This is a genomic window from Algoriphagus mannitolivorans DSM 15301 (assembly GCF_000429425.1).
Taxonomy (GTDB): Bacteria; Bacteroidota; Bacteroidia; order Cytophagales; family Cyclobacteriaceae; genus Algoriphagus; species Algoriphagus mannitolivorans.
Window position 1 is genome coordinate 286,723 of the sequence record NZ_AUBV01000005.1, and the last position, 110,761, is coordinate 397,483.

General features: G+C 42.3%; 101 protein-coding genes, 2 tRNA genes and 1 rRNA gene (1 of these 104 cut by a window edge). 53 read left to right on the forward strand and 51 right to left on the reverse strand.

Annotation, left to right across the window (positions count from 1 at the left end):
• A protein-coding gene (locus G458_RS0106095) for an LLM class flavin-dependent oxidoreductase (RefSeq protein ID WP_026951120.1) crosses the window boundary here: on the forward strand, window positions 1–160 show its final stretch. The gene continues 866 nt to the left of window position 1, outside the view; only the last 160 of its 1,026 coding nucleotides appear in the window; its start codon lies beyond the left edge, outside the window; its stop codon occupies window positions 158–160.
• Between the two features lie 238 nt (window positions 161–398).
• Here the strand turns inward: G458_RS0106095 and G458_RS0106100 are convergent, their stop codons facing one another.
• The 19 genes from G458_RS0106100 to G458_RS0106190 form a co-directional block, all read right to left on the reverse strand.
• Complete coding sequence (locus G458_RS0106100; protein ID WP_026951121.1) at window positions 399–3,365, reverse strand: type I restriction endonuclease subunit R; 2,967 nt, start codon at window positions 3,363–3,365, stop codon at window positions 399–401.
• Window positions 3,355–4,050, reverse strand: coding sequence for a nucleotidyl transferase AbiEii/AbiGii toxin family protein (locus G458_RS0106105; protein ID WP_245579234.1), 696 nt, complete (start codon window positions 4,048–4,050; stop codon window positions 3,355–3,357). The genes G458_RS0106100 and G458_RS0106105 overlap by 11 nt, the downstream gene beginning before the upstream one ends.
• A complete protein-coding gene (locus G458_RS0106110) occupies window positions 4,044–4,556 on the reverse strand; it encodes a hypothetical protein (protein WP_026951123.1) in 513 nt (170 codons plus the stop codon). Before G458_RS0106110 ends, G458_RS0106105 begins: the two co-directional genes overlap by 7 nt.
• Window positions 4,557–4,665: 109 nt before the next feature.
• Window positions 4,666–5,196, reverse strand: coding sequence for a hypothetical protein (locus tag G458_RS0106115; protein WP_026951124.1), 531 nt, complete (start codon window positions 5,194–5,196; stop codon window positions 4,666–4,668).
• Window positions 5,193–5,672, reverse strand: coding sequence for a hypothetical protein (locus G458_RS20275; RefSeq protein ID WP_051287064.1), 480 nt, complete (start codon window positions 5,670–5,672; stop codon window positions 5,193–5,195). Before G458_RS20275 ends, G458_RS0106115 begins: the two co-directional genes overlap by 4 nt.
• On the reverse strand, window positions 5,669–6,286 hold the full coding sequence (locus tag G458_RS21350; RefSeq protein WP_051287066.1) for a hypothetical protein: 618 nt from the start codon (window positions 6,284–6,286) through the stop codon (window positions 5,669–5,671). Before G458_RS21350 ends, G458_RS20275 begins: the two co-directional genes overlap by 4 nt.
• Complete coding sequence (locus G458_RS20285) at window positions 6,274–6,963, reverse strand: hypothetical protein (protein WP_051287068.1); 690 nt, start codon at window positions 6,961–6,963, stop codon at window positions 6,274–6,276. The genes G458_RS21350 and G458_RS20285 overlap by 13 nt, the downstream gene beginning before the upstream one ends.
• Before the next feature lie 14 nt (window positions 6,964–6,977).
• Complete coding sequence (locus G458_RS0106135) at window positions 6,978–8,081, reverse strand: hypothetical protein (RefSeq protein WP_026951125.1); 1,104 nt, start codon at window positions 8,079–8,081, stop codon at window positions 6,978–6,980.
• Between the two features lie 76 nt (window positions 8,082–8,157).
• Complete coding sequence (locus G458_RS0106140) at window positions 8,158–8,520, reverse strand: hypothetical protein (protein WP_026951126.1); 363 nt, start codon at window positions 8,518–8,520, stop codon at window positions 8,158–8,160.
• Window positions 8,521–8,544: 24 nt separating this feature from the next.
• Window positions 8,545–9,234, reverse strand: coding sequence for a hypothetical protein (locus tag G458_RS0106145; RefSeq protein WP_157359712.1), 690 nt, complete (start codon window positions 9,232–9,234; stop codon window positions 8,545–8,547).
• A gap of 26 nt (window positions 9,235–9,260) precedes the next feature.
• Window positions 9,261–10,496: a restriction endonuclease subunit S gene (locus tag G458_RS21355; protein ID WP_026951128.1), complete on the reverse strand. Its 1,236-nt coding sequence runs from the start codon at window positions 10,494–10,496 to the stop codon at window positions 9,261–9,263.
• Entirely contained in the window at window positions 10,489–11,952 is a 1,464-nt protein-coding gene (locus G458_RS0106155) for a type I restriction-modification system subunit M (protein ID WP_026951129.1), read from the reverse strand. Before G458_RS0106155 ends, G458_RS21355 begins: the two co-directional genes overlap by 8 nt.
• A complete protein-coding gene (locus G458_RS0106160; protein WP_211234618.1) occupies window positions 11,949–13,778 on the reverse strand; it encodes a DUF262 domain-containing protein in 1,830 nt (609 codons plus the stop codon). Before G458_RS0106160 ends, G458_RS0106155 begins: the two co-directional genes overlap by 4 nt.
• Window positions 13,779–13,810: 32 nt before the next feature.
• A complete protein-coding gene (locus G458_RS0106165) occupies window positions 13,811–15,292 on the reverse strand; it encodes a type I restriction-modification system subunit M (protein ID WP_026951131.1) in 1,482 nt (493 codons plus the stop codon).
• A gap of 6 nt (window positions 15,293–15,298) precedes the next feature.
• Window positions 15,299–15,850 (reverse strand): DUF6642 family protein, encoded by a 552-nt coding sequence (locus G458_RS0106170; RefSeq protein WP_026951132.1) that lies wholly within the window; start codon window positions 15,848–15,850, stop codon window positions 15,299–15,301.
• A gap of 56 nt (window positions 15,851–15,906) precedes the next feature.
• Window positions 15,907–16,095, reverse strand: coding sequence for a hypothetical protein (locus G458_RS0106175; RefSeq protein ID WP_026951133.1), 189 nt, complete (start codon window positions 16,093–16,095; stop codon window positions 15,907–15,909).
• Window positions 16,092–16,490 carry a hypothetical protein gene (locus tag G458_RS0106180; protein WP_026951134.1) on the reverse strand — a complete coding sequence of 133 codons (399 nt, stop codon included), beginning with the start codon at window positions 16,488–16,490 and terminating at the stop codon, window positions 16,092–16,094. The genes G458_RS0106175 and G458_RS0106180 overlap by 4 nt, the downstream gene beginning before the upstream one ends.
• A 12-nt stretch (window positions 16,491–16,502) precedes the next feature.
• Window positions 16,503–17,372, reverse strand: coding sequence for a hypothetical protein (locus tag G458_RS0106185; protein WP_026951135.1), 870 nt, complete (start codon window positions 17,370–17,372; stop codon window positions 16,503–16,505).
• 4 nt (window positions 17,373–17,376) lie between these two features.
• On the reverse strand, window positions 17,377–18,270 hold the full coding sequence (locus G458_RS0106190) for a helix-turn-helix transcriptional regulator (protein ID WP_026951136.1): 894 nt from the start codon (window positions 18,268–18,270) through the stop codon (window positions 17,377–17,379).
• A 120-nt stretch (window positions 18,271–18,390) separates the two neighbouring features.
• Between G458_RS0106190 and G458_RS0106195 the strand changes: the two genes are divergently transcribed.
• From G458_RS0106195 to G458_RS0106205, 3 genes are read left to right on the forward strand one after another with little or no spacing between them, the layout of a single operon-like run.
• Complete coding sequence (locus tag G458_RS0106195; protein WP_026951137.1) at window positions 18,391–19,350, forward strand: hypothetical protein; 960 nt, start codon at window positions 18,391–18,393, stop codon at window positions 19,348–19,350.
• Between the two features lie 12 nt (window positions 19,351–19,362).
• Window positions 19,363–20,013, forward strand: a complete 651-nt coding sequence (locus G458_RS0106200) for a hypothetical protein (RefSeq protein WP_026951138.1) — start codon at window positions 19,363–19,365, stop codon at window positions 20,011–20,013.
• A gap of 57 nt (window positions 20,014–20,070) precedes the next feature.
• Window positions 20,071–21,255: a PDDEXK-like family protein gene (locus tag G458_RS0106205; protein ID WP_026951139.1), complete on the forward strand. Its 1,185-nt coding sequence runs from the start codon at window positions 20,071–20,073 to the stop codon at window positions 21,253–21,255.
• Between the two features lie 159 nt (window positions 21,256–21,414).
• On the opposite strand, the gene G458_RS0106210 is transcribed toward G458_RS0106205, so the two are convergent.
• The 4 genes from G458_RS0106210 to mltG all read right to left on the reverse strand — a co-directional run bounded on the left by G458_RS0106210 (window position 21,415) and on the right by mltG (window position 24,042).
• Window positions 21,415–21,499: transfer RNA gene (locus G458_RS0106210), tRNA-Ser, on the reverse strand.
• Between the two features lie 111 nt (window positions 21,500–21,610).
• A complete protein-coding gene (locus G458_RS0106215) occupies window positions 21,611–22,528 on the reverse strand; it encodes a YihY/virulence factor BrkB family protein (protein WP_245579235.1) in 918 nt (305 codons plus the stop codon).
• A gap of 64 nt (window positions 22,529–22,592) precedes the next feature.
• Complete coding sequence (locus tag G458_RS0106220; protein ID WP_026951141.1) at window positions 22,593–22,997, reverse strand: acyl-CoA thioesterase; 405 nt, start codon at window positions 22,995–22,997, stop codon at window positions 22,593–22,595.
• Window position 22,998: 1 nt separating this feature from the next.
• Entirely contained in the window at window positions 22,999–24,042 is a 1,044-nt protein-coding gene (gene mltG, locus G458_RS0106225) for an endolytic transglycosylase MltG (RefSeq protein WP_026951142.1), read from the reverse strand.
• A gap of 120 nt (window positions 24,043–24,162) precedes the next feature.
• Here mltG and G458_RS0106230 point away from each other — a divergent pair, with 120 nt between their 5' ends.
• The 3 genes from G458_RS0106230 (at window position 24,163) to G458_RS0106240 (ending at window position 26,397) form a co-directional block, all read left to right on the forward strand.
• Window positions 24,163–25,275 (forward strand): peroxiredoxin family protein, encoded by a 1,113-nt coding sequence (locus G458_RS0106230; RefSeq protein ID WP_026951143.1) that lies wholly within the window; start codon window positions 24,163–24,165, stop codon window positions 25,273–25,275.
• A 73-nt stretch (window positions 25,276–25,348) separates the two neighbouring features.
• A complete protein-coding gene (locus G458_RS0106235) occupies window positions 25,349–25,765 on the forward strand; it encodes a (deoxy)nucleoside triphosphate pyrophosphohydrolase (RefSeq protein WP_211234619.1) in 417 nt (138 codons plus the stop codon).
• 5 nt (window positions 25,766–25,770) lie between these two features.
• Window positions 25,771–26,397, forward strand: a complete 627-nt coding sequence (locus tag G458_RS0106240; RefSeq protein ID WP_035467829.1) for an L-threonylcarbamoyladenylate synthase — start codon at window positions 25,771–25,773, stop codon at window positions 26,395–26,397.
• 111 nt (window positions 26,398–26,508) lie between these two features.
• Here G458_RS0106240 and G458_RS0106245 read toward each other — a convergent pair whose 3' ends face one another.
• Entirely contained in the window at window positions 26,509–26,697 is a 189-nt protein-coding gene (locus G458_RS0106245; RefSeq protein WP_026951146.1) for a hypothetical protein, read from the reverse strand.
• Between the two features lie 199 nt (window positions 26,698–26,896).
• Here G458_RS0106245 and G458_RS0106250 point away from each other — a divergent pair, with 199 nt between their 5' ends.
• Together G458_RS0106250 and G458_RS0106255 are read left to right on the forward strand one after the other, a co-directional pair.
• Window positions 26,897–27,520: a WbqC family protein gene (locus G458_RS0106250; protein ID WP_026951147.1), complete on the forward strand. Its 624-nt coding sequence runs from the start codon at window positions 26,897–26,899 to the stop codon at window positions 27,518–27,520.
• Window positions 27,521–27,601: 81 nt separating this feature from the next.
• Window positions 27,602–30,136 (forward strand): ATP-dependent Clp protease ATP-binding subunit, encoded by a 2,535-nt coding sequence (locus G458_RS0106255; protein ID WP_026951148.1) that lies wholly within the window; start codon window positions 27,602–27,604, stop codon window positions 30,134–30,136.
• A 57-nt stretch (window positions 30,137–30,193) separates the two neighbouring features.
• Here the strand turns inward: G458_RS0106255 and G458_RS0106260 are convergent, their stop codons facing one another.
• The 4 genes from G458_RS0106260 to G458_RS0106280 all read right to left on the reverse strand — a co-directional run bounded on the left by G458_RS0106260 (window position 30,194) and on the right by G458_RS0106280 (window position 34,559).
• Window positions 30,194–30,649: a carboxypeptidase regulatory-like domain-containing protein gene (locus tag G458_RS0106260; RefSeq protein ID WP_157359714.1), complete on the reverse strand. Its 456-nt coding sequence runs from the start codon at window positions 30,647–30,649 to the stop codon at window positions 30,194–30,196.
• Window positions 30,650–30,758: 109 nt separating this feature from the next.
• Complete coding sequence (locus G458_RS0106265; protein ID WP_026951150.1) at window positions 30,759–32,159, reverse strand: MBL fold metallo-hydrolase RNA specificity domain-containing protein; 1,401 nt, start codon at window positions 32,157–32,159, stop codon at window positions 30,759–30,761.
• 87 nt (window positions 32,160–32,246) lie between these two features.
• Complete coding sequence (locus G458_RS0106275) at window positions 32,247–34,199, reverse strand: PspC domain-containing protein (protein WP_026951151.1); 1,953 nt, start codon at window positions 34,197–34,199, stop codon at window positions 32,247–32,249.
• 30 nt (window positions 34,200–34,229) lie between these two features.
• On the reverse strand, window positions 34,230–34,559 hold the full coding sequence (locus G458_RS0106280) for a PadR family transcriptional regulator (protein ID WP_026951152.1): 330 nt from the start codon (window positions 34,557–34,559) through the stop codon (window positions 34,230–34,232).
• 358 nt (window positions 34,560–34,917) lie between these two features.
• On the opposite strand from G458_RS0106280, the gene G458_RS0106290 reads away from it, so the two are divergent.
• Together G458_RS0106290 and porU2 are read left to right on the forward strand one after the other, a co-directional pair.
• Entirely contained in the window at window positions 34,918–36,045 is a 1,128-nt protein-coding gene (locus tag G458_RS0106290) for a putative type IX sorting system protein PorV2 (RefSeq protein WP_407636948.1), read from the forward strand.
• Window positions 36,042–41,066 (forward strand): putative type IX secretion system sortase PorU2, encoded by a 5,025-nt coding sequence (porU2, locus tag G458_RS0106295; RefSeq protein ID WP_026951154.1) that lies wholly within the window; start codon window positions 36,042–36,044, stop codon window positions 41,064–41,066. Before G458_RS0106290 ends, porU2 begins: the two co-directional genes overlap by 4 nt.
• On the opposite strand, the gene G458_RS21360 is transcribed toward porU2, so the two are convergent.
• Window positions 41,063–41,758, reverse strand: coding sequence for a TVP38/TMEM64 family protein (locus G458_RS21360; protein WP_051287070.1), 696 nt, complete (start codon window positions 41,756–41,758; stop codon window positions 41,063–41,065). The two genes, porU2 and G458_RS21360, sit on opposite strands and share 4 nt — an antisense overlap.
• 127 nt (window positions 41,759–41,885) lie before the next feature.
• Here G458_RS21360 and G458_RS0106305 point away from each other — a divergent pair, with 127 nt between their 5' ends.
• On the forward strand, window positions 41,886–43,031 hold the full coding sequence (locus G458_RS0106305; protein WP_026951155.1) for a cystathionine gamma-synthase: 1,146 nt from the start codon (window positions 41,886–41,888) through the stop codon (window positions 43,029–43,031).
• Here G458_RS0106305 and G458_RS0106310 read toward each other — a convergent pair whose 3' ends face one another.
• Genes G458_RS0106310 through G458_RS0106325 form a run of 4 tightly spaced genes read right to left on the reverse strand, consistent with a single transcriptional unit; the run spans window position 43,032 to window position 50,713 of the window.
• Window positions 43,032–43,865, reverse strand: coding sequence for a hypothetical protein (locus tag G458_RS0106310; RefSeq protein WP_026951156.1), 834 nt, complete (start codon window positions 43,863–43,865; stop codon window positions 43,032–43,034).
• 2 nt (window positions 43,866–43,867) lie between these two features.
• The gene (locus G458_RS0106315) at window positions 43,868–44,818 is read right to left on the reverse strand and encodes a Smr/MutS family protein (protein ID WP_026951157.1); all 951 of its coding nucleotides are present in this window, start codon (window positions 44,816–44,818) and stop codon (window positions 43,868–43,870) included.
• Complete coding sequence (locus tag G458_RS0106320; RefSeq protein WP_026951158.1) at window positions 44,815–46,116, reverse strand: cryptochrome/photolyase family protein; 1,302 nt, start codon at window positions 46,114–46,116, stop codon at window positions 44,815–44,817. The genes G458_RS0106315 and G458_RS0106320 overlap by 4 nt, the downstream gene beginning before the upstream one ends.
• 40 nt (window positions 46,117–46,156) lie before the next feature.
• The gene (locus G458_RS0106325) at window positions 46,157–50,713 is read right to left on the reverse strand and encodes a translocation/assembly module TamB domain-containing protein (protein ID WP_157359716.1); all 4,557 of its coding nucleotides are present in this window, start codon (window positions 50,711–50,713) and stop codon (window positions 46,157–46,159) included.
• A gap of 47 nt (window positions 50,714–50,760) precedes the next feature.
• On the opposite strand from G458_RS0106325, the gene tsaD reads away from it, so the two are divergent.
• From tsaD to G458_RS0106345, 4 genes are read left to right on the forward strand one after another with little or no spacing between them, the layout of a single operon-like run.
• Window positions 50,761–51,774, forward strand: coding sequence for a tRNA (adenosine(37)-N6)-threonylcarbamoyltransferase complex transferase subunit TsaD (tsaD, locus tag G458_RS0106330; protein WP_026951160.1), 1,014 nt, complete (start codon window positions 50,761–50,763; stop codon window positions 51,772–51,774).
• A gap of 1 nt (window position 51,775) precedes the next feature.
• Complete coding sequence (smpB, locus tag G458_RS0106335; RefSeq protein ID WP_026951161.1) at window positions 51,776–52,246, forward strand: SsrA-binding protein; 471 nt, start codon at window positions 51,776–51,778, stop codon at window positions 52,244–52,246.
• Complete coding sequence (locus tag G458_RS0106340; protein ID WP_026951162.1) at window positions 52,209–53,006, forward strand: SH3 domain-containing protein; 798 nt, start codon at window positions 52,209–52,211, stop codon at window positions 53,004–53,006. Before smpB ends, G458_RS0106340 begins: the two co-directional genes overlap by 38 nt.
• A 4-nt stretch (window positions 53,007–53,010) precedes the next feature.
• A complete protein-coding gene (locus tag G458_RS0106345) occupies window positions 53,011–53,529 on the forward strand; it encodes an HNH endonuclease (RefSeq protein ID WP_026951163.1) in 519 nt (172 codons plus the stop codon).
• On the opposite strand, the gene G458_RS0106350 is transcribed toward G458_RS0106345, so the two are convergent.
• Entirely contained in the window at window positions 53,526–53,753 is a 228-nt protein-coding gene (locus G458_RS0106350; protein ID WP_026951164.1) for a hypothetical protein, read from the reverse strand. The two genes, G458_RS0106345 and G458_RS0106350, sit on opposite strands and share 4 nt — an antisense overlap.
• Before the next feature lie 22 nt (window positions 53,754–53,775).
• Window positions 53,776–54,324: a hypothetical protein gene (locus G458_RS0106355; RefSeq protein WP_026951165.1), complete on the reverse strand. Its 549-nt coding sequence runs from the start codon at window positions 54,322–54,324 to the stop codon at window positions 53,776–53,778.
• A gap of 329 nt (window positions 54,325–54,653) precedes the next feature.
• Here G458_RS0106355 and G458_RS0106360 point away from each other — a divergent pair, with 329 nt between their 5' ends.
• The 14 genes from G458_RS0106360 to hisIE all read left to right on the forward strand — a co-directional run bounded on the left by G458_RS0106360 (window position 54,654) and on the right by hisIE (window position 67,270).
• Complete coding sequence (locus G458_RS0106360) at window positions 54,654–56,066, forward strand: anthranilate synthase component I family protein (RefSeq protein ID WP_026951166.1); 1,413 nt, start codon at window positions 54,654–54,656, stop codon at window positions 56,064–56,066.
• Between the two features lie 34 nt (window positions 56,067–56,100).
• Complete coding sequence (locus tag G458_RS0106365) at window positions 56,101–56,496, forward strand: four helix bundle protein (protein WP_026951167.1); 396 nt, start codon at window positions 56,101–56,103, stop codon at window positions 56,494–56,496.
• 48 nt (window positions 56,497–56,544) lie between these two features.
• Entirely contained in the window at window positions 56,545–57,111 is a 567-nt protein-coding gene (locus G458_RS0106370) for an anthranilate synthase component II (protein WP_026951168.1), read from the forward strand.
• 28 nt (window positions 57,112–57,139) lie between these two features.
• Window positions 57,140–58,150 carry an anthranilate phosphoribosyltransferase gene (gene trpD / locus G458_RS0106375; RefSeq protein WP_026951169.1) on the forward strand — a complete coding sequence of 337 codons (1,011 nt, stop codon included), beginning with the start codon at window positions 57,140–57,142 and terminating at the stop codon, window positions 58,148–58,150.
• Between the two features lie 9 nt (window positions 58,151–58,159).
• A complete protein-coding gene (gene trpC / locus G458_RS0106380; RefSeq protein ID WP_026951170.1) occupies window positions 58,160–58,981 on the forward strand; it encodes an indole-3-glycerol phosphate synthase TrpC in 822 nt (273 codons plus the stop codon).
• The gene (locus G458_RS0106385) at window positions 58,981–59,625 is read left to right on the forward strand and encodes a phosphoribosylanthranilate isomerase (protein ID WP_026951171.1); all 645 of its coding nucleotides are present in this window, start codon (window positions 58,981–58,983) and stop codon (window positions 59,623–59,625) included. The genes trpC and G458_RS0106385 overlap by 1 nt, the downstream gene beginning before the upstream one ends.
• Before the next feature lie 10 nt (window positions 59,626–59,635).
• Window positions 59,636–60,814 carry a tryptophan synthase subunit beta gene (gene trpB / locus G458_RS0106390; RefSeq protein WP_026951172.1) on the forward strand — a complete coding sequence of 393 codons (1,179 nt, stop codon included), beginning with the start codon at window positions 59,636–59,638 and terminating at the stop codon, window positions 60,812–60,814.
• A 163-nt stretch (window positions 60,815–60,977) separates the two neighbouring features.
• The gene (trpA, locus tag G458_RS0106395) at window positions 60,978–61,751 is read left to right on the forward strand and encodes a tryptophan synthase subunit alpha (protein WP_026951173.1); all 774 of its coding nucleotides are present in this window, start codon (window positions 60,978–60,980) and stop codon (window positions 61,749–61,751) included.
• 147 nt (window positions 61,752–61,898) lie between these two features.
• Window positions 61,899–62,918, forward strand: a complete 1,020-nt coding sequence (gene aroF / locus G458_RS0106400) for a 3-deoxy-7-phosphoheptulonate synthase (RefSeq protein WP_026951174.1) — start codon at window positions 61,899–61,901, stop codon at window positions 62,916–62,918.
• Between the two features lie 376 nt (window positions 62,919–63,294).
• A complete protein-coding gene (locus G458_RS0106405; protein ID WP_026951175.1) occupies window positions 63,295–64,080 on the forward strand; it encodes a phenylalanine 4-monooxygenase in 786 nt (261 codons plus the stop codon).
• A gap of 90 nt (window positions 64,081–64,170) precedes the next feature.
• Entirely contained in the window at window positions 64,171–64,767 is a 597-nt protein-coding gene (gene hisH, locus G458_RS0106410) for an imidazole glycerol phosphate synthase subunit HisH (protein WP_026951176.1), read from the forward strand.
• Window positions 64,768–64,899: 132 nt separating this feature from the next.
• Window positions 64,900–65,616, forward strand: coding sequence for a 1-(5-phosphoribosyl)-5-[(5-phosphoribosylamino)methylideneamino]imidazole-4-carboxamide isomerase (hisA, locus tag G458_RS0106415; protein WP_026951177.1), 717 nt, complete (start codon window positions 64,900–64,902; stop codon window positions 65,614–65,616).
• A gap of 139 nt (window positions 65,617–65,755) precedes the next feature.
• A complete protein-coding gene (gene hisF, locus G458_RS0106420; RefSeq protein WP_026951178.1) occupies window positions 65,756–66,511 on the forward strand; it encodes an imidazole glycerol phosphate synthase subunit HisF in 756 nt (251 codons plus the stop codon).
• A 156-nt stretch (window positions 66,512–66,667) separates the two neighbouring features.
• On the forward strand, window positions 66,668–67,270 hold the full coding sequence (gene hisIE / locus G458_RS0106425; protein WP_026951179.1) for a bifunctional phosphoribosyl-AMP cyclohydrolase/phosphoribosyl-ATP diphosphatase HisIE: 603 nt from the start codon (window positions 66,668–66,670) through the stop codon (window positions 67,268–67,270).
• Between the two features lie 28 nt (window positions 67,271–67,298).
• Here hisIE and G458_RS0106430 read toward each other — a convergent pair whose 3' ends face one another.
• Together G458_RS0106430 and G458_RS0106435 are read right to left on the reverse strand one after the other, a co-directional pair.
• Complete coding sequence (locus tag G458_RS0106430; protein WP_026951180.1) at window positions 67,299–68,615, reverse strand: S41 family peptidase; 1,317 nt, start codon at window positions 68,613–68,615, stop codon at window positions 67,299–67,301.
• Between the two features lie 43 nt (window positions 68,616–68,658).
• On the reverse strand, window positions 68,659–69,051 hold the full coding sequence (locus G458_RS0106435; protein WP_026951181.1) for a Dabb family protein: 393 nt from the start codon (window positions 69,049–69,051) through the stop codon (window positions 68,659–68,661).
• 135 nt (window positions 69,052–69,186) lie between these two features.
• On the opposite strand from G458_RS0106435, the gene G458_RS0106440 reads away from it, so the two are divergent.
• On the forward strand, window positions 69,187–70,173 hold the full coding sequence (locus tag G458_RS0106440) for an aldo/keto reductase (protein WP_026951182.1): 987 nt from the start codon (window positions 69,187–69,189) through the stop codon (window positions 70,171–70,173).
• 34 nt (window positions 70,174–70,207) lie between these two features.
• Here the strand turns inward: G458_RS0106440 and G458_RS20300 are convergent, their stop codons facing one another.
• A complete protein-coding gene (locus tag G458_RS20300) occupies window positions 70,208–71,101 on the reverse strand; it encodes a hypothetical protein (RefSeq protein WP_051287072.1) in 894 nt (297 codons plus the stop codon).
• 132 nt (window positions 71,102–71,233) lie between these two features.
• Entirely contained in the window at window positions 71,234–73,039 is a 1,806-nt protein-coding gene (typA, locus tag G458_RS0106455; protein WP_026951183.1) for a translational GTPase TypA, read from the reverse strand.
• A 111-nt stretch (window positions 73,040–73,150) separates the two neighbouring features.
• Between typA and G458_RS0106460 the strand changes: the two genes are divergently transcribed.
• Window positions 73,151–74,293, forward strand: a complete 1,143-nt coding sequence (locus G458_RS0106460) for a bile acid:sodium symporter family protein (protein WP_245579236.1) — start codon at window positions 73,151–73,153, stop codon at window positions 74,291–74,293.
• On the opposite strand, the gene G458_RS0106465 is transcribed toward G458_RS0106460, so the two are convergent.
• On the reverse strand, window positions 74,286–74,939 hold the full coding sequence (locus tag G458_RS0106465; RefSeq protein ID WP_026951185.1) for a GDSL-type esterase/lipase family protein: 654 nt from the start codon (window positions 74,937–74,939) through the stop codon (window positions 74,286–74,288). The two genes, G458_RS0106460 and G458_RS0106465, sit on opposite strands and share 8 nt — an antisense overlap.
• Before the next feature lie 239 nt (window positions 74,940–75,178).
• On the opposite strand from G458_RS0106465, the gene G458_RS20305 reads away from it, so the two are divergent.
• The 3 genes from G458_RS20305 (at window position 75,179) to G458_RS0106480 (ending at window position 77,032) form a co-directional block, all read left to right on the forward strand.
• Window positions 75,179–76,279 (forward strand): DUF4407 domain-containing protein, encoded by a 1,101-nt coding sequence (locus G458_RS20305; protein ID WP_035467836.1) that lies wholly within the window; start codon window positions 75,179–75,181, stop codon window positions 76,277–76,279.
• An 82-nt stretch (window positions 76,280–76,361) separates the two neighbouring features.
• Window positions 76,362–76,619, forward strand: a complete 258-nt coding sequence (locus G458_RS0106475) for a DUF6364 family protein (protein ID WP_026951186.1) — start codon at window positions 76,362–76,364, stop codon at window positions 76,617–76,619.
• On the forward strand, window positions 76,616–77,032 hold the full coding sequence (locus tag G458_RS0106480; protein WP_026951187.1) for a PIN domain-containing protein: 417 nt from the start codon (window positions 76,616–76,618) through the stop codon (window positions 77,030–77,032). Before G458_RS0106475 ends, G458_RS0106480 begins: the two co-directional genes overlap by 4 nt.
• Window positions 77,033–77,077: 45 nt before the next feature.
• Here the strand turns inward: G458_RS0106480 and G458_RS0106485 are convergent, their stop codons facing one another.
• The 7 genes from G458_RS0106485 to leuS form a co-directional block, all read right to left on the reverse strand.
• Window positions 77,078–77,842 (reverse strand): DUF5995 family protein, encoded by a 765-nt coding sequence (locus G458_RS0106485; RefSeq protein WP_026951188.1) that lies wholly within the window; start codon window positions 77,840–77,842, stop codon window positions 77,078–77,080.
• A gap of 3 nt (window positions 77,843–77,845) precedes the next feature.
• Entirely contained in the window at window positions 77,846–78,565 is a 720-nt protein-coding gene (locus G458_RS0106490; protein WP_026951189.1) for a VIT1/CCC1 transporter family protein, read from the reverse strand.
• Window positions 78,566–78,568: 3 nt separating this feature from the next.
• On the reverse strand, window positions 78,569–79,732 hold the full coding sequence (locus tag G458_RS0106495) for a dipeptidase (protein WP_026951190.1): 1,164 nt from the start codon (window positions 79,730–79,732) through the stop codon (window positions 78,569–78,571).
• A gap of 754 nt (window positions 79,733–80,486) precedes the next feature.
• Window positions 80,487–81,515, reverse strand: coding sequence for a glycosyltransferase family 4 protein (locus G458_RS0106505; protein WP_026951191.1), 1,029 nt, complete (start codon window positions 81,513–81,515; stop codon window positions 80,487–80,489).
• A gap of 2 nt (window positions 81,516–81,517) precedes the next feature.
• Window positions 81,518–81,763 (reverse strand): nucleotidyltransferase domain-containing protein, encoded by a 246-nt coding sequence (locus G458_RS0106510; protein ID WP_211234620.1) that lies wholly within the window; start codon window positions 81,761–81,763, stop codon window positions 81,518–81,520.
• 38 nt (window positions 81,764–81,801) lie between these two features.
• Window positions 81,802–82,203: a HEPN domain-containing protein gene (locus tag G458_RS0106515; RefSeq protein ID WP_026951193.1), complete on the reverse strand. Its 402-nt coding sequence runs from the start codon at window positions 82,201–82,203 to the stop codon at window positions 81,802–81,804.
• Window positions 82,204–82,273: 70 nt separating this feature from the next.
• Window positions 82,274–85,048 (reverse strand): leucine--tRNA ligase, encoded by a 2,775-nt coding sequence (gene leuS, locus G458_RS0106520; protein WP_026951194.1) that lies wholly within the window; start codon window positions 85,046–85,048, stop codon window positions 82,274–82,276.
• A 169-nt stretch (window positions 85,049–85,217) separates the two neighbouring features.
• Here leuS and G458_RS0106525 point away from each other — a divergent pair, with 169 nt between their 5' ends.
• From G458_RS0106525 to lpxB, 11 genes are all read left to right on the forward strand, one after another.
• Window positions 85,218–86,807, forward strand: coding sequence for an amidohydrolase (locus G458_RS0106525; protein ID WP_026951195.1), 1,590 nt, complete (start codon window positions 85,218–85,220; stop codon window positions 86,805–86,807).
• Window positions 86,808–86,913: 106 nt separating this feature from the next.
• Entirely contained in the window at window positions 86,914–87,351 is a 438-nt protein-coding gene (locus tag G458_RS0106530; protein WP_026951196.1) for a GNAT family N-acetyltransferase, read from the forward strand.
• A gap of 101 nt (window positions 87,352–87,452) precedes the next feature.
• Window positions 87,453–88,079, forward strand: a complete 627-nt coding sequence (locus G458_RS0106535; protein WP_026951197.1) for a 7-carboxy-7-deazaguanine synthase QueE — start codon at window positions 87,453–87,455, stop codon at window positions 88,077–88,079.
• 4 nt (window positions 88,080–88,083) lie between these two features.
• Window positions 88,084–90,012 (forward strand): OmpA family protein, encoded by a 1,929-nt coding sequence (locus G458_RS0106540; RefSeq protein WP_026951198.1) that lies wholly within the window; start codon window positions 88,084–88,086, stop codon window positions 90,010–90,012.
• 435 nt (window positions 90,013–90,447) lie between these two features.
• Window positions 90,448–93,510 (forward strand): SusC/RagA family TonB-linked outer membrane protein, encoded by a 3,063-nt coding sequence (locus G458_RS0106550; RefSeq protein WP_026951199.1) that lies wholly within the window; start codon window positions 90,448–90,450, stop codon window positions 93,508–93,510.
• 21 nt (window positions 93,511–93,531) lie between these two features.
• A complete protein-coding gene (locus G458_RS0106555) occupies window positions 93,532–95,037 on the forward strand; it encodes a RagB/SusD family nutrient uptake outer membrane protein (protein WP_245579237.1) in 1,506 nt (501 codons plus the stop codon).
• Between the two features lie 11 nt (window positions 95,038–95,048).
• Window positions 95,049–95,516 (forward strand): DUF4843 domain-containing protein, encoded by a 468-nt coding sequence (locus G458_RS0106560; protein WP_026951201.1) that lies wholly within the window; start codon window positions 95,049–95,051, stop codon window positions 95,514–95,516.
• A 90-nt stretch (window positions 95,517–95,606) separates the two neighbouring features.
• Entirely contained in the window at window positions 95,607–96,272 is a 666-nt protein-coding gene (locus G458_RS0106565; RefSeq protein WP_035467841.1) for a hypothetical protein, read from the forward strand.
• Window positions 96,273–96,354: 82 nt separating this feature from the next.
• Window positions 96,355–96,774, forward strand: coding sequence for a 6-pyruvoyl trahydropterin synthase family protein (locus G458_RS0106570; RefSeq protein WP_026951203.1), 420 nt, complete (start codon window positions 96,355–96,357; stop codon window positions 96,772–96,774).
• Between the two features lie 48 nt (window positions 96,775–96,822).
• Complete coding sequence (locus G458_RS0106575; RefSeq protein ID WP_026951204.1) at window positions 96,823–97,206, forward strand: four helix bundle protein; 384 nt, start codon at window positions 96,823–96,825, stop codon at window positions 97,204–97,206.
• A 42-nt stretch (window positions 97,207–97,248) separates the two neighbouring features.
• The gene (gene lpxB, locus G458_RS0106580) at window positions 97,249–98,358 is read left to right on the forward strand and encodes a lipid-A-disaccharide synthase (protein WP_035467843.1); all 1,110 of its coding nucleotides are present in this window, start codon (window positions 97,249–97,251) and stop codon (window positions 98,356–98,358) included.
• Window positions 98,359–98,389: 31 nt separating this feature from the next.
• On the opposite strand, the gene clpX is transcribed toward lpxB, so the two are convergent.
• From clpX to G458_RS0106600, 4 genes are all read right to left on the reverse strand, one after another.
• Entirely contained in the window at window positions 98,390–99,613 is a 1,224-nt protein-coding gene (clpX, locus tag G458_RS0106585) for an ATP-dependent Clp protease ATP-binding subunit ClpX (RefSeq protein WP_026951206.1), read from the reverse strand.
• Window positions 99,613–100,287, reverse strand: coding sequence for an ATP-dependent Clp protease proteolytic subunit (locus tag G458_RS0106590; protein ID WP_026951207.1), 675 nt, complete (start codon window positions 100,285–100,287; stop codon window positions 99,613–99,615). The genes clpX and G458_RS0106590 overlap by 1 nt, the downstream gene beginning before the upstream one ends.
• Before the next feature lie 78 nt (window positions 100,288–100,365).
• On the reverse strand, window positions 100,366–101,694 hold the full coding sequence (tig, locus tag G458_RS0106595) for a trigger factor (RefSeq protein WP_026951208.1): 1,329 nt from the start codon (window positions 101,692–101,694) through the stop codon (window positions 100,366–100,368).
• Between the two features lie 90 nt (window positions 101,695–101,784).
• A tRNA-Leu gene (locus G458_RS0106600) sits at window positions 101,785–101,866 on the reverse strand.
• Between the two features lie 162 nt (window positions 101,867–102,028).
• On the opposite strand from G458_RS0106600, the gene G458_RS0106610 reads away from it, so the two are divergent.
• From G458_RS0106610 to G458_RS0106650, 7 genes are all read left to right on the forward strand, one after another.
• Complete coding sequence (locus G458_RS0106610) at window positions 102,029–104,245, forward strand: RelA/SpoT family protein (RefSeq protein WP_026951209.1); 2,217 nt, start codon at window positions 102,029–102,031, stop codon at window positions 104,243–104,245.
• Window positions 104,246–104,298: 53 nt separating this feature from the next.
• Complete coding sequence (locus G458_RS0106615; RefSeq protein WP_026951210.1) at window positions 104,299–104,769, forward strand: Fur family transcriptional regulator; 471 nt, start codon at window positions 104,299–104,301, stop codon at window positions 104,767–104,769.
• Window positions 104,766–105,107, forward strand: a complete 342-nt coding sequence (locus G458_RS0106620; protein ID WP_026951211.1) for an STAS domain-containing protein — start codon at window positions 104,766–104,768, stop codon at window positions 105,105–105,107. Before G458_RS0106615 ends, G458_RS0106620 begins: the two co-directional genes overlap by 4 nt.
• A 144-nt stretch (window positions 105,108–105,251) precedes the next feature.
• Window positions 105,252–106,523 (forward strand): adenylosuccinate synthase, encoded by a 1,272-nt coding sequence (locus G458_RS0106625; protein ID WP_026951212.1) that lies wholly within the window; start codon window positions 105,252–105,254, stop codon window positions 106,521–106,523.
• A gap of 92 nt (window positions 106,524–106,615) precedes the next feature.
• Window positions 106,616–108,961 carry a PKD domain-containing protein gene (locus G458_RS0106630; RefSeq protein ID WP_245579238.1) on the forward strand — a complete coding sequence of 782 codons (2,346 nt, stop codon included), beginning with the start codon at window positions 106,616–106,618 and terminating at the stop codon, window positions 108,959–108,961.
• Window positions 108,958–109,980: a PorP/SprF family type IX secretion system membrane protein gene (locus tag G458_RS0106635; protein ID WP_026951214.1), complete on the forward strand. Its 1,023-nt coding sequence runs from the start codon at window positions 108,958–108,960 to the stop codon at window positions 109,978–109,980. Before G458_RS0106630 ends, G458_RS0106635 begins: the two co-directional genes overlap by 4 nt.
• A gap of 552 nt (window positions 109,981–110,532) precedes the next feature.
• Window positions 110,533–110,761: ribosomal RNA gene (locus G458_RS0106650) — 16S ribosomal RNA — on the forward strand; the annotation flags it as partial.

A 110,761-nucleotide genomic window follows, 5' to 3' on the forward strand; every position in this document is an offset into this window, starting at 1 on the left:
TGCTGAGGAAGTGGCAGAAAAAATCCTCCGACACAGCGAATCCTTGGGCGGAATAGATCGGTTTACCTTTCAGATGGATAATGCCGGCTTGAGTCACCAGCAACTCAGTGAATCCATCGCAAGAATCGGGGAGGAAGTGATTCCTTTGGTTAGGGGGTAAAAACATTAGAGGCCAAGTACGACGCTTGGCTTCTATTTTGCAAAGAGAGGGATTCAAAAAGCCTTCCTTTAGTTGAGTGAAAATAATTTTCAGTCTATAATTTTTTTGTTTTCCTTTCGAATGGGATCTATCAGATTTTGGTGTCTTTTTAATTCTAATACTTATTCTTCCCCACTAAAATCAAAAGCATTTTCACTTGATTCAGGAATAAAAGACTAGCAAAAAAATATCATTGTTGTTAATAATACTCCTTGATGTAGGCATAAGCCCGATCAAAAAGGACTTGATCTTTATGTAATTGATATTTCAAAAGTGCTTTTCTTAAGGATTTTTGGACCTCTCGCTCTCCTCCAGTAGTTTTTTGCCAACCGGGAAAACTTACCACTCTCACAATTTGATCGATGTCATTGACGATCCGTTCGACCACCGCAGGTGTCTCATCTGTTTTCAGCTCTAGGAATAATTCGGTTAAGGCTGCCTTTGGAGTTTTTTCTAGTATTTCCTCTGCCAATTCCTTTTCTGCTTGAACGGTCTCCTTGGCAATTTTGCAAAGTTCTTTGACGAATTCAATGGAGGTAATTAATCCTTTCTCAGCTCTGTCTCGTAGCTCTTCGAGTAACTCACTGAGTTTTTTAAATTTTGGATTTCCCTCATGTTTCTTAAAACGCTTTACCAGAATTTTTTCCAATTTCTTGGCATTCTTGGGATCGGGATTGTTAAAAATGTCCTCGATCACGTCGGCATCCAGGATAAATTCTTCCAAATGGTGAATCTCACCTACGTGGATATTTTCATGAATTAGTTTAATAGTTTGGGCGCCAAGTGTAATCCAAAGCAACTTACCGATCGTGTCCGAAGCAGGTCTGACAGACTCAAAAACCTGAGAGAGCCATTTATAATCCTGTTGGTAGAGGTTGAGAATAGTATCCGGTGACAGGGATTCCCAAAGCTTGGATAAAAACTTAAAATCCTTGGCAAAAGCATCCTTTTTCTCATCAGTTTTGATGGCATTTTGGGCCATTTCCAATCCTTCAAATCCCGTCACTGTACGATCTACTCCGGAGAAATGGGCCAGAGTTTCTGCCATGGCTTGAGGTAGTTTTTCCCGAAGCTCAGAAAGATTAGTGATGATCTGGAGTACTGATTTTTCGTCAAATTCCAATGCCTTCGCTGTATCATCAAAGACGCCGAAGTAATCCACAATTCTACCAAAATGCTTTTGAGGGAAAAGTCGGTTTGTTCGACATATTGCCTGTAAAAGGGGATGGTCTTTTAGCGACTTGTCCAAATACATGGTTTGAAGTATCGGGGCATCAAATCCGGTCAGGAGTTTGGCGGTAACAATCAAAAACTTCAAATCTGAAATTGGATCATTGTACTCATCGACAATCCGCTCTTGCTGTGATTTGTCCACCGCCCATTTCTGCTTAAAGTCATACTCATCATTGGCTGAAGTGGATATCACTACTCTACTCGCTTCCTCCGGAAAGTACTTATCCAATTCTTCTTTGTACTGGATACAGGCGTAGCGATCTGGAGTTACAATCATGGCTTTAAACCCATGGGGATCAACTTTTTCATTGAAATGGACAGCAATATCTCTTACAATTTTCTCGACTCGCTCCGGTGATTTCAGAAACGCAGCCATCTTCGCCGATTTCTTATTCAAAGCATCAGCTTCCTCATCAGTCAGTGCAGCCTCCTCTTTAAAGTTTTCGAAAAGCTTATCAATGGTTTCCTTATCTACATGCACATCAACGAGTCTTGGCTCAAAATGTAAGGGTAGTGTTGCCCCGTCACGAATTGAATCCTGAAATGTGTATCGAGACAAATAGCCACCTTCATCCTCCTCAGACCCAAAAGCCCAAAAGGTATTTTTATCTGCCTTGTTTACTGGAGTGCCTGTTAATCCAAATAGAAAAGCATTTGGTAAGGCTGCTCTCATTTGCCTTCCTAAATCCCCTTCCTGTGTACGATGGGCTTCATCTACCAAAACGATGATGTTGTCTCTGACATTCATGTTTGGCTTTGCATCTCTGAATTTATGAATCATCGAAATGATGATCTTTCGGGTGTCTTGCTCTAACAATTTTTGAAGATCCCGAATACTGTCCGTGGGTTCTACATTTGGAATATCCGCCGCATTGAAAGTACCGGAGATTTGGGTATCCAAATCGGTGCGGTCCACCAATACAATGACTGTTGGACTTTTCAGTTCGGGTAGTCTTCGCAGCTTCTGAGCTACAAAAACCATCAAAAGTGATTTTCCGGAACCTTGAAAATGCCAAATCAATCCTTTCTTGATCCGACCTTCTTTTACCCGCTCCACAATTTTGTTTGCACCCTCATACTGCTGAAATCGAGGGATTACTTTCATCCGCTGTTTCTTCTTATTGGTGCTGAACAACGAGAAATTCTGAAGGATATCCAGCAACCGTTTGGGGTAGAGCAAATCACCCATCTCTTTCCCGATTTCACCTAGCCCAAGTCTTTTTGCCAGGGCTTCATCTTCATCCTCCAACCTCCAAGGTGCCCAAAAATCCAAGGGGCACCGAATTCCTCCATAGAACAGTTCTTTGCCTTCCGTGGCAAAGGAAAGGATATTGGGCACAAAAAGCTGGGGAATAGAGTTCTCATATACCTGATGAATTTCGGCAGCCCCATCCAACCAACTTACTCCCGGACGGGTCGGTGTTTTTGCTTCACCCACTACCACCGGAATCCCATTGATAAATAGGACTATATCGGGGATTTTGGTCTCCCGATGATGAACCCGAAACTGATTCGTAAGGCTATACCGGTTATTTGTCAGATCCTCAAAGTCAATCAATCGGATGGGTACATGTCGGTTGTTATACCCAAAAGGCATCGTCTTATCCCCAGTCATCCACTTGAAAAACTCCTCATTGGCCTTGACCAACCCCACTTGCTGAACCGAAATCAAAATGGCCCGAAGCTTATAGATCACCTCATCTGCAAAATTTGGATGGATCTGAATCGCAGGATTCAGGCGAATCAAAGCATCTTTTAGCTCAGATTCTATCAGAACTTCATTAACCGAACGGTTTAGATCTGACGCAGATATAAACTGCCACTCCGAACCGTACTTGGATTTGGATTCCGCAAAGTCTCCCGAATTAAGGTTGACTCCGGTAAGCTCGCGGATGATAAAGTGCTCGACGCTGTTGAGTTCGTTAAATCCCATGGGCAACAGTGCTTAGTTTGTCGATAATAAGCTTAAAACGTTCTTCTTGATGTTCATAAAAAAGATTACCGATAATGGCTTCCTGAAAAGTTCTATTTTCTAAAATCTGAGCTGCACATTCCCCAAGATATTGCCTTACAACCTTATCTGAATACAGGATCTGTTCACTAATATCGGTAACATGATTAAAAAGATAGACAATATCTTCAAAATCATGACTCGCAAAAACGTCTTTTACACCTCGATCAAAAAAAGCATCAAACTTGGTTGCCAAAAAATACGGCAAGGGCAAGATTCGAATAGCTATTTCCTCCAATTCTTTGGAAATAGCCTGATCCAAACCCTGTTCAAACCATCGATTTCCCGGAGCCCAGCCAATAGGAACCGTAGCCATCACATCTACCAAAATATCCTCGTATCGAAAGCGACATACCACAGAATCCATAGCCGACTGCACAAAGCCTTTCTCCTCCAGCAATTGCCGGATATTTTCCAATTCACTTAGACTGGCAATCTTCATAGTCAGATCCAGGTCTTTGGTCGGCCTGACGTCATCTGCTGCGGGATCATCTACATACAGGCTCACCACGGCCCCGCCTACATACACTACCTGTTCATTGAGCTCACCCAGCGCCAAGGCAATTTTTTTGGTAACCAGACGGTTGATTCGTGTGTTCTTCAGCATATTCTTTTCCTCAGTTCCTCGGCTGCCAGATTGCGCTCTCTAGCCCGGCCAATTCGCAAGGCATCAATCAGGGCCAAGACCTCATACAACTCCGGATCTCTGAGGGCTGCATCCACGGCCTTGGGGTAAAGCGGAGCAATCCCATGACCTCTGACCTTCCCCAATGCCGAAGGCCATACATAAGGCTCCTCACTAGCGATCAAGTCAGAAAGCGGGGCTGCACTATGCGCGGTAGGCACGCCTGCTACCACGGGACCGGGCTGCTGAGGAAATGCATAGCGAATCCCAAACTTCAGAAAGTCGAAGAACCCCAGCCGCATTACCTGATGACCAGCTCCAAAAAGCAAACCTGCATAGGTGGACCTTGCGATCGATTTACTGATCTCGGACTGGCTTAGGAACAAGTCTTGGGCAAGGGCGACTTGAGTCATCGGGGCTTTTACCAAACACAGCTTGGCCAAAACCACCACATCCAAGGGACTCATCACTGATTGAACGAATTTCATGTTCTTATTATTCCATATTCGAATATGTAATAATCGGGGATAACTGACTCAAAAACAAATATATAATGGATTTTATTCCAAATCGGAATATGGAATATTACTTACTTTCCTAAAGCTCCTTTTGATCAGGATCAGTTTTAGAATCGGTTGTCTCAAAAATCAAATTAATGAACTTGACGATCATTTCGATATGCATTTTGTATAGGGTTCCACCAAATGCATGTTTTTCCGGATGGGCTTTTTCATTCCTGTATTCCAGAACCTTATCGAAAGTATATCTAAAGATTTCAAGATTGAGTCTTTTCATTAATTCATTATGCAATGTCCCCAAGTTCTTTGGCTGGTCTTTCTTACCAGCTTTTCCTCTCTTGAGCAACTCAATCCCTAATTCCTTACATCGAAGCTTAACAGCCATTTCATGTATTCCCAATACTTTCCGAAATGCTTCATCATACATAGGAGTATAAAAAAAGGAGTGAGCCATGAGGTATTCAGCAGTCTTGAAACTTTCTTTCACATCTCGTGGTACGCTTTGGCCAAAGTTCCCTTTTACTAAATAAGCATTAATAAACTCTTCTTTGGAGCGAATCCCCTCGAAGAAAAGTATTGGATCTGGCTCAAAATAGGATTGCGCACTCATCGAAGTTCTACAAGAAGTTCACCCGCTATTCTAATGGCCTCCTCCGGGAATTCATTATTGAAATGAATCTCATTCTGGTATAGCGGCCATTTTCCAGTATGGGTTCGGATTTGGAATACCAACTCAGCTTCTATTGCCTCGAAGAATAGCCTACTTTCCTTGGCAGGGGTATCAGCTAGAATGGGAAACACAAAAACATGCACATCCACCTTTTCCAGCTTCTTCCATTTATATCCATGGTATCCGTTTTTACCTGAAGCCCGAAATCCTTGTTTCAATCTAGTGATCAAGGATTGAGAGGCATAGCCCACATACAGCAAATCATTTTTCGACTGAATAACATAGATTTTGGGTTGTTTAGACCGAATTAGATCCTCTGATTCCGATGAGTCAAAACAGTCCAAACCATAGGAAATCCTACCAGCATCTTCTCTGGTATACAATGAAAATCGACAATGTGACAAATGATCACTCATAAAGTTTCCCTGGGAATCACAATTCCAAAGGCTTTGGAAAATTCAGCCTTTAGCTCTGAAACAACTTTCAATGTCGAATTCTTATCAAAAAAATCTTTCAATGGATAAGAAATCGCAGCCCAGTTACCTTCTACGACCAATTCCCTTAGTGGCATGGTATCTATCCGGTCTTTGAGGATAAAATGTAGGGGGGCCTCATTGTCATTCTTACTGAAGGTGAAAAAGAGCTTACTTTCTGAACTGGCTACAGGTACAAACTGATCCACGTCTATTTTGCTAATTTTGGCGGATTTGTCCACATCAAAATACCCGGAATCTGCCATATGGATGATTTGCAAATAGTACTTATCAACACCAATTTTCTGTTCTAAGGACTTAAACTGCGAAAAATACATAGGCAACCAATCCCAACTCCAACTCTTCAAACTTAGGGTTTTTGCATTGGTTGCAGGATTACTAAAATGGCCGTACCACTTTCCTTCTGAAGTGCTAAACTGTTTAAAAATAAAGTCTACTGTATCTAATAGTCTTCTTTGATAAACTGCTAAAAGCCGGTAAGCCAGGCGTACATCCTGAAGGGATCGTTCAAATTCTGCTTGTGTTATTTTGTCCATGTCTTTAAAATTTGGAGACTTTGAGGTATGAAGTTGATTTTTGATGGGGGGAAAAATCGGTCAAAACCATCGGAGGTAGAAAAACCATACATAGAAAAGCAAAGAATCAAATCGTCTAAGATTCTAAGGATGGAATGGTTCGTATTCAAAAGGTTAGCCCCATATTCAAGATTGATTTTCACCTCCTTGATTGCTTGGAGTAGCTGACTCCAATCACTTTTATAAATCAGATAAGATCTGCCTGATACCTCCAAAGTGGAAGGGGTTAACTCATGAATCCCTCCCAATGCGATATATATCAAATCTTTTCCCTCTTCCCCATATTCATTTTGATAGGCTTGAATTTGATTTCTCCATTGACCAGAATATTGCTGATATCGATCGTATCGTTTAGCTTCAATTATCACATCAGTTTTGGGCGTGCGAATAAAAATATCCGGTTCAACCTTGATGGAATTAGATGTTTCGGAAGGGTCCCAATTGGGCCAAAACTCCATGTTTTCCATTTGATAAAGGTCCAATCCGGGAATTTTGCGATATAATGCATGATTTATGACATGATGAAGAAGTTCCTTGGGGAGGTACCTTAGCCGTTCGAAAACAGCCGCAGTCAACGAGTCTTCATTTCCCCGGAATAGGGCTCTTGGAATTTTATTGTGATGGATAGCGTGGAGCATGAAAAACTTTCGATTTAAAATTCTGTATAAAGAGTCAATTCCTCATCTGCTTTAGAGAATAATAGAGTAACAAGGGATAAAAAGTCCTCCTTCTTCCGAAATCCAAAAGAGTTTTCATTTACCATAAAAGGTTTCTTTTCATTCGAGTAAACAAGAGCAACAATTGGTTTATCTATATTATAAATTATGTAATAATCAGCTTTACATTCTTTCCAATTTTTATTCAACTCCCTGCCCCATTTAGCAGCCCACTTAAGTCTTGCGTCTATCCATTCCTCAGATTCAATTATTTGTTCAGGTTGAAAATTTGAAAATGGCCTTGTCGCCTTCTTAGGATCGCTAATGAATGTTGAACCTGAAAACAAGATTGATTCCCTAACCTGAGTTATAACAAATTTTACTTCTCCTAAAATTTCAGTAATTTGATTAATCATGAGTTCCTTTCCATTGGATGAAAATGGAATAAATGCTAAATCCGGCTGCCAAGTAACTCCAGTTCTATCCATCCTGATCCCTGAAAAAAATCCTCCAACTCCTTGGGAAATGATATCTTCTTGGAAACAAAATGACTGAGTCACTGCAATTATTGAAGCCAAAATTTGGTCATCATTCCAATCGTTTTTTGTGAATTGAGAAAATGCAGATTGTGTTTGATCCTTAAATCTTTGATGAATTGTACCCGAATGCACAACCTCATTTGGTGAATGTTCAATAAATGAAGGATACCCATTACAGTGACAAGAAATCAGAACGGGCTCTTCATTCTCTATAAATCCGATGATTACTCCTGCCTTTTTTCCGAAAAATGAATATTTGATTTCCTGCCTTAAATCAAATTCGGCTTGGAATGCTATAGCTTTTTTGAGCGATTCAATTCCATCATATGCATCCCGGACCTTGCCAGAGATAGCGACGATAATCTTGTCCTTTAAATCATAGAGTTTAAGCCACTTTTCTGAAACTGTTTTGCCTTCCTCATAAATTTGATCCTCTCCAAATGACGTCTGATTTCTAAAGGTTTTTTTATTTCCATCATCATTGGGATGCTCAAGGGTAATCACACTGTCCCCGACCAAAAAAACAGAGGAGTAATTTTTCCAACCTAAAATGTATGTCATATTGTGACTATTAGTGTGTCTCCTGGTCTTCAATTTTCCCCCAGAATCAAAACCCTAGAATTGTCTTTTGCTTAATTCAATATCTTACTTCCTCCCTCACATACTTTCTAAAATTAAAACCAGTACCCCCGGATTTTACATCTACCAAATACCTGGAGTTCTGATCTGCCGAAATCTCTAAATCCACCGCATTTTTATCTTCTCGTATTCTAAATGTGCTCGCCAAGTCCCTTACAAAGCCTTTGGGCAAACTGATCCAATGAAAATGATCCGTGTCAGCTAGCAACAAATGAACATCGTCGGCAAATTTGGACACATGGATATTCGCCCACCAAACCTTTTTTTTAGCCTTATTGATACTTGCATAGCTCGTATTGAGGGAATTCAAATTCCCATTATACTGAGTATTTATACGATCAATAAGCTGCTTCTTGTTCATTGGCCTGTCTAGGATTAACCTCCATTAATTATCAATTTTCAATGAGATAACTGGCAGTCCTTGCGTCATACTTAGCCAGAGGTTATCCATATACTTTTTCTCCTCATATGCCCATTCTGCTTCATTTGCGAAAAGCTCTTTGGTAAGAGGTGGTGTCATAGTTAGACTTTCCAAAAAGTCTTTCACAAAAAGCGCTCTCTCTGCCTCTTCTGAAATGAGTTTTACTTTGAGTTCTTCTGAGTCTAAAAATAGATCGTTAATAAGATTGACTAATCTCATCAGATTGCGATTTACCATTCCTCCAATACCGCCTAAATAGCTATTGGAGTCCTTATGCGTGGTGAAATTTCGAATGTTTCTTAAATGATGAATCGTTTCCTTTAGCTGTGTCAGCGGCTCCCCTTTGCAGACTTCATTGATAAGGTGATTGAAACTCTTTTCTCTTGGTTTTGAGTCAGGTGTTTTTAATGCGATACCAGATTCCTTTGCCTTCAATTTGATCGACATTTCCAAAAGTCGAAGCCCTTTATTCAGTGCTTCATCCATTAGTGGCCAGTGATAATAGGAATAGACTTGCTGGAATTCGATAGTTTTGAAGTCGTCTACAATATCTTTTGGAACATGTTTGTGAAAAATACCCTTTACCACATTCTTATGAATATGTTCTTCCAAAGAGTTGGTATTGAAAATCACCCAACGCTCATCAATTGCCAAGTATTCAATGTTTTGGTCAGTTTCCATTAAAAAATCTGATTGATAAGGGATTTTTGGAGGAAGTTAGATCTAATAAGCAAGTCTGAAACTTTACTCATACTATCTTCAATTGTCTGCAGTTTAAGAACTATCTCATTTTGTTTTTCTTTTGGTAATACTGGCACTATAATACTTTTAATAGTTTCGGTATTAATATTATAATTTCCAGCAGTAGAAGTTGCGTGTCTTCTGAAATATCTTCTAGCAGTTCGTGTTTGTAAGAAACGAACTAGAAACTCTGGATTAATTAGATTTTTATCGACTGATATTTTAATTAAATAAGATGCAAATGCATGACCCTCATTAATATTGTACAGTGCTGTTTTACCAGTATATTCTGGATTCCCGTTTGTTCTAACTATAACAATATCTCCATTTGTTAATTTGCATGACTCCAATTCTTTACCTTCTAATTCAGCGTAATTCAGATTATTCAAAGACAATCTTTCATCGACAACGTTTGGGATTCCCAGTACCGGGACACCTTTCATTTCGGTATTTCCCTTTCTTGAAGTTCCATATTTGATATCAGTCAATACCTGTCCAAGTTTAATAAATTGAATATCTATATTGACATCTTCCTTTAATCTTGAATTGTATAATAGGGCATTTGTATTTCCCTTTTTTAGAAATTCGTTTTCCCTTGTGCTTGCATAAAAAGCATCTAATGACTTTTGCGATTTCAGATTTGTATCAATCACCTCATCCATCGCCCAAAGCAATTCCGCCAAGCGGGCTTGTTCGGATTTGGGAGGAAGGAGGAATTCGTAATTGGCTAGGTCTCGCCATTTCACACGTTGAGACATTGTTCCGGCTGCATTTTCATTCGCATAATCCCATAAGGCATTTGAATTAATGACAAAGGCCATAAAGCCAGGAACTACTTTCTCGAGATTCTCTCTTAGTACAAAAGCATCCCCAGAACAACAGCCGTCAAAATCAACCAAGGAAGATCTTCTTAAATAGGCATTTCTCCTTGCAAAAAGAATATCACCTGCTTTGAAAGCCTTGGTAGATGAAGTCAAGTTTTCTGTGGACCCCCAATTTTTAATCCTGATATCTCCAGAAATAAAATGTTCTAATCCCACAAATCGGTCATATTCAGATTGACTCGGATTATCAACTCGTTTTGAAATATCATCCAAAACATCTCCCAATTTTGTTGGGGTCCAATTGGACATATTGATGTTTAATGCTCTTTCATTCATAACCTCTTTAACCATTTGCTAAGGTTTTAAAAAGTTCATCCATGGAGTGTTTCAATTTTAATGAGCTCTGTTCCCATCCATCAAGCAGATAATCAAATGATTCTACTTCTTTGAGGGCTTGCTTTACAAATAACTGCACACTTAATCTAGTATTGACATCTTCAAGAATATCTTCAATTGCAACTACTGCTGAAAAGGCCTCTTCATTTTCAAAATTCATATAGGAATTATGAATTCGCTCAATATGAGGCGGGTCTAAGTAGCTCATTGTTTTTTCATTTCGGATCTCATTGACTGCTTGGATGAATAATACTTTTCCTTTCCTCTCAGGCTTTTTTTGATTATTCGTAATCATCAGACAGGAGGTCATAGAAGAGTTGTAGAATAGGTTAGGTCCAAGACTTATCACACATTCTAATAAGTCTTGCTCAACCATTTTTCTTCTCATATCGCTTTCAGAATCTCTAAACAAAACTCCATGAGGCCAAAGTGTTATTGATCGACCGTTATGGTCATCTAAGCTCTTTTGGATATGTTGCTGAAAGGCATAATCCGCACAGCCCTGAGGAGGGGTACCCCAGATATTTCGGCCAAAGGGATCGTTTTCGAAGCTTTTTCGGTCCCAAGCCTTAATCGAGTAAGGCGGATTCGCTAGTATGACATTGAACTTCTTGAGTTCGTCCTGTTCCAAAAATGCCGGTTGGGCCAAGGTATCTCCCCGCACGATGCTAAACTCCTCGATCCCGTGCATGAACATGTTCATCCTAGCTATAGCTGAAGTGATCAGATTGATCTCCTGCCCGTAAAGCCTGAGCGTTCTGTATTCTTTTCCTTCTTCCTTGAGATGGAGGGCACAGTTGAGCAAGAGTCCACCCGAACCGCAAGTCGGGTCATAGACTGATTCTCCTGGTTGCGGGTCCATGATCATAGTCATCAGTTTGACTACGGTACGGTTGGTATAAAACTCCGCAGCCGTATGCCCACTGTCATCGGCAAATTCCTTGATCAGGTATTCGTAGGCATTTCCCAATTTGTCATCTGCTACATTCTTCAGATTGAGTTTGACTTGAGAAAAATGTTCAATCAGGTTGTTCAGTGTCGCATCGGATAGTCTATCCTTATTCGTCCAGCTTGCATCCCCAAAGATCCCATAGAGCGTATCTGGATTGGCCTTTTCGATTTCCCGCATAGCCTCTTGAAGTGCCATTCCTACATTTGTGGTGGTTTCCCTTACCCTATTCCAATGGGCCTGTTCGGGTACCTGAAAATGGTGGTGTTCTGCAAAAGAAGCATACTCCATATCCCCATCACTTTCCTCCAAAGCTCTTTCAAACTCTTCGTCATAAACATCACAGATCCGCTTAAAGAAAAGCAGAGGGAAAATGTACTGCTTGTAATCTCCGGCATCGATGGTCCCCCGGAGGATTTTTGCCGCACCCCAAAGGTATTTTTCGAGTTCTTGTTGGGTCATATAGCAGTTAAGTTATCTACCTCAGCAATGATTTCATTCGCAGAGATTTCTTTACCCTCAACTAATTTTAAGACTGCACAGTGTACATATTCTGCTCTTTTTGAAAGAAAATTTGAGTAATCGGCTTTTATTTTTTCTTTCCTTTCCTCAGCATTCAAACCTGCATAACCACCTTTTTTCAATTCAGCTATAGGAATTAAATGAGATATCAATCTAGAATTGACTTCACTTTCGGTTGTCCATGAATATCTTTCTTTTAGGTAGCTGTAAGGCTCTTTATTACTTATGGATAGATTTGTTTTATCAGTTATGAGGGAGCAATTAAGAGCAACATAACTTTCCATTTCGGTTTCTTTTAGAAGATCATCTGGAAATACATGATGGTAATGCCGTTTACCTTCAACAAGCTGAGCTCTGGTCAATGGAGTACCGTCAGCAAAATCTAAAGCTCCAAGTTTACTAAATACGGCCATTATTGCTCTCGCTCGAATATTTTCTCTTTTGGGCCAACCCACTTGCAATAATTCTTCCCGAGTTTCAATCTGATACTTTTGCCTATTAAGAACTGGGACATCTAATTCCGAATAGAGTTCTCCATTTTCTTTTTTTGCCCCGGTAATAATGTTTTTCAGAAAAGTAAAATCGCTGTAAGCATGGGTTGCAGCAGAATTCTCATATCTATCAGTAAAGAAACTAGACCAAAGATATTTCTTAAGAAGTAGTTCAAATTTGCCCCTTGCATCAAGAGTTTCTGGAATGTAAGAATAGAGAGTTGCAATTACAGCAAGAACTGCATTGGTGGGAAGACGACCCTGATCATAAACCCCTTGTCTCTCTAAGAAGTCCGCCATCTTGCCTAAGCCCTTTTCCATTGTGTCCCAGTTTTCAATCATCTTGTCCTTTTTCATATCCCACATTCCACGTTGATTTGGGAGTTTGTCCTGCAAAAGGGCTGAAGTGGAAAGGATTAAATAAGAAAGCTCAAAATAATGCTTGACACTGGGGAATTTTGCATTCAAATGCTTCTCATACTCATCTAAAGAAACACCTTTTACTCCTTCTATTTCTGCCCGAATGATATCATATTGCGAAAGAGGCTTGCTGTTGGTATTCATGTTTATGAAAACCTGTAAGGCAGTGTCTTTTGGGGTAGAAAGGGGTAAAGAAAGATATGGTAGGTTGTAATGCTTTATGATTTCCCTTTTGTCTCGAATAAAGACAATGATTTCATCTTTCTTTGCATTCCAATCTGTTAATTTCTTGAATGCATTCGGATCATCCGGGGAAGGAAATTCATGAGAAATTGCGGACTTTACCCATATCTCAATTTTATCACTTATATCTTTCGGTGAGAATAGATCAAGTGGAATATACCCTCGGTTTAATGACTCTTTGGGATCATCTGCCCATAGTGGTCTTTTGCTGCCTTCTTTAAACCACCGTGGTTGGCAAATCACTTCAAAATAATGGGTAAACTCTTTTCCTTCAGGGTTTGATAGAGTCTGATCAAATTGTGAATTATATACAAAATAGGTTTCCCATTGATAGTTATTATGTAAAGCCCTCCAAAATGCCGTTAGCCTTTGCTGGCCATCCAAAAGGTGTTCATTTACTTTATTTTCTAAATCGGGAGCTGTTTCAAGAGGTCTAGATACAAAGGGCTCATCGGATTTTTCTACATCTAAAAGAAGTGTAATTCCTAAAGGAAGGTTATGAATAATTGTATTCATTAGGCTTTTTACCCTACCCTTATCCCAAGCCTCAGGCCTTTGGAACCTGGGGAGTCTAATTTCACTTCTTTCAATCTTATCGAACCATTCCTTCATGCTTCGATTATTTGCCTTACTAGAGGGAGTACTCATAAAAATTTAGATAAAATAGTTTTAAATCTTTCTTCTGCTTTTTGACTTTCCTCCCAAGCTTTTTTCAAGTCCGCTAGTGCTTCCTCTACAGAAGGGAGATTGTCTTCAATGACCTTTTCTACATAGAGAGGAATATTGAGGTTATAGTCATTTTCTTCGATATCGTCTAAAGAGGCAACTTTCACATAGTTCTGAACATCCTGAAATTGGGTATACCAGTCAAAGAGCTGTTTGACATGTTCGGGTTCGAGGAAGTTTTGAGCCCTTCCCACTCGTACCTGCTCTGATCCATCTATAAAAAGGACTTTTCCTTTTCTGTCTTGGGATTTGTTTTGTTTGAATACCAGTACACAAGCGGCAAGTTGAGTTCCATAAAAAATATTGGAACCAAGGCCGATTACTGCCTCCAAAAGATCTTGTTTCAACAACTCTTCTCGGATTTTACCCTCAGCCCCTTTCCTAAACAAAGCTCCATGGGGAAGAACAACGGTCATCCTTCCGGTGCTATTCATGGATTTGATCATGTGTTGAACCCAGGCCATATCGGCATTTCCCTTGGGAGGAACGCCAGCAATGTTTCGACCATAGGGGTCATTGATCCAGTTTTCATAGCCCCAATCACTTAAAGAGAAGGGTGGATTGGCAATAACACAATCAAAGGTTTTTAAACCGTCAGCTGAGAAAAAAGCAGGATTTCGAAGAGTATCTCCCCGGACAATCTCAAAGTCCTCAATGCCATGGAGAAACATATTCATCCGAGCAATCGAACTAGAAGTCAGATTTTTTTCCTGACCAAACAGGCTTAGAGTACGGTAATCTTCTCCCACTTCCTTAAGATGGTCTACACATTCCAAAAGCATTCCCCCAGTTCCACAAGCAGGATCATAAATGCTTTCTCCCTCATGCGGATCGAGAATCAAACCCAAAAGATGAACCACCGATCTTGGGGTATAAAATTCCCCAGCTTTCTTATTGGTCAAATCGGCGAAGTGTTTGATTAGGTATTCATAAGCCTGTCCCAAAATATCTGGTTCAACCAGAGAGTTGGAAAGGGTATACTGGGAGAAGTGCTCAATCAGATCAATCAGGAGTCGATTAGAGAGTTTGTTTTTATTACTCCATTGCGCATCTCCAAAGATTCCATAAAGGAGGCCTTGATTAGCTTGTTCGATTCCACGAAAGGCTATTTCTATTGCTTGGCCAACATTGGTTGTAGTTTCTCTGACATCCTTCCAATGACATCCTTCTGGTATTTCAAATCGGTGAAGTTCTGGTAAGGATGCATATTCCATATCTCCTCCCGATTCCTCCAATGCCTCTTGATATTCCTCATCGTAAACATCAGACAAACGCTTAAAGAAAAGCAAAGGAAAGATATAGACCTTAAAATCCGAAGCATCCACGGGACCTTTCAGTATCCAGGCTGCCTTGGACAGGTATTGTTCGAGTTGGGAGAGCGTAAGTTTTTTAATACTCATTTAAATTTATTTAATCACTTTGAAACCAAGTCTTTTCACAAGAACTGGATGGTTTTTTTTAAGGAATTCATCTATATCTCTAGGATCTTTGTACGCTATAATTTTTTTGAGATAGGCCATATCAATTAAAGATGATTCAAAGAAATCTATTGATTTGGTATATCCAGAAATCAATTTGGCTCCTGTCAATTTTTTGAATTCAGTGAGTTTTGATTCTGATCCAAGTAGGGTTCTACAGCTGCCAAAATGGATTATGCGATCCTGAAATGAATCGCCAGCTAATTCGGAAAGTTGGTCAAGGGTTAAAATCTCTGAATGGTCGAGTTCAATCTTTTTGGTTTCTCCATGAAAAGCTAAGTATACCACCGAATATTTTTCATATTCCTTTTTCCGGATTGCCATAAGGTATTTCCTCAAGGAATCACTAGAGTTTACTTTCCTATAGATGTATTGAATCCCGAATGCTTCATCGAGGTATTTTAAGTAGGATTCCACTGAGTACTTGGGTTTTAAGGACTTTTCCCATTCCCCTTCGAGACAAAAAATTTTTAAGGCCATGATAAAATAATTTCAGGGTTGAAAATAAAGATTTAAGTCAAAACTGAAAACTATATTTATTTAGAATTTTTTAGTCTTTTTTTCATTTCTCGATACCCCTCCTTCCCATAAATCCTTTCAAAATAGCTGTCATCTTCTAAAGAAATATGATCATCATTTTCCGGTGCTTGGAAAGCATTGATAAAGGCTCTTAAAAGGTTCTTGTCTTCTTCTGGATCAGGAGAGTTTGATGGTTTCTTTTTCATGTCAATTCTGGGTTTTCGTTGTTTTCTCCCATTTCCTTTATCCTTCTATCACGGTCTTCCTTTACCCATCTCCAATACCAACCCCCAGTGACCTCAATCCGATAACCTCTATCATACCAGTCGTCATAATTGTACTGCCAAATATGGTCCATGGTACACCAAAGGATAAAACCCGGATCCTTGGCAGCATCCCCAAATGATCCTTTCTCGATGATAGCTTTAACCTCCTCAAATTGGGAAGGAGTAGGGCCTTTCTCGTAAAGTTGAAAGAGCCACTCCCAAAATTCATCCTCGGTTAAATCATGAGTATACTGATCCATCCAGAGAAGTATTGAACCCAAGTTGGTGTTGAAAAGGGGCTTGCCATTAAAGAATTTAAGTTTGGAAATTTCCATTCGATCTAATTTTTATTTTATCATTCCAATCCATTTCCTGCCTATTTCCGATTTCTGAAACAATTCAAAAGCTTTATTCAAAGGATAAATCCGAACTCCGCTCAGCATTTTGGGTTGATCCGTTTGACAGAATAAAATCAGGTCTGTTTGATGGTCTTGGTCATATTTTTTCAATCGATCAATTTTCCAAGCCGGTTCCCAAGAGTAGGATACCTGTGCCAAAATAGTTTTTCCTTCCTTGGACAACCCAAAAATGTCAACGTCTTTCATTGTTCTTCCAATAGGGGCCAAAAGCGCTTCAAGTTTGGGAAGAAGGGGATCCAATCCCATTCTTAGAAATTCTTGGCAAAGCACTTCTTGGAGGTCTGGGGTAAGGTCTGAAAGGGTTACTGATTCATTGATGTTTTGAACAAGGTTTTTAACGCGGGTTTCAACTTTTGACCAAACACAGATCGTCCCTTGGCGAGGTTGGACTGAGGTAAGGGAAAGTGCTTCAGCTGGGCTCAAGACTTGAAAATCATTTATTTTAAGTGCTTTCAGAGCAGCCTTTCTTCCCTCAAGACCATTTTTGTTGCCCCATTTGCCAAAAAGAATTTCGATGGGAGTATTCGGTTCTATTTTGCCAATTTTATATTGATTCTGGGATTCGTATACGCAAAAAACAAATCCTCCATCTCGGGATAAGTTCTGAAGTGCATTCATCCCCTTTAAAGCACTCCCAGAATAGTCTTTAGGATTCAGACTTTGGCAATCTTCCTCGTCGTCCCAACCTGATTTTGAAGTCGGGTAATGGATGGCCAAGTAATTATTTTCCCACAAAAACTGGTGGGTATTTAAATCAATATCGAGTGCTGAAGAATGTCTACAAAAGAAGGTTTTCATAAATTTATAGAAGTTTAGAATTAGTTATGTTTTTGGCTTTTTCTTTGACAATCTCCTTCAACCGTTCTGGATACTCCACTTTCACTTCATCTCCATGGGATAGAATCACTGAGATCAGCTCATAGTTGATTTTGACTCGAAGACTGATTTGGAGGATAGTCCCACCATTGATCAGAATTTGTTGGGTTGGATGTAGGGGCATGGACTGAATGTATCGGCCTTTGAACTCAGTGAAGGTCAGGATGACGGTTTCCACAGGTTCAGTAGGATCATTGATAATCCCGATGGTTTCCATAAATCTGGACTCCAAATCGGGAGCAGATGGGAGACTGACTTTTCCAAGAAGGCTCTCTAAGCTCTTAATCCGATCCAATCCAAAAAAGCGTAATTCATCTTTTTCATTCCAGGCCATGACATACCATCGATTCAGGTATTCTTTCAGGGCAATTGGTCTTAAAACCCGAGTTTCCAATTCCCATAGCCAATACTTTTCATAGATGATTTGGATTGCCTCCTGATTTTCTATGGCTTCCAAGATCGGTTTGAGGTATTCCGTTCCTCTGGCAGTCCTTGGTTCAAAAAAGACTTTTCCGGTTAATTTATGCGCTCTGCCAAATGCTTGGATAGTTTCAAAGGATTCCAACAATTCCAGATGGTTTTCAGAGCTTTCTTCATGATTCAATTGGTACTGAGCTGATTTGAAATCAAAAGAAATGATCAAGCCAAAAAGCTGCTCGATTTCTTTCAAATCCCGATTTAGTGTTCGCTTGGAGATGCTCAGGTTTAAATCCCCTGATTTTTTATCCAGATGACTTTCTAATTGGTTCCAATCAAAAGGTCCTTTTTTGGCCAGTTTGATGATTTCCAGTTGGCGATATAGAGAAGTTAATTTGCTCATAGCTGATTTGACAATTCAAATAAATACACACCCTGTGTCAAAATATGGCTTAGGGTAAGTAAATAAAAATATTTTTTTGCTATGCCTTCTTTTGGCTGAGGCTAAAAGGACTTTGGTGGCATGATTGAACAGGATCAATTTGTAATAGCCAGGAAGGCCCTTAAAAAACTCCATCCCAAATGGAGTCTGTTTATTGATGAAATGATGGATCTGCTTTTACCATTTTGGAAAGGAAGCCAATCCAAGGAGCGAGTGCATTTTATTCACCTGATAGGTTATGGAAAAAGGCAAAAAGCTCGGGAAATTCTGACTGACTTGATGGAGCTTTTGGACTGGCAGAGCGAGGCTGTTTTCCTTTGGAATAATTGGGATATCAATTCTCCTTCTGCCTTTAGTCAAGCTATCGGTTTACAAGGGTTATACCGCCAATTTCCCAAGGTGGTATTGACTGATTTTTTGACTGAGTTTTTTGCTCAAGCCTATTTTGAAGAAGACCAATGTGATGAATTCCTTCGTGTGAAAGATTTTCTCAGAACCCGGAAGCAGCTTGACTTTAAATCTGGATTAACCCCGCTGGATGCTAGGGGAGGATTAATCATCAGTTTTTTAGAATCATTCGGGGAAAGCGATTTTGTCCGAACTCGAGTGATGTTCCAGTTTCTAATGGAAAATCCGATTCCTTATCTGGAAGTACTTAGAAAAAGCTTTATTCCAGAAGATCTGAGTTTGATGATTAGGAAAGGATATGTTTTTAGAGAGGACTTGGTCTTTTTTTCCAAAGATGAGCCCAGGCATATCCAAATGGCTTTTGACTTGGTGAAAATCAAGACGGCGCTTGAAGAAAGAGGAACTGAAGTTTTAAAGACTGCCGTTCAGCTTAGCTTCAATGCAATGGACTATTTTATCTCTTATATTTTTTACCAAAAGCTAAGCGCCTTCCAGCTTAGACAAGCCGCCATGGATTTTTTTCTTCCAGTTTTAATGCGATATCCAACCCATTCTAAAAACATAAATCTCAACCCATCCCATATTTTGCTTGATTTTAAAGGCGGGTGGATATTTCATTCCATTACTGACTAAATTAAATGTTCTATGAAACGAAGATTATTCCTCAGAACCCTTCCCATTCTTGCATTATCGCCTTTAACCCTTTCTGAGAAGGGGTTTGCAGGCAGTTCTAATCCTCGTCATTTAATTGCCTTGGGGACAGCGGCAAGTAGGGTGGCAACTAAACACTGGGATAGCCTCAATTTTGATTCTTTGACTCTTATTGATAGCGAACCAATTAAGTCAATGAGGGAGGATTCAAAGTTTTTTGAATTTTCTTCCTCAGAATTGATCTATTCTGTTGTTGGAGATATCTGTATTCTTGAAAATGGGTATTTGCCTATTCTTCCCATTCCAAAAGAGATTAAAGATCATCTGAGATCATTGGATGGAGAATTGGTTTTTTATGCTGGATTAGGGAAGGAAATTGGTTCAGTTCTTTTTCAATCTCTCGGGGCACACTATAATAATCACAATCAATCCTTGGAATGGTTGGCTACTTTGCCTTTCAATTTTGAAGGCGCAAAAAAGGTTGAAAGAGCAAGAAGCGTATTGGCCGTTTTAGCAGAAAATGGGATAGAACCCAGCTATCTTTCATTGGAAGAATTACGACCCCAAATGGGTAATATACTTATCAGATTGGCTTTTGAAAAGGGGGATGAGTGGATTTTAGAGGCATTAAATAATCAAATATAAAGTGGGGTTTAGTTGGAAATAAAATTCCAAAAACTCAAATTGGATAAATAATTTTTTATGAGCGAAATTTCTTCAGCAAGGCATCTTTTGAGTCAAGTTAACCTTGTAGTTCAAAACCACGAAAAGTTTCAAAAAGAAACAGGGAATGCATTCAGTTTTACTCACGCATTGGACATTGAAAGTGATGAAGTCCGCCTTCATACGAGGTTGATTGGGTATCTGATCAATCCTAAAGCCGGACATCTTCAAGGAGACAAGTTTCTAAAATTGTTCTTTGATGTAATTGGCATCAAAGAAGACACAGATGGCTTTATAGTTGAAATAGAGAAACATGTTGGTAAAAGAGATTGGGAAATTGTGGAAGGGGGTAGAATTGATTTACTTATCTCAAATTCATCCAGAAATATTGCCTATGCTTTTGAAATAAAGATTTATGCACTAGAGCAGGAGAAACAATTGGAGCGGTATTCTAAATACTTGACTAACAATTTTAATTCTGGTGAATCAAAAGTTTATTTTTTGACACTTGAGGGGAATGATAGTCAGTACCATAAGGGGTTTGAAAAGTATGAGAAAATATCATTCAGGGAACATATTCATAAATGGATAGAAAGCTGTCGATTAGCCTCCATAGATCAACCGATCATTCGAGAAACCTTAACCCAATACATCGCCAATATCAAAAGACTTACCAACCAAAATCCAGATAATCAGATGAGTCAAGAGATAATAGAATTGATCATGAGTAGTCCAGAATCCTTTAAGGCTTATAATGCCATGAAGGTTTTAGATCATCAACTTTATCAAAAATTTGGTGATTCATTAATACAAGCAATAAATCAGTACACTGATTTAGGTGAGAAATTCAGCATAAATTTTAATAATAGAAATATTCCAAATTATGAAGCTGCGATTTCTTTTTTTTTAGGTGAAAGCAAAGATTTTAGAGTTATGCTTTATTGGTTGGGTAGGCAAACAATCGCCATCGGCATGCATATTGGCTCAAACCCAGATAGCCAATTAAGATCAGAAGTGAAAAACAAACTTTCAGATCTTCATTTAGGTAAGTATTTGGATTATGCAACCTGGGTTTGGCTATCTGAAATTGATGAATTAAACGAAAAACCATTGCTTAGTTATGAATCATGGCAAAAATTCCGCAGTGAAGAATTTGCCCTGAAAATTGCGGGTTGGGTAAAGACTATTGCCAAAGCCTATGAAGAAATTTCTCTTTTGAAATAATATAATGAATAAAAAAAAGGAAGCCAATCACGGCTTCCTTTTAAATTTTCCAGACATCAGAAAGTAAACCCTACATTCTAGGTTTGCTTTTTAACCTGATTTTTTTATAGAACTAGCCCAAATAAAAAAGCGCCAAAATCCTAAAATTTTGACGCTTTGCAGAGGAGGAGGGATTCGAACCCCCGGTACCTCTCGGTACAACGGTTTTCAAGACCGCCGCGATCGACCACTCTGCCACTCCTCTAATTATTCCCGCTCGGATCTTTTTCCGATCGAGTGTGCAAAAGTATATTCTTTCGGCCTTTCAGGCAAGCAGGATTTTCTTTTTTCTTTTAAGTGCCTGATTTTTCTGGGCTTATTTTTCGGTGGTGCTCATCGAAAGCACCTTTCTCCGGTTTTCCCGCTCCTTGGCTTTTTCCTCTGCCAAGTCCAAACTGACATTGACTTCAAAACATACCAAAACAATAATCGAGGTGATATACAGCCAAAGCATCAAGGCAATCAGGGTTCCGATGGATCCATACAGCTTGTTGTAGCTCGCGAAATTCTCCAGATAAAAGATGAATCCATAAAAGCCCAGAGTGATCAGCAAGCCGGATAGGTGCGCTCCTGTAGAAAAGAAATGCCATTTGTCATGAACGGCCGGTGCAAACCTGAAGATAAAGGCTGAGGTAATGAAGAACACCGCCAGAAGAATCAAAAACTTCAGGGTATTGAACAGGAAAATCATGAAGCTGGTGTTGAACAAGTGCATCTCATCCAGTCGGGAGATCAACAAGCTTCCGATGATCATGACCGAACTGGCGGCAATGATGGTGATTACCAAGGCAAACACGATGCTCACCGCAATTAGCCGAGAATAGAAAAATCCCCGGTTTTCCTTGGTTTTATATACCGAATTGAAGGAATCCATCATGGATACCACACCTTGGGTGGAGGCAAAGAGGGCAAAGAAAAAACCGAAGGAAAGCAAGCTTTGCCTAGGTTTGGAGACGATGTCCATGATGGTGGTATCGATATTTTCATACAAATCCTCGGGAATAATCGTCTGGACAAAGCCGAGGATATTTTCCGTGGTGATGAAAGGAAAAAAATCCTGGAGGTAAGGGACTAGGTTAAGCAGAAAGAGCAGCAAAGGAAAAAGGGCCATGGTGTAGCTGAAGGCCATGGAACCGGCCCGCTCGTTGATGTCATCCTTTTTGAGTTGCTGAATGAAGATTCGGGTGACATCGTACAGGTTTTTGTCCGGATGCCCAAAGTGGATCTTTTTCAAATGCCGGGCTTTGAGCTGAAGTCTTACTCTGTATTTGAAAATTTTTTCTTTAACCACCTTGTGTTTAAAAATAGGGTTTTAATAAAACTAACAAATTTCCCGGTGGTCGGGTGGGTTGATGGGTATCTTTTTTGAGAAAAGCCAAGGTAGTCCAGCCTTCGGTGATCAATTCTTCGGCTTCATTAAATACTTGGTATTCAAAGCGGATCCTCACTCCAGGAAGCTCCGGGATTTTGGTTTTGATGGTAAGAAGCTCGTCGTATTTACCAGGCTTGAGGTAGCGAAAGTGACTTTCCAGCACGGGCATCATGACTCCATTTTCTTCCATCTCCCGATAGGAAAAACCTGCCGATCGCATGGCTTCTACTCTGGCCACCTCAAAATACATCGCATAATTGCCGTAGTACACATATCCCATCTGGTCAGTTTCGGCATAGCGAACGCGTAGTTGAGTTTCAGCTTCAAACATGTTAAAAGATTTTAGCGGCATTCAAGGCGTTTTGATACCTTCTCGCATTGGCCAAATGCTCATTGTAGGTGACTGCAAAAGAATGGTAGCCTGAGAAGTCTTCCTTGGCACAGAAATACATGTAATCATGTTTTTCCGCATTCAGGACAGCATTCAGGGAATTGATGTCTGGCAAATTAATGGGCCCAGGAGGAAGTCCCGCGTACTTGTAGGTATTGTAGGGGCTGTCGATTTCCTTGTGAACATTGAGGATTCTCTTAAGGGTAAAATCTCCGGTAGCATAGACCAAGGTGGGATCCGCTTGGAGCGGCATTCCTATTTTCAGTCGGTTGAGGTACACCCCGGCGATTTTGGGACGCTCATCGGCCTTTTGGCTCTCAGCTTGTACGATTGAGGCCAGAGTACTCACTTCATTTTGGCTCAAGCCCAAAGCCTGTGCTTTTTGCTTGCGTTCCTCAGTCCAGAATTTCTGGTATTCCTTGTACATGCGGTCAAAAAGACTTTCCGCACTGGTGTTCCACCAAAGTTCGTAGGTATTGGGGATAAACATACCCAAGAGGGTTTCCTCCTCGAGTTCGAATTTTCGGATATACACCGAGTCTTGAAGCAGGTCTAGAAACTGGATTTCGCTAACCTCGAGATTCGCCGTGATCTTTTCCGCCAAATCTTCCTTGGTTCGGACATTGTTGAAGGTGACTTTGACGGGAGTTTGCGCCCCGGAGCGAAGCAATCTGACCAATTCCAGATTGTTCATTTTTGGCTCGATTTTATAGAGACCTGGCTTGACAGCCTCTTGATATCCCAGAGTTTTGGCGACAAATCCGAAACTGAGTGCATCGTTGATGACCCGGTCATCATAGAGTTTGTTGGCCACGGTTTTGTAAACCGAGTTGGTGGGAATTTTCAGGTAATAAGCTTGCTCTGATTCGGGCAAAGTATTGGGGCTAAAAAAGACCTGATAGAAATAAAAGGTCATGGAAATGGCCAAAACTGAGAAGGAAACCAACAGAATCAGCAGAAATTTTTTGCGTTTCTCGAGTTGCATAGGGGACAAAAATAGGAAAGGTTGAGGAATATCTTTAGGTCTATATTTATCAAACCCCTATTTTGAAAAACCAATATGCTTAGCTTTATAGGTGAATTTTAATTTTTAACTTAAGTTACTATGCAACGAAACTTTAGATCTTTAGGATTGATTCTTTTGGGTGTCATAGCAATTCAGGGTTCATGCTCCTCTCCAGAAAATCCGCAAGAAGTTTTTTCCAAGACGAAGGACAAGCTTTTTCAGGCTGAAAGTATCAGTTATAGCCAAGTCATTTTTTGGGAAAATCCCAGTTTGGGAGAGGTTGACACCTTTAGGTATGAGTCCGTTTTCCAACCAAATCCTGAAGCTTTTTTCGGGTACGACTTTCATGGGAAAAGAGATAAATCTGAATTCTGGTATCTGAATCAGCTTGCCTTATCGGTCAGTCACTCAGATTCAAGCGTGGTGGTTATGGATCAAGACCAAGATTTAATCCAGTATAATACTTACCGATCTCTGGGGCCTCTTGGTCTTCTTATGGTGGGGCCTTGGGAATATGTGAAAGATTCCTCAATAGATGGACGAATTCTGAAAAACTACCTGTGGACGGAAATGGATACCCTGATTGATGGGAAGTATGTTTTGCTTCAAAATCACTTATTTCTTAACCCGGCGAACTATTTACCTGAATTCTATTCAAGAAGATTGTACCACAACGGGAAGCGAAATCAAACAATCGATTCCCATTTCAGCAACTATGAGTTTTCATCCCAAAAGCAGCTATTTAAGGCAAAAATCCCGGAAGGTTATGTGTCCAAAACGATGGGGGAAGAGGGAAAAGGAGGTGCACCTTTAATCCAGGTGGGAGCGCAGGCCCCGGATTTCAAACTGAAAGATCTGGAAGGGAATTGGGTTCAATTAAGCGGCCTAAAGGGTAAAAAGGTCCTTTTGGATTTCTCAATGATAAATTGTGGCTGGTGCAGAATTGCATTGGAGAAATTTAGCCAACCGGATTTTCAGTTTTCTGAAAATATCATTCCCCTTTATATCAATCCCGTGGATTCTGAGGAAAAAATGGATAAATACCTTTCACGAAATCCCATTCCTTTTCAGGTACTCTGGAATGCTAAGGAAATAGGAGAAAAGTATGGGGTAAACGGATACCCTACCTTTGTACTGATCGACGAAAAAGGAAAAGTGGAGGAAGTGACAGAGGGCTTTAATGAGGAAAATTTAACTGCCTGGAAAAAATAATTTCAAAGATTTTCCCTTCCTTATTCCAAGATAAATTTCCATTCTTGGCCAATATCATTGATCGTTTTTTACCATGAATATGCTTCAAGTCACCTGCGCCATTATCGTCCATAAAGGGAAAGTGCTGGCGGCGCAAAGAAGCTCTAAAATGGATCTACCGGGGAAATGGGAGTTTCCTGGAGGGAAGTTGGAACCCGATGAAAATCCCAAGTCTTGTTTGGTGCGGGAAATCCAGGAAGAGCTGAATATGGAAATTGATATTTTTGAAGAGTTGCCGCCGGCGACCCATGCTTATCCCACCAAAACTATCAGACTTATTCCCTTTTGTGCATGCTGGAAAGGGGGAGAAATCCGGCTTTTGGAGCATGAGCAAATCCGATGGCTGGAGAAAAATGAGCTACTTTCTTTAGATTGGGCACCGGCAGATTTACCCATTGTGCACGATTTAATTGAAAATTGGGTTAAGCTTGTAGTATCAACCGAATTCTAAGTCCCATGGCCGAGTTTATAAGGCTTTATGAAGAAAATCCGGATCCCAGAAGGGTCCGACAAATTGTAGAAATTTTGAGAAATGGGGGTATAATCATTTATCCTACCGATACAGTCTATGGTTTGGGTTGCGATATCACCAACCAAAAAGCTGTAGAGAAGATTTGTAAAATCAAGGGGATCAACCCTAAAAAGCACAATTTCTCTTTTGTTTGCTCTGATTTGAGCAATATTGCCCAGTACACGCGGGTGATCACCAAGCCGGTTTTCAAGATGATGAAAAAAGGGCTTCCGGGACCTTTTACCTTTATTTTGGAGGCGAGCTCCCAGGTTCCTAAAATCCTTCACAGCAACAAAAAGACCGTGGGGATCCGGGTTCCCAATCATGGCGTGACCCAAGCGATTGTAGCCGAACTTGGCTATCCTATCCTTTCTACTTCCATTCACGATGAGGATGAAGTCATCGAATATAGCACGGATCCTGAGTTGATCTTTGAAAAATATCAAAACCTTGTAGATGTCGTGATTGATGGAGGATATGGATCCAATGTACCTTCCACAATTTTAGACTGCACCGGCGATGAGGTGATCGTAGTCAGGGAAGGTCTTGGGAAAGTGGAAGAGATACTTTGATTGAAGCAATAGGTATAAGCAAGATTCAAGACACAAGACACAAGACACAAGACACAAGAGGCAAGAGGCAACGGGCAAAAGGCAAGGCTTGGATAAGGAGACTCACGTCTCTCAAGTGCTCAGCTTGACTTTCAATGGACAAAAGGCAAAAGGCAAGGCTTCGATTTTGAGATTCAAATCTCTCAAGTGCTCAGCCTGACAAGCAAGAGGCAATTGGCAAGAAGCAAAAGGTGCGGCTTCGACTTCGAGGCTCACGTCTTTATATGTGCTCAGCTTGGCTTCCAAAAAGGCAAAAGGCAATAGGCAAGGCTTAGAGCTTTACATCTCTCAAGTGCTTAGCCTGACAACAGACAACAGATAACAGACAACTCACAACCGACAACCTACAACCCACAACTCACATCAGACAACAGACAACTCACAACCGACAACAGACAACTCACAACCGACAACCGACCTCCGACAACTAATAACCAATAACCAAAAAACTACCCCTTCCTTGAAAAGAGTAGCGATTGATTTACATTACCTCCCGACTTTGGAGTTTTTTGCAGCCATCCATGATGCGGATGAGGTATTGATTTTTCCGAATGATTTGTACCAAAGGCAGTCTTTCCTCAACCGGACTAAAATCCTGTTGGCCAATAAGGTAGAGACCCTCAGCATTCCCATTCAGGGGAGGAGACCAAAAATCCCCCTAAGTCAGGTGAAAATCGATTATTCCCAGAAGTGGCAAAGCATTCATTTGAGAGGAATTCAAAGTGCTTATGGCAAAGCTCCATTCTTTGAATATTTCTTTCCTTACGTTGAGGGTGCTATTCTCAAAGGAAATGAGAGTTTGTGGGATTTAAATAAGGAGCTGCTGACAATCTGTCTCAAACTCCTGCGCTGGCCTGTCAAAATTGGTGTGCTGGAAAATCTTCCCCAAGAGGAGGAAATAATTGACATAAGAGGGCATATCGTACCGGGAAGGCCTTTTTTGGAACGGGATTATTTTTTTCCAAGCCCATATCCGCAGGTTTTTGGCTTGGACTTTGAGCCTAACCTCAGCATTCTGGATTTGTTATTTTGCCTGGGACCTGAGGCTGGAAAGTATCTCAAAGACTCTGCAAAAAAAGAATGAACAATCCCCAAAAAGATTGTGTTTTTAAAACAAATTCGGTAACATACGTACAGATTAATTACAAATTGAGAAAGGAATTAAATGGAAGCAAAATTTTCGAATAGAGTCAAAGAGGTGATCTCTCTCAGCCGCGAAGAAGCACTTCGTCTGGGACACGATTACATTGGCACAGAGCACCTCTTGCTTGGGATGATTCGTGAAGGGGAAGGTGTAGCTGTTTCCATTCTTAAAAAATTGGGCGTTCCTCTTGACGAGTTGCGCAATGCTATTGAAAGAGCAGTAAAAGGTACTGCCAATCACAATGTGAAAAACATGGCGAATATTCCTCTGACCCGACAGTCAGAGAAAGTTTTGAAAATAACTTACCTGGAAGCAAAAATCTTCAAAAGCCAGCTGATCGGCACTGAGCATCTATTGCTTTCTATTTTGAGAGACGAGGATAATATCGCCACACAGATCCTAAATAAATTTGAAATTGGTTACGATACCGTAAAAGATATGTTGGAAATGCAGTCTGATTCAGGAGCTTCACCGAGATCCAGAGCTGAAGCGGAGGATGGAGATGATGACGGTTCCAAACTGTTCGGATCTTCCAATCCAGGAAGTGGTTCTTCCAAGCCTGGAGCCGAAAAATCCAGAACTCCGGTTCTAGACAATTTCGGTCGCGACCTGACCAAAATGGCAGAAGAGGACAAACTTGATCCTATCATTGGCCGAGAGAAAGAAATCGAGCGCGTAGCTCAGATTTTGTCCAGAAGAAAGAAAAACAATCCGATTCTTATCGGTGAGCCAGGGGTGGGTAAAACCGCCATTGCCGAAGGCTTAGCCTTGAGAATTATCCAGAAAAAAGTATCCCGTGTCCTGTTCAACAAGCGCGTGGTGACTTTGGATTTGGCTTCTTTGGTAGCCGGTACAAAATACAGAGGTCAGTTTGAAGAGAGAATGAAAGCCGTAATGAACGAGCTGGAAAAATCTCCCAATGTGATCTTGTTCATTGATGAACTTCACACCATCGTGGGTGCTGGTGGAGCTTCCGGATCTTTGGATGCGTCCAACATGTTTAAGCCTGCCTTGGCCAGAGGTGAAATTCAATGTATCGGAGCGACTACTTTGGACGAATACCGTCAATATATCGAAAAAGACGGTGCTTTGGCCCGTAGATTCCAAATGGTCATGGTGGATGCCACCACGCCGGAAGAGACTATCCAAATCCTGAACAATATCAAGGATAAATACGAGGATCACCACAATGTCAACTATACTGACGCAGCTATTACCGCTTGCGTGAAGTTGTCTGACAGGTATATCTCTGACCGCTTCCTGCCGGATAAGGCGATTGATATTTTGGACGAAGCAGGTGCTAGAGTCCATATCAACAATATTCATGTTCCTGAGGACATCCTGAAGCTCGAAGCTGAAGTGGAAAATATCAAGGCGGAGAAAAACCGTGTGGTAAAATCCCAGAAATATGAGGAAGCTGCACAGCTTAGAGATAAGGAAAAGAAATTGCTTGAGCAGTTGGACTTGGCCAAAGCCCGATGGGAAGAGGAAAGCAAGTCTAAGCGCTTCACAGTGGACGAGGATAATGTGGCAGAAGTAATTGCCATGATGACAGGAATACCAGCGAAGAGAATTGCCCAGAATGAAGGCAATAAGCTCCTCAATATGGGCGAAGAGCTCAAAGGGAAAGTCATCGGACAGGAAGAGGCCATCAAGAAATTGACCAAAGCCATCCAAAGAACTAGAGTAGGATTGAAAGATCCGAAGAAACCGATCGGTTCCTTTATCTTCTTAGGTCCTACAGGTGTAGGTAAAACTGAACTGGCCAAGACTCTTGCCACTTACCTCTTTGACAAGGAAGATTCCCTAATTCGGATCGACATGTCAGAGTACATGGAGAAATTCTCCGTTTCCCGATTGGTGGGAGCGCCTCCAGGCTATGTAGGCTATGAAGAAGGCGGTCAGTTGACCGAAAAGGTCAGAAGAAAGCCTTATTCAGTAGTTCTATTGGATGAAATCGAGAAAGCTCACCCGGATGTGTTTAACATCTTGCTTCAAGTATTGGACGACGGGATTTTGACCGACGGACTGGGAAGAAGAGTGGATTTCAGAAATACGATCATCATCATGACTTCCAATATCGGAGTTCGTGACTTGAAGGATTTCGGAGCAGGTATCGGTTTTGCCAATAAGGCTAAGCAGGAAAATATGGATGACATTATGAAGTCAACCATTCAGTCTGCCTTGAAAAAAGCCTTCAGTCCAGAGTTCCTAAACCGTTTGGATGATGTGGTAGTCTTCAATTCTCTTGATAAAGAAGATATCTTTAAAATCATCGATATCAGTCTTGGAAAGCTGTTCCACAGAATCACCGAATTGGGATATAAGATCGAGTTGACCGAAAAGGCGAAAGAATTCTTGGCCGACAAAGGTTACGATCAGCAATATGGAGCAAGACCGCTCAACAGAGCAATTCAGAAGTATTTGGAAGACGCTATCGCTGAGGAAATCCTTAAAGGAGATCTTTCTGAAGGCGATGTGATCATGGCAGATTATTCTGGAGAAGGTTCCGAGCTGACCATTACCGTGAACAAAAAGGAAAAAGCTGAAGAATAAGCATAGCAGATAGCCATAAAAGAAAGAAGTCCCGAATAATCGGGACTTTTTTTGTGCCTAAAATGCAGCTTTATAATTCACTTGAATATCCAATAACGTCCATTGGCCCTCTTTGACTGTCACAGGCATCACATTCCCTTCTCCGTCGAAGATACCGGCAAAAAGCCCTCCTTCTTCTTGGGTGAAAACCGAATACCGCCCTGGGCTGAGAGAAACGGAATATTTTCCTTGGGCATCTGATTCTACTTCTGCAATCGGGTTTATTCTTGGAGGCTCAAACAGCCCCTCATTCAACTTCAAATCTGAAAATTTGAGCAAGGGATAGATAAGAACTTTCCGCTGGACCGCTTTTGGTTTTTCACGGGTCTCTCCTGAATCAGAGATCATCGGCATTTGATTTCCTTCCAGCCAAGTGATGGTGCCTTTGATTCCTTCCCCCTCAGGTTGAAGAGGTTTACATTGACTAAAAGCTAGGATGGTTGCCAAAAAGAACATGAAGCGTTTCAATTTCATGGGGAATAGAAGAAATTAGGGATTGATTATCACTGACAGGAAATCTGAACTCATTGTCCATAGTCCATCGCCTACGGTCAGGACTTAAACTTGGACACTTTGCGAAATTTCAAATCCCTTTAAACAACTCAAAAGACTCTAAATACTGAGGAATGGAGGTGTTCCATCCCAATTCATCTTGCAGTTTGTTGGACAAGGCTTCAGCACTTTCTTTTTCTCCATGGATCAAAAAGGTCATCTTCGGCTTGTCGCAAAACCCTTCGGCCCAATCCATCAATTCATCCTGATCTGCATGTGCAGACAGTCCTTCAATCTGATATATTTTTGCCTTCACAGGAACCTGAATTCCGTAGATTTTTACTTCTGGTTCACCTTCCAATAATCGTCTTCCTCGAGTTCCTTCCGCTTGATACCCCACCATGATCACCCCGTTTTTTTCATGGGGCAGGTGATGAAATAGATGGTGAAGAATACGTCCACCGGTAGCCATTCCGCTGGCGGAGATGATGATGGCTTTTCCTTTATATTCGTTCAAGGACATGGACTGCGCCTGCTTTTGATAATAATGGAGCTGCGGATGCCGGAAAGGGTGGTTGTTTTCGTCTTCCAGCATGGCAGTAAGCCGATGGTCCGTGTGGAAATCCAAGTACAGCCGGGTAGCATCGATGGCCATGGGGCTATCCACAAATACCGGTACTTTGGGGATTTTCTTCTTTTCCATCAAAGAATAAATATGATACATCAACAGCTGAGTTCTGCCCACTGCGAAAGCTGGAATGATGGCGATTCCATCACGGTCAAAAACATCTTTGATGGCATTTGCCAGTTCGTCCTCAGGCTTAGTGGTCGGAGCTTTTCTATCTCCATAGGTAGATTCCATCCAAAGGATATCAGCTTTTGGGATGCGGGTTGGAGGGAAAAGAATAGGGTCATGGTATCGACCCAAGTCCCCTGAGAAAACCAGCCTCTTGGTCTGTGAATCTCCCTGAATGACCACCTTTACAATCGCTGCACCCAAAATATGCCCAGCATGATAATAGGTCACTGTGGCCCGGTCTGAAATTTTGAAGGGAAGGTCAAAGGCTTTGGGGACAAACAAGGGAAACACTGCCTCTGCATCTTCCATGGTATAAAGTGGCTGGGGATTCGCATGTTTGGAATACCCCTTCTTTCTGGCATATTCAGCCTCTTCCTCTTGAAGTTTCCCGGAATCAAGCAATAGAATCTTCGCTAACTCCGCTGTTGCTTCTGTACAATAAATTGGGCCGTTGAAGCCTTGTTTGACCAGCTTGGGTAAATATCCGATATGGTCAAGATGCCCATGGGTGAGGACGATGGCATCTATTTCTCCTACTGGGGAAGGGAAATCATCCCAGTTTCTCTCCCTAAGATCTCTTGGCCCCTGAAAGAGACCACAGTCCACCATAAATTCAAATTCTCCAAGGTCAATGAGATATTTCGAGCCGGTAACCGCCCCTGCGGCACCCAAAAATTTTACACTTACATCCATGTTGTTTAGGTCTTATGCTATGCTAGAAGGTACAAAAAAAGAGGCACTTAGTAGGTGCCTCTTTCTGCTTTTGTGGTTGCTTTCCCTTTAATTTTTCATAAAAAAGGATTGTTTGAACTTCTCCCGGCTGATACTGTCCAGGGTGGCCTTTGCCACGGAATCAATTTTGGCCTTTTCTTCTTCCCAACTATCCCAGTCAGTTTCCTGACCTCGTCTTTCCGGGCATGTTAGGCAGATCAATCCAGCTTGGTTGAATACCCACACGGCTTCAGGTCGAACATCCGAGGATCTATATCCATTGGAGTAGATGGTACTTCTGAGGATTTCCAGAAGGGATCTTTCCATGATAAAAGGACGGTCATAAGGGATTTTCAAATTCAATCTTAGCCGCTGATCCCGGAAGACATCCAAAGTGCTGAGGTCAAATCCTTCCTCGAAAGTGATTACAGAATCAGCGACAGAGTAGGAGTAATTTAGCATTTTGGCATTTTCAAGAGCCTCAGCTTTGGTCCTTCCTCGGGCTGAAAATTCCTGTGTCAATACGATGGTCGTATCAGAGGTGCCTTCGATCTTCAAACCTGCTTTGTTGAAGATATCTTCGTCGTCCACATCGTTGACTTTTAGGATCAAGATTCCCGGGCTTGGACTCAAGGTGGTGACCGTTTCAAGTTTGTTTTCCTCCTTGAATTGGGCTACAATTTTTGGAATTTGGAAAGCGGCAATTCCAATACACAGCAACCAAAGCCCCAAAGCTACCAAACCAAATCTCCCACCGATCAGATTTTTCTGTGCCAATACGCTCAAGCCCAAAAGGAGAATGACGATGCCTGGGATCAGAATCAATCCACCAGTCGCTATGACTAGCCAGATCGGAACCAAATCGGTAAACAACTCTACTGGAAAGTTATCAGTCCAAACCCTGTAATCGGCATCCGTTACTCCAAAATAGACGAACATGGCTACCAGGGGAGCGATGGTCAGGGCGAGCCCCAGCATGAAGATAATTAGGCCAAATACAATGCGGATCACATGTGCAAACACTCGTCCTAAGGGTCCCAAAGCAGAACCAATAGCATCGATCACTTTGCCCAATATACGGAATGGAGTCATCAGGACTTTTTTCGCGGTTGACTCAGGCTTCGGTGGAACAGGATTGATACTTTCTTTGATCGTGGAATCAATACTGTCCAAGGTGATTTCACCACCTTTCATTTTGATCCTTTCCGTGATCGAACTTGCCACCGGGGTGATGATCCAAAGGATCAAATAAATCAGAATTCCTGATCCTCCTGCAAATGCCAGCAGGACAAATGCTAGTCTTACATACAATACATCGATGCCAAAATAGGCCGACAAGCCACTAGCAACCCCACCTAAGACCTTGTCGTCAGGGTTACGGAACAGTTTCTTGATATTTTTATCCTCCATCACCTCGTAAGAAACCGGAAGGATTATCCAAAGGACGATGTAGGCAACAATGGCGAAGAATCCGAAACTCAGGTTGAACCGGAAATTGTCAAATGGGAAAATATCCAGGAAGCCAAGTCGGAAATTCAATTGCCCGCTGAATAACAGTAGAATGGCAATCAGACGGGTCCATAGGGGATCCATAGCGAAGTAATGTGCAATGCCCGCACAGACGCCCCCAAGGATCTTCTTGTTTTCCATTCGCTTGAGCTTCTTGTAGCCGGTGTTTTCGCTGCCCGGAGGAGTAACATATTTGTAGAAGTCGTCCTGAGAAGTGTAATCTTCCGGATCTTTTTCCTCCATTTGCTCTTCGATGACAAAATCTGCGATAGTCCCCATTTTTTCAATGAGCTTATCCACATTCTCTGCGGTGATGACCTGTTTGTTGTTTTTCAGGTTGGAAAGAAAAATCTCCGCGATTCTGTTTTCAATGTCAGAGATGATTTCCTTGCTGTCCTTGTACCCGGAGAAGTGCTTGTTGATCGCGTCGAGGTACTTTCGCAATGAATCGTATCCATCTTCCTCGATGTGGAAGAGAATGCCGCTGATGTTGATGCTTATAGTCTTTTTCATGAGATTCGAGTTGTGGTGATTAGTTCTGGATCAATTCTTATTGGTGATTTGAAGGGTGGAATTGACCAGGGATTTCCAAGTTTCGGAGAGCGTGCCGAGAAATCTTTTTCCTTCTTCGGTGATAGAATAGTACTTCCTAGGAGGCCCAGCTTCGGATTCTACCCAGCGATAATTGACCAGTTCGGCTGTTTTCAGCCTATTGAGTAGGGGGTAAAGAGTGCCCTCTACGACAATCATTTCTGCTTGGGTAAGTTCTTCGATCAGATCGGAGGTATAGACCTCACCCCGGGAAATGATATGCAGGACGCAGTACTCCAGGAGTCCTTTGCGCATCTGTATCTGTGTGTTGGCTACGTTCATGATTAGGCGTTTGCTAGTTCTGGAAAAAGAATATTTTTCCTTTTCTCTGAGCATTAAAGGGAAAAATGATACCAATCTTTTCCAAGCTACCTTGTATAACCTAATTCCTTGCCATCCCTAGGGAATTTTCATCAATGGAAGCTTCTAAAATCTTTGTTTGGAAGGAATAGAACCCGATTTGAGGTTTGACAGAGAAATTTGATTTTTTTTCAAATGCTGGTTGAGGCAAACAAAAAGATCCAGAATATTGTCCTTCTTTGCTACATCAAAGTGTCCGATGGTGTACATATTTAGCAGTTTGGTTTAAATTCAAAGAAGGAATTCGGTGGGCTTGATGAAATTGAATTATTTTGGTGATGTGAAAAAATTTATACTGAGACTTTTATCGGCAGCTTTTTACATTTTTCTACTCCTTGGTTCTGGGAATGAGGCAGTAGGTCAAACGCTTACCCCAAAGTATTCCAATGAGTTTTTGAGTATTGGCGTAGGTGCACGGGCCCTGGGAATGGGAGGTGCACAGGTGGCTGCAGTCCGGGATGTGACGGCTTCCTACTGGAATCCTGCGGCCTTGACGGGAATTCGCCACAAGTATGAATTTTCCTTGATGCATGCTGAATATTTCGCAGGCATTGCTCAATATGACTATCTGGGTTTTTCTACCCCACTTGGGGATCAAAACCAACTCGCCGCTTCTCTTATTCGATTCGGAGTGGATGATATTCCCGATACACGTTTCCTTTACGATGCCAATGGGGCCTTGAATTACGATAATATCCAGTTTTTCAATGCCGCCGATTATGCGCTACTGCTCAGCTTTGCCCGGGATTTTTCGGATAAATTAAAAGTAGGAGCCAATGCCAAAGTCATCCATAGGAATGTAGGTAAATTCGCTCAGGCTTGGGGATTTGGGTTAGATCTAGGAGCGATGTACATCCAAAAGAAATGGACATTTGGCCTGATGCTGAGAGATATTACGACTACCTACAATGCCTGGTCGCATGATGCGGAGCAAGTGAGAGACATCTACTCCCAAACCAATAATGAAATCCCGTTAAATTCAGTTGAAATCACTCTTCCAAAAGCCATTGCGGGACTTGCCTACACTTGGAATGTCAGTTCCTCCTTTAGTTTGTTGACGGCCCTGGATCTGGAAACTACCTTTGATGGACCCAGAAATACGTTGATCTCCGGTTCTATGGCTAGCATCGATCCAAGATTCGGCTTGGAGTTGGGGTATAAGCAATTGGCCTATCTTCGAGGTGGAGTGAGCAATTTTCAGTACATCAAAGATTTTCAAGGCAATGAGTCGATCAGCTATTTGCCAAGTTTGGGATTGGGAGTTTCCCTAAATGAAAAATTCCAATTGGACTATGCGCTCTCTGATTTAGGTGATGTCTCTGAGAGTCCCTATTCTCACATTTTCAGCATCAAAGTAAGATTGGAAAGATTAAAAGAAGAGGATAAAAAATTTAAGGCTTGGGAATGAAAAGACAACTGACCTCGATATTGTCCCTCCTGCTTTTCTTAATGGCTTTGGTGTCCAAGGCTCAGGATCCGATTTGGTATGATTATTCACTTACCTACTACAAGATTCCTACGGCCCAAGACGGGATTTATCGAATCAGTCCAGAGGTTTTGACCGCCTCAGGACTCAATTCAAATACGATTGACCCAAGATTTATCCGTGTTTTTCATCGGGGAAAAGAAGTGGCCATTCATATCCCCGGACAGGACGACGGCAAGTTGGACGCTGGTGATTTGATTTATTTTTTGGGAAAAAGAAATGATGCTGAGCTGGATAAGAAGCTTTACACCAAATTTGAAAAAATCCCCAATCCCCACTACAATACCTACACCGATACGACTGCCTTCTTTCTTACGGTTACTCCTGGGACTCCCGGAAAAAGGATGAAAGTTCGCGCTGTTCCGGCGACAAACCTGAGTGCGGCCACAAGTTTTGATACGGAAAGACTTCAGGTTTTTGCAGAAAACTATTCTTTCGGAAGAGCCTATGCTTTTGGATTCCGACTTTCGTCCTACGATTTGGGACAAGGCTGGACAAGTGGTGTCATTACCAAGGGAGCGACACGTGAAATCCTCTTTTCCGGTTTAGGAGCCTTGCCTGCCTCTTGGACTGGTACTTTGGAAATCGGCCTGATGGGTAGGTCTGAAAATGCCCACGCGACCAATATTTCCGCAGGGCCTACTTCCGCTTCCCAAAGAGTTCTCAACACTTCCACTTACTCAGGATTTGAATATCCTCAGCTTAGTTTGACTCTGAATAGGTCAGATTTCAATGCTGATGGATCCCTGAGAGTTCGGGTCACTGCCAATGGACCGGAGGCCACGGATAATATTTCAATTGCCTACGCGAAAATCACTTATCGCAGAAATGTCCCCTCAGGCGATGTTAATTCAGAATTGATGATTTTCCCTGTCGGAAATCAACAAGTAAGCCTCACACAATCCCAGAAAGACTACCTGGCGATTGATGGGGAAGATTTTTTCAATGCCGAATGGGTTCCGGTCACCCGAGTGAGCACTACCTCCAGATTTCTAGCCAGTGTTCCAGAGAAAATCAGTAAAATCCGGGTTCAAACTTCCGAAACGGTACAGGTTGTAGGGACTCTGAGTAAAGTCAAGTTCAGAAATTACCTTGCCCAGCCAGCCAACTTCATTTTAGTCGGGCATGGGGAAATGGAAAAACCCAGCCGACAATATCCCAATCCCTTGGCGGCTTATGCCTCTCATCGTGCTTCTCCGGCCGGAGGTGGATTTGATACCCTGACGGTGAAGATGGAGAATCTTTACGACCAGTTTGCCTATGGAGAAAAATCCTCGGTCGCCTTGTATGAGTTTTTGAGAGCGTATTATCCGGTTCACAAGCCGACCCACCTGCTTTTGGGAGCTCGGTCTTTGGCGATTTTTTCACAGGGAAGGATAAACAACCAAACGGTATTTTACCGAACCGGGCCTGCCGGCTTCTCTTTTCAGGATTTGGTTCCTGTCGGTGGTTTTCCATACGGAGACAATACCTACGTAGTGGGATTGGATTCTGAAAATCCTTTGTATCCGGCTATGGCTGTTGGAAGGATTCCCGCCAAAAACTCCCAGCAACTTGCAGATTACCTGGAGAAGGCCATCGAGAAGGACCTTTTAGGAGTAGCAGAGCCTTGGCAAAAAGAAATTATTCACCTGAGTGGAGGAGTTTCGGAGTTTGAGCTGGAGCGGTATTTTGCATTTTTGAACAGCTTTAAAACCATAGCCGAAGGTCCTTTCCTGGGCGGACAGGTGAAAACCTACCGCAAGAGATCCAATTCCGTGGTAGAAGTCATAGATATCTCCGGAGATCTCAACAAAGGAAAAAGTCTCTTGACCTTTTTCGGACATGGCGCACCAACCGTAATTGATATTGAAATAGGATTTGCCTCAGACCCCACTCTTGGCTATGCTAATAAAGGGAAATATCCCGTGATGCTCTTCAATGGCTGTGATTATGGAGCCGCCTTCAGCACAGTCTATACACAAGGGGAAGACTGGGTCATTACGCCGAACAAAGGTGCCTCCCACGTTTTTGCCAATACTTCTCTAGGGGTGGATGTGTATTTGAGAAGATATTCCGATTTGTTTTATAAAAAGGCTTTTGCGGATAGCAGCCTGATTTATAAGACAGTTGGAGAAGTTAAGAGACTTGCAGAAATAAGCCTTTTGGAAGAATTTGGAACTGACCCCCTCAATTATTCCCACATGGAACAAATGGTTATGTTGGGGGATCCAGCTGCCCGGATGTTCCCTGCCAACAAACCAGATTATTCTTTGAAGGTGGAGGAAGTAAGTCTCAGTACGTTTGATGACAGCCCTCTTTCTGCTATTTCAGACAGTTTAAAGCTGTCTTTTACCTTAAGAAATATTGGAATCACCAATTCGGATTCCATAGAGTATAAGGTTTCTCGCAAACTTCCGGACGGGACAATTATAGACTTTGACCCCATCAAAATCCCTTCTGTATCCCGCTTGGATACGTTGGAATTTTCGGTGCCGAATTTAGACCTTGAAGCTGCCGGGGAAAATACCTTCACCATTTCCGTGAACACGGACCGAAAAGTGGATGAAATGACTTTCCTAAATAATGTGGTCAGTTATAATGTTTTTATTCCTTTAAGCGGAACGATAAATCTCTACCCACTGAATTTTGGAATTGTGAAGGAGAAAGAAATCAAGCTTCTCGCTCAAGTACCGGGTAGGGTTACAGAAAACAGAACGGTGGTCCTCCAAATGGATACCACGGCAAGATTTAATTCCTCCTTCAGAAAAGAAATCCGAATCACCTCCTCAGGGCTTTTGGAATGGCCTGTTAACCTGTCGGCAGGAAACGACTCGACAACTTATTTTTGGAGAACCCGATATCAAGATCCCAAAGCCGGGGAATCCTCTGCATGGACCACCAGCAGCTTTTCCTTTATCCCCAATGGACCTGCAGGCTGGACTCAGCGAGTGGAGGATCAATTGAGACAAAATCAACTGGAAAACCTAGCCTTACCGGAATCCACCCGCACCTGGGAATATATCAAGCAGGTGTCTGATATCAAGGTTTTTACAGTGGGGACAGGCGTGGATACACTGAGTTTCAGAAACACCCAGTTTTACCTGAATCAGATTCCGCAGATCATAGATAACGCCAACAATGCCAATAGCCGGCTTTGTCCAAATGGATCCCTTGGACTAGTTTCTTTAGACCAAAAATCACTTTTGCCATACTTAGCTATTCCTGTTCCGGGATTTGATATTTTGGACTCCAGAGCCTGCGGCCGGGTTCCACAATTGATTCAAAGCATTCAAAATTCCTGGATTACCACTCCTGGAAATACCATCCTTCAGGATTATGTGCGTCAGGTGAAGGAGGGAGATTATGTCATTATTTTCTCTGTCGGGAATGTCAACTTTGATAGTTGGCCAGATCGGGCCTATGAAAGCCTGAAGCAGTTTGGAGCAAGTGAAGCCACTCTTCGGGCCTTGGCATCCGGTGATCCTTACATTCTTTACGGGAGAAAAGGAATGCGCCCAGGTGAAGCCATCGAAATTGTGGGGAATCCAAATTTCCAAGTGCCTCCAAGGCAGCAGACTTTGAGCTTTGATTCGCAGTTGGAGGGGTATATTTCCAAGGGAGTCATCTTGACGCCAAGAATCGGTCCCGCAAGTTCTTGGGAGAGGTTTTTTCAGAATGTGAATTTTCGAACCTGGATCAATGAGGAAGATAAAACCTACTTTGATGTTTTGGGGGTGAGAGAAAATGGGGAGGAAGAATTGCTGGTAGAGAAAGTATTCGAGCCGGAGATGGATTTGAGTTTTATCAATTCCTCGACTTATCCTTTCCTTCGCTTGAGGTACCGAATGGAAGATGAAGCTTCCACGGCACCAGCGCAACTGGATAGGTGGCAGGTTAATTTCGAAGGAGTTCCGGAGGGAGTTTTGGTTCAAAAATCACCCGTCGAACCCATATCCCTTCGGGAAGGGCAAAATGCCAAAGTGGAATTTATTTTCAAGAATGTTTCTATTTACAACTTTCAGGATTCGATTCAGGTCAATTGGACTTTGACCAACTTGAATTCAAAAAAGGTGGAGAATTTAACCCGTAAATTCCCCGCCCTGAAGGCTGGGGAGTCTTTTGAGTTTGCGGTGGAATTCAACAGCATCGGAAAAGCAGGGGCCAATGAGCTGGAGGTTTTTGCAAATCCAAGAATTCAGCAAGAGCAAACCTATCGGAATAACCTGATCAAGCTTGGGACGACTTTCGTAGTGGAAGCAGATAATACCACTTCCCTTTTGGATGTCAATTTTGACGGGATCTACATCATGGATGGGGATTTGGTGTCTCCAAATGTGATGATCACGGCTTTGTTGAAAAATGATCAAACGCTTCTCTATAAGAAGGATACCTTGGGCATGGAGATCTTCTTGAAAAAAGCCTGTGAAGGATGCCAGTTTCAGAAGATTAATTTCTCCAATCCTAACCTGAGCTGGTCACCCGCGTCAGAGAAGGAAGACTTCCGGGTTTCCTTCATTCCTGGGCCTTTGGAAGATGGGATTTATACCTTGAGGATTACTAATGAAGGTTCTGAGCAGCCTTATGAGATATCTTTCGAAGTAGTCAATGAATCCCAAATCAGTAATTTCTACCCTTATCCCAATCCTTTCAGTACTTCTGTAAGGTTTGTGTTTACCTTGACTGGGTCGGAGATTCCAGATGAAATCAAAATTCAGATAATGACCGTGACAGGACGCGTCGTCCGGGAAATTCTTCAGGATGAATTGGGTCCAATCCGAATCGGAAACAATATCACGGAATATGCCTGGGATGGGCGGGATGAATTTGGGGACCAATTGGCCAATGGCGTTTACATCTATCGGGTTTTGATCCGTAAAAACGGACAATTCATGGAGCACAGACCTACAGCCGGAGACAGAGGATTTACCAAAGGCTATGGCAAAATGTATCTCTTGCGCTAGTTTTTTCCCTTTTTCCAGCTCCAATAGATTCCTCCGAAACTAAAAATCAAGAGAAATACCAGAATAGCAAGCTGGGTAGGATGGTTGATGGCTTCCTTGGCCCCTAAAAAGGAATTGGCGATCATGCCCGTGGCAAAGGCGATCAGCGTTCTTGGCAGCATGCCAGGCACTCCATAAAGCAGAACTTTTCGCAGCGGAATATCCAGTGAAGCAAAAATAAAATTGGAAATGGCAAAGGGGATTACCGGGCTGATCCGGACAAAAAAGATCAGGCTTCCGGGACGTTCCATCCGAGTTTCAATTTCATTTTCTAAGTTGGGATTTCGACGAAATAGCACAGGGAGGAAATCAGTGTTCAGTCTTTTTCCCATCCAATAGCCTAGGATATTGGCGAAGATATATCCCAGGATCAGACTGAGAAAGCCCTGCCAGCCCCAAAAGAAGCCTACTGCCAGAGAAGTTAAGGTGGTAGGCAAAAGCGCAAATCCAAGAATTACCGAGATCATCAGCGTAAGTGTCACCTGATCCCAAACCGAATCCAGATGAATAGCTTCTAGCCTGAAATATTGCGAAGCTAAAAGAAGGGAGCCCAGAAAAGGGATTGATGCTACCCATATCCAGCCCACAACTGCCAGTGGATGAGTACCGAAGTACTCACCTAATATTTTGAAAATACTCGGCTTTTTTGTCATCTTTGGCTTGCAAAAATAGGGTATTCACCTCAATATCTTTCCCAAGTTTAAGCGTTGAAAGAATTGACCCTTAATCTATTTCAGATTTGAGATTCGTACATTCTAATTCCAAAATAAACTATCATTCATGAAATTTGGTACCAAAGCCATTCATGCGGGTGTCAGCCCTGATCCTTCTACAGGAGCCATCATGACCCCGATTTTCCAGACTTCCACTTATGTGCAAAAGTCTCCCGGAGATCACCTCGGATACGAGTATAGCCGTACTCACAATCCTACCAGAACCGCCCTTCAAAACAGCTTGGCTGCCTTGGAAAATGGAAAACACGGCATTTGTTTCTCCTCTGGTTTGGGAGCGATTGACGCAGTGGTCAAGCTGTTCAATCCCGGAGATGAAATCATTTCCACCAATGACCTGTATGGTGGAACCTACCGCCTTTTTACTAAAGTGTTTGAGCGGTATGGAATCAAGTTTCACTTCGTTTCCATGGCCGAACCAGCCAATATCGCTGCTTTGGTCAATGAAAAAACCAAAATGGTTTGGGTGGAAACTCCCACCAATCCGATGATGAACATCATCGACATCCAAGCTGTAGCTGAGGTGTGCAAAAAGCACAGCCTGCTACTTGCCGTGGACAATACTTTTGCTTCTCCTTATCTGCAAAATCCATTGGATCTAGGAGCGGATATCGTGATGCACTCCGTGACCAAGTATCTCGGTGGTCACTCAGATGTGGTGATGGGAGCTTTGGTGGTCAATGACGATGAATTAGCATCCCGATTGGTGTTTTTACAAAATGCTTGCGGAGCTACTCCGGGTCCTCAGGATTGCTTCTTGGTTCTGAGAGGAATCAAAACACTTCATCTAAGAATGGAGAGACATTGCCAGAATGGAAAGACTATTGCCGCGTACTTGAGAACTCACCCGAAAGTTGAGAAAGTTTACTGGCCTGGTTTTGAGGATCATCCTAATCATGAGATTGCCAAAAAGCAGATGAGAGATTTCGGAGGAATGATCTCGTTTACGTTGGTTGGGAATAAATTGGAAGATGCCAAAAAGGTGATGGAAAATTTCCACTTGTTTGCTTTGGCGGAGTCCTTGGGCGGAGTGGAGTCTCTTTGCGGACATCCGGCGAGTATGACTCACGCATCCATTCCTAAAGAAGAAAGAGAAAAAGTAGGATTGGTGGATTCTCTAATCAGACTGAGTGTAGGAGTGGAAGATGTGGAAGATCTGAAAAAGGATCTCGCCAATGCACTTTCCAAAATCTGATTAAACCGTAATCTTTTGAAGTAAATCTATAGCCTGTCTCTCGATCTGAGTGGACAGGCTTTTCTTTTCTGCCTTGAGGTCTTTTGCCCAATCCAGGTACTTTTTGGATGGGTTTTCTTTTTGGGCTAAAAATGCCGCCAATGCCTGCAAAGTAAGGTGATTACTGTACCAAGGCTTTAGATTTTCTTTGAGTTGCTGAATTTCCTGATGGATAAGGCTTACGAATATTGGGTTGAAACCCAAATGCACCAGCAGGTTTTCCAACATGATGATTTTTCGAAGGCTTTCAAAAAGCTCAGGGAATGCTTGCGTGGAAAAGGGGATTTTTAGGTCTTTTTGCAAATATTCCAGTTCCTCTTCCACGAGTTGATTGATGGCCGTACGGATCATCAAAGGCTTAATCCCCTTGCTGGATTGATGAGTTTTTTCGAGAAAATCATCCCATGTTTTCAGGGTACTTCCGATGACCAATTCAAAAGCTTCTTTTTGGCCCTTCCGTTTTTGTGAAGAAAGGTAGTCGGAAAAGCTTTCGAGTTGGATTCCCTGAGAATCGACTCGGGAAAGGATGGTTTTTTCTACCAGTTTGAGATGCTGGATGAGACGCAGGGAGCGCTTGAGGGATTTGAAAGGAGAGAAGAGACTTTTGCCGAAATTTTCCTTTTCAAAATGAATCTTGGCAAGCATGTCCACAAATAGCTCCATGAACTCCATTTTTGCCAAAAGCTCCACGGCTTTCTTGGATTTTATCTGTTTGCCAAGCGCTAAAAAGAGTGCTTTGGCCTCATGGTGCTGTTGCTCAAAAATGAGGTAAACCGGAGAAATCTTTGCTTGCATGATCAGGAAATTCTCACCAGCGTAGCGCCATAGCCCCACTGGTCTTTCTGAGTGTCCTGAAAGTACTTAATATTTCCTAATTGACTCAAGCGCTTGTGAATTTCTTTTCTCAGAACCCCATTTCCCAAGCCATGAATAAAAGTGATTTCGTCCATCCCGCTTGCGATGGCTTGGTTGAGCTTACTTTCAAAAGCCTCGAGCTGAATTCTCATTTTCTCCGAATTGCTCAATTTATCCGGTTGGGAGTGAAGCTGCTCGATGTGCAGATCGACTGATTTGGGAGGTCTTTGAGTTGTGATAGGGGCAGGGCTGCTCTGGATTTGTTGGAGTTCCTGATTTAGACTCCGAATGTCCAATTCCTGAGTCGTATGCTCCAAAGCAAAGAGATAAACACTTTTTCCCATGATTGGAGCCTTGCTGAGATGCTTGAAAAACTGGGTGGCTTTCATTTTCATTTTCTTCTCAAATGGTGCCACTTCCTTTTCAAGTTTGTTTTGAATCGGAATAAAGCGAAGCATAAAGGATGGCCACTCACCCATGTCTTTGAGCAGGCGATCATCAAATTTTTTAGCTTCGCCCGGATTCAGGGTTGAAGCAAAAAGGGTTCGGGAATTGGACCCGAAAACTTCAGACACATGGACCAAATAAGGCATTTTGCTGTCATTGATCAGATAAAGACTGAGGTTTTGGTCATTGATCGGAAGAAATGCCAAATAGATTCCTTGGTCCTTCGGTGCTGAAATCGGAGCGGCGGATTCCTCATCTTTGGAAGAACTGGGCTGCTCTCCGAAGTAGTTTTTTTCTGCTTCTGCAATTAATACAACTTCTGATTTTAGAGCCGGGATGATAAAGCCATCTTCGATTTCTACTTCGATTCTGCCTCCTGAAGATACTCTTCGGACAATTCCTTCTTCTCTTCCATGCAGTAATCTGACTTTATCTCCGATATTCATTGGTCTAGTGCTTTTTTGTAGGTATCCAGTGCTCTTTGTCTGGCAAATTTATGATCTACGATGGGTTTTGGGTAATCCTTTGTGCCGAATTCCGGTACCCATTTTTTGATATACTTCAAATCCTTGTCAAACTTCTCGGTTTGAGACTCGGGGTTAAAGACTCTAAAATAGGGCTGAGCATCTGTCCCTGTGCCTGCGGCCCACTGCCAGCCACCATTGTTGGCAGACAAATCAAAGTCCAAAAGCTTTGAGGCAAAGTAGGCCTCTCCCCAGCGCCAATCAATCAGCAGATGCTTAGTTAGGAAGGAAGCTACGATCATCCGAACGCGATTGTGCATATATCCCGTGGCATTCAGTTCCCGCATTCCTGCGTCCACGATGGGATACCCTGTTTTTCCTTCACACCAAGCCTTGAATTCATTCTCATTGTTTCTCCAAGGAATAGCATCATAAGCTGGCTTAAATGCCTTGTCCACAACCGTTGGGTTGTAGGCTAGGATCATTTGATAAAATTCCCTCCAAATCAGCTCATTGAGATAGGTTTCATTCAGTCCGTATGCCTTTAAGGCTAGCTTGCGAATGGAAATAGTGCCAAATCTCAGGTGAATTCCCAGTCTGGAAGTTCCTTTTTCTTTAGCAGGAAAGTTTCGGGTTTTGTCATAATGCTGAATAATATCCTGGTCGGCCACCTTGGAGGGAATCTTGATTTCTGTCGAGCGGAAGCCCAGTTTTTCCAAGGTAAAGTCAGGCAATGGAGCAGTAGAATAGAGGTTTTTCCAATTTGATTCCCCCAATTCCTGAATTTTGGACTGCTTGAATTTCTCCAGCCATACCTTGCTGAAAGGTGTGAAGACTTTGTAAAATTCTCCGGAACCGTTCAGGATTTCTCCGGGCTCGAAAATGAGCTGGTCTTTGAAAGTGAAGAATTCTATGTTTTTGGATTTGAGGAATTTCTCTATTTTCTGATCTCTTTCCTTGGCATATGGTTCATAATCCCGGTTGGTGTAAACGGCCTGAATGTCATATTCCTCTACAAGTTTGGGATAGATTTCCTCAGGCTTTCCGTGCTGTATGAGTAATGAACTCCCACGGTCTTCCAGCTTTTGCTTCAGAGATTGGATCTGATCTAGAATAAACTCAACTCTTGCATCGGCTTTATCCTCTAGTTTGTCGAGAATATTGGTGTCAAAAATGAAGAGGGGGAGGATGTTTTTTTCTTGTTGCAAGGCATAAAAAAGCCCAGTATTATCTTCCAGTCTGAGGTCTCTTCTAAACCAAAATAGCGTGATTTTATCCATTTTCTGTTTTTAATAGGAATCCGGTAATCACCCCGATTGTTTACAAATCGTCTTCTTTTGGGATCATTTTTTCTTGGATGATCGGGGTAATGGGTTCTTTGTCAAAAGGTAATTTTTCCAAATCTATGGGTTTCCAGTCACCGTCCTGCTGATAATCTTGTCGGAGAAAATCATCCGAATCGATTTGGGTCATTCTTGCCGCCTTTCTGCCGGTGATTTTTTTGAAGAGTTCTGCGAAAGAATTGAAGGAGACATTCTGTGTGATAGAAGCCCCATAGGTAAGAAGATTCTGGGAAAGCGATAGTGAAGTGAAGGTGTTGTAATTGTTTCTGTTGAAAATCCGGAGTCGGTAAACCCCGTCCTCGGTCAAGAGATATTCTGCCTGCCAGTCACCGATAATAGAGGCGGCACTGGCATTTCCCTGATTATCCGTAAACCCTCCATCTCGGGACACCCTTAAGCGACCGTCAAGGAAAGTGTAGGCCACACTGAGTTGGAAGTTTTCAAGCGCATTTTCATCCAGAGTAGCTAAATCAATGTTGATTTCCAGGTTTTTATCCACTTGCCCAAGAAAATTGTTGAGTTGGGAAGAAAGTAAATTACTAAGACTGGAGGTGATATTGGATCCACCGGTGAATTGACCTACAGGGGAGAAGGATTTGGTCATAATCACGGAAAATACCTGTCGGTTCATTTCCTGATCATCGGCAGCAACCCTGCTTTGGAAGGCTGATATTGTCGTCTGCACATCCCCGCTGGATGGGAATTCCCCAAAGTCAAAGCTGAAGGAAATATTGGGAGAGAGTAGCTCTCCTTCCAAATTCATGAATACTTTGAGCGGGTATCTTCGTCTCATCTGGCTGTTTTCCTGGCCGGTGGAATTAGTCAAAAGAGGCTGAAGTGATACATCTTCTTCATAAAAGGCCTTGATGCTCATGATTCCCTCATAAGGGTTGCCAAACCAGGTGATTCGGCTACCGGGATCTATGGTAAAGTCTTTCTTTACCACATTATACAAGGAGAAATTGTACTTGCCTTTGGTGATCTCATAATTTCCGGAAAGGGCGAAATTACCTTGGGTATCCACACTCATGGTCAATAGTCCACGCCCACTTCCTTGGATACTTTCTCCGGTTTTTGGATCAATGATGATTTCTATCGAGGCGTCAGGTGTGACATCCATTTCAAAATTCATCCTGATGTTTTCCAAATCCAGCCGGTTTATATCTTCCGAGAGAGCGTTAATTCTTACCGTATCCTGAATATTGATGATTTGAATAAAGTCCTCCTGATATTGTTCATTGCTACTGGTGAGTGGAATAAACAATTTGGTATTTGCATTGGAGGTCACTTTTGCATTGATGTCCAAGTTGCTGGTCGTACCTCGAATCGAAAGACTACCAGTGACAATGGCGGTTCCATAGAAGGATTCGTTATCCCGGGAAGTGGTATTCAAAACCTGGAAATCCGTAAGCCTGGAGGAGATGTCCAGGTAGATATTTTTGAAAGCCTGATGGTTTAAGCCTCCGGTGAAGGTTGCTCTTTTTCCCAATACATCCCGAATGACCAAATCTCTGAAGCTGATTTGGTTAGGCTGGAAGAGAATACTTCCGTCAGCTCTATAGTTAGTTCCTAAATAGTTGACATGAAACTGCGCATCATTCAACCGACCTGTTCCAATGACCTCAGGAGCGTCAGTAGTTCCCCTAATTTGTAAATTTCCGGAGACTGTTCCTCCAAGCTTGGTTATGTATTTGGAAAGGAAAGGCTCAAAAATCACCAAGTTGGAAGCATCCATTCTGGCTTCCATATCCAAGGTTTTGTATTCCAAACCAATGATCCCATTGATATCTATTTTCTTGACCCCATTGAATTCATTGATTAAGGATAAAATCAAATTGGAATCATCTACTTCGACCTTGGCGGCAACTAGGCCAACAGGGAATTGATTGATTTCAGTGTCTTCCACGGTCACATTTCCACTGATCCTGGCCTTTTCCATCAGGTTGGATAGCTGGATATTCCCTTTTCCTATGCCTCCAAATTGGTAGGGAGTGATCGTGTTTAGAATATCAATATTGACTGCTTGGAAGTTGATTTGAAGGATATCTTCAGGATTTGGGCTGATTTTACCCTCTGCTTCCAGGTATTGATTTTCATTGATAACCCGTAGATTGTCAATGGTAATTTCCCCATTGGAAAGGGTAACCAAGTTTTGAGGGTCAAATTGCCATAGTCTATCCAGAACCTGAAGTTCAGAGGGTTTAAACTTTAAGGTTGTCGCAACAGCAGAAAATCCTGCTTCTGCATTGATCCGTGCTTTACTTTGTGTGGAGTCTTGGTCTAGGCTTAGTCTGAGATCCAAAAGATCCTGATTCCAAATGGCCTCAAAGCCCAAATTGGTGAAATTCACCTGGTTCTTGACACTTTGCTCTTTGGAGTAGATATAAAAGGAGGCCAAAATATCCTCGCTATTGATGATTTTGGAGGTATTGAAGTCAATGTTGATCGCACGGGCAAAATTGTCCTGATAGGTCAGTTGATCTATGCTGGTGAAAAAGTTAAATACCGTGTTTTCTGGAGTTTGGTAGAAAGCACCTTCCAAAACAGTGTTTTTGGAAATGGTGAAATCTGGTGCGAAAAGCTGGACAATCGGATTGATATCCACCATCTTCACATTCAGGTCAAGGCTGTAGCTTTCAGAGAAATTCCTTTCCAAATCTGCAACTGGCGGGGCTTCGTTCAGCAGAATGGCCAAGTATTGGGAGCCTAAAACCTGCAAATCGCTAAACATTTGTTCCAGATTAAATTGCCCTGAAGCCGCTGCGACTATGTAATCCGAGTTTAAAGAAAGCGTTCGGGTACCTCCGGCGAATAAGGACTGGAAATAGGCTCCACCCAATTCCAAAAATCGGTCTTCATAGCCAAGGTTTACATCGTTGAACCGGATGATTCCTTGGATATCATCAATCTTTCTGCCCTTGGTGTTGATGTCCAGCCTTCCTGAAATAAATGCCGGCTTTTCAGTCAGGTTTATTCGGTCCAAAAAGGCAGTATCTAGATTTGCTACCAACTGAACGGAATCGATGGATTCCTTGAGGTTCATGTAACCTTGAATCTGGGCTTTCAGATTTGGGTCATTGATGGTCAGATTTCCTCTGAAAAGATCCAGTCCGTAAGTTGCGTCTGTGCGAATTTGAGAGTAGGTATATCCATTGATTCCAAGCTGGCTGATCTTGGCGTCCAGATCCAATAGCATGTCCTCTAGCGTGCTCCCCGTGAGATTCACTCTTCCTTCCAAGCTGATTTTTTGAAGCAATTCTGAATCATCAGCCAAGACTCCCAAGTCCAAGTTCTGGACTTTTACATTAGAGACTAGGGATGGCTTCCCTTTGACTTGGTCAAAATTTACTCTTCCCTCTAAATTTCCGATACCAGTTTTAAAACTACCATTGGTGGTAAAACGAGTCGGTAATCCGGCAAAGTCCGCATCCAATCGGATCAACTTGAATTTATTGAGGGTGGCTTGAAGCTCTTTGGGTAGGTAAGGGGCTAAATCCCTGGCGGAGATGACAGAGTTTTTGAGAGAGATATTCATGTAAGTCTTCTCAAAATCAGGGAGACCATCCAAGTAGAAAGATCCAAAAAGGGCGGTTTTCTTGCCGATCCGAATTAGGAATTCCTCCGATTTGAGGTCGGAAACAGTTCCAATAATTTCTCCGCTGAGATAGACTTCATCCTCGATCTGAGGAATGGCCGAGACCAGAATGTTCAGATCACTGACATTGATCTTGGTTTCCTCCATTCTTGCCGTAATTTTTACCTGATCCAAGAATTGACCAAATCCTTTGGGGCCAATAAGATCAAATCTGAGGTATTCTTTGATATGACTACGATCTGTCCTGAGGCTTAGCCTATCCAATTCCAGAAATTTTGGATCGTATGTCAAAAGGGTTTTCAGTTCCCTTATCTGAAGACCAGAGTTTAACTCAACTCCTGAGAGCATTTTCAGGTCAATTCCTATTTGCGAACCTTCAATTCGGAAATTTGTGGCATTTCCACTCAGTTCGGCAAATCTAAGACGGTTATAATCCATCCCAGCGCTGATAGGCTCAGTATTGAAGTTGATGAGTGAAAATTCTGACTGCCGGAGTTCAACTGCAGAAATGTAGAATTTGGTTTTTGTGGTGCTGCTGCTTTTTGCGCCCAAAAGTTCATTGATCTCTACCACCCAGCGGTTGATATTCATACTGCTGTCCCCTGAATGAGTCAGGAGCTGAACCTTGGCTTTTTCAAGTCTGATGAAGTCGATTGTGGGGTCGCCGGGAGGGATTAGAGAGAGCAGTGCAAAGTCAACGTGCGCACGATCAGCCCCGATCATCAAGCTGTCCTTCTCATCCCGGATGCTGAGCTGATTCAGTTCCAAGGCATCCCACCAATTCAGCTTAATTTCTCCGATTTCGGTGGTGAAAGAGGAGTTTTTATTCAAATACCCGGTTACTTTGTCGATGACCCAGTTTTGAACGGTAGTAATTTGTAGCGCTAAGGCAAGAGTGATAAACAGCAAAAGCGTAGAAAAAATCAACCATGCCAGCACTCGTAGAGCTTTGTATAAAAAATCCGTAACTTTCGGGCTCTTTTCCAATGGGTACTAAAGATATAACTATTCTAGCGATTGAATCCTCGTGTGACGAGACTTCTGCCTCTATAATCTTAAATGGCAAAGTACTTAATAATATTGTGGCCACACAATCAGTCCACGAAAAATATGGGGGTGTAGTTCCCGAATTGGCCTCCAGAGCCCATCAGGAAAACTTAATCCCCGTAGTCCACGAAGCCATAAAAACATCGGGAATTTCCAAAATAGATCTTTCCGCAGTGGCCTTTACCAGAGGTCCGGGTTTGATGGGATCCTTGCTCGTTGGTGTGAGTTTTGCCAAAGCTTTTGCCAAGGCTTTGGATATTCCTCTGATCGATGTGAATCATATGCAGGCCCATGTTTTGGCACATTTTATTGAAGATCCCAAGCCAAAATTTCCCTTCATCTGCCTGACAGTCAGTGGAGGGCATACGCAGTTGGTCTTGGTTAAGGATTACCTTGACATGGAAGTAATCGGCCAAACCCAGGATGATGCCGTTGGGGAGGCTTTTGACAAGACTGCAAAACTTTTGGGACTGCCCTATCCGGGCGGGCCTTTGGTAGATAAATATGCCAAAGAGGGAAATCCAAAAGCTTTCAGCTTTCCAATCACCCGAATGCCCGGATTGAATTATTCTTTCTCAGGAATCAAGACTGCAGTACTTTATTTTCTCCGGGATAGAATTCAGGAAAACCCGAAATTCATTGAAGAAAATTTGAATGATCTCTGTGCCAGCATTCAGCATACCTTGATCGAGATGTTGGTGATCAAATTAAAAGAAGCAGTGAAGCAATACGGGGTTACCGAAATTGCCATCGCCGGAGGGGTAAGTGCAAACTCAGGATTGAGGAGTTCCTTAACAGAATTGGCAAAAAAGAGGGCTTGGAACCTTTATATTCCCAAATTCGAATACTGTACAGACAATGCTGCCATGATAGCCATGGCTGCCCATTACAAATACTTGCGAGGGGAATTTGTAGGAATGGATGTAACTCCCCTGGCAAAAATGAAATTGTAATATGACGACTAAATCCAGCCGATTCGAAAAATCCATTAACATCAAAAACAAGAAAGCAAGCTTTGAATTTGAGTTTTTGGATACCTATGTGGCCGGATTGATGCTCAAAGGCACAGAAATCAAATCGATACGTGAGGGCAAAGTGTCTCTGACTGAAGCCTATTGCGTATTTCATCGGGGAGAGCTTTATATCCACCAGATGCACATTGCCCCCTACAGCATGGCGGCTAGCTACAATCACGAAGCTGTGAGGGAGAGAAAGCTGCTGCTCAACAAAAAAGAATTGGAAAAGCTGGAAACTAAGTCGTCCGAAAAGGGGCTTGCAATCATTCCGGTTCGTATATTTATCAATGACCGTGGCAAAGCCAAAATGGAAATTGCCCTGGCTCGAGGAAAGAAAATCCACGATAAAAGACAGGACCTGAAAGAAAAAGATGCAAAAAGAGAGCTCCAAAGAATGGCCTTTGAATGATGCTTTTGGGATATGTCGACAGACTATCCTGCCAGTTTACCGACAACCAACTTTTGATTCTGCCTTAGTTACCCAATTCCTTTTTGGGGAATGTTACCAGATTCTGGGCCTGACCTCCGACCGGGAATGGTTTAAGGTTTACCATGAGGATACTGGTATGGGGGGTTGGGTTTGGGCCAAATTGATCAAAGAAATTACCAAAGAAGAATACCAAGATTTTTTAAATCAGGACTTTCAGGTGGTCACGAGTCCAATCGCAGCTATCGAATATCTTGGGACGAATCTTTATCTCCTTCCCGGAAGTCGGCTGCATTTTTCTGAAATGGAGCTGTTCAATTGGCAGGATCATATCGGTTTTACCGGAAATTACCGTCCCCACGCAGTCAAAGCTTCTCGGGAAGAGCTCTTGGAAATTGCGCTCCGCTATCTCAATGCACCTTTTCAGGCAGGGGGGAGAAGTATTTTTGGTCTGGACGAGGAGCTTGGATTTGCGCTCATTTATGGGATTTCCGGGTATTCATGGGTTTCTGGCAAAATCCCCGGCAAAAGTGTAGAACCAGACAAGGTTGTTCCGGGAGATCTTTTTATTTTCAGGGACTTGGAAATTCAGGAATCCCATTTTGGGATATTTCTAGGAGGCGAAGAAATCCTCTGGATGGACAACAAAATGAAAATCTCAGACCTGGATGAATGGGAGGAATTTTTGAGAAACAATAAAAGTGAAAAGGTGGTTTTTGATGCAAGATCAATCGTGAGTTAGAAGGATGGAAAAGCGGGTATTGGTATTAAACTTAGATCACTCTCCAGTGGCTGTGGTAAGCCCTCAAAAGGCTATCGTGTTGGTGTTGCTGGAAAAGGCCAACGTGCTTTCTACCTACGATTTACTTCAGATTAGAACAGTAAGCCGAAGTTTTGAATACCCTGCTGTCATCCGATTGACGCATTATAAAAGTATCCCTTATCGCGGAGTTTTGCTGAATAGGAACAACCTTTTTCGCCGTGACAAAGGAGAATGCCAATACTGTGGAAGTAAAAGGCATTTGACCATAGACCATGTCATTCCCAGATCCAAAGGAGGAAAAACTTCCTGGACCAATCTGATCACTGCCTGCAATCGATGCAATGTGAATAAGGGAGACAAAACCCCGGAGCAAGCCGGAATGGTGCTAAGGTCTGAGCCCTTTAAACCTTCTTTATCCTATTTTCTGGCTGACTATGCCGTAAGAAGTGCCGAAGAATGGCTTCCTTTTCTGGCAGTTAGGGCGGTTAATTCTGAGGTTTAAACTTTTGCCAAGGTCAATTGGAACTCCAGTGGGCTGCATGCTGTAAATTCATCGGCTTCCAAGTCCTCAAAAATATCCTCATCGGCCTCTATTTCAGTCTTTTCAATCTTTCCGTCCGGGTGAACGATGAGTTCGATTCCCGTCCAGTCACCTGGATTGATCATGACCAAAACCTGATAATCTTCAAAAACTCTTTTGAAATACTGTGAAATTGCTTTAGCCATCTTTTTTAACCAAAGGTAGGGATTAGGGGTTTATAGTTGCTGTGTTATAAAAATAGATTATATCCGAAGGAGGTTTTTGTGTGGATTGTATTCGGCCAAAAATAAACATGGCTTGAGTCAAAAAGTCGCTTTCTTGATAGGTCTTTGTAGGGGTGATTGCATGATTTTCTACCAAAAAAAGAGGGCCATAAGGTCCAGTGATTTCATACCCGTTGGCAAAATTTTTCCTCTTCAACTTCACCTCCGTGCCATCTACGAAGACCACTCTGGAGTTTCCAAAAAATGACCCTCCTCTTCCCCGTGCAATTTGCAACTTGGAGTTCTGATCTACCATACGGATATTCTTTATGGATTGTCGGTTGTGTTGATAGAAGAGTCTGAAGCTGCGGTTGTCAAAAGCCAAATCGGCATATCGAAACCCTGAATCGACCTTCAAGAAAGTGGTTTCTCCTCTAGGTGCTTGGTATTTCACTTCAATCATCGGTACTTCCCAGGAAGCTGTAGATTGTGAATTGGCTTGGAAGGAGAGAATCAACAATCCGATAAGGAGAAAAAGAGAACGGGTTTTCATGGGATGAGCTGTTAGTTGTTAGGCTTAACGAATTCATCTAGTTGAGGTTTAATTGTTTTGAAAGCCGATCCAATCCGCTCATTTATAAAAATGGCAGTGGAAAATTATTTTTTTTGAAAAATCCGAAATGATGCTTTGTCTTTTCCAATCCATTTCTAAATTTGCTCAACTATTATGAAAACAATCGCAAACAAATATTGGTGGTGGCATTCTACATCTTTCCCTGGGAAAGCACAGATAGCCCTTGCCTAAAAATTGCGTAATAAATACTTTAGCAGGCTTACTGGATTTCCCGGTAAGCCTTTTTTTTATTCAAAATCCACCCGCTAATGAACCATTTGAAATTCCCGATTCTGACTTCTTACCGCAAGAGACTGGCTGACACCATCACTCCAGTAAGTATTTATTTGCAGATCAGAGACCGTTTTGCCAATCCGATTCTTCTGGAAAGCTCCGACTATCATGGGCAAGAAAACAGCTATTCCTATATCTGTTTCAACCCTTTGGCGACCTTTTCTTTTAATGCAGGAAAGGTGACAGAGAAACTTCCGGATGGACAGGAACTGGGCTATGAAGTGTCCCCGAATCAGTCTTTGATGGATAGCTTGAGGGCTTTTGGGAATAAATTTGACCCAACCCCGGATAAGTTTAAGTTCAGCAGCAATGGGCTTTTTGGCTATATCCAATACGATACGGTGGGTTGGTTTGAAGATATCAAGCTCTCCAAAACCGCCCCAAATGATATCCCGATGATGCATTACTCCATGTATCAAAACATCATTGTGGTGGATCATTATAAAAATGAACTTCATCTTTTCGAACATCGGGTGGCAGGAGCCAATAACCCGGAATATATCGATGAGATCGAACTGCTCCTGAACAATAAAAATATTCCAGCCTACTCGTTCAAAAAAGTGGGAGAGGAAGTGTCCAATTACAGCGATGAGGAGTTTTTGAAAATCCTGAACAAAGGCCGAGAGCATTGTTTCCGGGGCGACGTTTTTCAGATCGTACTTTCCAGACGCTTCACCACCGAATTTAAAGGAGATGAATTCAATGTTTACCGGGCCTTGCGTTCTGTGAATCCCTCTCCCTATCTCTTCTACTTTGACTATGGTTCTTTCAAAGTTTTTGGAAGCTCCCCGGAAGCTCAGATTGTAGTAAAAAACAAAAAGGCTACGATTTATCCCATTGCAGGGACATTCCGGAGAACAGGCAATGACGCCGAAGATGCTGAGCTAGCCCGAAAGCTATACGATGATCCTAAAGAAAACTCAGAACATGTAATGCTGGTGGATTTGGCTCGAAATGATCTTTCCCGATCCTCAGATGTGGTCAATGTGGAGGTGTTTAAAGAAATTCAGTACTACTCCCACGTGATTCATCTAGTTTCCAAAGTCAATGGACAATTGCCGGATGGAGCCAATCCTCTTCAGCTGGTAGCGGATACTTTTCCCGCCGGGACCCTTTCAGGAGCCCCAAAATACCGAGCCATGGAATTGATTGATGAATTGGAAAATATCAGCAGGACCTTCTATGGTGGAGCAATTGGATATTTGGGATTCAACGGAGATTTCAACCATGCCATATTGATCAGGTCCTTTGTGTCTGAAAATAATCAGTTGAGATTCCAAGCCGGCGCTGGAGTCGTGGCAAAATCCTCCATCCCTTCCGAGCTACAAGAAGTGGCGAATAAATTGGAGGCGCTACGTGTCGCCTTGCGTGCGGCCGAGAATATTTAATTGAAATATTGAAAGATTAAAAAATTGAAAAATTATGGCTAAGTACGAACGATTTGAAGATTTGCCTGTATGGCAACATGCAATTGAGATCGGCGTGAGAATTTATGAACTGGTTGATTCTGAAAAAGTCCTGAGGGATTACAGGTCAAAAGATCAGCTTATCGGCGCAGGCATTTCAATTTCCAATAACATCGCAGAAGGCTTTGAGTACAATAGAAATAAGCAGTTCATCCGATACTTAGAAATAGCTAAAGTTTCGGCGGGCGAGTTGAGAAGTCAGCTTTTTCTGATGATGAAGGCTGGAAAAATTGAAAAGGAAGTCTATGAATTTAACTACAATGATTTAGTCATTTTTTCCAGTGAGGTGAAAGGACTAATCAAATATCTAAGAGAGTTCGAAAAGAATCGAAAAAGACAAGGAGGAACGTGATCTTTCAATATTTCAATATTTCAATTTTACAATCTTTCAATTCCAAACATGAAAATCCTAGTTATAGATAACTACGACTCCTTCACCTACAACCTTGTCTACATTATCCGACAATTAGGATATGCTGAGGTGATGGAGGTATATAGAAATGATAAAATCAGTCTGAAAGAGGTGGGTCAATATGACAAAATCCTTCTTTCTCCCGGTCCGGGAGTCCCAGAGGATGCGGGAATTATGCCGGAATTATTGAAGACCTATGCTGCCACTAAGTCCATTTTGGGAGTTTGTCTCGGACATCAAGCCATCGGAGAGGCCTTTGGAGGAAGTCTGATCAATCTGTCGGAAGTGCTTCATGGAGTGGCATCACAAGTAAAAGTGGAAAAGGACTTGCTTTTCGAAGGAATCCCCGATAAATTTAGTATTGGAAGATATCATTCTTGGGTCATTGACGAATCCACCCTTTCTCCTGATCTAGAAGTGATTGCCCGCACCCCCGATAAACAAATAATGGCTGTAAGACACAAGACCTACGCCGTGAGAGGAGTTCAGTTTCACCCGGAAAGTATCCTCACTGAAAATGGAGTTAAAATTCTCCAAAACTGGTTAGAGTCTTAATCCGCCATCCAAAAATCACCTATTGACCATGAAAGAAATTTTAAATCAATTAATAGAACATAAAACCTTGTCTCAGGATCAAGCCAGAGATGTCTTGAAAGACCTTGCTTCAGGGGCTTATAATACCAGCCAAGTTGCGGCCTTTATGACTGTTTACCTGATGAGGTCCATTACTGTGGATGAGCTCCGGGGATTTCGGGAAGCAATGTTAGAGCTTTGTATCCCAGTCGAGATTGCCGAGTACGATGCGATGGATCTTTGTGGTACCGGCGGGGATGGTAAAGACACTTTTAATATTTCTACGCTTTCTTCCTTTGTGGTAGCTGGTTCCGGTCAAAATGTGGCCAAGCATGGTAACACCGGGGTTTCATCCATCTGTGGGTCTTCCAATCTGCTGGCCTATTTCGGTTACGAGTTTACCAATGACATCAGTGAGATCAGACGATCGCTCGATGAAGCGGGAATTTGCTTCTTGCATGCTCCATTGTTTCATCCGGCCATGAAGAATGTAGCTCCGATCCGAAAAGAATTGGGGGTAAAAACTTTCTTCAACATGCTTGGACCTATGGTCAATCCGAGTTTTCCGGCCAAACAACTCGTAGGGGTATTCAGTTTGGAACTGGCTAGGTTGTATGCCTATCTCTATCAGGAAAGCGAGGCAAAGTTTTCCATTCTCCATGCCTTAGATGGGTATGACGAAATCTCCCTGACGGGTTCCTTTAAGATGATTTCCAATGGTGGAGAGAAGCTTTATTCTCCTCAAAACTTAGGATTGGAAAAGCTTACGCCAGAAAGCATCAAAGGGGGTGAAACCGTGGAAGAATCAGCCAAAATCTTCGAAAATATCCTAAAAGGAAAAGGAACCTCTTCTCAAAACCAAGTAGTCATCGCCAATTCGGCAGCCGCGCTGGTCACTGCAAATCCTGAATTGAGTTTCCAAGATGCGGTAGCCAAAGCAGAGGACGTTCTGCTCAGCGGAAAAGCCCTTCAAGTATTTAATGGATTGCTCAATCCAAAAACCAAAGTATCCTTAGCTTAAGATTTCAATATGAATATTTTAGATCAAATCATTGCCGGTAAATACCGGGAGGTGGAAGAAAAGAAAAGCTTGATTCCAGTCAAATTATTGGAGAAGAGTATTTTCTTCCCAGGCGCTGTGGTGTCCATGAAAAAGTATGTCACTCAGCCGGATAAGTCAGGGATTATTACTGAATTCAAAAGAAAATCCCCTTCCAAAGGAATTATCAACGGTTCGGCTTCGGTAGAAACCGTGAGCATTGGGTATATGCAGGCAGGGGCCTCGGCCTTGTCTATTCTCACTGATAAGGATTATTTCGGAGGGACCAATGAAGACCTGAAAACGGCCCGAAAATTCAATTTCTGTCCAATTCTTCGAAAGGATTTTGTGGTGGATGAATACCAAATTTTGGAGGCAAAGTCCATCGGAGCGGATTGTATCTTGCTGATTGCGGCGGCTTTGGAGCCGGAAAAATTGAAGTCATTGGCTTATTTCGCCAAAAGTTTGGGCTTGGAAGTCTTGATGGAGGTTCATGACGCTGAAGAGCTGGACAGAAGTCTCTGTGATGGTTTGGATTTGGTAGGGGTAAACAACCGTAATCTGAAAACTTTCGAGGTGTCATTAGATACTTCTTTAGCACTTGTAGACCGTATTCCAAACAGTTTTGTGAAGATTTCCGAAAGTGGAATTTCTGATCCCAAGACCTTGGTTCAGTTGAAAGATGCTGGGTTTGATGGCTTCCTGATTGGGGAAAACTTCATGAAATCCAGCCGTCCTGAGCAGGCTGCTTTAAATTTTATCAAAGAATATAAGAAGCTGTTGGCCTCCAAAGAGGAGTTGAGTAGAGCCTGATGGAAATTAAAGTCTGTGGGATGCGGGAGCCGGAAAATATTCAGGCGCTGATGGATCAAATCCAGCCGGATTGGATGGGTTTGATCTTTTATCCCAAGTCTCCCCGATATGTTTCGGATCAAGAGGAGTCCAAACTTAAAGAACTTCCAATCCGAAAAGTCGGGGTTTTTGTCAATGAAACGGCAGAAGGAATCCTCAAAAAAGTTCAGGAATTTGGTCTCTCAGCGATACAGCTTCATGGAATTGAGTCTCCGGATTTTGTGCGAGATTTGAAGCATAAAACCAACGCGGAACTTTGGAAGGTGATTTCGGTAGGGGGGCAAATCGATTGGAAAACTTTGGAAGGGTACCTTCCTTATGTGGATAAATTTCTCTTTGATACAGCCACTCAAGCCCATGGAGGATCTGGAAAAAAGTTTGATTGGGAAATTCTCAAAACTTATCCCTTCGACAAAGGATTTCTCTTAAGTGGAGGTTTGGATGAAGAAAGTGCGGCCGAGGTATTGGCTTTGCGTAGACAAATCCCACAACTTGAAGGGGTGGATTTGAATTCGAAATTCGAAGATGCACCTGGACTTAAGAATATTGAGAAACTCAAAAATTATAAAAATCGCCTGATTCACTCAGGAACTGATAACCATTAACTAACAACTCATGATTAGGGTAGACGAAAAAGGCTTTTACGGCAAATTTGGCGGAGCCTATATTCCGGAAATGCTTCATCCAAATGTGGAGGAATTGAGGGAGAATTATGAAGCCATTTTGGCGTCTCAGGATTTTCAGGATGAATTTCGGGGCTTGTTGAAGGATTATGTAGGAAGGCCGACTCCTCTTTATTTTGCCAACCGACTTTCAGAAAAATACAACGCAAAGATCTACCTCAAGCGGGAAGACCTTTGCCATACTGGAGCCCATAAGGTCAATAATACAATCGGTCAAATTCTTTTGGCCAAAAGACTGGGCAAAAAGCGGATCATCGCTGAAACAGGAGCCGGTCAGCATGGCGTTGCAACTGCCACAGTTTGTGCCTTGATGGGAATGGATTGTACCGTGTATATGGGGGAGATTGATATCGCCCGACAGCGTCCCAATGTGGAGCGGATGAAAATCCTCGGTGCAAAGGTGGTTCCGGCGACTTCTGGATCCAAGACCCTCAAAGACGCCACCAATGAAGCTATGCGTGCCTGGATCAATAATCCGGTGGATACCCACTACATCATCGGCTCAGTAGTGGGGCCTCACCCTTATCCGGAAATGGTGGCCCGTTTTCAGTCCGTTATTTCGGAAGAAATCAAGTGGCAATTGAAGGAAAAAGAGGGTCGGGAAAATCCTGATATCGTGATCGCCTGCGTTGGGGGAGGATCTAATGCCGCAGGAGCATTTTACCATTATTATAATACCCCTGAAGTGAGATTGGTAGCAGCGGAAGCCGCTGGTTTGGGGGTGAGTTCCGGAAAATCTGCGGCCACCACGGCTTTGGGTACTCCGGGGATTTTGCACGGATCCAAGACGATTTTGATGCAGACTGAAGATGGGCAGGTGGTGGAGCCACATTCCATTTCAGCCGGTTTGGATTATCCGGGAATCGGGCCAGTTCACGCACATTTATTTGACATCGGTAGAGGAGAGTTTGTGGCTGTAGAAGATAAAGATGCGATGGGTGCAGGAATCGAATTGAGTCGATTGGAAGGGATAATTCCCGCCATCGAATCTGCACATGCTATTTATGCCTTGAATCAAATTGAATACGGAAAAGATGACATCATCGTGATCAATCTTTCGGGAAGAGGAGATAAGGATTTGGAAACCTATATCAACTGGGGAGGATATTAATTTCGGATTTCAAATTTCGGATATAAGATTTTAGAATTTTGATTAATGATTTACGAGGTAAAACTGAACTTCAACCTGGATTTCTAAGGCAAATGCTCAAAGAAAAGGCGATTGAGGATCAACTGGGCATCGTAATTCGTAAATCGTAAATCGTACTTAATAAATGAATCGCATACATTACCTATTCAACAATAAAAAAGAGCGAGTTCTTTCCATCTATTTCACGGCTGGTTTTCCCCAACTCGAGGATACTATTCCCGTGATGGAAGCAATCCAAGCAGGAGGCGCTGACATTATCGAAATCGGGATTCCCTATTCTGATCCGGTGGCTGATGGACCTACCATTCAGGAAAGCAATAAGGTGGCTTTGGATAACGGAATGTCCATGAAGATCCTTTTCCAACAGTTGGTGGGATTCAGAGCAAAAATTCACCTTCCGGTAGTCTTGATGGGCTATCTCAATCCGATCATGCAATATGGAATGGAAGAGTTTTGCCAAAAATGCAAGGAAGTTGGAATAGACGGACTGATCGTCCCGGATCTTCCTATGCAGCAGTATTTGGATGAATTCAAGGAAGTGTTTGACCGATACGGCATCGTGAATACATTTCTGATTTCCCCTCAAACCTCTGAAAAGCGAATCCGGGAAATTGATCAAAATACCGATGGCTTCATTTATATGGTTTCTTCCCATTCCATTACCGGAGCTAAGGCAGACATCAGCGAGGAGCAGGTAGCCTATTTTGAGCGGGTGAAAGCCATGAATCTGAAGAATCCAAGACTGATCGGGTTTGGGATCTCGGATGCCAAAACCTTCTCTGAGGCCTCCAAGTTTAGTGACGGAGCGATCATTGGATCTGCATTTATCAAAGTGATCAAAGATTCCTCTAACCTGAATCAAGATATTCAGGAATATTTAAAGGGGATAAAAGCATAGTAAACCAAAAACAATTTCAGAATTTTGATTTAAGATTTACGACCCAATTAAAAACTTCAATCCTCAAACCTAGAGTCAAACTTTTGGAGATAAGGATTGAAGTACAAAATGACTTCGTAAATCGTACTTCGTAAATCGTACCTCAAAATGATTATTCAGCTTCAGCCCGATATTTCCGATTCCCAAAAAGATAAACTGATCTCCAAAGTCAACGAGATCGGTTACAAGACCACCGAGGTCAAGACCCAATTGGGGGATTACCTGATCGGGATCGGTAAAAATGAATTCGATATCCGTAAAATCGGCCAAATGGATGGCATCAGGGACATCCATATCGTTTCGGATGAATACAAGTTGGTTTCCAAAAAATGGAAGGTAAAACCTACCTCAGTTGATTTGGGAGATGGTGTCTTCATTCAGGACGGAGAAATGGCCATCATCACTGGGCCCTGCTCCATTGAATCGGAAGAGCAGATCCAAAAAGTCGTCGACCACTGCGTGGAAAACGGGATCACCATGATGCGAGGTGGGGTATTTAAACCAAGAACCTCTCCATATGCCTTCCGGGGAATGGGAATCGAAGGACTTCAGTTGTGGCATTCGATTGCTTCCAAAGCCGGGATCAAGATCGTCACCGAGGTGATGCAAACTTCCCAAATTGAGGATATGTACCCCTACGTGGATGTGTATCAGGTAGGGGCGAGAAATTCCCAAAACTTCAACCTTTTGGATGAATTGGGGAAAGTGGACAAAGCTGTGATGATCAAGCGGGGGATTTCCGGAACTATCGAAGAATTGCTTCAGTCTGCGGAGTATGTGTTTTCTGGAGGAAATGAAAAGTTGATTCTTTGCGAGCGTGGGATTCGAACCTACGAACGAGCTTCCAGAAATACCCTGGATCTGAATGCAATTCCGATCTTAAAAGCCAAATCCCATTTGCCGGTGATTGTTGATCCTTCCCATGGGATCGGGATTCGGGCTTATGTACCTCAAATGGCCTTGGCTGGAGTGATGGCTGGAGCAGATGGGATTATCTATGAATCCCACGAAGTGCCGGAAAAAGCGTATTCAGATGGACAGCAGACTTTGGATTTTGCCCAGAGCGCAAGATTAGCTGCCTGGATCCGAGAGATCTTTGCCAAAAGAAAATCTTTTGAGCTGATTTGAAAATAAGTTTGCGCTAAGAAGAAACCTGTTTAAATTTAGCCTTGGAAATACCATTGAATAGTGTTTCCAAAAATTAGATTTCTAGTGAACCCAACTCCAAGAACCTATGTGCATCATTCTTATCACTTCCTCCAATGAGGGATAGGGATGACTTTGGTTTTTGCTGAAGATATAAAAAGGCCTATTCCGTAACTGGTATAGGCCTTTTTTGGTTTAAAGTTAAGACACCCCCCAAGGGCTCACAGTCCCTTGGAGAGTTCAAAGTTGAAATAACCCTCCAAGGGATTTAAAACCCTTTGAGGGTAAGGAAGAAGAAATACCAAATTCTGCAAGGGATTCCAAACCCATGGAGAGTACATATAAACCCAATTATAAAATGAGTAACCAAGCCAAAGACTGGGTCTTTTCCGACCCGAGATTAAAAGAAATGAGGCAGGATTACGCTGCTTACACTGAGGAAGATTTCAAGGTGTGGAAGATCCTTTTCGAAAGGCAAATGCCAAACCTTCCTAAGGCGGCATCTAAAGCCTATTTGGAAGGGGTGAAAACGGTAAACTTTACCGCTGATCGCATTGCTAATTTTGAGGAACTGAACGAGATTCTCATGAAAGCTACCGGTTGGGCGGTGCAGGTGGTACCGGGATTGATTGATGACGATCTGTTTTTCGGATTGCTGAACAACAGAAGGTTTCCTTCTTCCACTTGGCTGCGTAAGATGGAACAGCTCGACTACCTCGAAGAGCCGGACATGTTTCACGATGCTTTTGCTCATATGCCGCTATTGACCAATCAACCCTATGTTGATTTTCTGGAAAAGTTGAGCGGAATTGCCTTGAAGCATATCGATAACCCTTGGGCTATCCAGCTTTTGAGCCGGATTTACTGGTTTACCATTGAATTTGGCTTAATCCGAGAAGATGGAGAATTAAGAGTTTACGGGGCAGGAATTTTGAGTTCGGCTGGGGAGACGAAGTTTTCGCTTTCGGATGAACCCAAACATTTTCCTTACGATGTCCGCCATATCATGAGTACCGAGTACTGGAAAGATCGCTTCCAGGATAAATATTGGGTGATCGACAGTTATGAGCAACTCTATGAATCCCTTCCTGAAATTGAGAAGGTATTGGAGGAGATGCTCGCTGAAAAAGAAGCAAGAAGCTAGATTTAAGACACAAGAAATGGTCGGAAGTCGGATGCCCGATGGCGGATGTAATTCATCGGACATCGGGCATCCGACACCGGACTTCAACAAATGAAAACAGCAGTAATCAAATACAACGCCGGCAATGTGCAATCGGTCTTATATGCTTTGGAGCGATTAGGGGCCGATGCGGTTTTGACGGATGATCCGGAGGAAATCCATTCAGCAGACAAGGTCATCTTTCCTGGTCAAGGAGAAGCGAGTTCGGCGATGGCTTATCTCAAAGCCCGTCAGCTGGACCAAGTCATCAAAGATATCAAGCAACCTTTTTTGGGTGTTTGCTTAGGCCTGCAGCTGCTTTGTGAACATTCCGAGGAAAACAATACCGAGTGCTTGGGAATCTTTCCTGTGAAAGTGAAACGCTTTATTCCTGAAAATTCTCAGGAATTCAAAGTGCCGCATGTGGGCTGGAATGAAATTGAAAACCTAGCCGACAACGTATTGCTGAAAGACCTACCCGATTCGAAGTTCTTGTATTACGTGCACAGCTACTATGCCGAGTTGAGCGAAGCCACGATTGCCACGACGCATTACATTCATGACTTTACCGCAATTCTGCACCGGGATAACTATTGGGCCATTCAAGCCCACCCGGAGAAAAGCAGTACGGTAGGGGAGAAGTTGCTGAGTAATTTTCTGAGTATTTGAAAAACCCTTCGACTACGCTCAGGGTGACGATGTTCAGTTGTCAGGTCGAGCGGAGTCGAGACCCTAATAAAATCCCTCAAACCTTAAATCCCGCAAGTCTTGTGTCTTAGGTCTTGCATTTAAAGTCTTACTATGTACATCATTCCCGCCATAGATCTCATCGGAGGCAAGTGCGTTCGCCTCAGTCAGGGCGACTACAGCAGTAAAAAAGAATACCACGACGACCCGCTAGAAATGGCCAAGCGCTTTGAGGATGCAGGGATCCAGCGACTCCATCTCGTTGACTTGGATGGAGCCAAAGCTAAAAAAATCATCAATGGGGAGGTCTTGGAAAGAATCAGCCAAGGCACTTCCTTGAAAGTTGATTTTGGCGGAGGAATCCAAGCCGATGAGGAGATTGAAAAAGCATTTGCGCTTGGAGCAAAGCAGGTCACTGGAGGAAGTATTGCGGTGAAAAATCCGGATTTGTTTAAATCTTGGATTAACACTTACGGGGCCGAAAAGATCATTCTTGGTGCCGATGCCAAAAACCGAAAAATCGCTGTCGGAGGTTGGGAAGAGACGACTTCCGTGGATTTGATTCCTTTTATCCAGTCCTATGTCGAACTTGGAATTCAATACGTGATCTGTACCGATGTGGCCAAGGACGGCTTACTTCAAGGTCCTTCCGTGGACCTGTATAAGGAGATATTGCAGGAAATTCCGGGTCTAAAACTGATTGCTAGTGGTGGTGTTTCTTCTGTTCAAGATTTGGAAGAATTGGAGAAAATGGGAGTATATGGAACGATTGTCGGAAAAGCGTATTATGAGGGGAGGGTGACGCTGGAGGAATTGGCAAGTTTTGGATAAGTATCAAGATATTAGACACAAGTATCAAGACAGAAGAATGAGGGAAGAATTCTACTTTACAACCTTACCAATTTACAACCTTATCACCTCTAACTTTAATCTTCCAATCTTTCAATTTTAAAATTTTCCAATCTGGTAAATGCTAACTAAACGAATCATCCCTTGCCTCGATATCAAAGACGGTCGCACGGTCAAAGGAGTCAACTTTGTCCAACTCCGGGATGCGGGAGATCCTGTGGAGCTCGCAAAAATCTACTCAGACGAAGGGGCGGACGAACTCGTCTTTTTGGACATCACAGCAACTGTCGATAAGCGTAAGACTTTGGCCGAATTGGTGACCAAGGTGGCCAAGGCGATTAATATTCCTTTTACAGTAGGAGGTGGAATTTCCACGGTGGAGGATGTCAAAGTTCTTTTGGCAGCCGGAGCAGACAAGATTTCCATTAATTCTGCAGCGGTGAAAAATCCGGGTGTGATTGATGAAATGGCAAGGGAATTTGGATCCCAGTGCATTGTGGTTGCGATCGATACCCGAGATGTGGATGGGATAGATTTTGTTCATACCCATGGAGGTCGTAAGCCTACCCTACTCAAAACTCAGGAATGGGCGCGGGAAGTTGCTGATCGGGGAGCGGGAGAGATTTTATTGACGTCTATGGATCATGACGGAACCAAGGCCGGATTTGCCAATGAGCTGACGGCAGAAATTTCTTCAGCCTTATCCATTCCGGTAATTGCATCTGGTGGAGCAGGAAACATGCCTCATTTCAAAGATGTCTTTACCTTTGGAAAAGCGGATGCAGCCTTGGCGGCGAGTATTTTCCATTTCAAGGAAATCGGGATTCCGGAGTTGAAAGGATATTTGATAGGAGAAGGAATAAGTATTAGGAAATAAGATATGCTTCGCAAGATATTAGGTAAGATGTCCTTTGCTTGAAAAAAGATGGTAGAAGTAGAATGGGTGTTCTTTTCTAAAAATCTTGGCTTAAACCTTATCTTTTAAACTATCTGCGCAGCTATCTTCTTGTATTACAAAGGATTGAAAATTAGAATAACGATGAATATCGATTTCACGAAAATGAACGGGCTCATCCCTGCTATTGTCCAGGATGCTTTGAGTGGCAAAGTGCTTATGCAAGGCTATATGAATGAGGAGGCTTTGGCCAAAACTCAGGATACTGGGATGGTTACTTTTTTCAGTAGAAGTAAAGAACGACTTTGGACCAAGGGAGAGACATCCGGAAATTTTTTGGAGGCTGTTTCTATTGCAGGAGATTGTGATGGAGATTCGATTTTGATCAAAGCCAATCCCAAGGGTCCAGTTTGTCATACGGGGGCAGATACTTGCTGGAATGAAGTGAATTCCTCCAAAACAGTATTTATCGATCAGCTTCGGGCAATCATTAAGGATAGAAAAAACAACCCCTCAGACCAATCCTATACGGCCTCTCTTTTCGCCAAAGGGATCAATAAGATTGCCCAAAAAGTGGGAGAGGAAGCTGTGGAAATTGTGATTGAAGCCAAGGATGATAATAAAGAGCTTTTTCTCGGGGAAGCTGCAGATTTATTATTCCACTATTTGGTTTTGCTGGAAGCCAAAGGCTATGAGTTGGATGAGGTGATGGAGGTGTTGATCCAAAGACATCAAAAATAAAAAAAAGCCCGGTGACGGGCTTTTTCTTTTAATATGCTGGGAATTCTTTCTGAAGCCCTTCGAAGGCATCGATCATCTCCCATTTTGGTTTATAGTAAGTGTCCATCATTCTTGCACCCACATTTCCGGTAGTGATGTACTGGATTGCAGCTCCCAGGCGAAGATCTCGCTTATCTCCCCAGTTGAATTGAGGTGAATCACCCACCTTGAAATTTGCAGGGAATCCATCGAAATATTCAGCTTTTCCTTCGGAGTTTGCAATGGCAAAGGTGATCGGCACAACCTCTACCTTATTGTTTTGAAGGATCCTGTTGTAGGATGAAAGAGGGAAAGAGCCGACAGGTTTACCAAATGTGTTATCTCCGATCAATACCACTTCCATGTAAGGACTTAAGCTGTTGATGATAAGTTCGGAAGCTGAAGCAGAACCTCTGGAGGTAATGAAGATGATTTTGGACAAAGCGATGGTCCCGTTTTTGGTGTAGTTTTTAGTCGTGTTAAGGCTAAATTTCAATGAATTGAGCTTGTTGGTGTACATGACTTTTCCATTGTGGGCGCTTGGAATGATATAATTCAGAATCTGTTCTGCCACCGCCACGGAGCCTCCGCCATTATACCTTAAATCTATGATCAGGTCTGTAATCCCCTGGTTTTGGAAAAATTCCATGGAGCTTTGTACCTCATTACTTCTGGTAGGAGAAAGTCCAGCAGTGGCTTTAAAACTTTGGTAAGCCCAATAGCCGATTTTTTTGCCTGATTCTTCAAAGACTTTTCTTGTCAATACAGAATTGCTTTGGTATTCAGCTTTTACGTTTGTTCGCGTAGTTGTAGATCCATCAGGAAGTCTGAAGGTAAAGGTGTTTGAAATACCAGGAGTAGAGGCTCCTAATTTGAAATCATACCCTCCGCTGCTAGTCTTGTAGCTGGAGATCGGCTGACCATTGATCTGGATGATTTCCCAACCTCTTTGCCATCCGTCTTTTCCTGCCGGAGCTTCGTCAAAGACGTAAGTGAGGTAAAGTTTCTCATCAGCAGTAAAGCCAAAACCAAAGCCATGACCGGCATTGATTCCCACAAAAGCATTATTGAAACTCTCCTGAGTAGTCAGGTAAGAAAAACGGTCGAGTGGCTTGTAAATAATGGCGTTTAAGAGGGATTCATTGTCTGCATACTCCTCATATTTTACTGATTGAGGCATTTCCAAATTCCAGAAGTACCATTCTCTCATCGTTTCGAAAATGGCTTTTTTTACTTCTTGGCTAGGATCCACGGGCGCTGGAGCCTCCTCATTACATGCCCAAAACCCCACAACCAACAATGCTAATAACCAATTGAGCTTTTTCATAGATTAATTTTATTATAAGAACGAACTTTCTACCTCGTATGGTTTAAATGGCGATATCGTAAACCTTTACTGTTTTCCACATGTGGGAGTATTTTTCGATAAACTCCAGATGAAGAGGATCTGTTTGATAGGATGCCTGAGCTTCTAAAGAATCGAAAAATAAGGTGCAAGATACATGGAAGCTATGATCCACCACATCTCTTTTTTCGGTTGCTGCTGGTACTCCTTGAATAAAGTTGGCTACATCCTTGCACCGACCCAGCATTGGAGTGGCGTCAGTCATAAATTCCTTTACATCGGAATCATTGTGTAGATAAAAATAAACTTGATGAATCATTTTTTGTGCTGGCATAGCAGATAAGGTTATGGGTAATGAAATAGCGGCGCTGGCACTCGCCAGACCGACAGTTTTGATAAAGGTTCTTCTAGATGTCATCGGGTTGAAATTGTCCGTTTTTGGGAAAACCGCTTCTGTTTGTAGAAGGGGTTTAAAGATAAAAATTTAAATTGCTTTTCTAATTAGGAGAAGGTTAGCCTAATAAAGTTTGACAGAAACCCAAATATTGATTTGATGAATTATCGAACGCTAGGAAAAACAGAGTGGCAAGTTTCCGAAATAGGATTGGGGACTTGGCAAGTTGGTGGAGGATGGGGAAAAGCTTTTGATCCAAAAAAAGCTGAAGAGATTCTTCATACTGCTTTTGACCAAGGGATCAATTTTGTAGATACTGCAGATGTCTATGATGGTGGCCAAAGTGAAGCAGCTGTTGGGAGAGCGGTTCGGGAACGAAGCGAGAAAATCTATGTTGCAACCAAGTGTGGGCGAAGAATTCAGCCTCATTTTGCCGAAGGATATACCGTAGAGCGATTAAGACGGTATGTGGAAGATAGCCTTCGGAATACAGGGTTGGATCGACTGGATTTGGTTCAGCTCCATTGTCCTCCAAGTCCAGTGTATGAGCGAGAGGATATTTTTGGGCTTTTTGAAGACTTGAAAAAGGAGGGTAAAATCGCGGCTATGGGCGTAAGTGTAGAGAAAATCACGGAGGCCCTAACTTCTATGAAATACGAGATTGTCTCGACCATTCAGGTGATTTTTAATTTATTCAGACAAAAGCCTGCCGAACACCTTTTCAATCATTCCGAAGTGAATCATGTAGGATTGATTGCCAGAGTGCCTTTGGCTAGCGGATTACTGACAGGTAAGATTACTGCAGAGACTTCTTTTCCCAAGGATGATCATCGTCATTTCAACCGGGATGGAAAGGCCTTTGACAAAGGTGAAACCTTCTCCGGAGTTCCCTTGGAGAAGGCATTGCCTGCGGTGGAGCAATTGAAGGATGGATTTTCGGGTGGAAATGATTTAGCCGCTCAGGCGCTGAGGTGGATTTTGATGTTTAAGCAAATTGGAACCGTGATTCCGGGAGCTTCTTCTTCCGCTCAGGTAGAAAAAAATGTACGTGCTGCTGAGCTTCCTCCTTTAAGCCAATTTCAAATGCAGGAGGCTGCCAGAGTTTATGAAAAATATATCAAAGAAGAGGTCCATTTTCAATGGTAAAAATAAAGGCTCTGATTTTTCAGAGCCTTTGGTTTTAAAGTACAATTCGGTTCTGAACTGTTTTGAAATAATTGTGCTCATTGGTGATCAATACATAATTGGTGATCACTTTGTCGTTTCGTTCCATAAGGATGATAATGTTCTCATCAGCTCGGATAACTTTCAATTCTTTTTCTTTGGAGGAGATGAACGGAGTTTTGACATAGACTCCATCTTTTCTCTCGGTGATTTCCTCGAATTCAAAGACTTCAGGCTTCCTATTATTATCGTATTTGGTGACAATTTCACGAGAAGGGCTCCAGGAATTACGGTTTAACCTATGGGTTTGGAAATGATGGAGCGTTTTCCCCGAAAGGTAATTTTTGATGGCTTCTGGGTTATAGGGTTGGCTGCTGTAGCCCATTCCTGAAAAAGTGGTCTGTGTGGAGGAACCGGCTTGATTTTGACCTCCAAACGTATTTCCTCTCTGGTACACATCTCCGATATAGACGATATTGGCCCCAAGCATGGATGCTTCTGCTTTCAGTTTGTCTAAGGCTCTGTTCTTGACATTATTGATGCTGGACAGGCTGGTCACCCCAGTGGCTTTACTGAAAAGCTCTCCCTGTGGATTTAGGCCGGCAACATCTTCTGCGATGTAAGTGATATAGACATTTTCCCAATCATCAAGGCCTTTTACCGGCTTAAATGGGCTCTCATAGACTTCCTCTCTTCCACTGGCAAACTCAATCTTGGAAACCTGGTGTTTACTGATGGAATATATAGTTTTCTCATTGGGGAAGGTGTATTTGATCGTGTTGAATCCAACTTCTACTACTTGCACCTCCATAGGGCCATCCAGGGAATGGAGAAGATCAGAAGTTTTTTGAGCGAAAGAGACAGAGGTAAGTCCAACCACTGCTAAAAGGGTAAAAAAGATTTTTTTCATAAAATAAAATTGGTTTTAGTTTTTGAACGGAAATGTGAAAAATGGGTTTTTTAAATTTTCTCTTTTTCATAAAAAAATCCTCTCAAGTCTGGCTCAGGAGGATTTGGAAATATTGGGAACTAAGTAGGAAGATTAATCTTCTTTTTTAGCCATTCTGGATCTTTCATTTTCGTCCAGATAGATTTTTCTCATTCGGATGGACTTTGGAGTGATTTCCAAGTACTCGTCCTTTTGGATGTATTCCATGGATTCTTCCAGAGAGAATCTTTTTGGAGGAGCGATTCTTACGTTGTCATCAGAGCCGGAAGCACGCATGTTGGTCAATTTCTTACCTTTCTGCACGTTTACCACCAAGTCATTGTCTCTGGAGTGTTCTCCGATTACTTGACCAGTGTAAAGTTCATCACCTGGCTCGATGAAGAAAATTCCGCGATCCTGAAGCTTGTCAATTGCATAGGCCGTACACTGACCGCCTTCCATGGAAATCAAAGATCCGTTGATTCTTCCTGGGATTGGGCCTTTGAATGGTTCGTAGGCAGTAAATCTATGGTTCATGATCGCTTCACCCTGAGTAGCAGTAAGCACGTTGTTTCTCAAGCCGATCAAACCTCTGGAAGGAATCTTAAATTCCAAGTGCTGCAAATCGCCTTTTGGCTCCATAACCAAAAGCTCACCTTTTCTCTGGGTAGCCAATTCGATTACTTTTCCGGCAGTCTCCTGAGGAACGTCTACCACTAGGGTTTCAATCGGCTCGCACTTTACTCCGTCGATTTCCTTGAAAATTACCTGAGGCTGTCCTACCTGAAGCTCATATCCTTCTCTTCTCATCGTCTCGATCAAAACCGACAAGTGAAGAATACCTCTACCGTAAACCAAAAATCTATCTTCAGAATCTGTTGGCTCTACACGAAGCGCAAGGTTTTTCTCAGTTTCTTTCATCAATCGGTCTCTCAAGTGACGGGAAGTCACAAATTTTCCTTCTTTGCCGAAGAAAGGAGAGTTGTTGATAGTAAAGAGCATATTCATCGTAGGCTCATCAATGGAGATACGAGGAAGTGGCTCAGGATTTTCTACATCAGCGATAGTATCACCGATTTCGAAATCTTCTATACCCGTGACTGCACAAATATCTCCGGCAACTACGGTTTGCACTTTATTTTTTCCAAGACCTTCAAAGGTATGAAGTTCTTTTACTCTCATTTTTTTGATGGATCCATCAGCTTTGCAGAGGGCGATTTGCTGATTTTCTGAGATGGATCCTCTTGCGATTCTACCAATGGCAATTCGACCTACGAAGTTGGAATAGTCCAAAGAGGTGATTTGCATTTGAAGAGTTCCTTCAGAAATTTTCGGAGCTGGAATATGCTCCAAAATAGCGTCCAAAAGTGGAAGGATGGAGTCGGTAGGATTTTTCCAGTCAGGACCCATCCAGTTTTGCTTGGCGGAACCATAAAGGGTGTGGAATTCCAACTGCTCTTCGGTAGCGTCCAAGTTGAACATCAGTTCAAATACAGCCTCGTGAACTTCGTCAGGGCGACAGTTTTCTTTATCAACTTTATTGACAACTACAATTGGAGTCAGTCCAAGTGCAAGTGCTTTTCCCAAAACAAATCGGGTCTGAGGCATAGGACCCTCGAAAGCATCCACCAAAAGAATTACCCCATCAGCCATCTTCAATACACGTTCTACTTCACCCCCGAAGTCTGCGTGACCTGGAGTATCGATGATGTTGATTTTTGTGTCCTTGTAGCGAACGGAAACATTTTTGGAAAGGATGGTAATCCCTCTTTCACGTTCCAAATCGTTGTTGTCCAGAATCAGATCGTCGAATTGCTGGTTTTCTCTGAAGATTTTTGAGGCGTGGATGATCTTATCCACTAAGGTTGTTTTACCGTGGTCAACGTGAGCGATGATCGCGATATTCCGAATATTCTGCATGGTTTGCCTTATTGAAGGCGCAAAAGTACGAATTTAATTTGGGAGTAAGGTTATCGCCCCGTGAAGTTTCTGATTTTGTAAATAGCCTTTCGTCAACTGGTTGGATAAATCATGGCTTGTAAGAGAAAAGAAAAAGGTGCTTTTTTATTTCATCATATCCAGCCAAAAATGTCAAGACTTGCTTTTCAGATCCCCCTGATTCTTTTAATAATTTGGATTGGACTAGTTTTTACCTCAGGAATTGAAGTCTCAGGTTATGCTTTCGTGCTATTTTGGTTTGCATTGGCAATTGGCCTGCGCTCAAAATCCGAGTTGAAGGCTTTTAGTTTTCCGGTTTCAATTTTAGGCGTCGTGGCTTTGGCTATGTTTTTCCCCCAATATTTTCAGGAAATCAGAGGATTTAAGCTTACCCAATTGATCAACCCTCTCATTCAATTGATCATGTTCGGAATGGGGGCAACTTTGAGTTGGAAGGATTTTTCTGCTGTAGCTCAAAACCCAAAATCTGTAGGAATCGGTATTGTTGCTCAGTTTTCTATTATGCCCCTTATGGGTTTTCTCCTTGCAAACTTCAGTGGCCTAGAACCTGAAGTCGCTGCTGGGATTATTTTGGTAGGTTGTTCCCCCAGTGGAACAGCTTCAAATGTCATGGCCTACCTCGCAAGGGCAAATGTGGCACTTTCTGTGACCTTGACTACAATTTCTACCTTATTGGCTCCATTGATGACCCCTTTGTTGATGAAGCTTCTGGCGGGAGAATTTATTGAAATCGACTTGCTGAAAATGATGTGGGACATTTTCAAAATCATCATTCTTCCGGTTGGTGCAGGTTTAATTGTTCACCAGATAGTGGGGAAAAATGGAAAATGGATTGACCGGATTTTGCCTATTCTGTCTATGATTGGGATTGCCTTGATCATTTTGGTCATTACTGCAGCTGGTCGGGACGGGCTGCTTCAAATTGGCCCATTGTTGGTGATTTTGGTCTTACTGCATAACAGTCTTGGCTATGGTGTCGGCTATGGGACTTCGCGGCTTTTGGGATTGACTGAGCAGGATGCCAGAACTTTGGCCATAGAAGTAGGCATGCAAAATGCAGGACTAGCTTCAGGTCTATCTCAATCCTTGGGAAAACTAGTTACTGTAGGCCTAGCCCCTGCCGTTTTTGGTCCGATGCAGAATGTGACTGGGTCGATTTTGGCCACTTTTTGGAGCAAGAAAAAGCCCAGAATAAAATCTACTAAAGTCACCTAAGAATAGATTTAAAAATCCCTTCCCAAACCTTATACCCTTCGGCGTTCAAATGGAGCATGTCTTGAATATATAATTCAGGTCTCGGATTTCCTGCTGCATCCGTAAGGGCTTGCCAGGTGTCCACAAACTCAACCTCCTCCTTGGTTTGACAATATTCTTTGAGCATTTGATTAAAAATCATATAGTTGTCTTTTTTGGTCCAGCGCGAGGGACTTGGCTTTGCGCCGATCAAGTAAACTTTCACATTGGGATTGACCAGATGGATTCTGGTGACAATGTTATCCAAACTCTGAAGAATTTCAGAAACCGGTACATCCGCCCACAGGTCATTATCACCTTCATAAATAAATACCCTGGAAGGTTCGAACTTAATCACTAAGGGGAAAAGATGTCTCTCCAAATCTGAAGCCTTTGAACCCCCAAAACCAGTATTGATCAAATTTTCTGTTGGAAAAGTCTCTTGAAGGTTATTCCACATCCGGATGGTCGAGCTGCCGGTAAAAACTGTGGCCCCTTGTGTCCAACCCAAACTATCATATCGGGCAGAAAGCTGACGAACTTCATTTTCGAAAGGAATCCCTTGAGCGAATGTCTGAATGCAGAAAGCTCCGAAAAGGAGAATGGAAAGGAAAAGACGATTTTTCATAGGCCTAAACATAGTTTTATTTTTCCCTGAACCAAAACCGTTCAGATGTTGGTCGAATCCGTACATCCCGAACATTTTGAAATTTTGTCCCAAGGAGGATAGGTGTTTTTCAAAAATGCAATTTTCGCCCCTGAAAGGGCCCTTTTCGTCACATATTTAGGAATTAAGCAAGCTTGTTAATTCTCTTGGAGAGATTTTAGCGTTAGCTATATATCTACCAATCAATTAATCCCCTTGCCATGAATCGTATTGTCCAATTCTTTTGGTTTTGTAGTGGAGCCAATTTTGCCATCCTGAAAAGAACACCGACAGAATCCAATAAATATATAGGGATTGGGGCCACAGTGTTTTTCACAGGAGTCCTAGCGGCGATTGCAGCAGGATATGCCCTGTACACAGTTTTTCAGGATTTGGTTCCGGCAGTTTTGTTCGGTCTCTTATGGGGACTGATGATTTTTAATCTGGACAGGTTTATCGTATCCAGCATGCGAAAAAAAGAAAGTGCATGGGCAGAATGGAAGCTGGCGATTCCGAGATTGGTATTGGCGGTTTTGTTGGCTTTGGTCATTTCAAAGCCACTTGAGCTAAAAATGTTTGAGAGGGAAATCAATCGAAAGTTGGACGAGAAAAAGACAGAATTTATCGCTCAGTCCAAAGCCAATCTTGCAAAGGGATTCCCGGAGATTCAGGAATTGGAAGCCAAAATTGATTCCTTAAAAGCGGAGGTCTCTCAGGCAGAGGGATTTCGGGATCAGCTCCAAAAGGAGTATGATGCGGAGCGATTTGGAGAAAAGACCTCTGGGACGAGTGGAATTGTGGGTTTGGGAACCAATGCCAAAAAGAAGGAGCAACAGTTGGATGCCGCCCAGCTCACTTTGGAGGATTTGAGAAAAAGAAATCAAATCAGAATCGATACGATCGAGGCCCAAATCCGGGAGTTTATGGCCCTGCGTCAGGCTGAGTTTGAAAAGCAGCAACCCGGCATTGAAGGATTTGACGGTTTGGCGGCCCGAATGGAAGGTTTGGCAACTTTGACCGAAGAGAGTCAGGCGATGGCTACTGCCAATATTTTTATCATGCTATTGTTTATAGCAATTGAGACAGCGCCGATTTTCGTCAAGTTGATCTCCAACCGAGGTCCCTATGATGAGTTATTGGAGTTGCATGAGGAAAAAATCAAGTTGTTTAAAGGAGAAAAATGGACTTTTGCCAAAGGCGAATCCGAGGCAAGAGTAGATTATTTTCAGGGAACGCATTTTTATGCCAACGAATTGAACAAAGAGAAAACCAATCGGAAGAACCGGGCCGAAACTGATCGGGAACTGGCTGAGTGGGACTAAAATAGACTTGAATATCAGGGAGTTATTTTGAAGTACGTGTAGAATTAATTTTCTTTACGACATACTAAAGAATCTATTAGTTATGGATGCCAAGATCACTTTGTCTTTCAACAAAGAAATTATCGACAGAGCCAAGGATTTTGCTGAGAAAAATAATATCAGTCTTTCCCGATTGACTGAGTTTTTGTATGATCAAATGACTTCTAAAAATTTCAAATCTTTGGAAGAGCTTCCTGTTGCGGATTGGGTCACTATGGTGGCCGAGGGCGAGATAGAATATAAGCGAGCATCTTCCAGTCGAACGGAAATGAAGGATGACTTTTTTGAGCGCAAAAAATGAGGGTGTTTCTGGATGCAAATGTGCTGGTGTCCGTCTTGAATAAAGTGTATCCACTTTTTCCCTATTCGGCTAGGATTTTAAGCTTGGCTGATCAGGTTAAATTTCAGCTTTTCACTAGTCCAATTTGTTTGGCGATCGCATTTTATTTTGCCGAGAAAAAGAGTGGAACAATTCAAGCCAAGCAAAAATTACAAATACTCTCCTCTAGGCTCCAAGTTTCGACTGTGAATACTGATACTGTGTCAAACGCAATTTCCAATCCAAGAATACTGGATTTTGAGGATGGTTTGGAGTACTATTCGGCTCTAAAACATGAATGTGAGGCGATCATCACTGAAGACCCGAAAGGCTTCTATTTTTCAAAAATCCCAATCTATGACTGTCGGAAGTTTCTGGATGAGGTTGTGTTTTGATCCTCAACTAACCCACCAAGGGTTCAAAACCCTTGGTGGGTTAGTTCAACACTCATGGAGAGTTTTTGTAGTAACCTGATCCAGCTGATCCATTGTCTTGCTTACAGATTTCCACTCTGCTAATCCAACAGCTTTTATCAGAAAGGCCAAGATTTTACCCGGATTAATCAGCTTTTTAGCCAAAGCAGAAATGTTTTTATCCCGATCCTGAATCTGAAAGTCTTTGTTGGCATCGGCATGGTACTCCCCCGCATATTTCCAAGCTCCATCCCGCGCGATCTGAATTGAAAAGTTTAATAGCAACTCATCCCGTCCCTTTGCTAAAGGAATGAGCCATCCGAAAATAGGAGAGACCTTGCTGATATTGGATTTGACTCCATCCACCAATTCAGACAGAATTGAGTTGATCTGGTTAAAATCTGCCTTTATGCCCTCCAAGCTTTGTCCGGACATGGTTTCAGATGCCGCGATACCCAAGTCCAGATTGATGTGGGCGTTGATTCCCAAAAACAAATGCTGGAGTACCAAATGTTTGGAGCTTTCACTGGCTTCAAAGGCTAATTTCCAGCTTTCAGTTGGGGTTTTCCCCGCCTTCCATAATTCATAGGCATCTATAAATCGTTTGGCAAAAAGCACATCCAACTTCTCCATTCGAGGATTGTCCTCAAATTCTCCATTTAGAATCCCTTGCTTAATTCTTCGGGTCACTTGTCGATAGAGAATTCCAAAGTATCCAATTCTACATTGGGTTGATTTACATTCTTTTACTATCTGATCCATTTTGCCCAGGACCTCATCAATTGTCTCCATTTATTATTTGAAAAAGCTTTCTAATACATCTCCTACATAATAGGCCACCACCGCTGCCAAAAGACCAAGTGCTACCGTCTCCAAAATACTCCTCAGGGCAGAGGTTTGGTTGACAATTCCTTTTAGCCACCCGACGATCAAAAATGCTAAGCCGGTCAGGACGCTGGTCCAGAAGAAGGAATTGATTTCCATCGGAAAGAAAAAATTCCACAGATACACCATTAAGGGAATAAAGCCTACCATAATAAAAGAGATCAGGGTTGCTAAGCCAATTTTTAATGGGCTTTTATTTTCCTTCATCATGCCTAATTCATCTTTCATCATCTCAGCCACCCAAAGGTCCTTGTCCGAGCAAATATGATCCACAATTTGATCCAAAAGCTCTCCCTGAAACCCCTTTTCCCGGTAGATTTCGGCGATTTCCTCCCGTTCGATTTCTGGGAGATTTTCGATTTCCCAGTATTCAATCTTCTCGTGCTTGTCAAAGTTATCCCGTTCACTTTTCGCAGACAGGTAGGCGCCGACTGACATGGAAAAACCGTCCGCCAGAAGGTTGGCAAAGCCCAGGATGATCAAAATTCCGGGGTCCAAATTTGCCCCATAACCTCCGGCCACAACTGCAAAGGTGGTGACCGCCCCATCAATTCCTCCATAAACGAATTCACGAAGGTATTCTTGCAACTTTCCGAATTTGGTGGTTGGCTGGTGTAACGTATTTTCCATGGATTAACGGAGATTGGTCAAAAAGAAGCGTTTCACATTCTCTCCCATTACAGCTCGGATCTCTTCTTCAGAAAAGCCGATATTCATCAATCCTTCTACAATGAGAGGCAGACCTGTGATGTCGAAAGGAACGGCAACGGAACCATCATAATCTGAACCTAAGGCAACATACTCTACTCCGACCAAATCCCTGACATGCTTGATCGAAGCAATGATGTTGGGGAGTTCGGGTTCTCCAACGGCCATATCAAAAAAAGCTATTCCAATAATTCCACCCTTAGCCGCAATTTTTTGGATTTGAGCATCACTGAGATTTCTCTGAGAATCTAAAACAGCTCTGACACCAGTGTGAGACACAATGACCGGTTCCGAGCTAAGATTTAGGACATCCTCTACGATTGCCGGAGAGGAGTGGGCTAAGTCTATAAAAATTCCCAATTCATTCATTTTTCGAACGGCAGATTTCCCGAATTCAGTCAACCCTTCGCCATTTTCTCCGTGGGCAGATCCTCCAAATTCATTGTCAAAAAAGTGGGTGGGTCCGATCATCCTCACACCGGCAGCATATACTTTTTCCAAGTTTTCTAAAGAAGCTTCCAGAGCATGTCCTCCCTCAATTCCCAGCATGGCGCCAATTACCTCTTTATCGGTTTTTCTTGCTTCTAGAAGCTTCTCCAAATCAGATTTTGACTTGACAAAAATCGCCTTCCCTCCTTCGTTCTCAACAAACTGGGCAAGGGCTTCACTTTGGGTCAGGGTACGGTTAATCAGACTAAACCAATTCCAAGGCCCATCTCCTTTGGCAATAGTAAGCGGAGTGATATTGTCAAAAGTATCCTCGCTATTACTTTTCATATTCTGTCCAGCAGGGGATTTGGAGACAATGGTGAACATTTCAAGAGCAACCTTGGCTTCCCGCATTCTTGGGAAATCCACATGTCCCCGATCACCTCTTTTGTTGAGATTTCTCCCCCAAAGAAGCGCGTCACAATGAAGGTCGCTGATGAAATCCAAACGGTCGTAGAGTGCCTGGGCTTCAGGAGAGACGTGGTACGGAGCAGGACTTTTTACTGGATTTCTTTGAGTTTCGATATACTGCGGAACTGTGTTTATGCCTATAAGATAGACGACGAACAAAATTCCCAGAAAGAGAAAAAACTTTTTCATGGGCCGGGGTTTTGCCACTTAAGATAGTTAAAAATCATAGGAAAGATTTTCTAAAATTGATGACCATTTTTAAGGATTGACACTTGATATACTATCTTGAATGCTAAAGGATAGTTCATTTTTTTGACTAGGTAATGGATTTGCTGCTTGGGAATTCTATCGAGCCATAGAAGGAGTGAAGTTTAAATCCGTGGATTCCGTTGTGAATTCATTGGGCAAGATTGGGTTGATGAAAAATATTTTGAAAATATTTTTCGGAAATTTTGAATTTCTGGATGCTTTTTATAGGTTTAAGAAACTTTTGCAAACAAAAAATTGCTTAATCCAGCACTTTGCCAAAGTTTATATGGTTTTAATCCATTAACAATAAACCCTGACTGGGAGCCTAATTTTAAAAAGGCTCCCTTTTTTTTGGCCTTTTGTTTTCACTCTTTTGTCAAAAGTTCAAAAACTGGTTTAAAAATTCTTTGATTTAGGTCAAAATTTTGTAAAAAATCAGGAAATCGGTTTCCGTAATCTGAATTATCTGAAAATTAGAAGATTCTGATTTTTGGTCTGAAAAGTGAAAAATCTTCCCATTTATTTCGAATTACCATTTTTTTGAAAGATGGCTAAAAGTAATTCATCACTAATGAAATGATGTTTTTTGCGATAAGTCTCTTATAAAAAGACTTTTGGAATAATTGGTAAAGTGATTTTTCAGTCAGTCCCCACTACGTTGGAATGGATTGTTTGGGATAGTTGTACCATGAGTCTATACCAATCCAAGGGAATCTATTAAAAGTTGCTGCCTTTCTGAAAAGGAAAATCGGCTTATGATGCGTTCCCTGGCTTGCTTCGAAAGCTCCTCAAGAGGAGAACTCTTAAGTTCCTCGACCAATTGCTCCAGCTCAAGTATGTTTTTTTGATGAAGAATTTTTCCCACATCCCCGATAATCTCCGGAATTGCTCCAACAGCCGAACCGATTGGGATGCAACCACAAGACATGGCCTCGCCCAGAGCATTTGGAAATCCCTCAGAAGTAGAAAGCTGCAGATAGAATTGGTGTGAATTGTACAAGTCCCGAAGCTGCTGGGGAGACATTTTTCCCAAAACAGAAATATTGGTGTTTGAGCTAGAAAAAAAGGAGTCTCCAACCAAAGTGAAATCCCAGTTTGGATGTGCTGCGGCCAATTTTTCAATTAAGTCATATCCTTTGACAATAGCTCTGGAGGAATTGGATGTGCCAGTTGCAACAGAGATAAAGCTGAAAGGCTTTCGTTCTGTGCCCAAATCCCTCCAAAAATCGGTGTCAAAACCATTTGGAATGACTCTTATTGGGGTTTTCAAATCGGGAATCAGATTAAATAAGCCTTGCTTGGGATTGATTTGAGGATCATAAGTATAGTCCTGCTTTACCAAAGCTTCTGCCACAGGCAAAATCAAAGTGCAGTTTTTGAAAGAATAAATCGTGGCTTTTCTCAACCATTTCTTTCGGAAATTCCCATATCCGATTTCAGGCATATTGATGCAGTCCATTCCGCCCGCCTGGATGGTGCACTTTTTTCCAAAAACTTTCCCAAACCAAACAGGAAGCACACTATGATATCCTCCAAAAAAACAGAGGTATTGACTGGTGCGAGGTAGAAACCAGAGCAATTGAAAAAATTGAAGAATAAAGTAAAATGGAAGTTTGATCGGGCTTTGGGTAAACTCCAAAGGCTTGATTTTAGCCGCGGGACTGATCATTTCTAGGTCACGGTCGATAAATGCGGTGAGGACGGGGAAGGTGTAGAGGATCACATTCAACCGATCAAAATCCCTGTTTCCTTGATTTCTTTTGCAAAAGGGTTTTGAGAATTGAAGTCCTCTGAATTAAGAGGATGTGGTTCGATTCTCAGATCTATTTTTCTTCTAAGTTTTCTGAGGGCCTGCTGAGTTTGAAAAAAATCATCCATTCGGTCAAAGACCAAGGCCACATCTACATCGCTAGATTCTTTCTCAAGACCTTTAGCATAAGAGCCAAAAAGGTAGGCTTCTCTTAATCCCAAGTTTTCAGGGATTAAGGTTAGAAAACTCTTTACGTTCTTTAGAATTTCTGAATTAACCATAGCCTTAGCGTTTCGATTCGTTCTTTCCAAAGGAACGAAAATTCTTTGGTGCAAAGTTTATAAAATTCTCTTTTATAACTGTCATATCGGGCATTTAGATTAAATGTAGAGATTTGATCTAACCAATCTTTTTGGGTTTCATCGAGTGAAAAATTGCATTTGTCAGCTAGTCTCAAAAGGTCATGGGTAAAAAGAGCATTTTTTTGATTGTCTTTGACATAGAGGGCTTTCAAAAGTTTTTCTAGAACCAAATGTCCGATGAATAATCCCCAACTAAAATCCTTTGATTTAAATAGGTTCTGCATGGTCTTATAGTCCTGATCAGAAGACTCTTTCCAAAACTGAATGATCTTTTCTATATCTTCAAATTTTTCATTCATAATTCAATTTAAAAAATAAGGGCCAAAAGAATTTCTCTTGGCCCATTGATTTTTAAGTGTTTATGCCATTTTAAACCACCAAGTTCACAATCTTGCCTGGGACGATAATCACCTTTTTAGGTGCCTTTCCTTCCAGCCATTTTTGGACTGTCTCATCCGCCATAGCGGCCTTTTCGATTTCCGGGATGGCTAAAGACAGTGGAAGATTGAGTTTAGCCCGCATCTTTCCATTGATCATCACCGGGTATTCAAAATTGCTTTCTACTAAATATTCTTCTTTGAATTCCGGGAATTTCGCTTGGGTGATGGATTCGGAATTACCCAACAAAGCCCAAAGTTCCTCCGCAATATGAGGTGCGTAAGGAGAGATCAATACCGCCAAGGGCTCCAGAACTTCCCTCTTATTGCATTTCAAAGCTGTCAGCTCGTTGACGCAAATCATAAAACTGGAGACTGAAGTATTAAAGGAATGATTGGCCATGTCCTCTTCCATCTTTTTGATGGCTTTGTGCAGCGCCTTCAATTCTTCCTTGCTGGCTTTTTCGTCAGAAACTGCGAATTCTCCTTTGGCATTATGATACAGGTTCCAAAGCTTTCTCAGGAACTTATAAACCCCATCGATTCCATTGGTATTCCAAGGTTTGAATTGCTCCAAAGGCCCTAAGAACATCTCGTATAAGCGAAGTGTATCGGCTCCGTAGCGTTCGATGATGTCGTCAGGATTGACTACATTATACTTGGATTTGGACATCTTTTCGACTTCCGCTCCGCAGATGTATTTGCCGTCTTCGAGGATAAATTCCGCGTTTGCCAAGTCCGGTCTCCAAGCTTTAAACTTTTCCAGATTTAACTGGTCGTTGTGAACAATATTCACATCTACGTGCATCGAAGAGGTGTCATGCTGATCTTTTAATCCATAGGAGACAAAGGTGTTGGTTCCTTTAATCCTGTATACAAAATTTGACCGACCTTGGATCATGCCTTGATTGATCATTTTCTGGAATGGCTCGTCAATGCTTACGGCACCGATGTCATTCAAAAACTTGGTCCAGAAACGGGAATACAACAAATGGCCAGTGGCATGCTCCGAGCCTCCAATGTACAAGTCCACGGCTCCCCAATAGTCAGTTTTAGCTTTGTCTGCGAAAACTGAATTGTTTTTCGGGTCCATGTACCGGAAGAAGTACCAACTTGAACCAGCCCAACCTGGCATGGTAGAGAGCTCCAAAGGATATTCTCCATCTTCGGTTTTGTAGGTCCAGTCTTTGGCTCTTCCCAGTGGCGGCTCACCGTCTTCGGTGGGTAAATACTTGTCCACTTCCGGAAGTACTAGAGGCAGGTCTTTTTCCTCCATCAAGTAAGGCAATCCGCCTTTGAAATAAACCGGCAGTGGCTCCCCCCAATAGCGCTGACGGGTAAAAATCGCATCCCGCATTCTGTATTGGATTTTGCCTTTGCCGATTCCTTTTTCTTCTAAGAATTCAATCGCCTTTGCCATCGCCTCTTTCATGTAAAGGCCTGAGATAAATCCTGAGTTGATTATCAAACCGCCTTTGCCGGGAAAGGACCCGTTTTCCATGGAGCCTTCGATGACTTGTCGGATTTCCAATCCAAAGTGCTTGGCAAAATTATAATCCCGCTCGTCGTGAGCAGGTACTGCCATTACAGCACCTGTTCCGTATCCTGCCAGGACGTAGTCTGCTACCCAAATCTGGATTTCTTCTCCGTTGAATGGATTGATGGCAAAAGAGCCTGTGAATGCGCCGGAAATGGTTTTCACATCGCTCATCCGCTCGCGCTCGGATCGGTTTTTGGCTACCTGAATGTAGGCCTCAGCAGTTTCTCGCTGATCGTCAGTGACCAATTCTGCAGCCAAATCTGATTCAGGAGCCAAGGCCAAATAGGTCACTCCATAGATAGTATCTACTCGGGTGGTAAATACTTTGATTTTTTTGTCTGAGCCCTTTACATCAAAAAGTACTTCCGCTCCGATCGATTTCCCGATCCAGTTGCGCTGCATTTCTTTGATGGGTTCAGACCAATCCAATTTATCCAAGCCTTGAAGCAAACGGTCTGCATAAGCGGTAATCCGCATGGACCATTGCATCATTTTCTTTCGCTCTACCGGATGACCCCCTCTTTCGGAGAATCCATCCTTCACCTCATCGTTGGAAAGTACCGTTCCTAGAGCCGCACACCAGTTGACAGTAGTTTCCGCCAAATAAGTCAGACGGTACTTCAGGAGCATTTCCTGTTTTGCTTTTTCGGAAAAAGCATTCCAATCTATAGCACTGAATATTGGGGTGTCTTCGTCACAAACAGCTTTCAGACCCTTGTTTCCTTCTTTTTCAAATCGGGAAACCAAGGAATCAATTGACAAGGCCTTATCGGCGTCTTGATCATAATAGCTGTTGAACAGCTGCATAAAAATCCACTGTGTCCACTTGTAGTAGTCCGGATCTGAGGTTCTCACTTCCCGGTCCCAATCGAATGCAAAACCGATGTTTTTCAGCTGTTCGGTATAGCGGGTAATATTTTCCTCGGTGGTGATGGCGGGATGCTGTCCGGTTTGGATGGCGTACTGCTCAGCAGGTAGTCCAAAGGAATCATAGCCCATGGGATGCAGGACGTTGAATCCTTTCAGCATTTTGAATCTGGATACGATATCTGAAGCGATGTATCCCAGGGGATGTCCTACGTGAAGTCCCGCGCCGGAGGGGTATGGGAACATGTCCAGGGAATAAAATTTTGGTTTGGAAGGATCTACTTCAGCTTTGAAGGTGCCCTTATTTTTCCAGTATCCTTGCCATTTCTGCTCGATTTCCCTGAAATTGTATTCCGCCATGATTGAAATTTTCTTGGTTTTTTGACTAAATGCCTGCAAAAATAGAAAATTCAAGCGGCTTTGGTAAGCAAATCTCCAATTCCTCCTAAAACCCCCAATTTGCCATTGATCAAGTTTGTTTCGGGGTTGGCGGTGTTTTTTGTATTTTCCCAGACTAACCAACCACCTTATGAGAAAAAAAATACTACTCAGTCTAGCCCTCAGCGGGCTGCTGTTTGGAGGGGCTTTCGCTCAAAAGAAGTATAGCCAAAAACAGATTGATGCACTCAAGTCCGAAGTCGCGCAGATTGTCCAAAACAAACATAAGCAAAGCCAGGTCATGGTGGACAAGATTTTCAGTTTTGCGGAACTTGGATTTCAGGAAGTGGAATCTTCGAAATACCTCACGGGTATTTTGGAGCAGAATGGGTTTTCCATCGAACGTGGGATCTCGGGTATTCCAACAGCTTGGGTTGCAAAATGGAGCAATGGAGATGGGCCCGTGATCGCCTTGGGATCTGATGTGGATAATATTCCAAAAGCTTCTCAATATCCAGGGGTAGCCTACCACAAGCCTATAGTAGAAGGTGCTCCCGGTCATGGAGAAGGACACAATGCCGGTATTCCATTGAATATCACTGCAGCCTTGGCTGTTAAGCAGATAATGGAGCGTGAAAATATTGGAGGGACATTGGTTCTTTGGCCTGGAATTGCCGAGGAACTGGTAGCTGCCAAGGCTTGGTTTGCGAGAGACGGTGTTTTTGATGGAATCGATCTCTGCATTTTCACCCACGTAGGAAATAACCTTGGCGTTAGCTGGGGTCAGGCATCCGGAACTGGGCTGATCTCGGTGGAATATACTTTTGCAGGGGAAGCTGCCCATGCCGCTGGGGCTCCTTGGAGAGGAAAGAGTGCCGCAGATGCTACCGAACTGATGAATATCGGATGGAACTACAAGCGCGAGCACTTGGATCCTTTGAAAAGATCCCACTCTGTAATCACAGATGGTGGTGATCAGCCCAATGTGGTTCCTTCTCAAGCTTCCATTTGGTATTATTTCCGGGACGTGAAATACGATGGAATCATGGAGATGTATGCTCAGGCAAATGATATTGCCAAAGGAGCTGCATTAATGACTGGTACGACCATGACTTCCAAAATTTTGGGCACTGCCTGGCCAAGACACTTTAATAAAGTGATTGCTGAAACCATGTACAGCAATATCAAAAAGGTAGGTCTGCCGGAATGGGATGAAAATGACCAAACCTTAGCCAAAGCTTTGCAAAAAGAACTGGGATCTAAAGAGGTCGGTCTTCCGACGAAACTTGATACTTTGGATGGGCCTGCCTTGGAGCTTCGTTCCGGAGGCTCTGATGATATCGGAGACGTTTCTTGGGTATTGCCGACCGTGACCTTGAGGTTCCCATCCAATATTCCGGGACTTCCTGGCCACCACTGGGCAAATGCGATTGCCATGGCTACTCCAATCGCCCATAAAGGAGTGACAGCTGGAGCAAAAGCGGAGGCGATGACAATTTTGGATTTCCTATTAAAGCCAGAATTGGTAGGTCAAGCTTGGGACTATTTTAAAAATGTCCAAACCAAGGAAGAGACTTATAAGCCGATGATCACTAAGGAGGACGTACCTCCGATTTATCTGAATGAGGAAATCATGAAAAAATTCCGTCCAGAGTTGGAGAAATTCTACTTCGACGAGACGAAATACGACACGTATTTGGAACAGTTGGGAGTGAAGTATCCCACAGTGAAGGGTAATTGAAAAATTAAAGATTGGAAGATTGAAAAATTTTCCAAAAACAAAGGTTTCTATGACCCTTGTGAGATAGCAATCTTCCAATTTTTCAATATTTAAATCTTTCAATTATATGGAATTCATAATTCGAGAAGCCTTTCCCGAAGAACTCCTCTGGGTGCATGAACGCATCCCGGAGTTCCCCGGAAAGGCTTCTTTGGAATTTTACACGGATCGATTGAAACATCGACTTTTTTTAGCCTTGGTTGCTGAAAGGGATGGAGAGCTACTTGGATTCAAAGTAGGTTACCAAAGTGATAATGCGGATACATTTTATTCCTGGATGGGAGGGGTGAGACCAGAGTTCAGAAATCATGGCATTGCCGAGGCCTTGGCAGATTATCAAGAGAACTGGGCAAAAGAGAAAGGTTTTAAATCAGTCTTCTTCAAAACCCGAAACCGCTTTCCGGCCATGATTACTTTTGGGTTGAAAAGAGGTTTTAAAATCATCGAAGTTATTCCAAAGGGTGGGGTGGAGGATTATCGTGTGGTGATGAATAAGCGCTTGTAAGATTGGGACCTAATTTTTCAATCGTGTAATTTTTCAATTTTACCATCCTATCTTTGCCCCTCATTCAGCGGTGGAATCACCCGCTTTACCAAAAATTCTACATGTCTACCCAAGAACAAGTGGCCGCTGGGCTACAGCTTCCTGTCATGGAAGCTTTTTATACTATCCAAGGAGAAGGCCGATTTACTGGACAAACCGCTTATTTCATTAGGCTGGGAGGCTGTGATGTGGGTTGCGTTTGGTGTGATGTCAAAGAAAGCTGGGAAGCCGGGAAGTGGCCGGTTTTATCCATTGAGAAAATTGTAGACGAAGCTTTGAAATACCCCGGAAGACTCGTGGTGATCACAGGAGGGGAGCCTCTGATGTATGAATTGGGGCCTTTGACCAAGCTTTTGAAAGAAAAAGGGTTTACGACCAATGTCGAAACGTCCGGAGCACATCCTTTTTCGGGGGATTTCGATTGGGTTTGTTTTTCCCCAAAAAAATTCAAAAAGCCCGATCCTTCCATTTATGCCGTAGCAGATGAATTGAAGGTGGTGGTTTTTCATCCTTCTGATTTTGCTTTCGCAGAAGAGCATGCCAACTTGGTTAAGCCTACTTGCGAATTGAGGCTACAACCGGAATGGAGCAAGGCTTCCCGATTTACTCCAGAAATCGTCGAATACGTAAAAAAACACCCGAATTGGAAAATATCTCTGCAAACACATAAATTTATGGACATTCCCTAAGTCCATGCGCCCTGTTCTGCTTCTTATCTGCTTTATCCTAATTGGCTTTGTAGCGAATGCACAGACCTATTCCATTATTGATAGTAGGGCCATCAAAATGTACCAAGAAGGAGAGGAGCTGACCCAATCCAGGCAATATGGGCAAGCTTTGGAGAAATATAAGGCTGCCATTGCCCGAGAGGGATCATTTCTGGAGGCCTATGTAAAAGCCTCCCAGTTGCTAATCACGATGGGCAATCTGGAAGAAGCTGAAAAAATCGGATTGGCGGGAAAGGCCAGACTTTCAGGGAAAAATGCATCCTCTAAGAATGTAGCCGAGTACGGATGGCTATTTTCCAATCTTTACCTCAAAAAAGGGAAGTTTCACGAAGCATATAGGGAATTTAGAGAAGCGGATGCCCTCTTTGAGCCGGACTTCAAGCGATCCATGTATTATCTCCAAATGAAATCCCAGATGGATTTCTTGGGATCTAAATTGGGTGACGTCATGGTAATTGAAAAAGAAGTATTGCCCTCTCCTCTCAATGAATTCCAGCTCCAGTATTTTCCTGTCTTAACTGCAGATGGAGAGCAAATTTTGTTCACTAAGCGAGACGGGACGGGCAATTACGATAAGGAAGACATTTACACCGCCTATAAAAAAGCAGATGATGGATGGACTCCGCCGCAAAGTATCGCTCAAACGATCAACTCACCTTATAATGAAGGAACCTGCTCCGTCACAGCTGACGGAAACATTCTAATCTATACTTCCTGCGATGCACCGGATTCAAATGGTAGCTGCGACCTTTATGTAGCTTATAAAGTCAATGGAACCTGGCAGCGTCCAACGAATATGGGGCCAAAGGTGAATTCCCGCTCTTGGGACTCTCAGCCCTCTTTGTCTGCGGATGGTCGCTTGTTGTTTTTCTCATCCAATAGAAGGGGTGGTTATGGAGGAAATGATATTTGGTATTCTTTAAGACAGAAGGACGGAAGCTGGTCAGAGGCCAAAAACCTGGGGAGTGTGGTCAATACTGCCAAAGACGAGATTTCACCTTTCATGTTTTTTAATAATGAGATCCTGTTTTTCGCTTCGGATGGACATCAGGGATTTGGAGGAATGGACATTTTCCTATCTAGGGTGGTTGATGGGGAATTCCAAAAGCCGGAAAATATGGGATTGCCCATAAACGATCATCTGGATCAGGTCGCACTTTTTATTACCGCTCAAAAGGATTACGCCTACTACACTGAGCTGACAAAGGAAGGAGCAGAGGGTCAAAATGACCGTTCCTTGCTTTATCGGTTTAAGTTTCCTGAAGAAATCTATCTAGGCGAAAACCTGACTGTCACGGAAGGAAAAGTCTTTAATGCAAAGACCGGAAAACCAGTTGATGCGACTTTATCCTTGGTTTCCCTTACCAATGACAGCACGATATACCAGTTTCAGTCCGATGGCAAGACTGGAGATTTTATGATGCTGTATCCTGAGAAAGCGGTGTCAGGCTTATATGTGGAGAAAAAAGGTTTCTTGCCCAAAATTTACAATGTAGAGCGTGACAAGATTCAAAATGTCAAGGATCTCAAAGTGGAATTGACTCCTGTGGCTTCAGGAGAGGAGTTTGTTTTTGAGAACGTATTCTTTGAGTTTGACAAATATGACCTTCAGCCGGCATCCCTTTCTTCTTTGAAAAGGCTCCATAAATTTTTGCAGGAGAACCCGAATGTGAACATTATGATCTCCGGTCATACGGATAATATCGGAAGCTCGGCGTATAACAAAAACCTGAGCCTTCAGCGGGCAAAGAGTGTCCAGAATTACTTGGTCAAAGCTGGCCTTCATCCAGGAAGAGTTTTGGTGGAGGGAAAAGGAGATTCAGAACCTATGGTGCCCAATTCCAATCCGGCAAATCAGGCCCTAAACCGCAGGATAACTATAAGAGTTTTATAAGATCTTATATAAAATTCTGTTTTATAATATAAGCGGTATTTAATTATTTTTCTTTTAAATAAAAGACAATATTAAAGTCTGTTATTTATAAAAAAACTGATTTTTAATACTCTTTAAAAGAATTGTTTTGAAATTGGGGATGCAATTTTAACGGATGATTTCCCCCCATGAACGGTGACCATTCAAATAAAATTTGCTCAAAAATGATTTTTTTTCAAAAGAATAAAATTTTGATATTCCGCATATATCGGACTCAAAAAAGCCAATTGACAAAAATCAAATAAGTTATCAGAATTTAATTTTGTGAAAAGGGTATTCCAGTCAATAAATCAATGTTTTTAAGAATAAACATTTTTTAACCTTTTGTGGTAGTGACCATTGGAAAAATCCTATTCTATGAATAAGATTGAAGATTATTTAAACCAAATTTAACATATGAGGAAAGTTTTACTTCTAGGACTCATGCTGTGTTTGGGGAGCGTTATCGCTTTCGCCCAAAGCCGCGTGATAACTGGCACCGTCACCTCTACCGAAGATGGTATGGGTGTTCCGGGCGCGACAGTTCTGGTAAAGGGAACGACCATAGGTACTGCCACAGATATTGATGGCAAGTATTCTATCACAGTCCCTTCCGGCAGCAATGTGCTGGTATTTAGCTTTGTGGGTCTATTGTCCCAGGAAGTTAACATCGGAAATAGAACCACAGTCAATGTGGCTCTTGAGTCTGATGTAAAAGCTTTGAGTGAGGTAATCGTAACAGGTTATGGTACTCAGCCAAAAAGAGAAGTAACTGGTGCAGTTTCTTCCGTAAAAGGTGAAGCTATCGAAAACCTACCGCTTCAGTCATTTGACCGTGCTTTGCAAGGTCGTGCAGCTGGGGTACAGGTAAGATCATCCAATGGTCTTCCAGGTGGTGCGGTTAACATCCGTATCCGTGGTGTAGGTTCTATCAACGCTGGCAACGAGCCTTTATTTATTGTGGACGGTGTTCAGTTGAACAATCAGTCCAATGCTTCCTTCACCCAGTCTAACCCATTGGCTTTCTTGAACCCTAATGACATTGAGTCAATGGAGATCTTGAAAGATGCGGCTTCTGCTGCAATCTATGGTTCTCAGGCTGCAAACGGTGTAGTAATCATTACTACCAAAAAAGGTAAGCAAGGAAAAGCAAAATTCGAGTTTAATGCCTTTGCAGGGGAAACCCAGCCAATGAAGTACCTCGATGTACTAGGTGGTGCTGAGTGGTTTGAAATGAGAAAAAATGCATTCATCAACTCTGGAAATACTGCTCCAGAAGCTAATGCATTGAGTAACATGGGTCGCCTTCCTTCTAACTGGCAGCAGCTATCTAGAGAAGAATTGAACCAAATCGGTTTGGGCCTTCCTACTTACGACTGGCAAAGAGAAGTAATGGGAACCGGCAGATTGCAGAACTATGAAATGTCTGTGTCTGGTGGTGATGACAAGACCACATTCTTCCTTTCTGGATCCTACAATTATCAAGAATCTTCTTTCAAGCCAGTGGATTTTGAAAGAGGTACTGTAAGAGTTGCTTTGGCTCACAAGGCAAATAGCAAGTTGAACATTGAAACCAATATCAACTTGTCTACTTTCCAGCAGAATATTCCTTTTGCGGTTTCTGGCTCTTTCTTAGGTAGCCCTGCATTCTCTGCATCTGCTATTCTTGCTCATAATCCAATCTATAACGAGGACGGTACTTTCAATACTGCTATTGGTGGTGTTTTGGGCCAAAACGTCGTTTTGGTAAATGAATACAACTCTGGTTTGCAGAGAACAAACACCGTAGTGGGTAACATGATCGGTACCTACAAAATCTTGGATAATTTGTCCTTCAGATCTTTGTTTGGTATTGACTACAGATTGCTTCAAGGTGATTCTTACAGAGACCCAAGAACTCCAGACGGAGCGGGTGTAAGAGGTAGAAGCTCTGTTCAGCAGGACTGGAGAACCCGATTTATTTCTACTCAGACTTTGAACTGGAATAAGTCCTATAATGGAGTTCACAACGTTTCTGCAATCCTAGGTTTCGAATTCTTGTCTGAGACAAGAGAAGGTATTTCCGGTGCAGGTATTGGATTCCCAACTTTCCAGTTTAGAACTATTCAGTCTGCAGCAACTCCTGAATCCATCACTGGTTTCTGGACTGGTTACAGAAGAATGGGTGTATTTGCTTCCGCAAACTACGATTACAAGAAAAAGTATTTGGCTACTGTTACTGCACGTTATGATGGATCTTCCAGATTCGGTGAGAACAACAGATTCGGTCTATTCCCTTCTATCCGATTAGGATGGAGCTTGGTGGAAGAGGACTTCTTGAAAGAATCTAATTCAGTTTCAGAAATGAAATTGAGAGCGTCTTATGGTTTGACTGGTAATGACCAGATCGGAAACTTTGCAGCAAGAGGTTTGTATCAAGGAGCAGGTAATTATGCAGGCAACGCCGGTATTAGACCATCTTCTTTGGCGAACCTTGATCTAGGTTGGGAAACCAACACTACCTTGAACTTCGGATTGGACTATGGATTCTTCGGCAACCGAGTGACAGGTTCCATCGATGCATTTGACAGAAGAACGAAAGACCTTTTGTTGGATCAGCCAATTCTTTGGACAAACGGGTTTGGTGATATCGCCAACAACGTAGGTGAGCTTCAAAATAAAGGTATTGAATTTGAAGTGACCACTGTTAATATTGACAAGGGTGGATTCACTTGGAAAACTTCCTTCAACTTCACCAAAATCAAAAACCAAGTGTTGAGCTTGTATGATGATTTGCAGTTCCTTCCTGCTAACCCAGGTATCGCAGTAGGTCAGCCAGTTGGTAACCCTGCAGGTGCCGGTGATACAGCTCCAGGTTCTTACTTTACTCAGAGATATGCTGGTGTAAACCCTGCGACTGGTCGTCCAATGTGGTTCGACATCAATGGAAATATCACTTACCTTCCATTGGCTGCTGACCGAATTTATTTCGGCTCTAACTTGGCTACCACTTATGGTGGTTTGACCAATAACTTCAGCTATAAAGGATTTGAATTGACTGCATTCTTCAACTACGAATACGGAGCAATGGTATCTGACGGTCAGTATAACTTCTTGAGAGAAAACGGTACTCGTCTTACTTTGAATGCATTGAGAGAAGTGAATGACAGATCTTGGACTACTCCAGGTCAAATCACTGACATTCCAAGAAACTTGACTACCAATGCTGGTAACGAGACTAGAGGGGCTAGTAGAAACTCAGGTAGCGCCAACTTGTTGAAGGCTGATTTTATCCGTCTTTCTCAGTTGACTCTTGCGTATAGCTTCAAGCCTAGCTTGATTTCCAATATTGGACTTAGCAGAGCTAGAGTTTATGTACAAGGCATGAACTTGTGGACATACGCTGATTATCCTGGTTATGACCCTGAATTTACAGGTGCAGGTACTGGTCAAATTCCTTTGACTAAGAGCTATACCTTCGGTCTTCAAATCGGCTTCTAATTCCCTTAAGCGATGAAAAAAATGAACATATTTAAAAAAGCAACTCTTTCTGTAGCCCTTATCGGATCTGTCCTCTTAGGTGGTTGTGAAAGTGGATTGCAAGTGGACCCAAGACAGTCTATTGATGCAAGTGGAGCTTTAAATACTCCAGATGCGGTAGATGCTGCACTTAACTCTGTGTACGCACGTCTAAGATCAGTTAGAAATTACGGAAGAGATCTTTTGGCTTTGTCAGATGCTTTGGCAGATGTAGGCCAAACTACCAGTAACTCCGGTCGTCTGATCAGTGAGAATAACAATCAGCCTAACGCTCATTTCCAAGCTGGATTTTGGCAAAACAGTTACTATGCAATCAATGAGGCGAACTTGATCATCGATGGTCTTCCTGGAGTTCAGGGAGCTTCGGCAGCTCAGTTGGCCCGTTGGGAAGGTGAAGCGAAATTCTTGAGAGCGCTTTACTATTTCGACTTGGTTAAGGTTTACTCCTACATCCCAACAGCTATCTTCCAAGGTGGTGTAATTGATCAGGGTGGTATTCCTTTGGTAACTGAAGGTGTGATCACCTCAGGAGCGGCTTTCAACCGTCAGCCAGCTAGAGCTTCAATCAATGAGGTTTACGACCAAATCTATAAAGATCTGGAAGACGCCAAAAGATTGTTGACTTCAAGAGGTGTTCAGTATGCTTCTTCCGGAGCTGCTTCAGCGCTTCTTTCTAGAGTTGCTCTTTACAAAGGTGATTGGACTAAAGCTGTTTCTGAATCTACTTTGGCATTGAGCAGCAGCGTGGGAACTGTTCTTTCTGGTAATGCTTATGTTACTGGTTGGAGAGCAGCAATCAACCCAGAGTCAATGTTTGAGGTGAGATTCGCACTTGCAGAAGAATCTATTGGTGTAAACGAATCACTTCAATCTTCTTACACTGCTTTGTTGAACCTTACCAACAAAAACTCTCAAGGTGGTTGGGGTGACTTCATTCCAAATGCTACAGTAAGAGGATTCTTTGGTTTGACTCAACTTCAGACTGGAACACCTGCTTCGGATAACAACAACTGGGATGTGAACCGTAACTCTGACATCCGTGCTCAACTTTATACTACTGGTAACACAGTTAGAGGTGCTGGTCGCCAAATCGAGTGTACCAAGTTCTTGTCTAAGAGCGGTTTCGCTTATGCAGACAACGTGCCTGTAATCAGAAAGTCTGAAATGCACCTGAATAGAGCTGAGGCTAACTACAGACTAGGTAACACAGACCTTGCTTTGAGCGAATTGAATGCTTTCAAAGCTCTTAGAGGTCTTAGCGCTGTAACTTTGTCTGGACAGGCTCTATTGGATGAAATCCTATTGGAAAGATTTAAAGAATTCGCCTTTGAAGGTCATCGATTCTTTGACTTGAAGAGAAATGGCAGAGCAATCGTCAAAACAACTCCAGTAGTCAATGTTCAGTTTGATGACTTCCGTATTTTGCCTCCGCTTCCTCAGAGAGAAGTTGACGGTAATCCAAATCTTAACCAAAACAGAGGCTATTAATAATTGGAATTATGAAAAAGATATTTGCACTTCTTTCACTCGTTTTGGCTTTGGGATTCACTTCCTGTATCGAGCAGGACTATCCTCTTTGGAATGGATCTCTTGTTGAGTTTCAAGATGCCGTTGTAAGAACTCCAGTCACTGGAGAAAAATACCCAAGAATCACAGTGGCTAACACTGTTGGAACAGTTAGCCTTCAGGTTAACTTAGTAGCTCCTCAGCGTTCTACGGATGAGACCATCAACTATTCAGTAGTTGCCACTGGTACTACTGCTGTCGCTGGTACTGATTTTACTACTGCCGGAACACTGGTTATCCCAGCTAACTCCAGCACAGGTACATTGACTGTAAATGTGGTCAATACCGGTAGACTTGGTGGTTCTGTGGACTTGCTTCTTCAGTTGGACGGTAATGCTACCATCTCTCCTAGCGAGAACTACAAACAAGTACAACTTCGGATTACTAGACCTAATCCTTAATTTGTCTTAAATAAATACAGAGGCTGTTTCTTTCGGGAGGCAGCCTCTTATTTTTAGAACATATTTCAATAACCAACTATACATAAGACTATGAAAAGATTTTCTTTTCTCATTCTCATGATCTTGACTGGATTTTGTTCAGGACAAGTCTTTGCCCAGCTTGCCGTTTTAAGAGATAGCGGTACAGGTATTCCGATCACTACTAATCCTTACCGCGAGGTTAAGGGTAGTGCATACTTCCAGGAATTTAAACAGGGTGTCTTGGAACTTAAGGATGGTAGAAGGGTCGAGGGACTACAGATTGCACTCAATGGGTATGAGCATACTTTAGAATACAAATTAGAAGGTAATCTTTTTGCGTATTCTCCTGAAAAATTAAAAGGCTTCTCTTTTCTCAATGACATGGGCGAGGAGACAAAATATACTTCTGAGTTTACCTTACCGACCCTTTCTAAAAAAAGATTTCTCCAAGTCGTAGAAGAAGGCAAATACACCCTTCTTCTTCATTCCTACAAAATAATGGTGGATGATGTAGCTGCTACTTATGGAGCTCAGGCCGCAAAGGCTTTTCAGAACCAAGAAGACTTCTTTATTGCCAAAGACGGGGTGCTTTACTTGGTGAAAAACAAAAGCAAGGATTTGGAGGAGGTTTTTGGAGAGGATTACAACAAAGCAATGTCCATCCAAAAAAGTCAAAAACTTAATTTTAAGAGTCTGTCAGATCTTGCGGTTTTGGTTCGCGCATTGAACCAATAAGCTCATTCTCCTAGCATGCTGAGTCTCCGGATTTTATTCTGGGGACTTTTTTTATAATTTTGCGTCCTATTTAGGACTTGAGATGATTCATATTTCCCGAAAGGAGCACTTTAACGCAGCCCATAAGCTTTGGAACCCAGCCTGGTCTGATGAAAAAAACTTTGAAGTTTTTGGACCTTGCGCTAATGTCAATTGGCATGGTCACAATTTTGAATTGATTGTGACAGTGAAAGGCTTGCCTGATCCTGAGACTGGTTTTGTGGTTGATTTGAAGAGCTTAAGTACTCTGATCAGAAAGTTGGTGATTGATAAAGTTGATCACAAAAACCTAAATATGGATGTGGATTTCATGCATGGAAAACTTGCTAGTTGCGAGATTTTGGTGATGGAATTTTGGAAAATTCTTGAACCTGCCGTGAAGGAAATCACCAAATATGGAGGGCTTTATAAGCTTACACTATACGAGACGCCGAGGAATTTTGTGGAGTATTACGGGGACTAATTTTGTAAATTGTGGATAGTAAGTGGTAAATGGTATTGTCCTCATTTTATGTCTTTTGTAAAAAATTATTTTGAACTTGACGTTTACCTACTCTCTCGAGAGTTGTCAAAAGAAATTTATTTGATCACAAGGAGATTCCCTCCTGAAGAAAAATTTTCTTTGACTGACCAAATTAGAAGGGCTTCCAGATCCATTGGTGCTCAAATTGCTGAATCTTGGGCCAAAAGGCGATATGTTAATCACTTTATTTCCAAACTTACTGATAGTGATGCGGAACAATATGAAACACGGCATTGGATAGAAGTGGCATATGATTGTGATTTGGTATCAATTGAAGAGCTGAATTCTATTCTCATAAAATGCGAAAACATTAATCGGAAGCTCAATGCCATGATCAACAAAGCCAATCTGTTTTGTATAAATAATCAATGATGAAAATACTGTTTACTATTCACTATTGACCTCTTACTGGCATTGTCATCTATCTACATCATATCCGGTGAACGTTCAGGGGATCTTCATGCATCTAATCTGGTTCTGTCCTTAAGAATGCTGAATCCTGAGCTTAGGTTTCGTGGAATGGGAGGTAATTACTCCCAGGAGGTCGGAGTCGACCTTGCAGTAGATTATTCAGAGGTCGCATTAATGGGATTTTTGGAGGTGGTTTTAGGCTTTAGGAAAGTTCTGAAATACCTCAAATTGGTCAAGGAGGATATCCAGGCCTACCAGCCCGACGCATTGATTTTGGTGGATTATGGTGGCTTCAATATGAAAATTGCCGCTTTTGCCAAGGAAAAGGGAATTCCTGTTCACTATTACATACCACCAAAAGTCTGGGCTTGGAATCAAAAGCGTGCCTTGAATCTTAAAAAGATCACAGACCAAATCTATTCTATCCTTCCTTTTGAACCTGAATTTTTCAGTAAGTATGATATGAAGGTGAATTATGTGGGGAATCCACTTTTGGATGAAATCCGGAAGTTTAAGCCACATGATTTCTTTTTTCAGAAAAATGAGTTGAATTATCAACCGATTATCGCGTTGCTTCCCGGAAGTCGAAAGCAGGAAATCTTAAGTATGCTTAACCGTATGGTGAGCTTAGTGAAGGAGTTTCCCAATGCCCAGTTTGTGGTAGCGGGAGTGGATAGCCTTCCTGAGGCTATTTATGCGCCTGCAAAAGCAGCTGGTATCAAATTGGTTTTCAATCAAACTTATGATCTGCTTTCCCATGCTACAGCCGCTGTGGTGACTTCGGGGACTGCTACATTAGAGACAGCCTTATTTCGAGTCCCGCAAATCGTGGTCTATCGTACTTCAGCCATTTCATACCGAATTGCAAAAGGTTTGATTCGGGTACCATTTATTTCTCTTCCGAATTTGATTGCTGAAAAAGAAGTGGTGAAAGAATTGATTCAGGATGACTTTTCGGTTGAAAATTTAAAAATGGAGCTACAAAAGATTTTTACCAATGTAGTATATAAAGGGGAAATGCTCCAAGGCTATGATTTGATAAGGAAAAAGATAGGTGAGGAGTCTGCCTCCGAAAAAACAGCAAAATTGATTCTTGAATCTCTTAAAAAATAAAACCCCGACTTATGTCGGGGTTTTGTTGAATTTAGGCTACTTGAAGCCTTTTGAATTTAGACTTGTCAAATTTGGATTGGGCATATTCTTTGTCGATCACCAGTTCCTTGATGGAATCATCGGAAGGCAATTCATACATCGCATCAGTGATGATTGCTTCGCAAATTGAGCGAAGACCTCTTGCGCCCAGATTGTACTCCACTGCTTTTTCTACGATGAAATCCAGTGCGTCCTCTTCGAACTTCAGTGCAACTCCTTCCATCGCCATCAATTTGGTGTATTGCTTTACCAATGCATTTTTTGGTTCGGTAAGGATTCGCTTCAGGGCATCCTTGTGCAAGGGATCTAAATGAGTCAATACTGGAAGACGCCCGATCAATTCCGGGATCAATCCAAAAGCCTTTAAATCCTGTGCAGTGACATATTGAAGGAGATTTTCACGGTCTGCAGCCATAGATCCTTTGACTTTACTGAATCCCATGGGTTGCGTATTCAATCTTTTCCCGATGTGTCTAGCGATTCCATCAAAAGCGCCGCCACAGATAAACAGGATGTTTTCTGTATTTACAGCAATCATTTTTTGATCTGGATGCTTCCTTCCGCCTTGCGGTGGAACATTCACTACAGTGCCTTCCAAAAGCTTTAGCATAGCCTGCTGTACTCCCTCGCCGCTGACATCTCTTGTGATAGAAGGATTGTCTGATTTTCGGGCGATTTTATCAATCTCATCGATATAAACAATTCCTCTTTCGGCAGCTTCTACATTATAATCTGCTGCTTGAAGGAGCCGAGTAAGGATACTTTCTACATCTTCTCCTACATAACCTGCTTCAGTCAAAACTGTGGCATCTGCAATACAGAAAGGAACCTCCAAGATTTTGGCAAGAGTTTTTGCTAAATAGGTTTTTCCTGTACCGGTGTCTCCAACCATGATAATGTTCGATTTCTCAATCTTGATTTCATCATGATCTTCCTTTTGCTGAAGACGCTTGTAGTGGTTGTATACAGCCACAGTAAGCACTTTTTTGGCATCCTCCTGTCCAATCACATATTGATCCAGGTAAGAAGTCAGTTCTTTTGGTTTTTTGAGGTTGAATTTGGGTTTGGCGGTGGACTTTTTGGTCTTTTCCTCCTCACCCAAAATCAAATGAGCTTGATCGATACAGAAATTACAGATATGGGCAGAAATGCCCGATACCATCAGGTCTACATCTTTCTTGTTTCTACCGCAAAAGGAGCAGGTAACTTGAGCCATTATTTAGATTTTTTTACTAATACTTCGTCAATCAGGCCGTATTCTTTAGCCTCAGGCGCTTTAAGCCAGTAATCACGATCAGAATCTCTTTCGATCTCATCGTAGGTTTTTCCGGTGTGATTAGCAAGAATTTGATACAGTTCCTGACGCATGGAAAGGATCAACTTCAAAGAGATCTCCATGTCTTTGGACTGACCTTGCATTCCTCCGGAAGGCTGGTGAATCATCACTCTGGAGTGCTGAAGTGCAGATCTTTTGTCTTTGGCTCCACCGGCCAACAAAACCGCTCCCATGGAAGCAGCAATTCCTGTACAGATAGTAGCTACATCCGGCCCAATGTACTGCATGGTGTCATAGATTCCTAGACCGGCAGTCACAGAACCTCCCGGGCTATTGATGTACAGCAACACATCTTTTTTAGAATCTACTGATTCCAAAAACAGAAGCTGGGCAATGATGATATTGGCAATGTGATCATCCACTGGAGTTCCCAAAAAGATGATTCTGTCCATGATCAATCTTGAAAAAACATCGATCTCACGGAAATTGGATGGGCGCTCTTCAATTACCGCCCGGGTCATGTTTTCGATATGAGTGGTGTACTGGTCAAAAGCAGTTCCACTAACGCCTTGATTGTGAATAGCGTACTTTCTGAATTCTTCTTTGTTGATCATTTTTGAGCTTGTTGTGGTAAACAAAAATAAAAAAGTCCTTTAAAAAAGGACTTTTCAATATATAAACTCTAAATCGATTTACTTCTCCAAAAGTTCCTTGAATTCGTCAATGGAGATGGTCTTTTCTTTGAGTTCGATTTTTTCCTGAACCAGGGCAAGAACTTTCTCATTCTGTACAGAGGTCAGCATATTCATATAGTTCTGACCATCATTTCCTTTGAGATAGTTGTCTACAAATACGTCCATACTTGCTTCCAACTGAGCTCCCAATCCTGAAGAAGCAAATTGCTCACGGATCATTTCCTTGGTTTTTTCAATCACATCAGCATGCTCTGCTTGGATGTTATTGTCTTTTGCGATCTGATTGGAAATCAAAGACCAAGTCAACTGCTTCGCATAGATTGGATATTCCTTCTCTACATCCTCAACAGTCACTTTTCCTTCGTTGGCCTTGAGTAACCATTCTTTAAGGAAGGTATCAGGCAAAGAAATATTGGCCTTTTCTACCAATTCTTTCTTCAATTCCTCCTCTGTGAATACTTTGGATTCACGATCATAGCTTCCCTGAAGCGTCTCGCGAACCTTCTCAGTGAATTCTTCTAGACTTTTTACTTGGTCTGGACCAAAGATTTTGTCAAAAAACTCCTGATTTAATTCAGCTTCAGCAGTGCGGTTGATATTCTTTACTGTAAAGGTCAATCCACCTTTTACTTCAGCAATTTCATCTGCAGTAAGACCAAAAGCTTCAGTCCACTCGTCTTTTTTCACTTCCTTGGACTCGAATTCCACTACAGCATCCTTGGAGATACCTGTGAATTTACCAGCTAGTTTTTTGGAAATTTTTGAAGTAGGAAGGGAAAGAGTCTTGGAGAATTCTCCGTCTACAACCTTTAGATCTCCGTAGATGTGATCTCCGGCTTCAGATACTTCTGGGTTGGTGCTTTCACCGTATTGTGACTTCAGGTTGTCGATAGTTTCGTTAACCAATTTGTCGTCAACCTTAATGGTGTACTTAGTGCCTTTCGTTTTCTTATCCAAAGGAACTTCCACGGACTCAACGAAACCTATTTGATATTCAAAATCGAAGTCTTTCTGAGTTTTCCAATCAATGGAATTGTCCTCTTTTTCTACTGGAAGAGGCTCACCTAGGATTCTGAAGGTTTGCTCTTTCAGGTAATTATTCAGGGATTCACCCAGAATATTGTTGATTTCATCCACCAACACTGATACTCCATACATGTTCTTTACCATGGAAATAGGAGCCTTACCTGGACGGAATCCTTTAATGGCAGCTTTTCTGGCGTAATCCTTTAGTTTGGCATCAACCTTTGGTTGATAATCTGCTTCGTTTAGCTTAATTTTAATTGAAGCTTGATTTGCTGAATGCTTGTCTAATGTAATTTCCAAGGTGTATAGAATTAAACAGATGTTGAATTAAAAACCCCCAATCTCTTTCCTGTCTGATCAAAACAGTGGAGTGATTGAGGGCTTGTGCTGTGCGGATGGAGGGACTCGAACCCCCATGCCTCGCGGCGCTAGATCCTAAGTCTAGTGCGTCTACCAATTTCGCCACATCCGCAATGGATTCAATCAGACCCGAGATGATTTTGATCTCGTTTTCCAATTGTGGATGCAAAGGTAACGGGATATTCCAATTTTTTGCAAGGCTTCAAAAAAAATATTTCAAAAAAAATTGAATCAATCAATCAGGATACCAACCTTTGAATAAAATCACTCCAGTATGATCCAAGTGGATGTAGAAGAAGAAAGAAAACAAATCCTTAAACGCTACCGAAAAATACTTCGTCAGGCAAAACCCATCTTAAAAGAAGGAGATACCAAGCTGATCAAAAAAGCTTTCAATATTTCTCTTGAAGCGCATAAAGACATGCGAAGGAAATCAGGAGAGCCTTATATCTATCATCCTTTGGAAGTTGCCTTGGTCTGTGTAGAAGAAATTGGTCTTGGAACCACCTCCATTATTGCCGCTCTCTTGCATGATGTGGTAGAGGACACGGATATGGAGTTGGAGGATATTGAAAGGGAGTTTGGACATAAAGTCATGACCATTATTGATGGGTTGACCAAGATATCCGGAGTGTTTGAATACGGAAGCTCCCAGCAGGCAGAGAATTTCCGGAAAATGCTGCTTACCCTTTCAGACGACGTCCGTGTAATTTTGATCAAAATTGCCGACCGCCTCAACAACATGCGGACCCTGTCCAGCATGCCAAGGCATAAACAGCTGAAAATAGCATCCGAAACCATGTATCTCTATGCCCCTTTGGCGCATAGATTAGGATTGTATGCCATCAAGTCTGAATTGGAAGACCTTTATTTGAAGTTTACCGATACGGATACTTATAAGGAGATTGTCAAAAAGATCAATGAATCCAAAACCTACCGGAATAAGTTCATCAAGAATTTTATCCAGCCGATTGAGGAGGAATTGGAAAAGCTAGGATTCAATTTTACCATCAAAGGAAGACCTAAGTCAGTCTATTCTATATATAACAAAATGAAAAAGCAGGGGATACCTTTCGAGGAGGTGTATGACCTGTTTGCTATCAGAATTATTTTGGATAGTGAGTTGGAAAATGAAAAGGCGGATTGTTGGCAAGTGTACTCCGTAGTGACGGATTTTTATCGTCCTAATCCAGACAGACTTCGGGACTGGATCAGTACGCCAAGGTCCAACGGATACGAATCTCTCCATACGACAGTAATGAGTCAGACCGGTCAATGGGTAGAAGTCCAGATTCGTACCACAAGAATGGATGAAATTGCAGAAAAAGGCTATGCCGCTCATTGGAAATATAAGGAGAAAGAAGTTCCAGGGAAGTCAGGATCCGGGCTGGATGACTGGATCAACCAGGTGAGGAGTATGCTGGAATCCAATGATGGAAATGCGATAGAGTTCATGGATGATTTTCGAGGAAATCTTTTCCATGATGAAGTTTTTGTGTTTACTCCAAAAGGCGATCTGAAAGTATTGCCTCATGGGGCCAGCGCTTTGGATTTTGCTTTTGAAATCCACACCGAGATCGGTGCAAAATGTATTGGAGCTAAGGTGAATCAGCGTTTGGTGCCCATTACTCACAAGCTGAAAAATGGTGATCAGGTCGAAATTCTTACTTCAAATAAGCAAAAGCCCACAGAGGATTGGTTAAACCATGTAGTTACTTCTAGGGCGAAGGCGAAGATCAAAGACGCTCTCCGAGAGGAGAAAAAGTCGGCGATTTTGGATGGACGAGAAATTGTCCAGCGAAAATTGAAAGCCATGAAAATGGAGTTTTCCTCCGAGGTTATCGAGCAGCTCCGGGCCTTTTTTGAGTTGAAGACTGCCAATGAATTCTACTATCGAGTAGGAAAAAGCATAATTGACCCCACCTCAATCAAGTCTTTTAAAGATTTTAAGGAGAAGCAGAAGTTAAAGGCCAAGTCCAGTGATAAAGTCAAGGATGAATCCACCTTTACCAAGGAGATAAAAAGTATCAAAGGTCCTGATCATGATCAATTGTTGATTGGTGAGGATATGGATGTAGTGGATTATATTCTGGCCAAATGCTGTAATCCGATTCCGGGAGATGATGTATTTGGATTTGTGACAGTGAATGAAGGAATCAAAATTCATCGAACCTCCTGTCCGAATGCCTTGGAGTTGCTCTCCAACCATGGAAATCGAGTAATTAAGGCGAGATGGACGAGTCAAAAACAAATTGCTTTTCTGGCAGGTCTTAGAATTGTCGGAACCGATCGGGTAGGTTTGATCAACGATGTCACTAAAGTTATTTCCAATGAATTGAAAGTGAATATGAGATCTATCACAGTAGATTCAGATGCAGGGATTTTCGAAGGGACAATAAAGCTGTACGTTCACAGTACCGAGCACTTGGATCATTTGATCCAAAACCTCCAAGAGGTAGATGGGATCATCAAGGTTACCCGCTTTGACTAAAACCTTGAATCTTTTATGTCCAACAAAAGTTATATTTGAAAAAAAACTGAGACATGACTTTGAATACATCCCATTTCGAGGAAGTCAAAAAGATATTCACTGCTTATTTAGAAACCCAAAAGCTTCGAAAAACTCCCGAGAGATATGCAATCCTGGAGGAGATTTACAGTCGATCTGGTCATTTTGATGTGGAAGGACTCTACATCAGCATGAAAAACAAAAACTACCGAGTCAGCCGGGCCACAGTTTATAATACCTTGGACTTATTGGTGGAGTGTGATTTGGTGACCAAACATCAGTTTGGAAAAAATCTGGCCCAGTTTGAGAAATCTTATGGATACAAGCAGCATGATCACCTGATTTGTGTGGATTGCAATCAAGTTTTGGAATTTTGCGATCCGCGAATCCAAAATATTCAGAATACCGTAGGAGAAATTCTAAACTTTCAGGTATTGCATCATTCACTTATTTTGTACGGGAATTGTCACAGAGAAAATTGTCCAAATAAAAAATCCGATTCATGAAACTGACCTACACGCACCAAAAGGACGAGAAGGCAAATTATCTTTTTATCCAAGGCGACTTGATCGGGGATGAAATTGGTCCCAAGCTGGTGGAATTAATTTCGGATGCCATCCAAGAAGGAGCGAAGACCTTTGTGATTGACCTTAGCGAGGTAAGGTATATTAGCTCAAGTGGAATTGGACTTCTGATCACCATGTTGACCAAAATGCGAAATGTGGGAGGGGAAGTTTACCTCACCTCACCTTCAGAGCATGTCAAAAAACTACTTATCATCACCAAGCTGAATAATATTTTCACGGTGTATGATTCCGTGGACGATTTTAAGTTAAAAAACTAGAAATATCCGAATCTTGGAAAGAGCTGCTTCAGGGCAGCTTTTTTTGTTTTAGAGAATAAATAGGCTTTTTCCCTTGGTTTTCTATCCCCTAATCGCAAATTTCGCCCTTTAAAAACTCAAGTTTTAGCTAAGATCGCGCATCAAATGAAGATGGATGTATTGCTGGGTCTCCAGTGGGGAGATGAAGGAAAAGGTAAAATAGTTGACGTGTTAGCGCCTCAATACGAGGTGGTTGCCCGGTTTCAGGGAGGTCCAAATGCTGGGCACACCTTGGAATTTGATGGCATTAAACACGTGCTTCATCAGATACCATCTGGAATTTTTAGATCCCAGATTCTGAATATTATTGGAAACGGAGTGGTCTTGGATCCCATTATTTTGAAAAAAGAAATTGATGGGCTTGGTAAATTTTCGATTGATTACCGAAAAAACCTGGTGATTTCTAAAAAGGCGACCATCATTGTGCCTACCCATAAATTGTTGGATGCTGCCTATGAGCAGTCCAAAGGTGATAAGAAGATTGGATCTACACTTAAAGGAATAGGACCGACTTATCAGGATAAGATCGGTAGATCGGCTTTACGAATTGGGGATATTTTAAGTCCGGACTTCAAGGATAAGTACGATACCCTACTCGAAAAACATAAGACTACCCTTTCCTTCTACAATTACCCAACCGACAAGTTGGAGGAAATGGAAGTCCAATTTTTTGAAGCTGTTGAGTTTATTAAAACCTTAAATCTGATTGATAGCGAATATGTGGTAAATGGTGCCTTGGCTTCCAACAAGAGAATTCTGGCAGAAGGTGCTCAAGGATCTTTGCTGGATGTTGACTTTGGAAGCTATCCATTCGTCACTAGTTCCAATACCATGGCTGCTGGAGCCTGCACTGGATTAGGTGTTGCGCCATCCAGAATCGGGGAAGTTTTTGGGATTTTCAAAGCTTATTGTACACGAGTTGGTAGTGGCCCTTTCCCAACAGAGCTTTTCGATGAGACTGGAGAGGCGATGCGAAAAGAAGGTAATGAGTTTGGCAGTACTACAGGTCGCCCAAGAAGATGTGGTTGGTTGGATTTGCCGGCATTGAAATATTCTATTATGATCAATGGGGTGACTCAGCTTTACATGATGAAGGCTGATGTTTTGAATATTTTCGAAGAGATCAAAATCTGTACACATTATGAGTTGCCTTCCGGGGAGAAAATTGATCGCTTGAGTTTCGAAATCACTGATATGGAAGTGAAGCCGGTTTACAAAACCATGAAGGGCTGGAATTGCTCCTTGGCTGATGTAAGATCCTATGAAAACTTTCCTGATGAGCTTAAAGCTTATGTTGCCTATCTTGAGAAAGAGCTAAATGTTCCAATCAATCTGATTTCGGTCGGACCAGATCGTATTCAGACTATTTTGCGATAAAATTTATCTACATATTCAAAAGCTCCTGAGTAAAACTCAGGAGCTTTTGTTTTATGGGGAAGTTGGAGTTATTTTTCTGAAAATTAATCTTGGTGAAAAGAGCTTTTTGGATTTGGATTTGGATCGTAGGGATGATGAATATCTCCTCTGGCTTTGGGCAGATCGGGTTTCCTTATTGTGAAACTTTTACCACGCCCAATACCTTAAATGAAACTGTTTTTGGAGGAGATGCTCTTTTAACTAACGGAGTACTTAGGCTAACCTCCAATCAGAACAACCAGCGAGGATTCATTTATATCAATGTCCCCTTTCCCTCGACCTATGGACTTAAGGCAGAATTTGAGTATTTCAGCTATGGAGGATTGGGTCAATTTTTAGCCGACGGATTGACTGTTTTTTTATTTGATGCAGATACTCCCGTTTTCAGTGCAGGAGGATTTGGAGGATCACTAGGATATGCCCAAAGAAATGGCGAACCGGGATTGTCGGGGGCCTATTTAGGGATTGGGTTTGATGAATTTGGAAACTTTGGGACCAATTCAGAAGGAAGAATTGGGGGGTTTAATGATCTAGATGCCAACCGAAGGGCACCGGATGCTATTGTTTTAAGAGGGCCAGGAAACGGGAGCACTGATTATCCATTCGTTGTTGGGCGGAAAGTGAATGATGTGGGCACAGACAAAGATGGTTTAAATCCGGGGGCTCAATTTCCTATTAGCTCCGGCGGGGCGGGCACATCTAGGGTGACAGATCCAAATAAGGTTGGATATCGGAAAGTGTTTTTGGAACTCCAGCCTAATCCGGGTGGGGTAGGTTACTTTATAACCCTTCGAATGATGGTGACTACCATTGCCAATCAACCACGAATGGTTACCATATTTGATCGTCCCTATGATTTTCCAGCTCCAAAGAATCTAAAAATTGGATTTTCTGCTTCGACAGGAGGTTTTTCCAATTTCCATGAAATAAGAAATCTGATAGTTGAGGTTTCGAATGAGGAGGCTTTGAAAAACCCTGAAGGAATTGAGATCGATGACTATACTTCCTGTGCAGGTCAGGAAAATCAATTCAACATTAAAGATGATGAAGTAAAACTGCCCAATATTAACAGCACGATCCGTTGTCTTCAGTTTTTTAAGTCTCAAGCGGATATTAAAAAAAATGAAGGAGACATTTGTCAACAGGCCCGCTGCTTGGAGTCTAATCGTTTTTTGGTTTTGCCTGAAGGAGTTTTCCGTGCAAGTGATAATGCGGGGGGATTTACCTTTACCCCCAATGAGGGCTTTGTAGGGAAAAAGGTTAAAGTATATTACACCATAACTGACAACTACGGTAAAACTTCAGAAGGAAATTCGATCACCTTGGATATTTTCGAATCACCAAAGCCTATCAATATTTTTATAAATGGTGAAAATGAGCCAAGAGAAAAAATTGAAGTGTGCTTAGGTGAAAATGTTCAACTCAAAGGAATTGGCCAAGAACAATACTCAAGATTTGAATGGTTTAGAAATGGTGAATTGATTCCTGGTGCAAATCAAAGTGTGTTTTCTGCTTCAGAAGAAGGTCTTTACGAAGTTTGGGGATATAACTTGAAAGGATGTCCGGCAAAATCAAAGACTATTGAAGTGGAATATCCCGATGTGCCGGAGATTATTTTTGAAGCACCCCTAGTGAGCTGTGATCCTAAGACCCCTGTTAATGTCACGGAATACATTCTAGGATTTGACATAGCGAAATTTGATTACCTGTTAAAAGGTAACAATGAGCAATTTTTGAATAATGAATTGAAAAGTGTCAGTAAGTCCGGGTTTTATACTCTTCAGGTGAAGCGAAAAAATCTTGACTGTTATTCCGAACCTGTGGAGGTGGAAATATTCATTCAAGAAACTCCCCTCGAGGTAGATTTTGACTTTTTGGTGTTGGGGACAGATATCCGAGATGATGCTAGCGGAGGGATTTTTCCAGATGATCCCATCGAGTTTTCTGACCTTTCAGCCCCAAGAGGAATAAAATGGGACTGGGACTTTGGAGACGGAACTGGTTCGGATGACAAAAATCCAGTTCATGTATTTGGAAAAAAAGGCCAGTTTGAAGTAAAACTGACTGTTCTGGATGAGTATGGCTGTCCTTCATCAAAAACAAAAATGGTCTCTATCACAAAGAGCTATAGAGTCATGATGCCAACAGGATTTACTCCCCTTCATTCAGAAAATAAAACCTTTTTACCCAAATGGAAAGGATTAGTCCAAATCGAGCTTTTGATATTCAACCTTTGGGGGGAATTGATTTTTAAAACAGATGATTTGGAAACGAAAGGATGGGATGGAACCCTCGAGGGGGTTTTACAAAATCCCGGGGTATATGTATTCCGCTTTAATGGAGTGGCAACTGACGGGGAATTGGTGAAAGAGAGCGGGAAGTTTAGCTTGATAAGATGAGGAAGGCCTTAATATTGATTGTTTTTTTTATGTCCCAAGGAATTTTCGGCCTTGCACAGGATATGCAATACAGTCAATACTATGCAAATCCCCTTTACCTCAATCCTTCTTTGGCAGGTAGTACTGGGATGAGTAGGGTGGGATTGAATTTTAGAAATCAATGGCCCGCTTTGGATCAGACCTTTGTGGGTTATACAGCATATTTTGATTTCTATGAGGAAAGGATGAATTCAGGTTTTGCTATAATTCTTCAAGGTGCAAATGAATCTTTTACTCAGACCAGTATCAACGAGATTGGATTGATATATAGTTATCGGTTGAAAATTTCTGAAAACGATTTTATTCAGGCTGGGGCCCAAGGGAGCTTTGTGAGGAGAGATGCGATGTTTGATAAAGTGATTTTGGGGACACAATTGGATATTGATCGTGGAAAAATAATCGGATCTCCGGGTGATGGTTTTGAGGGAGAAAGTCAAATAAGCGCTCCTGATGTACATGTTGGGATGATGTATTATGGAAAAAAAGCTTGGCTTGGTGTTTCTGGTTTTCATTTACTTCGTCCCGAGACCAGCTATTTGACCGGCTTAAATGAAAAATTACCAATTAGGTATGGCCTTCATGGAGGCTATAGGTTCAATTTGGCTCCAGGAGATATTAATGATTATTTCAACAACACGGACCAAGAGAGGTCATTTGCTTTTGGCTTCAACTACAAAAGACAGGGGCAATATTCCCAGCTTGATATAGGCGGAGAGTTTTTCTTTGAACCACTGGTGCTGGGATTTTGGTATCGAGGACTGCCTACAAAATATGAACTGCCCAATAATGAGTCTTTAGTGGCTTTGGTAGGCATAAGCCTGGAGTCTGGATTGGAACTTGGGTATAGTTTTGATTTTCCGATTTCAAAGCTCGGTTATAGTGGATCTGGAGGTTCTCATGAAATATCCATCAGGTATGTTTTTTCCAATCAAGACCCAAGAAAAAGGTACTTTTCTCCATTACCCACCTTCCGGTATTAGTTTTAAATATTGAAAGTCAGAATTTTATTTCGATTTATGTCGTTTTAAGGGTGTGGAGAGAGAAAATTATTGGTTTTCTTTCTTCTAAAGTTTTTGAAAATTTTCCATTTCATTTTCAATCACTTAAAGGATATGATGAGATTTTTTGAAAATAGCTCTTGCGTTGAAGAATAATCTCCCGATATTTGCACTCCCAATCGACGCAAACGGGGTCGAGGGAAAGCGAGAGGCGAGGCGAAAGGAGAGTGAAGAAGCTTAGAAAGAAGAGCATTGACAGGAGATTAAAAGCGGAGGAAAAAGAAAAAAAATATTTCAAATTTCTTCTTGCGGAGTAAAAAAGATCTCTTACCTTTGCAACCCTGTTCGGAAGGAACGGGGAATCCAAAACAGAAAAACGAGGATGGAATCAGGCCGGAGACGGCGGTTTTCAGACGAATCCGGGGAAGTCCGGAGTAAGTTCTTTGAAATGTTGTAAGGCAAAATAAAAACCTGAGGAAGGCGCGGGTATAACACTTAGGTGTTTTATCCTGTGTACTAACAAATAGACAATATACAATGGAGAGTTTGATCCTGGCTCAGGATGAACGCTAGCGGCAGGCCTAATACATGCAAGTCGAGCGGCAGTTGGGGGAGTAATACTTCAATGAGAGCGGCGCACGGGTGCGTAACGCGTATGCAACCTACCCTTTACAGGGGGATAGCCCGGAGAAATCTGGATTAATACCCCATGGCACTATTGATTGGCATCAAGAGATAGTTAAAGATTTATCGGTAAAGGATG

What these genes read in the sequence shown, in the direction of transcription:
- G458_RS0106100 (WP_026951121.1), bottom strand. Translation starts at nt 3,365, where the DNA reads ATGGGATTTAACGAACTCAACAGCGTCGAGCACTTTATCATCCGCGAG.
- G458_RS0106105 (WP_245579234.1), bottom strand. Translation starts at nt 4,050, where the DNA reads ATGCTGAAGAACACACGAATCAACCGTCTGGTTACCAAAAAAATTGCC.
- G458_RS0106110 (WP_026951123.1), bottom strand. Translation starts at nt 4,556, where the DNA reads ATGAAATTCGTTCAATCAGTGATGAGTCCCTTGGATGTGGTGGTTTTG.
- G458_RS0106115 (WP_026951124.1), bottom strand. Translation starts at nt 5,196, where the DNA reads ATGAGTGCGCAATCCTATTTTGAGCCAGATCCAATACTTTTCTTCGAG.
- G458_RS20275 (WP_051287064.1), bottom strand. Translation starts at nt 5,672, where the DNA reads ATGAGTGATCATTTGTCACATTGTCGATTTTCATTGTATACCAGAGAA.
- G458_RS21350 (WP_051287066.1), bottom strand. Translation starts at nt 6,286, where the DNA reads ATGGACAAAATAACACAAGCAGAATTTGAACGATCCCTTCAGGATGTA.
- G458_RS20285 (WP_051287068.1), bottom strand. Translation starts at nt 6,963, where the DNA reads ATGCTCCACGCTATCCATCACAATAAAATTCCAAGAGCCCTATTCCGG.
- G458_RS0106135 (WP_026951125.1), bottom strand. Translation starts at nt 8,081, where the DNA reads ATGACATACATTTTAGGTTGGAAAAATTACTCCTCTGTTTTTTTGGTC.
- G458_RS0106140 (WP_026951126.1), bottom strand. Translation starts at nt 8,520, where the DNA reads ATGAACAAGAAGCAGCTTATTGATCGTATAAATACTCAGTATAATGGG.
- G458_RS21355 (WP_026951128.1), bottom strand. Translation starts at nt 10,496, where the DNA reads ATGGTTAAAGAGGTTATGAATGAAAGAGCATTAAACATCAATATGTCC.
- G458_RS0106155 (WP_026951129.1), bottom strand. Translation starts at nt 11,952, where the DNA reads ATGACCCAACAAGAACTCGAAAAATACCTTTGGGGTGCGGCAAAAATC.
- G458_RS0106160 (WP_211234618.1), bottom strand. Translation starts at nt 13,778, where the DNA reads ATGAAGGAATGGTTCGATAAGATTGAAAGAAGTGAAATTAGACTCCCC.
- G458_RS0106165 (WP_026951131.1), bottom strand. Translation starts at nt 15,292, where the DNA reads ATGAGTATTAAAAAACTTACGCTCTCCCAACTCGAACAATACCTGTCC.
- G458_RS0106170 (WP_026951132.1), bottom strand. Translation starts at nt 15,850, where the DNA reads ATGGCCTTAAAAATTTTTTGTCTCGAAGGGGAATGGGAAAAGTCCTTA.
- G458_RS0106175 (WP_026951133.1), bottom strand. Translation starts at nt 16,095, where the DNA reads ATGAAAAAGAAACCATCAAACTCTCCTGATCCAGAAGAAGACAAGAAC.
- G458_RS0106180 (WP_026951134.1), bottom strand. Translation starts at nt 16,490, where the DNA reads ATGGAAATTTCCAAACTTAAATTCTTTAATGGCAAGCCCCTTTTCAAC.
- G458_RS0106185 (WP_026951135.1), bottom strand. Translation starts at nt 17,372, where the DNA reads ATGAAAACCTTCTTTTGTAGACATTCTTCAGCACTCGATATTGATTTA.
- G458_RS0106190 (WP_026951136.1), bottom strand. Translation starts at nt 18,270, where the DNA reads ATGAGCAAATTAACTTCTCTATATCGCCAACTGGAAATCATCAAACTG.
- G458_RS0106195 (WP_026951137.1), top strand. Translation starts at nt 18,391, where the DNA reads ATGATTGAACAGGATCAATTTGTAATAGCCAGGAAGGCCCTTAAAAAA.
- G458_RS0106200 (WP_026951138.1), top strand. Translation starts at nt 19,363, where the DNA reads ATGAAACGAAGATTATTCCTCAGAACCCTTCCCATTCTTGCATTATCG.
- G458_RS0106205 (WP_026951139.1), top strand. Translation starts at nt 20,071, where the DNA reads ATGAGCGAAATTTCTTCAGCAAGGCATCTTTTGAGTCAAGTTAACCTT.
- G458_RS0106220 (WP_026951141.1), bottom strand. Translation starts at nt 22,997, where the DNA reads ATGTTTGAAGCTGAAACTCAACTACGCGTTCGCTATGCCGAAACTGAC.
- mltG (WP_026951142.1), bottom strand. Translation starts at nt 24,042, where the DNA reads ATGCAACTCGAGAAACGCAAAAAATTTCTGCTGATTCTGTTGGTTTCC.
- G458_RS0106230 (WP_026951143.1), top strand. Translation starts at nt 24,163, where the DNA reads ATGCAACGAAACTTTAGATCTTTAGGATTGATTCTTTTGGGTGTCATA.
- G458_RS0106235 (WP_211234619.1), top strand. Translation starts at nt 25,349, where the DNA reads ATGAATATGCTTCAAGTCACCTGCGCCATTATCGTCCATAAAGGGAAA.
- G458_RS0106240 (WP_035467829.1), top strand. Translation starts at nt 25,771, where the DNA reads ATGGCCGAGTTTATAAGGCTTTATGAAGAAAATCCGGATCCCAGAAGG.
- G458_RS0106255 (WP_026951148.1), top strand. Translation starts at nt 27,602, where the DNA reads ATGGAAGCAAAATTTTCGAATAGAGTCAAAGAGGTGATCTCTCTCAGC.
- G458_RS0106260 (WP_157359714.1), bottom strand. Translation starts at nt 30,649, where the DNA reads ATGAAATTGAAACGCTTCATGTTCTTTTTGGCAACCATCCTAGCTTTT.
- G458_RS0106265 (WP_026951150.1), bottom strand. Translation starts at nt 32,159, where the DNA reads ATGGATGTAAGTGTAAAATTTTTGGGTGCCGCAGGGGCGGTTACCGGC.
- G458_RS0106275 (WP_026951151.1), bottom strand. Translation starts at nt 34,199, where the DNA reads ATGAAAAAGACTATAAGCATCAACATCAGCGGCATTCTCTTCCACATC.
- G458_RS0106280 (WP_026951152.1), bottom strand. Translation starts at nt 34,559, where the DNA reads ATGAACGTAGCCAACACACAGATACAGATGCGCAAAGGACTCCTGGAG.
- porU2 (WP_026951154.1), top strand. Translation starts at nt 36,042, where the DNA reads ATGAAAAGACAACTGACCTCGATATTGTCCCTCCTGCTTTTCTTAATG.
- G458_RS21360 (WP_051287070.1), bottom strand. Translation starts at nt 41,758, where the DNA reads ATGACAAAAAAGCCGAGTATTTTCAAAATATTAGGTGAGTACTTCGGT.
- G458_RS0106305 (WP_026951155.1), top strand. Translation starts at nt 41,886, where the DNA reads ATGAAATTTGGTACCAAAGCCATTCATGCGGGTGTCAGCCCTGATCCT.
- G458_RS0106310 (WP_026951156.1), bottom strand. Translation starts at nt 43,865, where the DNA reads ATGCAAGCAAAGATTTCTCCGGTTTACCTCATTTTTGAGCAACAGCAC.
- G458_RS0106315 (WP_026951157.1), bottom strand. Translation starts at nt 44,818, where the DNA reads ATGAATATCGGAGATAAAGTCAGATTACTGCATGGAAGAGAAGAAGGA.
- G458_RS0106320 (WP_026951158.1), bottom strand. Translation starts at nt 46,116, where the DNA reads ATGGATAAAATCACGCTATTTTGGTTTAGAAGAGACCTCAGACTGGAA.
- tsaD (WP_026951160.1), top strand. Translation starts at nt 50,761, where the DNA reads ATGGGTACTAAAGATATAACTATTCTAGCGATTGAATCCTCGTGTGAC.
- smpB (WP_026951161.1), top strand. Translation starts at nt 51,776, where the DNA reads ATGACGACTAAATCCAGCCGATTCGAAAAATCCATTAACATCAAAAAC.
- G458_RS0106340 (WP_026951162.1), top strand. Translation starts at nt 52,209, where the DNA reads ATGCAAAAAGAGAGCTCCAAAGAATGGCCTTTGAATGATGCTTTTGGG.
- G458_RS0106345 (WP_026951163.1), top strand. Translation starts at nt 53,011, where the DNA reads ATGGAAAAGCGGGTATTGGTATTAAACTTAGATCACTCTCCAGTGGCT.
- G458_RS0106350 (WP_026951164.1), bottom strand. Translation starts at nt 53,753, where the DNA reads ATGGCTAAAGCAATTTCACAGTATTTCAAAAGAGTTTTTGAAGATTAT.
- G458_RS0106355 (WP_026951165.1), bottom strand. Translation starts at nt 54,324, where the DNA reads ATGAAAACCCGTTCTCTTTTTCTCCTTATCGGATTGTTGATTCTCTCC.
- G458_RS0106360 (WP_026951166.1), top strand. Translation starts at nt 54,654, where the DNA reads ATGAACCATTTGAAATTCCCGATTCTGACTTCTTACCGCAAGAGACTG.
- G458_RS0106365 (WP_026951167.1), top strand. Translation starts at nt 56,101, where the DNA reads ATGGCTAAGTACGAACGATTTGAAGATTTGCCTGTATGGCAACATGCA.
- G458_RS0106370 (WP_026951168.1), top strand. Translation starts at nt 56,545, where the DNA reads ATGAAAATCCTAGTTATAGATAACTACGACTCCTTCACCTACAACCTT.
- trpD (WP_026951169.1), top strand. Translation starts at nt 57,140, where the DNA reads ATGAAAGAAATTTTAAATCAATTAATAGAACATAAAACCTTGTCTCAG.
- trpC (WP_026951170.1), top strand. Translation starts at nt 58,160, where the DNA reads ATGAATATTTTAGATCAAATCATTGCCGGTAAATACCGGGAGGTGGAA.
- G458_RS0106385 (WP_026951171.1), top strand. Translation starts at nt 58,981, where the DNA reads ATGGAAATTAAAGTCTGTGGGATGCGGGAGCCGGAAAATATTCAGGCG.
- trpB (WP_026951172.1), top strand. Translation starts at nt 59,636, where the DNA reads ATGATTAGGGTAGACGAAAAAGGCTTTTACGGCAAATTTGGCGGAGCC.
- trpA (WP_026951173.1), top strand. Translation starts at nt 60,978, where the DNA reads ATGAATCGCATACATTACCTATTCAACAATAAAAAAGAGCGAGTTCTT.
- aroF (WP_026951174.1), top strand. Translation starts at nt 61,899, where the DNA reads ATGATTATTCAGCTTCAGCCCGATATTTCCGATTCCCAAAAAGATAAA.
- G458_RS0106405 (WP_026951175.1), top strand. Translation starts at nt 63,295, where the DNA reads ATGAGTAACCAAGCCAAAGACTGGGTCTTTTCCGACCCGAGATTAAAA.
- hisH (WP_026951176.1), top strand. Translation starts at nt 64,171, where the DNA reads ATGAAAACAGCAGTAATCAAATACAACGCCGGCAATGTGCAATCGGTC.
- hisA (WP_026951177.1), top strand. Translation starts at nt 64,900, where the DNA reads ATGTACATCATTCCCGCCATAGATCTCATCGGAGGCAAGTGCGTTCGC.
- hisF (WP_026951178.1), top strand. Translation starts at nt 65,756, where the DNA reads ATGCTAACTAAACGAATCATCCCTTGCCTCGATATCAAAGACGGTCGC.
- G458_RS0106430 (WP_026951180.1), bottom strand. Translation starts at nt 68,615, where the DNA reads ATGAAAAAGCTCAATTGGTTATTAGCATTGTTGGTTGTGGGGTTTTGG.
- G458_RS0106435 (WP_026951181.1), bottom strand. Translation starts at nt 69,051, where the DNA reads ATGACATCTAGAAGAACCTTTATCAAAACTGTCGGTCTGGCGAGTGCC.
- G458_RS0106440 (WP_026951182.1), top strand. Translation starts at nt 69,187, where the DNA reads ATGAATTATCGAACGCTAGGAAAAACAGAGTGGCAAGTTTCCGAAATA.
- G458_RS20300 (WP_051287072.1), bottom strand. Translation starts at nt 71,101, where the DNA reads ATGAAAAAAATCTTTTTTACCCTTTTAGCAGTGGTTGGACTTACCTCT.
- typA (WP_026951183.1), bottom strand. Translation starts at nt 73,039, where the DNA reads ATGCAGAATATTCGGAATATCGCGATCATCGCTCACGTTGACCACGGT.
- G458_RS0106460 (WP_245579236.1), top strand. Translation starts at nt 73,151, where the DNA reads ATGGCTTGTAAGAGAAAAGAAAAAGGTGCTTTTTTATTTCATCATATC.
- G458_RS0106465 (WP_026951185.1), bottom strand. Translation starts at nt 74,939, where the DNA reads ATGAAAAATCGTCTTTTCCTTTCCATTCTCCTTTTCGGAGCTTTCTGC.
- G458_RS20305 (WP_035467836.1), top strand. Translation starts at nt 75,179, where the DNA reads ATGAATCGTATTGTCCAATTCTTTTGGTTTTGTAGTGGAGCCAATTTT.
- G458_RS0106475 (WP_026951186.1), top strand. Translation starts at nt 76,362, where the DNA reads ATGGATGCCAAGATCACTTTGTCTTTCAACAAAGAAATTATCGACAGA.
- G458_RS0106480 (WP_026951187.1), top strand. Translation starts at nt 76,616, where the DNA reads ATGAGGGTGTTTCTGGATGCAAATGTGCTGGTGTCCGTCTTGAATAAA.
- G458_RS0106485 (WP_026951188.1), bottom strand. Translation starts at nt 77,842, where the DNA reads ATGGAGACAATTGATGAGGTCCTGGGCAAAATGGATCAGATAGTAAAA.
- G458_RS0106490 (WP_026951189.1), bottom strand. Translation starts at nt 78,565, where the DNA reads ATGGAAAATACGTTACACCAGCCAACCACCAAATTCGGAAAGTTGCAA.
- G458_RS0106495 (WP_026951190.1), bottom strand. Translation starts at nt 79,732, where the DNA reads ATGAAAAAGTTTTTTCTCTTTCTGGGAATTTTGTTCGTCGTCTATCTT.
- G458_RS0106515 (WP_026951193.1), bottom strand. Translation starts at nt 82,203, where the DNA reads ATGAATGAAAAATTTGAAGATATAGAAAAGATCATTCAGTTTTGGAAA.
- leuS (WP_026951194.1), bottom strand. Translation starts at nt 85,048, where the DNA reads ATGGCGGAATACAATTTCAGGGAAATCGAGCAGAAATGGCAAGGATAC.
- G458_RS0106525 (WP_026951195.1), top strand. Translation starts at nt 85,218, where the DNA reads ATGAGAAAAAAAATACTACTCAGTCTAGCCCTCAGCGGGCTGCTGTTT.
- G458_RS0106530 (WP_026951196.1), top strand. Translation starts at nt 86,914, where the DNA reads ATGGAATTCATAATTCGAGAAGCCTTTCCCGAAGAACTCCTCTGGGTG.
- G458_RS0106535 (WP_026951197.1), top strand. Translation starts at nt 87,453, where the DNA reads ATGTCTACCCAAGAACAAGTGGCCGCTGGGCTACAGCTTCCTGTCATG.
- G458_RS0106540 (WP_026951198.1), top strand. Translation starts at nt 88,084, where the DNA reads ATGCGCCCTGTTCTGCTTCTTATCTGCTTTATCCTAATTGGCTTTGTA.
- G458_RS0106550 (WP_026951199.1), top strand. Translation starts at nt 90,448, where the DNA reads ATGAGGAAAGTTTTACTTCTAGGACTCATGCTGTGTTTGGGGAGCGTT.
- G458_RS0106555 (WP_245579237.1), top strand. Translation starts at nt 93,532, where the DNA reads ATGAACATATTTAAAAAAGCAACTCTTTCTGTAGCCCTTATCGGATCT.
- G458_RS0106560 (WP_026951201.1), top strand. Translation starts at nt 95,049, where the DNA reads ATGAAAAAGATATTTGCACTTCTTTCACTCGTTTTGGCTTTGGGATTC.
- G458_RS0106565 (WP_035467841.1), top strand. Translation starts at nt 95,607, where the DNA reads ATGAAAAGATTTTCTTTTCTCATTCTCATGATCTTGACTGGATTTTGT.
- G458_RS0106570 (WP_026951203.1), top strand. Translation starts at nt 96,355, where the DNA reads ATGATTCATATTTCCCGAAAGGAGCACTTTAACGCAGCCCATAAGCTT.
- G458_RS0106575 (WP_026951204.1), top strand. Translation starts at nt 96,823, where the DNA reads ATGTCTTTTGTAAAAAATTATTTTGAACTTGACGTTTACCTACTCTCT.
- clpX (WP_026951206.1), bottom strand. Translation starts at nt 99,613, where the DNA reads ATGGCTCAAGTTACCTGCTCCTTTTGCGGTAGAAACAAGAAAGATGTA.
- G458_RS0106590 (WP_026951207.1), bottom strand. Translation starts at nt 100,287, where the DNA reads ATGATCAACAAAGAAGAATTCAGAAAGTACGCTATTCACAATCAAGGC.
- G458_RS0106610 (WP_026951209.1), top strand. Translation starts at nt 102,029, where the DNA reads ATGATCCAAGTGGATGTAGAAGAAGAAAGAAAACAAATCCTTAAACGC.
- G458_RS0106615 (WP_026951210.1), top strand. Translation starts at nt 104,299, where the DNA reads ATGACTTTGAATACATCCCATTTCGAGGAAGTCAAAAAGATATTCACT.
- G458_RS0106620 (WP_026951211.1), top strand. Translation starts at nt 104,766, where the DNA reads ATGAAACTGACCTACACGCACCAAAAGGACGAGAAGGCAAATTATCTT.
- G458_RS0106625 (WP_026951212.1), top strand. Translation starts at nt 105,252, where the DNA reads ATGAAGATGGATGTATTGCTGGGTCTCCAGTGGGGAGATGAAGGAAAA.
- G458_RS0106635 (WP_026951214.1), top strand. Translation starts at nt 108,958, where the DNA reads ATGAGGAAGGCCTTAATATTGATTGTTTTTTTTATGTCCCAAGGAATT.